Here is a 111921-nt window from a genome sequence, read left to right on the forward strand (position 1 = left end):
ACCATCCGCTCACTTTCCACAAGCGCCAAAAAGACCGGTTACGCAAAGCTCTCCGTAGGGAGAGGGCAGGGTGAGGGGTCGGCCGTTTGACGTTTCGGCTGTGACCTCACCGCGACCGCGCGACTAAGTATGCGCGCAACTGGTCCAGGGGCCTACACCTCACCCCTACCCCTCTCACCGAACTCGGGCCTGCCCGAGTTCGGCATTCAAAGTGTCGAAGTCGGGTAGACCCGACTTCGATGCAGGAGAGGGGATCCCGCGCCCCTCAATACAGCGTCGCCTTCACCCGCTCCGGCAGCGCCTTGTCATAGGCTTCGCCGTCGAAGGTCTCGACCGTGTCGTTCTTCTCAGTGATCGCCCGCAGGATCTGTCCGGCGCTCGGCAGGCTGCGCTTGTCGACCTGTGCTGCCGGGTTCCAGAGGTCGGCGCGGACCACTGCGCGCGAGCACTGGAAGTAGACGCTCTCCACGGCGACCACGATCACGCAGGCCGGCAGCTTGCCGGCCATCGCGAAGCTCGCGCAGAGCTCGGGATCGGTCGAAAGCGTCGCCGTGCCGTTCACGCGCAGCGTTTCGCCGTAACCGGGGATCAAAAAGAGCATTCCGATTCGATTGTCGAACAGGATATTCCTCAACGAATCCAGACGGTTATTGCCTCTTCTGTCCGGAATCAGGAGCGTTTTCGCGTCCCGGAGTCGCACGAAGCCCGGCATATCCCCACGCGGTGAGCAATCCAGACCGTCAGGACCATTGGTCGCGAGCACGAAAAATGGCGAGGCGGCGATCAGCGCACCGTAATTCGCATCGACGCGATCGATCTCCTTGGCGACCGAGGCCGGGGCGATGGGGTTGGGATAAAGTGCCGCAAGGTCATCGGGGCAGGTGAGGATGTGGTCGGTCATGCCAATCTCCATGGTTGCAATAGTCTAGACTATTGCAGATGGGCCGTCACCCCGGCTTTACGTCGGCCGGAGCCATGCCGCCTCAGGACAAGGCCCGTGCGATCGCCTGGGCCAGGCCGGCCGGATTCTCCCAGGCCATCGAATGCCCGGCCGCCGGTATGATGGCGACGTTGACGTCGAGCCGCGGAAGATCCTCCGCATCGCTGCTTGGAAGAGTAGCCTCTCCGAACAGGACGCAGCGCGGCTGCGGCAGATCTGCGAGCACCTCACGCCAGCTCGGGGTGCTGCCGGCGACCAATGCGCAGGCCCCGCGATGCGCCGCGTAGGGAGCACTGATGGCGAGCGACGCGGCCCAGATATCGTTGCCTTCGGAGCGGCTGGCCTGGACAAGTTCGTCATGGCCGCGCTCGATATAGTCGCGCTCGGTCATGGCGGCGATACGCCGGCTGAAAAAGCCCCCGCCAGGCTCCAGATTGGGCTCGCCGAGGACGAGCCGCCTGAGGCGCCCACCCAGCATCCGTGCCGCCGTGATGGCCACTGCCCCGCCCATGCTGTGGCCGAACAGATCGAGCTCGGTCAGCCGCAGATGCTCGGTCAATGCCACGATGCTGCGGGCATGGTCCTCGATGGTGTAGCCGAACCCGGTCGGTCGATCGCTGAAGCCGGAGCCCAGAAGGTCGACCAGGAGCATGCGCCGCCCCCGCAAGGCGGCGTCCGCCGCGACGCTCGGATAGTCGCAGGAGGAGGCGCAGCCCAGCCCATGGATGAAGAGAAGCGCGGGGCCTTCGCCTGCGATGTCGTGATAGCGCAGCTCCGCATCGGCGATTGGAACGGTGAAAGACTTCATAAACGGACCCCCGGATGGCCGCGGGAGATTGCAGCGGCTCGCATCATGGATCTGTCAGCATTGCATCCGGCTCCAGAGCAATTTCCGATTCAGCTGGGTCGCTCAATTGCTCTAGCCCATTGTTTTAACGCGTATTCTTCACGCGAGCCGGTAGCTGCTTCGCTCGAAACCGCTTTCGCGTGCGGACAATAAAAAACGCCCCGCATCCTGCGATGCGGGGCGTCTCGTTTCACGTGAATCGCGCGCTGCTTACTCGGCGGCGCCGCGCTCGCGGCTCTTCTCGGCGTCGCGAGCGGCCTTGAGCTTCTCGGTCAGATCCTCGCCGGTCTCCTGGTCGACGACCTTCATCGAGAGGCGGATCTTGCCGCGCTCGTCCTGGCCGAGGAACTTGACCTTGACCTTGTCGCCTTCCTTGACGACGTCCGAGACCTTCTGGACGCGAGCCGCGGCCAGCTCCGAAATATGGACCAGGCCGTCCTTGGCGCCGAAGAAGTTCACGAAGGCGCCGAATTCCATGATCTTCACGACGGTGCCGTCATAGATCATGCCGACTTCGGCTTCGGAGACGATCGACTTGATCCACTTGATCGCGGCTTCGATCGACTTGCCGTCGGCCGAGGCGATCTTGATGGTGCCGTCGTCCTCGATGTTGACCTTCGCGCCGGTCTTCTCGACGATTTCGCGGATGACCTTGCCGCCGGAGCCGATGACTTCACGGATCTTGTCGACCGGGATCTTCATCGTCTCGATGCGCGGGGCATACTCGCCGAGCTGGCCGCGCGAGACCGAAAGCGCCTTGTTCATCTCGCCGAGGATGTGGTCGCGACCGCCCTTGGCCTGGTCGAGGGCGACCTTCATGATCTCCTCGGTGATGCCGGCGATCTTGATGTCCATCTGCAGCGAGGTAATGCCCTCGGCCGTACCGGCGACCTTGAAGTCCATGTCGCCGAGATGGTCCTCGTCACCCAGGATGTCGGAGAGCACCGCGAAGCGCTCGCCTTCCAGGATCAGGCCCATCGCGATGCCCGCAACCGGTGCCTTCAGCGGCACGCCGGCATCCATCAGGGCAAGCGAGGTGCCGCAGACGGTGGCCATCGAGGATGAGCCGTTAGACTCGGTGATCTCCGAGACGACGCGGATGGTGTAGGGGAACTCCGACTTCGCCGGCAGCATCGGGCGAATGGCGCGCCAGGCGAGCTTGCCATGGCCGATTTCGCGGCGGCCGGGCGAGCCCATGCGGCCAGCTTCACCAACCGAATAGGGAGGGAAGTTGTAGTGCAGCAGGAAGGTTTCCTTGTAGGTGCCTTCCAGCGAGTCGATGAACTGCTCGTCGTCGCCAGTGCCCAGCGTGGTCACGACCAGGGCCTGCGTCTCGCCGCGGGTGAACAGCGCCGAGCCGTGGGTGCGCGGCAGGATGCCGGCTTCCGCGACGATCTTGCGCACGGTCTTGAGATCGCGGCCGTCGATGCGAACGCCGTCGTCGAGGATGGTCCAGCGCACGACCTTGGCCTGGGCTTCCTTGAACTGGCCGCCGACCTGCTCCTTGGTGAAGGTGGTCTTGCCGTCCGGCGTCTCGGAGATCAGCGAGGCGACCTTGGCCTTGGCGGCGTCCAGCGCCTTGTAGCGCTCGGCCTTGGTCCTGATCTGGTAGGCGGCGCGGATATCCGCATCGACCAGCTTGAGAACCGCGTCGAGAACGACGGAGTTATCGGCCGGAACGTAATCGCGCGGCTCCTTGGCGGCCTTCTCGGCCAGGCGGATGATCGCGTCGATCACCGGCTGGAAGTGCTTGTGGCCGAACATCACGGCGCCGAGCATGATCTCCTCGGAGAGCTGCTTGGCCTCCGATTCAACCATCAGAACGGCGTCGGGCGTGCCGGCGACGACGAGGTCGAGCTGCGATTCCTTGATCTCGTCGACCAGCGGGTTGAGCTTGTAGGCGCCGTCGAAATAACCGACGCGGGCCGCGCCGACCGGGCCCGTGAAGGGCACGCCCGACAGCGTCAGAGCGGCGGAGGCGGCGACCATTGCGACGATGTCGGGGTCGTTTTCGAGGTCATGCTGCAGCACGGTGCAGACGACCTGCGTCTCGTTGCGGTAACCCTCGACGAAGAGCGGGCGGATCGGCCGGTCGATCAGGCGCGAGACCAGCGTCTCTTTTTCGGTGGGGCGGCCTTCGCGCTTGAAATAACCGCCGGGAATGCGGCCGGCGGCGAAGGTCTTTTCCTGGTAGTTCACGGTCAGCGGGAAGAAGTCGATCCCGGCCTTGGGCGACTTGGCGGAGACGACGGTGGCGAGCACGACGGTCTCGCCATAGGTCGCGAGCACGGCCGCATCGGCCTGGCGGGCGATCTTGCCGGTTTCGAGCACGAGCTTGCGCCCGCCCCAGATCAGTTCTTCGGTCTGTACATCGAACATGGATTTGTCTTTCGGATCGGATGCGACCCGGCCGGTGTCTCCGGCCCATGAGCAAGACGGCGGAAAGCTCGGGTTTTTGTGAAAATATGCGCCCGAGCGCTCGGCGATCCTGCCATGGACATCGAGGACGCCCGGCGGGTCATGCGGGAAGGCCGCCCCTTGCGGCCCCCGCGATGAAATCAGGACGCCGCCCCATTGCGGCAGATCCTGGAAAACCGCCCGGAGCGATGTCGCACCGGGCGTGAAGCAGTCAGCGCTCGATCAGCGGCGGATGCCGAGCTTCTCGATCAGGCTCTTATAGCGCGGCTCGCTCTTGCTCTTGAGATAGTCGAGCAGCGAACGGCGCTGCGAAACCATCTTGAGCAGGCCGCGACGCGAATGGTTGTCCTTGACATGCGACTTGAAGTGGCCGGTCAGGTTGTTGATGCGTTCCGTCAGGATCGCGACCTGGACTTCCGGCGAGCCGGTGTCGTTCGGCTTGGTGGCGTGTTCCTTCATGAGCGCAGTCTTGCGCTCGGCAGTGATCGACATCGTGAGATCCTCATATTGGGGTTGATCTGGCGGGCCAGGCCGGGATGTCGTCCAGCAAGGTCCGAAGCCCGCAATCGCTCTCATCGAGGAGAGGATGCGCAGCCGGCTTTCACGCCGGTTGGCTGGGCATATACACGAAACGGCGGGAAAGGCTAGCGCGACGCGGTTCCAGCCAAATCCGGCTCGGCACCGCGGTCATAGCGCCGCTGCGCCTCCTCGACCGTGCCGATATGGGTTTCCGCCCAGATCCTCAGGCTGTCGACGGTCACGGCCAGCGTCCGGCCAAGCTCGGTCAGCGAATATTCGACCGTGACCGGCACGGTCGGGAAGACCTCGCGGCGGATGAGGCCGTCGCGCTCGAGGCTCTTCAGCGTCTGCGACAGCATCTTCTGTGAGATCGCCTCGATACGCCGGCGCAGTTCGTTGAAGCGCAGCGTCTCATGTTCGAGCAGGATCAGGATCAGCACCGCCCATTTGTCGCCGATGCGGTCGAGCACCCGCCGCGTCGGGCATTGCGCGTCGAAGGGGTTGGGGCGCTGCAGCATGCGGGTTTCCTGAAGGTGACCATGTCTCGCGAAAGTGCCTTCTTTACGGAAGGAAATGGGCGAGCCATCTAGGTTCCATTGGAGTGGTAGTATCCATCAGATACTGGAAAAACAGGACCGTGTCATGACAATCGCACTCATCGGCGCCACCGGCTTCATCGGCTCGCGCATTCTGTCGGAGCTGGTCTCCCGCGGCCATAAGGTCACGGCCATTGTCCGCAATCCGGAGAAGGTTCCGGCGCTGGCGGGCGTTACCGCCGTGAAGGGCGATATCTTCGATAAGGACGGCCTCGCCAGGTTGCTTGCCGGCCATGAGGTGGTGATCAGCTCCGTCCACTATCTGGCGAGCGATGCGGACGCGCTGCTCGGGGCCGTGAAGCAGTCCGGCGTCAAGCGCTACCTCGTCGTCGGCGGCGCGGGCAGCCTTGAGGTCGCCCCTGGCGTGAAGCTGTTCGATACGCCCGATTTCCCGGCGATCTACCATGCCGAGGCCAAGAAGGGTGGCGCCTATCTCGAGATCCTGCGGCAGGAGACGGCGCTGGACTGGAGCTTCCTGTCGCCCTCGGCCGTGATCGCACCCGGTGAGCGAACCGGAAAGTTCCGTCTCGGTGGCGATCAGTTGCTGGTCGACGGCGGCGGCAACAGCGCGATCTCCGCCGAGGATTTCGCGGTGGCGCTGGTCGACGAGCTGGAGAAGCCGGCCCATAGCCGCGAGCGATTCACGGTCGGTTACTGAAAAATGTGCGGTTACTGAAAAAACGAGGGCCGGCGCCACCCCGCGCCGGCCCTTTTTCATGCGGCGCTGCGCGCGCCCGGCCTGATGAAGCGATGGTCGCCCAGCGTGAGAATGCCGCGGCGGGTCTCGCCGATCGCCGTGCGGCCGGTATCGCCCTCGAAATAGAGGCGCGACCCGTCGACTTCGTAGCGGCCGCGATAGATGTCGCGACCCGCATGGAGCGTCTTGCCATAGCGGCCGTTCGGCAGGAGCGAGAGCCGGGTCGCCCCGTCATCGGCGACCCAGACGCCCATCATGGCGCGCTCGGCGGCGTTGGGCTGCATCAGGGCTTCGAGGTCGATCTCAAGCGGGCGGGTTGCGTTGGCAGCGCGGATGGATCCGGTGAGCGCGCTGAACGCGGTGAGAACGCGGTTGAATTGCATGGCTTGCTCCTGTGTTTCGAGCGGCCACCTAATTGGGCCAGTGCGAGGAGATGAATGCCGCATGCGGGCTCGCGGGCGATAGACCGAAGCGCCGCAAGGATTGCCTGATCCTCCGTGAGTGCTGGCATAGGGTCGAAGGAACCGCCAATTCATTGTATGAAAATCCAGACGCTGGCGTCCGCCTGATAGGCGCCAGCCCTATGATGGAGCGGTTGGATGCGGCAGGCGGATGAACTGGCGGCGTTGCTCGGCCGCCTCGTGACCTTGGATGGCGTGCATCAGACAGCGATCCCGCGGCTTGCCCTGATCCGCTCCAGCCAGCCGACCGAGCCGATGCATGGGCTGCATCTGCCGGCGCTGTGCATCATCGTGCAGGGCCGCAAGCAGGTCATGCTGGGCGAGCAGATCTATCTCTACGATCGGACGCATTACCTCGTCGTCTCCGTCGATCTGCCCATCATCGGCCAGGTGGTGGAGGCCAGCACTGAGGAGCCCTATTTCTCTGTGCGGCTCGATCTCGATCCCGTCCAGCTCAGTGCGCTGATGCTCGAAAGCAAGCCCAACGCGACCAAGCCCGGCGAGGGTGGTCATACCGGCGCCGGCCCGGGCCTTGCCGTGAATCCGGCAGCGCCCGAACTGCTCGACGCCATGCTGCGGTTGGTCCGGCTGCTGGAGACGCCGCATGATATCGCGGTTCTCGCGCCGCTGGCCGAGCGCGAGATCCTCTACCGCCTGATGAATGGAGAACAGGCGGCCCGCCTGCGCCAGATCGCGACGGCGGAAAGCAAGTTGCAACAGGTGAACAGGGCCATAGGCTGGATCAGGCGCAACTACGACAAGACCTTCAGCATCGAGGCGCTGGCGTCCGAGGCGAGCATGAGTCCCTCGGCGCTGCATCAGCACTTCAAGGCGGTCACCGCGATGAGCCCGCTGCAATACCAGAAGCAATTGCGCCTGCAGGAGGCGCGACGGCTCATCCTGGGCGCGGCGCTGGATGCCGCCTCCGCCGGTTTCAGGGTCGGCTATGAAAGCCCGTCGCAGTTCAGCCGCGAATATCGCCGGCTCTTCGGCGCGCCGCCACTGCGGGACGTTGCAAGGCTGCGCGGCGCGTCAGCCTTGGAGATGGTTGGAGCCTGAGGCTGCGCTCAGGCCTTCCCCCGTCTCAGAACTCCTCCCAGCCGGCGTCATTGGCGCGGCCGTTGACGGCGCGCTTGGCCGGTGCGGAGGCCCGCGCCGGGGCAGGGGCGGATCTGGCTGGAGCTTCCGCCCTGGTCTGTCCGAAGGCAGCCTCGGCGAGCTTACGCAGGCGTGCGGGCTCCGAGCCATGCCCAGCCGGGGCTGCCCTGACTGGCGCCGGGGCGTAGCTGGCCGATGAGGCGGTCGCGCTTTCAGGGCCGGTCCTGAAGGCGGCGACGAGGTCGTTGAGCTGGACGATGCGGCCCGAGAGCGACCCGGCCGAGGCCGCGCTCTGTTCGGCGAGCGCCGCATTGGCCTGCGTCATCTCGTCGAGATGGGCGACAGCCTGGCTCATCTCGTCGATGCCGTTGGCCTGCTCGCCCGAGGCTGCCGAGATCTCGGCGATGGTGGCCGCGACCTTTTGCGAGGCGGCCAGGATCTGGGTCAGTGCGTCGCCGGCCTGGCGCACCAGCTTGACGCCCTCGCCGACCTCGCTGTTGGACGAGGAGATCAGGCCGGAGATGTCCTTGGCGGCAGCGCCCGAGCGCTGCGCCAGCGTGCGCACCTCGGAGGCGACCACGGCAAAGCCCTTGCCGGCATCGCCGGCACGTGCGGCTTCCACCGCCGCGTTCAGCGCCAGCAGATTGGTCTGGAAGGCGATGTCGTCGATCACCCGGATGATGTCGGAGATCTTCTGCGAGGCGCTCTCGATGCGCGCCATGGCGTCGACCGCCTGGCCAGCGATCACGCCGCCCGACTGGGCCGCCTGCATCGCGTCATTGGCGATGCCGGCTGCGTCCTTCGAGGCCTGGGCCGAGGCCTTGACCGAAGCTGCGAGCTCCTCGGTCGTGGCTGCGGTCTCCTCCAGCGACGAGGCCTGCTCTTCCGTGCGCTTCGACAGATCATCGGCGCCCATGGTGATCTCGCGGGCGGCCAGGCCGACATCCGCCGAGGTTACCTGGATCGTGCGCACCGTCGTGGACAGGCGGTCCACCGTCTCGTTGATCGCGCCCTTGAGCTCGGCGAACTTGCCGCGATAGGCGGTCTCGATCCGGGCGGTCAGGTCGCCGCCCGCAACCGCGTGCAAGGCGGCGGCGAACTCGCTCGTGGCGCTGTCGACCACCGCATTGATCTCGTTGATCCCGGCGACGAGCTTCTGCATCTGCTCGTCGGCCTGGTCGATCTGCAGCCGCGCCGAGAAATCACCCGACGCCGCAGCCGCGACCACATCGCCGACATCGGAGACCACAGCCTCCATCGACTGAGCCCGCGCCAGGCGAGTGGCCGAGGCTGTGCGCTCCGATTGCTCGAGCTCGCGCATCTTGACCAGATTCTCATGGAAGACCGACAAGGCGCTCGCCATCGCCCCGATCTCGTCCTTATGGCTGATCCGCGGCAAGGCGGTATCGAGATCGCCCTTCGCCAGCTGCGTCATCGCCGTCGTCATCTGCGCGAGCGGGGTGGTGACGCGCGAGCGCACCACGACATATCCGGCCATGGCGATCAGCAGGCTGACGAGCAGGATCGCGCCATATGTCAGGAGTTCGGAAAAGGCCTGATTCGCGGTTGCATTCGCTCCTGCGATGGCCCGATCCAGCGCCGTATTGGCGACGGCCGCGATGGTTTCGAGCGCGGGCACGATCTCGCCGCGCCACTGGTCGACTGACATGCTGGGCTTGCTGCCGGTGGTCGCCTGGGCGACGAGCTTCTCACGCATCTCCTTGACCGGGCCGGAGAAATAGGTGGCTTGGCCCGTGGCGATGGCGGCCTTGATCACCGGGTCGGTCTGGGCGGTGTCGGCCATGTCGCGCAAGGCCTGCCAGCTGGCCAGCGCGCTGGCGTCATTGCTGAACAGGATGCGCGTCTCCTTCGCGTCGAAGGGGCGCTGCTGCGCCGTGATCGTGCTGACCATGACGCCGGATGTGCCAGCATAGGTGCGCGTCGCCCAGGAGAGCGCGCGCGCGACCACGAGTTCGGTCAGGGCCGGATTGAGCGCGCGGATCTCGCTGTCGACGGCCAATGACGCCTTGTCGAGGCTGACCAGCAGCTTCTCGCCGACAACGAGGATGCGCTCGGGCATCTGCTTGTCGCGGCCCTCTACCGGCAATTTGAGGTCGCTTTCGACGCTCTCGCGCAGCTTGCGATTCTCGTCATAGATGGCGGCGAGGTCGCGCTGGAACGGGGCGAGAGCCGGGCGGTTCGAAGCGGTGAATATCGAATTCGCTTGTGCGATGGCGTCGTCGACTTGCTTGCGCCGCTGCAGATAGGTGGCGATCGAGGACTGGTTCTTGTCGCTCGGCAGGATGACGGCGCTCTGCATCGAGGCGCGCTCGAGACGGAAGGCGCCGAGCGCATCGAACAGGTTCCGGTTCAACCCCGCCAGCCCGACAACTTGCTGGGACACGCCGTAGCGCTTGTAGGTGGACCAGATTTCCTGGAGCGTCAGGCCGCCGGTCATCAGCGCCATCGCGCAGATCAGGCCGATCAGGATATGCCTGATCGACAGCTTCGAAGTCGACAAAGTCATGTGCGGCCCCCGCTCGCCCCGGCCGCGTGCTTTCTGGCGCACGGCAACTGGATCAAATTGCCGCAGAAGCCTTGAAATAGTGTTTACGCTTGATTTACCAACCTATGCGTGCAGTCGATTCCAAACGAATTCACAGGTTGAAGGCGCGGTGCGGCACAAGCTTGCCATTGTCGATCGAGCCGGTCGCGATCGCCGCCGACGCCACCCTATTTCGCGACGCCCTGCGTCATCCCGGCGATGAACTGGCGCGATAGCACGATGTAGACCAAGGTGATCGGCAGCGCCGCGATGGTGAGCCCGGCGAACAGCATGCCCCAATCGGTCGCGTACTCGCCGATGAATGCGGTCAGGCCCTGTGGCAGCGTCTTGCGCGCATCGCTCTGGATGAAGATCAGCGGGAAGAAGAAATCGTTCCAGACCGGCACGGCATTGTGGATGCCCGCGATCACCAGGGGCGGCTTGCACAAGGGCAGCATGATCGACCACATGATGCGCGGCTCGGAAGCGCCGTCGATGCGGGCGGCATCCTCGAGTTCGCCCGGTAATGTGCGCAGGAAGCCCGTCATGATGAAGACGGTCGAGGGCAGCCCCATCGCAACATAGATCAGGATCAGCGAGAGCCGCGAATCGATCAGCCCGAGCCCGTTCATCTGGACGAAGAGCGGGATGATCGCGAGCTTCAGCGGCAGCATCAGCCCGGCGAGGAAGACCAGGAAGATCGGCGTCGCCAGCGCAAACCGGTAGCGTGCGATCGCATAGGCCGCCATCGTTCCCAGCACCAGGATCAGCGCGACCGAGACGCCCGTGACCAGGATCGAATTGCCGAGATAGCGCAGGAAGTTGGCTTCCTCGACGATACGGACGAAATTGTCTGTATTGCTGAAATCAGGCGGCGCGAAGGGTCTGGCGAAGATCTCCGCCGTCGGCTTGAAGGCGGCGAACACCATGATCACGATCGGGTAGAGCATCAACGCCGAGTTCAGGATCAGCACGAGCTGGACCATGCCGGCGCTGGCAAGATCGGCGGGACGAGCGAGCCAGCGCGTCACAGTGCGATCTCGCGTCGGCGCAGACGGATGGTTGCCGCCGTCGCGACAGCCGCCATGAACAGGAAGAGCAGTGTCGCCAAGGCCGAACCATGACCGAAATCCTGAACGCTGGCGCTCTGGTTGCCGAAGGCGAGGCGGTAGAACACGAGGCCGAGCACATCGGTCGAACCGAAGGGCGAACCTTCGAGACCGGTCATCAGATAGGGCAGCTCGAACCAGTTGAAGGCGCCGATGAAGAGCAGGGTAAAAGTCACCGTCGCGCTCGGCGCCGCCAGCGGCCAGACGATGCGGCGCAGAACCTGGATCTGGCTCGCTCCATCGAGTTCCGCGCTTTCCAGCACTTCGCGCGGAATGCGCTGCATGCCGGCAAGGAAGACCAGCGTCGGGAAGCCGATCCAGTGCCAGGCATTGGCGAAGATCAGGGCGGCAAGCGCGGTGCGGCTATCGCCGAGCCAGGGCAGAGCGAGGTTGCCCAGCCCCGCTGCATTCAGCGCGCCGTTCACAGCGCCGAAATTCGGATGAAGCAGCAGCTTCCACAGGAAGGCGACGATCACGCTCGACAGGATGACCGGCAGGAAGACCGCGACCCGGTGAAAGCGAAAGCCGAAGGGTTCGCGGTACAAGAACCAGGCAAGCAGGAAGCCGCCGCCGTTCTGCACCACGAGCAGGGCCGCGAGCACGATCAGGTTGTGTCCGAAGGCGCGCATGATCGGCTGCGCGTAATGCGGCTTCGTGAACAGGTCGACGAAGTTTTCAAGCCCGACGAAGGCCTCGCGCGACAGGCCATGCCAGGAGAAGAAGGCATAAGAGAACGCTGACAGGATCGGATAGACCACGAACACCGCCATCACCGCCAAAGGCGGCGTGACGAGGAACGTCACCCAGACCCGGTGGCGGGTAGCCGAACCCACATCCGGCATGGCTCAGCTATTTCTTGAACGGCGCATAATAGGTCGCGATGCCCTTGGTGATCTCGGCACCGACTTCAGCGGGCGTCGTCTGCCCGGCGAGCATCTTCTGCACGCCTGCTTGCAGCAGCACCGAGCCGGAGGGCTCCTGGTAGCGGAAATGCACCAGCATGAGGTACGACATCGCGCTTTCGTTGAGCTTCATCACCTGCTGCACTGCCGGCGCCTCAGCTCTGACGCCTTTGATCGGCGAGACGTTCTGCAGAGTGCCGCTCAGCATCGTCCCGAACTCTGGCGTGCCGAGCCAACGCACCAGCTTCAGCGCCGCCTCCTTCTTCTCCGTCCTGGCGTTCACGGCATAACCGCCATCGTAGAAAACGGCGACGAGGGGCGGCTCGCCAGCCTTGGCGGGCGGGGACGCGAAGACGCCAAGCTTGAGGCGCGGATTCTGTTTTTGAAAGGCCGCGACCTCGAAGGAGCCGCCGGCAAACATCGCCGCGCTGCCGGCGGCGAAGAGCTGCTGCGACGAGGCGTGGTCGATGCCGGAGAAATTCGGCGCGAAATAGTCCTTGAGCTCGTTCAACTTGGTCAGCGCGCCGACGAAGCGCGGATCGGTGAAATCGGCCTTGCCCGAAAGCAGATCGGCCTCGAACCCCTTGCCGAGCAGGGACGAGAGCAGCGCCTGAACGATGGTCTCGTTCTGCCAGGCTGTGGCGGTGCCGTTGGCGAACGGCGTCACACCCTTGGCCTTGAGCGCCTTGCACAGGGCGACGAGTTCGTCCCAGCTTCCGGGCGGGGTGACCCCGTGTTTGGCGAAGAGTTCGGTGTTGTAGACCACCAGCATGGTCTGCGAGGCGAAGGGCAGCGCGTAGACCTTGCCGTCGGCGCGCAGGCTCTCGGCCGCAAGCGCCGAATCGGGGAAATTGGCGGTTTCGGGCGCGTTGGCCTTGTCGAGCGCCATGAGATAACCGGGCTTGGCGATGCTCTCGAGATTGCCATAGGCCCGCACCTGCATCACATCGGGCCCGCGTCCTCCCGCTAGCGCCGTCGACAGGATGGTCTGGTAGTTGGCGGGCTCGAAGCCCTCAAACCTGACCTTGATGCCGGGATTGGCCTTCTCAAACGCCTGGAAGAACATTTGATAGACCGCGCGATCCTCCTGACGCCAGGTCCAGAAGGTCAGCTCCGTCTGCGCGGAGGCGATGCCGGAGAGCCCGCCGACAAGTGCGACAGCGGCCGCGGCGACGATGCTGAGACGGCGAGTGATCGCGATCATCGTTTTCATCCCCTGACGTCGGGCCGCATCTGGTCGCGCAGCGCCGGCTCTATGGTCTCTAACAGGTCTGCCCGCTCCAATCTATTTTGGCCGCCGGGCCGATGCAATCGTGATTCAGGGCGGGGCGCAACAAGACCAGTTCGAGACCACGAACGCCGCCGGAAACGCAGCGCCGCCAGAAAGGGACCGGAAACTACAGGTTGAAGACGCGATGTGGCACCAGCTCGCCATTGTCGATCGAGCCGGTCGCGATCAGTACGCCGCCCGAGGTCGCGTAGACGGCCTGCGCTTCGACCGGTGCATCGCGCCCGCGCAGCAGCACGCTCTGGCCGCGCTTCAGGCGCAGCGCCGCATCGCGATGGACGACGATCTCAGGAATCAGTGACAGCGCGGTCTTCACCGGCAGGAGTGCGGCGGTCGCCGCCTCCGGGCTCTCGCGCAGGCTCTCGACGCTGGCAGCATCTGCGACGCTGAACGGGCCGACGCGGGTGCGGCGGAGATGGGCGACATGCCCCAGGCAGCCGAGCGCCAGGCCGAGATCGCGCGCGATCGCCCGCACATAGGTGCCCTTGCCGCATTCGGCCTCGAAGGTCGTCGTCTCGGCGCTGTGGCTGACGATGCGCAGCGCATCGATCTCGACGGGCCGCGCCTGCAGCGTCACCTCCTCGCCCTCCCGGGCGAGATCATAGGCGCGCTCGCCAGCGATCTTGATGGCGGAGTATTTCGGCGGCACCTGCTGGATCGTGCCGGTGAAGCGCGGCAGCAACGCGGTGATCGCGGCTTCCTCCGGACGGGTTTCCGAGGTGGCGATGACTTTGCCCTCGGTGTCGTCGGTATCGGTCTGAGTGCCCCAGGCGACGGTGAACTGATAGGCCTTCCGCCCGTCCATGACGAAGGGAACGGTCTTGGTCGCCTCGCCGAGTGCGATCGGCAGCAGGCCCGAGGCGAGTGGATCGAGCGTACCGGCATGGCCGGCCTTCTTGGCCGAGAAAGCGCGCTTCACCACGCTGACGGCATGGGTCGAGGTCATGCCGACGGGCTTGTCGAGCACGACCCAGCCATGCACGTCGCGCTTTTTCGGGCGCGGCGCAAAGCTGCGAGCTTCATCCTGTGCCGGCAGGGCGGCGTCTTCGGCAGTGGCGACCTCACTCATCGTCCTGCCCTCCCTCATCCTGGTTTGGGTTGTCTTGCTGGATCCGCAGCGGCTGCTTCAGAATGTCCCGGCGCACCTTGTCGGAATAAAGCAGCGCATCGACGCGCTCGGCCTCGGCGAAGCTCTGATCCTGCAGGAAGCGGACATCGGGCGCGTATTTCAGGTTCACGCGATGGGCGATCTCGCCGCGGATATAGCGCTTATGGTCGGTCAGCGCCTTCAGAACCGGCTTCACGTCGCCGCCGCCGAGCGGCATGATGAAGCAGGTCGCCAGCTTCAGATCGGATGAAAGGCGCACCTCGGGCACGGTGATGACGTGCTTGGCGAGGACATCGTCATGGATGTCGCCGCGCGCGAGCATCTCGGCGATGGCGTGGCGGATCAATTCGCCAATGCGCAACTGCCGCTGCGAGGGGCCGGAAGGTTTTGCTGGTCTTGCCATGGTTCTCGTTCTCCGGGATCGGACCGGATTAAACGCCATGGCCGGGTTTGACCCGGCCATCTCTTGAAGGATGAGGCGCTGGACGGCGCTCTTTTCGTCACGAGATGGTCGGGACAAGCCCGACCATGACGCGCTTCCCTGGGGAAGCGGCTGCCTTACAGCGTCCGCTTGATCTCTTCGACGCGATAGCACTCGATGACGTCGCCCGGGCGCATGTCCTGGTAGTTCTCGAAGGACATGCCGCATTCCTGGCCGGCGACCACTTCCTTGGCGTCGTCCTTGAAGCGCTTGAGCTGGGCGAGCTTGCCCTCGTGAACCACGACATTGTCGCGGATCAGGCGGACATTGGCGCCGCGCTCGATCGTGCCGTCGGTGACGCGGCAGCCGGCGATCTTGCCGACCTTCGAGACCGCGAAGATCTCGAGGATCTGGGCGTTGCCGAGCATGGTTTCGCGCAGGGTCGGAGCGAGCAGGCCCGACATCGCCGCCTTAACGTCATCCACGAGGTTGTAGATGATGTTGTAGTAGCGGATCTCGACGCCGGCACGTTCGGCCGCCTCGCGCGCTTCCTTATGGGCGCGCACGTTGAAGCCGATCACGGCCGCGCCCGAAGCCTGGGCCAGCGTGATGTCGGATTCGGTGATGCCGCCGACGCCCGACTGCAGCACGCGGGCGCGCACCTCGTCGTTGCCGACCTTCTCGAGCGTGCCAACGATGGCCTCGACCGAGCCCTGCACGTCACCCTTGACGACGAGCGGGAATTCCTTGCGGCCGGCGCCTTCCTTGAGGTCGCGCATCATGTCGGCGAGCGAACGGCCCGCCGCGGAGCCGCCGCCGCGCGCGGCGATGCGGTCGCGCTTCTGGCGCTCACGGTAATCGGTGATCTCGCGGGCGCGCGCCTCGGATTCGACCACCGCAACGCGGTCGCCGGCCTCAGGCGTGCCGTTGAAGCCGAGCACCTCGACGGGAAGCGAAGGGGGGGCTTCCTTGATATGAGCCCCGGTGTCGCCGATCAGGGCGCGCACGCGGCCCCATTCCGAACCCGCCACGACGATGTCGCCGGTGCGCAGCGTGCCGCGCTGGACAAGCACGGTCGCGACCGGGCCACGGCCGCGATCGAGCTTGGCCTCGATCACGGTACCTTCGGCCGGCCGGTCGGGATTGGCCTTCAGGTCGAGCAGTTCGGCCTGCAGCGCGATGGCTTCCAGCAGCTTGTCGAGGTTCTTGCCGGTCTTGGCCGAGACCTCGATCTCCAACGTCTCGCCGCCCAGTGTCTCGACCTGGATCTCGTATTGCAGCAGTTCCGAGCGGACCCGCTCGGGGCTGGCGTCGGCCTTGTCGATCTTGTTGATCGCCACGATCAGCGGCACACCGGCCGCCTTTGCGTGATTGATGGCCTCGACCGTCTGCGGCATGACGCCGTCATCGGCCGCGACCACGAGCACGACGACGTCGGTGACCTTGGCGCCGCGGGCGCGCATCGCCGTGAAGGCGGCGTGACCGGGCGTGTCGATGAAGGTGACCTGTGCGCCCGACGGCGTCTTCACCTGATAGGCGCCGATATGCTGGGTGATGCCGCCGGCCTCGCCGGTAACGACATGGGTCTGGCGGATCGCGTCGAGCAGCGAGGTCTTGCCGTGGTCGACATGGCCCATGATGGTGACGACGGCCGGACGCGGGAGAAGGGTGTCCTCCGGATCGGCTATGTCGAACAGGCCGCCTTCGACGTCGGAATCGGCGACGCGCTTGACCGTGTGACCCATTTCCTCGGCCACGAGCTGGGCCGTGTCGGCGTCGATCACATCGGTGATCTTATGCATCGCGCCCTGCTTCATCAGCAGGCGGATGACATCAACGCCGCGCTCGGTCATGCGGTTGGCGAGTTCCTGGATGGTGATCGTCTCGGGAACGATCACCTCGCGCATCACGCGCTCCTTGGCGACGTCCGAGGCGCGGTGCCCGGTCATGCGCTGGACGCGCCGGCGGAAGGCCGCGACCGAGCGCGTGCGCTCATCGTCGCCGCCGGTCGCGGTCGACAATGTCAGGCGGCCGCGCGGCTTCTCACCGACCTTGGGAGTTTTTGGCGCGGGCACGGGTGCGCCCCGCGGCGGACCGCCGGCAAAGCCGCCGGGACGACGGAACGCGGGACGCGCCTCGCTATCATCGGGACGGCTGCGCGGCGCTGCCGTGGAGGGAGCCTGGCGCGTGGGCCGGGTGATGGCTGGCTCGGCCGGTGCAGTCGTATCGACCGGGCGCGGCGGGCGTGGGGTGTCGAGGCGCGGCGGACGCGAATCCAGACGGGGCGGTCGGGCGCCGATATCGCGCATCGGCGTACGCGGGGCGAAATCGGGACGCGGACCGGAAGGGGCCGGACGGGGCGCCTGGGCGTAAGCAGGCGCCGGGGCTGCCGGCGCAGCCGCCGGGCTGTCGCCCTGCGGAGCGGGCGCGGCATCACGCGGCGGCTGGGGGGCTGCCGGACGCGGAGCCTGCTGCTCCTCGTTCATGCGCTGGCGTGCAGCGCTTTCGGCGCGGCGCTTGTGATCGTCTTCCTGGCGGCGACGCTCTTCTTCCTCGCGCTGGCGGGCGAGGGCGGCTTCGCGCTCCTGGCGTTCGCGTTCGATCACCGCGGCGCGCTGGCGCGCTTCATCCTCGGCGATGCGGCGGGCTTCCGCTTCACGGTCGCGCGAGTCGGAGAGTGCGCGCTGGCGGGCGTCCTTCTCGTCTTCCGAGAGCGTGCGCAGCAGCATGCTGCCGGCGGGCCGCGTGACGGGAGTAGGTGCCGGAGGAACCGGGCGCGGCGCAGCCTGCTGGACCTGAGGCTGAGGGGCGCGCGCGATCGGCGCCTCCTTGATCTCGGGGCCGCCTGCGCGTCGCTTGACCTCGACGACGACCTGCTTCGAGCGCCCATGCGAGAAGCTCTGCCGGACAGTGCTCTGTTCGACAGGACGCTTCAACGTCAGGGTCTTCGGGGGGCTGACCGTCAAGGTCTTATCGCCCGGGGTCTTGGTATCGCTCATTCCGCGTTCGGTCCTGCCGGTTCGGTCGTTTGTTCGTCTAAGGGGTCGGAGTGCGCCGGGTGGTCAGGCTCCGTCGCACCGACATCGTCCGTCCTGTAGCGGACGAGCCGACGCCAGCGGAAGAGGAAACCCTCGGCCGCCGGACCCGGAGCAAGCGCCGCATGTATCACATGTGCCCGCCCCAACGCCAATTCCAAATCCGTCGCCGCAAAAATTGCGACGACAGGTGTCTTTCGTACCTTCAGACCTGCGCCTTCACGGGCAATTTCGGCCCGCTTCAGGGCTTGTCCGATCTTGCGGCGGCCATCTTCGGCGCCGTCGCTGGCTTCGATCACCGCTGCGCAGCGACCAGATCCGATCACGGCCTCGACCTTGGCGAAGCCGCTCGAGACCAGTCCGGCCTTGTTGGCCATCGCCAGAGCCTGCAGCGCATCGCGTAGCATCAGGCTGTCGATCATCGCGACCAGATCGGCCGGCACGGTGATCTTTACCTTGAGCGATCGCTCGAAGGCCTTGCGCTTCACCGCCTCGGTGACGGTCTTGGCGCTCAGGCTCGTCCAGACGCCTCGCCCCGGCAGCTTGCGCCGGAGATCAGGCGTCAGGACTCCGTCGGGCCCGACCACGAAGCGGATCAGGTCGTCGGGCGATTTCACCGCCCGGCTCACGACGCAGCTGCGCTCCGGGCCGTCTTTCCGCGTCTCGCTCTTCGAGACAGCCCGTTGCATCTGCGCGATCCGGCTCAGGCCTCGGCCGATTCTTCGGCGGCGTCCGCCTCGGTCTCTTCGGCAGGGGCCTCGATCCAGCCGGCCTTGACGCGCGCGGCCATGATCATGGCCTCGGCATCCTGGCGGGACAGGTCATAGCCGTCGAGATAGCCGGCATGGCGGGTGGTTTCGCCATCCTTGCGCTCGGTCCAGCCGACCAGATCATCGGTGGCGCAGCCGGCGAGGTCCTCGACGTTCTTCACGTCGTTCTCGCCGAGTGCAACCATCATGGAGGTGGTGATGCCCTCGACCTCGCGCAAGTCGTCCTCGACGCCGAGCGCGCGGCGCTTCTCGTCGAACTCGGCTTCGATCGTGGCGAGATATTCCTGCGCGCGGGCCTGGATCTCGGCGGCGGTGTCCTCGTCGAAGCCTTCGATCGCGGCGAGCTCGGAGGGCTCGACATAGGCGACCTCCTCGACCGTGCGGAAGCCTTCCGAAGCCAGGAGCTGGCCGACCGTCTCGTCGACGTTCAGCGCGTTCATGAAGATCTCGGTGCGCTGCAGGAACTCCTTCTGGCGGCGCTCCGATTCCTCGGCCTCGGTCAGGATGTCGATGTCCCAGCCGGTGAGCTGCGAGGCGAGGCGGACGTTCTGGCCGCGCCGGCCGATGGCGAGCGAGAGCTGCTCGTCGGGCACCACGACCTCGATCTTGTCGGCCTCCTCGTCGAGCACGACCTTGGCGACTTCCGCCGGCTGCAGGGCGTTGACGACGAAGGTCGCGATATCGGGCGACCACGGGATGATGTCGATCTTCTCGCCCTGGAGCTCGCCGACGACGGCCTGGACGCGCGAGCCGCGCATGCCGACGCAGGCACCGACCGGGTCGATCGAGGAATCGCGGCTGATAACGGCGATCTTGGCGCGGGAACCGGGGTCGCGAGCGACGGCCTTCACCTCGACGATGCCGTCATAGATCTCCGGCACTTCCTGGCCGAAGAGCTTGGCCATGAACTGCGGATGGGTGCGCGACAGGAAGATCTGCGGGCCGCGCGGCTCGCGGCGCACGTCGTAGACATAGGCGCGGGCACGGTCGCCGACCTTGAAGGTCTCGCGCGGGATCATCTCGTCGCGGCGGATGATCGCCTCGCCGCGGCCGAGATCGACGAAGACATTGCCGTATTCGACGCGCTTGACCGCGCCGTTGACGATCTCGCCGATGCGATCCTTGTATTCGTCGTACTGACGATCGCGCTCGGCCTCGCGCACCTTCTGCACGATGACCTGCTTGGCCGACTGCGCGGCGATGCGGCCGAAATCGAAGGGCGGCAGCGGATCGGCGATGACGTCGCCGACCTGGGCCGCCGGATTATGGCGCTTGGCCTCGTCGACGGTGATTTCGGTCGCGCCGTTCTCGACGAGGTCGACGACCTGGAGATGGCGGGCGAGGCGCAGCTCGCCGGTCTTGGTGTTGATCTCGGCATGAACGTCTGTCTCGGCGCCGTAGCGCGAGCGCGCCGCCTTGGCGATCGCATCCTGCATCGCATCGACGACGATCTGCCGGTCGATCGATTTCTCGCGGGCGACCGCGTCGGCGATCTGCAGCAGTTCGAGCCTGTTGGCGCTGACGACCATGGCGCTCACTCCTCTTCCGTTGTGTCCTGCGGAGCCTGTCCGGGCTTCTTGCCCGGGCGCGGACCCAGCGATTTTCCCATGCCCTTCTTCGGGCTGGCGATTTCTTCGGCCGGCGGCATCTCGGGCGGCAGGCCCGATTTGCCGCGGCGCAGCGATTCCGTCACGAGCGCGTCGGTCAGCACGAGGCGGGCCTCGGCGATCAGCGACATCGGAATGGCGACGTCGCGCTCCTCTTCCGATTTCGCATCGTCGCGAGCGAGCAGGGCATTGCCGCCGGCCACGCCACGCAAGATGCCGCGAAAGCGCTTGCGGCCGGCGACGACAGCTTCGGTATCGATCTTGGCGAGATGCCCGGCCCAGCGCTCGAAATCGCTCGCCCGCACCAGCGGCCTGTCGATTCCCGGTGAAGACACCTCGAGATGATAAGCGACCTGGACAGGATCATCGACGTCGAGCGCCGGCGAGACGGCCTGGCTGACGGCCTCGCAGCCTTCGACATTCATGGTGCCGTCGGGCCGCTCGGCCATGATCTGGACCGTGCAGCCGTTCTGGCCGGTGACGCGCACGCGCACCAGCCTGTAGCCGAGATCGACGATCGCCGGCTCGACAATGGCCGCCACGCGCGCCGCCACGCCGCTTTCGACGACGAGGCGTGCCTCCTGCTCGGTGCTTGCTGTGGTCTCGTTCATACCTTGGCCGCCTGCATGGAGCTGAATGTCATTCGGCTCCAAACCAACTCACTGGACCATGACATCGCCCGAAAACCGGTTTCCGCTCTATCGCTGACGCGGGTCTTCGGTGCGGCATCATGCTCTGGCCCCGGCAGGGCTTCGGCCAATAAAAAAGAGCGGGCCGGCAGGCCCGCTCTTGATCATCGGCTGATACCGAAACCAGAGCTGTTAGACGCTATTTAGTCCGGCTCGCCAATGCATGCAAGGTCTGGATCGATTGCGGGTCGGGATCGGTCGATCCAGGAAGCCGCGCTTTCTCCGTTCGCGCTAACCGGCTGGTCATTCTTCTCCCCGATAGTGCGGCCGCAGACGTTGCGTGAGGATGCTGCATGAGTTCGGTGAGTGCGCTGTTGCGCGATCTTGAAGCGACGATGACGCGTGGGTCGAATGACGACCGCACTCAGATTCTGGCCCGCCTGACCGACCTCTTCCTCAGCACCGCCGCTGGTATGGAGGAGGACCAGGTCAGCATTTTCGACGTGGTGATCGGCCGGCTTTCGCGCGCCATCGAGGTCCGGGCCCGTATCGAATTGTCGGAGCGGCTCGCTCCCATTCCCAATGCGCCGAGCGGCGTCGTGCGCCAGCTCGCGCTCGACGACATCGCCGTCGCCAGGCCGGTGCTGATCGCCTCCAAGCGTCTCACCGACCAGGATCTGGTCGCGGTCTCGGCCGCCAAGGGCCGTGATCACATGCTCGCCATCACCGAGCGGCCCGATCTCGGCGAGCCGGTCACGGATTTCCTGATTCTGCGCGGTGGTCGCGTCGTCACTCATGCGGTGGCGGCGAACCAGACCGCGCGCTTCTCACGCCATGGCATGGGCGTGCTGGTGATGCGGGCCGTCCAGGACGATGCGCTCCAGGCGACTTTGGGCTCGCGCAGCGACATTCCGGCCGAATTGCTCGATCAGCTCCTGGTCGCCGCCAAGAATTCGGCGCGGCGTCGCCTCACGGCGACGCTGGAGCCCGCGCTTGCCGGAGCGGTCGACATGGCCGTCGAGCGCGGCGCCCAGGCGATCGTCGCCGAAGCGCAGACGCATGACGGCTACGCCAAGATCAACGCGGCGCTGATCGAGATCAACCGGCTCCACGAAGCCGGTCAGCTCGACGAGGCCAAGCTGGTCGAGTTCGCGGCTGCGGGCGCCCTGGAGCATGCGATGTGCGCCGTTGCGGCGCTGGCGCAGCTTGGCCTGCCGGCGACCGAGCAGATCATCCTGGGTACGGACCGTGACGCCGTGCTCCTGGTCGGCCGGGCTCTCGGCTGGTCCTGGGAGACCACGCGCGCGCTGATCGGCCTGCGCAAGGATCTCGGCAAATCGGAGGTCGCGATCGAGCGCGCCCGTCAGAGCTTCCGCACCTTGAACACGACGACCGCCCAGCGCGTGCTCGGCTTCCTCAGGATGCGCGACGCACAGCCGTGAGGTAGCTCGGCACGCGGCCTGCCGCGACGGCCTTCGCCTCGTAGCGCGTGCGGATCCAGCCGGGATAAGGCTTGCGCCAATCATCGGCGCGCTCATCCGTCCAGTCGAAATCGGGCGAGCGGGCGAGCCGCGCCAGCGTCCAGCCGACATAATCGTCGATGTCGCTGGCGAAGCGGAAGCGCCCGCCCGAGCGCAGACAGCGGGCGAACAGGCCAAGCGTGCGTTCGGAGACGAAACGCCGCTTGCGCTGGCGCCGCTTCGGCCAGGGATCGGGATAGAGCAGGTCGATCGCGTCGAGCGCGCCTTCCGGCAGGCGCGGCAGCATCAGTGCAGCGTCGCCGTCCCAGAGCCGGATATTGGTCAGCCCTTCCCGCTCGATGACGGCGAGGAACTTCGCCATCCCGTTGATGAAGGGCTCGACGCCGATGAAGCCGATCTGCGGGCTCTCGCGCATCCGCGACAGCAGATGCTCGCCGCCGCCGAAGCCGATCTCGAGCCGAACCGCCGTCACGGGCTGCGGAAACAACGCCGCCAGATCGGTGATCTCGCCGTCGGGCAGGCGCAGGCGCGGCAATACGCCCTCGATCATCGCATTCTGGCCTTCGCGCAGGGCCTTGCCTTTGCGACGGCCGAAGAAGGCGCGGTCAGGATCGTAGTCGTCGGTCATGGTCATGTCTTTGAATGAGAAACGATTCCACGGAAACGCGCGGTCATCCCGGACAAGCCGCGTAGCGGCGCCGATCCGGGATCCGTGCCGGAACCTTGCTTGTTGAGGCTCAGGCATGGATCCCGGGTCTTCGCTTCGCTACGCCCGGGATGACGGCGGGTGCGGGATGTCCTGTAGCAAAAGCAAAAGGCCGGGGCGATCCGCCCCGGCCTTGTCGATTCACCCGATAAGCGCTGCTCAGGCGACGGCCTTCTTCAGCGCATCGACCAGATCGGTCTTCTCCCAGGAGAAGCTGCCGTCGCGGCCGGCCTTGCGGCCGAAATGGCCGTAAGCCGCGGATTTGGCATAGATCGGCTTGTTCAGGGCGAGATGCGTGCGGATGCCGCGCGGGGTCAGGTCCATGACCTGGCCCAGAACAGCCTCCAGCTTCGCCTCGTCGACCTTGCCGGTGCCGTGCAGGTCGACATAGATCGAGAGCGGCTTGGCGACGCCGATGGCGTAGGAAAGCTGGATCGTGCAGCGGTCGGCGAGCTTGGCGGCGACGACGTTCTTGGCCAGATAGCGCGCGGCATAGGCCGCCGAACGGTCGACCTTGGTCGGGTCCTTGCCCGAGAAAGCGCCGCCGCCATGGGGGGCGGCTCCGCCATAGGTGTCGACGATGATCTTTCGGCCGGTCAGGCCGGCGTCGCCGTCAGGGCCGCCGATGACGAACTTGCCGGTCGGGTTGACGTGCCAGACGGTCTCCTTGGTGATCCAGCCTTCCGGCAGCGTCTCGCGGATATAGGGCTCGACGATCTTGCGGACGTCGGCCGAGGTCAGGCTCTCGTCGATATGCTGGGTCGAGAGCACGATCTGGGTGACGCCGACCGGCTTGCCGTTCTCGTACTTGACCGTGACCTGGCTCTTGGCGTCGGGACCGAGCTTGGCGGCGGAGCCTTCCTTGGCGTGACGGGCCTTGGCCAGCACTTCGAGGATCTTGTGAGCGTAGTAGATCGGCGCCGGCATCAGCTCGGGCGTCTCGCGGCAGGCATAGCCGAACATGATGCCCTGGTCGCCCGCGCCCTCATCCTTGTTGCCGCTGGCATCGACGCCCTGGGCGATGTCGGCCGACTGGGCGTGCAGCAGCACGTCGATCTTGCACTTCTTCCAGTGGAAGCCGTCCTGCTCGTAGCCGATCGCCTTGATCGCCTTGCGCGCGGCCGACTTGACCTTGCTCTTCATCGCCTTCTCGTCGAGCGAGGTGCGGACCTCGCCGGCGATGACGACGCGGTTGGTGGTCGCCAGAGTCTCGCAGGCGACGCGCACCTGGGCCGGGTCCATGCCGGCTTTCGCCGCTTCCTTGAAGAACAGGTCGACGACCTCGTCGGAAATCCGGTCGCAGATCTTGTCGGGATGGCCTTCACCGACGGATTCGCTGGTGAACAGGTAATTCTGGCGTGACACGGTCAGATAACCCTTCGGATGGGGTTGGCGAGTGACCGGCGTGACGACACGATCGGCCGACGAAAACGGGCACCCTCTTTGCAGCGGGCGCGTTCGCCGTCAAGCCGGAAATCCGTTTTTCGGGAGCCTTGTTCGTCAAGACGAACAAAAAAGAGCTAGATCACGCGATTCCGCTGTCTTCTTCCGCCAGCGCCTCGACGAGATCGACGATGCGCCGTCGCACCCGCCCGCTCTTGATGCGTACGAAGGCCTTGGTCAGCTGCACGCCTTCGCTGGTCGCCATGAAGTCGGAGACATAGGCCGTCGAGGCGGCATCGGAGAAGCCACCCGCCGGCATGTCGCCCGTCGGGGCTCCGTCGAAGAAGAAGGAGACCGGCACATCGAGCATCTTGGCGATCTGCTGCAAGCGGCTGGCGCTGATGCGGTTCGAGCCTTTTTCGTATTTCTGGACCTGCTGGAAGGTCAGTCCGAGACCCTCGCCGAGCCTCTCCTGGCTGACTCCAGCGAGCATTCGGCGCATCCGGACACGGCTTCCGACATGGCGGTCGATCGGGTTGGGCACTTTTTTGATCATGGATCGACCACCCTCGGGTCAGTTTTCTTGGAAATCTATCATCCGGCAGGCATGAATTTATTTTAGCAATTTATATGCTTCCAGCGGGAACAGCCATCCCTTTCGCAGGAAAAAAGTTCCAGATGGGATGATCAGCCCGGTCGAACCCGCGCAAGCAGCAAGAACAGCGCAATCAGCCCCACTAAAGCGGCATCTCCGAATTGCGCATAGAGCGTAACGGGAGCCGCTTGCGGCAAGTTTGCATCGAGAACACCCTGTGTGCCTAGGGGCAGGCTGGCCGTGATGCGGCCATAACCATCGATCACCGCCGAGATTCCGGTATTGGCGACGCGGACCAGCGGCAGTCCTTCCTCGATGGCGCGCATCCTCGCCTGGGCCAGGTGCTGGTAAGGCCCGCTGGTCTGGCCGAACCAGCCGTCATTGGTCAGGTTGAGCATCAGGCCGGGGCGCGGGCCCTGCTGCGGCATGACCTCACCGGGGAAGATCGCCTCGTAGCAGAGCAGCGGCGCGACTGCGGGCAGGCCGCGGATCGAGAGCGGGATGTGCCGCGTGCCTGCCGCGAAGCCGCCGGGAATCGAGACGAATTCCGACAGCCCGACACTGCGGATCAAGCGTTCCAGGACCGGCGGCAGATACTCGCCGAAGGGCACGAGATGGACCTTGTCGTAGCTGGAAACGATCACGCCTTCGTCGTTCACGACCTGCACCGAATTGAAGATTGGCGGCCGGCTTTCGCCGGGCAGCGCCTCGCCCGCCCGCGCCGCGCCGGTGATCAGCGTCGTGTTCGGCGGCAAGGCTGCGGCGATGCGCTGGAGCGCCTGGGGCGAGCGGCCGAGCAGGAAGGGAAAGGCCGATTCCGGCCAGATCAGATGCGTGACGTCCTGCACGCCGAGCGTCGAGGGGCTTGTCGCCCGGTCGCTGAGCGCGAGATATTCATTCAGAATCGCCTCACCGTTGCGGGCATTGAACTTGGCATCCTGCGCCAGGTTCGGTTGCATCAACCGCAGTTTCACGCCGGCAACCTCGGGCGCCGCCGCGTCCGGGATGCGCCAGGCGCCGAAGCCGATGAGAGTGGCGAGCGTCAAGACGGCGAGGATCGGCGCGCGCCAGCGCCTCGCGCCAGCCTCGGCCGTGCCGAGCGTCGCAGGCGCCGCGCCGATCGCGACCGCCAGCAGCGTCAATCCATAGAGCCCGCCGAGCGCGGCGAATTGCGCGATGAAGCCCTGGCCGGCCAGCATCATGCCATAGACGTTCCAGGGAAAGCCGGTCAGCACATGGCCGCGCAGCCATTCGCTGACGGTCAGCGCCACGGCGAGCATGAGGATGCGTCCTGCCCCGGCCGGCCAGAGCAGCCGGGCGCTGCCGAAGGCCAGAGCCGGGAACAGGGCGAGAAAGGCCGGCAGGGCGACGACGCCGAGCGGCATCGCCCAGGCGAATTTGTCGGCCTCCACCAGGAAGGCCGCGCCCAGCCACCAGAGGCCGGCGAGGAAAAAGCCGAAGCCCCACCACCAGCCCGCCGCGAAGGCCGCCCGGAAGCGGCTCGACGCCGTGGCGCCGACGGCCCCGTCGATCAGCCAGACGGCGACGGTCATGGGCACGACGATCAGCGGCCAGAGATCGAGCGGGGGCAGGGCGAGTGCTCCGCTGGCGCCCGTAGCGAGCGCGATCAGGCGCTTGCGCCATCCCCAGGAGAGGATGATCCCGTCGGCCAGCGCGGAGAGCCGCATCAGCCGGCTTCCGCCTGCGGCGCAGCATCAGGCGCCGCCGTGCTGCGCCGGAGAATGCTGAGCCGCTTGATCCGGCGCGGATCGGCCTCGATGATCTCGAAGGACAGGCCTTCCGGCCCCTCGATCGTCTCGCCTTGGGCGGGTACGCGGCCGGCCAGCGTCACGATCAGCCCGCCCAGCGTGTCGATCTCCTCGGCAACTTCCGTATCCGAGAGATCGATGCCGGTCGCCTCCTTGAGCTCGTTCAGCGTCGCGCGCGCATCGGCGGTGAAGCGGTCCTCGCCCGTGGCGGCGATCGCGGGAGCCTCGTCGAGATCGTGCTCGTCCTCGATGTCGCCGACGACGATCTCGACGAGATCCTCCATCGAGACCAGCCCGTCCGTGCCGCCATACTCGTCGATCACGAGCGCGATATGCGTCCGTGTCGCCTGCATCTTTACGAGCAGGTCCACCGCCGGCATCGAGGGCGGGACATAGAGCACCGGGCGCAGGATCTTCGCGCTCGCCAGCGTGGTCGAGAGGTCGACCGCGGCGAGATTGTGCAGCGCCGGCTCCGACAGGCCAGGGCTCGGCTCGGCCTTGCCCTGTTCGGCGATGAATTCCAGGAAGTCGCGGATATGGACCATGCCGCGTGGGTCGTCGAGCGAATCATCGAAGACCGGCAGGCGCGAATGGCCCGCGGTCCGAAACAGCGCCAGCAATTCGTCCAGCGTCGCATCGGCGGGGACGGCGATGATGTCGGCGCGCGGCACCATCACGTCGCCGACGCGGCGTTCGCGCAGGCTGAGCACATTGGAGAGCATCACGCGCTCTTGCGCGCTCAGATCGGCCGACTGGCCGCTGTCGCGGTCCTGCGCCAGCGCTTCGGTGATGTCCTCGCGGATCGTCGCGCCGCTGCGCATGCCGAGCCGCTCGAGGAACTGGCCAAGCCAATGGGAGAGGCCACGACCGGTGGCGTCTGTCTGGGTAGATCGACTGTCGTCGCTCATGATGCTGTGGAGAGAACCAGGGTTGGGGCAAGCGGCTCGGAGTCCGCATAAGGGTCGGCGATGCCGAGCCGGGCGAGCGCTGCGATCTCGAGCGCCTCCATCCGTTCGGCCTGCGCTGTTGTTTCGTGATCCTCGCCGAGCAGGTGCAGCAGGCCGTGTATCACAAGATGGCTGACATGGTCGCCGAAATCCTTGCCCTCCTCCTGCGCCTCGCGGGCAATCGTCTCATAGGCCAGGACGATGTCGCCGAGAACCGGGCTGCTGGCGATCCGCTCAAGCGGCGCGGCCGGAAATGAGAGAACATTGGTCGGCTTGTCGAAGCCGCGCCAGTCGCGGTTGACCACGCGGATGCGCTTGTCATCGGTCATCAGCAGGCTGAGCTCGGCGCCTTCGAGCGGCGTGACAGGCGCAACGGCGAGCGCGGCCTGCGTCGCATCCGCCACGCGCTGGCGCAGATCGGCAAGCTCGCGCCAGCGTTTCGCCTGGATCCTCAGCGCCAGGGTCAACTCCAGCGCGGGCCTGTCGGCATGCGGCGCCGAGCGCCGCATGCGAGGTCGGTCGTTCATCGCGGCCGCTCCCGCGACAAGGTGCGCTTCAGGCCCTCGGTATCGTCTTCGATAGGGGGCTGGGGCTCGAGTGCGCGCAGCCGCTCCTCGCGTTCCTCGCGCTCGCGCCGGGCCGCGCCCTCATAGGCCATGACGATGCGGCGCACGAGATCGTGACGGACGACGTCGCCCTCCTCGAACTTGGCATAGCCGACGCCCTCGACGCCTGAGAGCAGCTTGACGGCTTCGATCAGGCCCGAGCGCTGGCCTGGCGGCAGGTCGATCTGCGTCGGGTCGCCGGTGATGATCATGCGCGAGCCCTCGCCGAGGCGGGTCAGGAACATCTTCATCTGGACGGAGGTCGCGTTCTGGGCCTCGTCGAGCAGCACGACGGCGTTGGTCAACGTGCGGCCGCGCATGAAGGCGAGCGGCGCGATCTCGATCATGCCGGTCTGCAGGGCGCGCTCGACATGGCGGGCCTCCATGAAGTCGTTCAGCGCGTCGTAGATCGGCCGCAGGTAAGGGTCGACCTTCTCGCGCATGTCGCCGGGCAGAAAGCCGAGCCGCTCGCCGGCCTCGACGGCCGGGCGCGACAGCACCATGCGCTCGACCACGCCCTGCTCGATCAGCGAGACGGCATGGCCGACGGCGAGCCAGGTCTTGCCGGTGCCGGCCGGGCCTTCGGCAAGCACGAGTTCATGGCGCTTGAGCTGGCGCAGATAGGCGTCCTGCGCCGCGTTGCGGGCGCGCACCGGTCCGCGCTTGCGCGTCACGATCGCGTCAAAAGAGGCCTTGCCGGCGTCGGCGGCCGGGAAGAAGGAGCGCTGCACATTGCTCTCCTCGATCGCGCCATCGACCTCGCCGAGGGTGACGGAAGCGCCGGCCTTGGCCCGCGTATAAAGCGTCTTCAGCACGCGCCCGGCCTGTTCGGCGGTCTCGCGCGGACCCCTGATGGTAATGTGGTTGCCATTGGGGCTGATCACGACGCCGAGACGCCGCTCCAGATGCGCGAGATTCTGGTCGTAATCGCCGAAGACAAGGCTCGCCAGCCGGTTGTCGTCGAAGGAGAGCAGGACCTCGGTGGCGGGCAATCCGTCGCGCGTCAGGGTCTCGACGCGTGCCGGCGTCGTCTCACGCCGTGGGCCTCGTTCCGGTCTCGGGGTCACCTGGTCAGCCTGTGCCAATAGCGTCGTCTCCCTGGCGGATGGGCCGGCCGGACAGGAGCGTGAGGCCGGGTCGTCTTGCAATGAGCCGTCTTGCAACGCGTCGTCCTGCAACATAACCGAACGCAACAATCTCAGTCTGATGACAGGCGCTGCCCTGCCTCAAGAAAATCGGGTCGGACCGGGTCGCGTTCAAGCCGCCAGCCCCTTTCTCGGAACCTCGTCCGGCCCGGCCTTGCGGCCAAACAGCGAGTTGGACCCCGCCCGCTCGATCACCACCTGGACCCGGTCGCCGATCTGATTCGACTCAGTCTCGATCTGCACAGCCTGAAGGTAGGGGGTTTTTCCCGCAAGCTGTCCGGGATGGCGACCCACACGTTCCAGCAGCACCTCGACGGTGCGGCCCACCATGGCGTGGTTGAAGGCCTGGCGGTGGTGCTCGATGCGCTCCTGCAGGCGCTGCAGGCGCTCGCTCATCACCGCGGGCGCGACCTGCTCGCCGAGATCGGCGGCGGGCGTGCCGGGGCGCGGCGAATATTTGAAGGAATAGCTCGAGGCGAAGCCGATCTCGTCGACCAGGCGCAGCGTATCCTCGAAATCGCTGTCGCTCTCGCCGGGAAAGCCGACGATGAAGTCCGAGGATAGGGCGATGTCGGGTCGCGCCGCCCGGATGCGCTCGATCAGGCGGCGGTACTCGTCGGCGGTATGCTTGCGGTTCATCGCCGCCAGAATCCGGTCCGAGCCCGCCTGCACCGGCAAATGCAGGAAGGGCATCAGTTGCGGCAGGTCGCGATGGGCGGCGATCAGATCGTCGGCCATGTCGCGCGGATGGCTCGTGGTGTAGCGGATGCGGCTGATGCCGGGCACCTCGGCGACGCGTTGCATCAAGCGCGCCAGGCCCCAGACGGCGCCGCCAGGACCTTCGCCATGACCCGGGCCTTCGCCGTGATAGGCGTTGACGTTCTGGCCGATCAGCGTGACGTCCTGCACGCCCGAGGCCGCCAATCGCTCGATCTCGGTCATGATCTGCGCGACAGGCCGCGAGAATTCCGCGCCGCGCGTATAGGGCACGACGCAGAAGGCGCAGAACTTGTCGCAGCCTTCCTGCACGGTGACGAAGGCCGAGATACCGCGCTGGCGGATCGCCTTGGGCGTGGGCGGCGGCAAATGCCCGAACTTGTCGTCGATCGGCAGGTCGGTATCGACGGTACGCCGGCTCGTGGCTTCCGCCAGCAGGGCCGGCAGGCGGTGATAGGCCTGCGGGCCGACGACGAGATCGACGGCCGGCTGCCGGCGCTGGATCTCCGCGCCTTCCGCCTGGGCGACGCAGCCGGCCACGACGATCTTCGTGTGCTGTCCGTTGGCCTTCTGCGCGACCTTCAGATCGCGCAGCTTGCCGAGCTCGGTATAGACCTTCTGCACGGCGCGGTCGCGGATATGGCAGGTGTTGAGCAGGATCAGGTCCGCGCCTTCGGGCGTCGCGGTCTCCTCATAGCCTTGTTCGCTCAGGATATCGGCCATGCGCTGCCCGTCATAGACGTTCATCTGGCAGCCGAAGGACTTGATGTGGACTTTCTTCATCGTGGCGGGTCGGGTCTCCAAACCGTCTCCTTACTCCTGATTGCGTCGCGAGGAAATGACCATGCTCCGCGAGGCGCTGATCGGCAAAGCAACAACCGAGCCAGATGGCGCGTCGCCAGCGCCGGTCAGGCGCCCTGCCGCCCGGTGACGGCGTCCCGCCGCGCCTGGCGGATCGCGGCCTCGGCCAGGCGCGTCGCCTCCTTGCGCGAGGTCCTGGCGCCCATCGCGATCGGCGCGCCCCAGACCAGTTCGACATCGATCGTACCCGCATCGAGCACGGCCTTGAGATGCGGCGCCAAGTCCTCGTCGCCATACCAGGCGAGCGCGGTGCGCTCGGCCCGGCCGCCGGCCAGGCCGTGGAAGCCGGTATAGGTGATCGTCAGCGGATAGACCGGGATGTCGCGGCCCTCGCTTTTGCCGAGCGCCTCATGCGCGGCGCCCAGCAGGGAGGAGCGCAAGGGCAGGATGCGCGTGCCGTCGCCGGTCGTCCCTTCCGCGAAGAGCACGATCGATTCGCCGGCCGCGAGCCGCGCGCCCATTTCCGCCGCCACATCGGCGGTGGCGCCGCGGCGCATCCGGTCGATGAAGACGGTGCGCTGCAGCTTTGCCAGGAAGCCGATCACCGGCCAGCCCGCGACCTCGCTCTTGGCCACGAAGGATAAGGGCCGCAAAGCCCCGATCACCGCGATGTCGAGCCAGGAGACATGGCTGGCGACGATCAGCCCCGCCGCCCCGGGCGGTGGCGGTGTGCCCCTGACGCGGCGATGCACGCCGAGGCAGCGGCAGGTGAGGCGATGGAACAGGCGCGGAATCGTGGCGCCATGGCGGGGCCCGAGCCGCATCGCGACGAGCTGCGCCGGCAGGAGCAGGAGCGCGCATACGGCCAGAGCGGCGAGCCTCAGGGTCGCGCCGGGGCGAAGTCCGTTCATGCGCCGGCGGTCCCGGTCATGCGAGATCGAGCCGCATCGTCACCGCGCCGGTGCGGCTGCCGTCGCTCTTGGCGTAGTAGTTCTTGCGCCGGCCGACCTCGCGAAAGCCGAAATGGCGGTAGAGCTGTTCGGCCGGCAAATTGCCGTCCTCGACCTCCAGATAGACATGCTGGACGCCGCTGGCGGCGAGCTGGCCGAGATGGGCGTGGAGCAGCGCCCGCCCGAGCCCGTCGCGGCGATGGGCGCGACCCACCACGATGCTGAGGATTTCGGCCTCGTCGGCCGCCTTGCGCGAGATCACGAAGCCGGCCGGGTGGGGACCGTTCCCCGCGAAGACGCCTTCGGAGATGATAGCGGGATCGGCGAGCAGCGCGGCGCATTCGCCGGGTTCCCAGCCGCGCGCGAAGCCGCCCTGGTGGTGCAGCGCCGCGACATGGCGCGCATGGCGCACGTCGAGCCGGCCGGTCCGGGCCGGGGCTGATTCGGGGTGGAGCAATCTGCGCAGCCAGTCCATGGCGCTTGATGGCACAGACTGAACCGCTGGCAAGTGCTGATTCAGCGCCGCGGCAGCCGGGCGCGATCCTGCGGCGTCGTTTCAGGCGCCTTGAGGTAGAGCGGGCGCGGCGGTGCATCCTGCGGATCGGCGATCAGTCCGAGCCGGGCGACCCAGGTCACGTCGGGCGCCCTGCTCTCGTCGAGCACCAGGGCATCGAGCCCGATCGCCCAGGCCTCGTTGGCGACCGCCATCGCGGCCGAGCCGACCAGGCTGACGGGCCCCGCCCCGATGGCGCGGGCGGCGTCACGATGGTTGACCTGACGCAGCGAGACCAATGGCTTGCCTTGCGAACTCAGCGCCTGGAACCAGACCTGGCCGTGCTTGGCGTCGAGCGCGGCCGCGATCACCCGCCCGGATTCGCGTCCGATCAAGGGGGCCGCGGTGGCGGCCAGCGTGGTGACGCCAATCGCCGGGATGCCGGCAGCGAGCGCGATGGCGCGGGCCGCGCTGATGCCGACACGCAGGCCGGTATAGCTGCCTGGACCGACGGTGACGGCGACGCGGTCGAGCGAAGCGAAGCCGCCCTCGACCGCCTTCATGACGCGCTCGACCAGCGGCATCAGCGCCTCGGCATGGCCGCGCTCCATCGCGATTTGCTCGATCGCCAGCGGCTCAGCCTGGCCGGCTTCCAGCACGCAGGCGGAACAGGCGCCGAGCGCGGTGTCGATCGCGAGGATGCGCATCGGTGTCTTTTGCCGTTTCTAGCTTCAAAAATCGAGAAACCGCGCCGTCATCCCGGACAAGAGTCCCCGGGATGACGGCGCGAGTTGTTGTGCCGAAAGTGCAAGAGCAACGTAATTCCGTTCAGACCGCCTCGACCTCGCGCACATCCGGCAGGAAGTGGCGCAGCAGGTTCTGGATGCCGTGCTTGAGCGTCGCGGTCGAGGAGGGGCAGCCCGAGCAGGAGCCCTTCATGGCGAGATAGACCGTGCCGTCCTTGAAACCACGGAAGGTGATGTCGCCGCCATCGCCGGCCACTGCCGGGCGGATCCGGGTCTCGAGCAGATCCTTGATCGTCTCGACCGTCTTGGCGTCCTCGGGTGCGAAGAACTCGCCCTCTTCGATCACATCCGCTTCCGAGCCGTTCGCGAGCACCGGCGCGCCCGACATGAAATGCTCCATGATCGCGCCTAGGATGGCGGGCTTGAGATGGGGCCATTCGCCGTCGGATTTGGTCACGGTGATGAAATCGGAGCCGAGGAAGACGCCGGAGACGCCGTTCACGCCGAACAGGCGCTGGGCCAACGGTGAGCGCTCGGCTTGCTCGGAATCACGCAATTCGAGCGTTCCGTCCGGCATCACGGTGCGGCCGGGCAGAAATTTCAGCGTGGCGGGATTGGGTGTTGCTTCGGTCTGGATGAACATGGCTAACCTCCGGCGCCGGCGGGTCAAGGCCGCCGTTCCTGCTCCCGATATAGGCCCGGCGTTGGAATCATTCCAGCAGGAAGCGCGCGCTTCGTCACGCCAGCGCGTCGATCTCCTCGTCCTCCAGATGCCCGGGCACGATCGCGACGGGGATCGGGAAGGTCGCGGCCGATTTGCCGGCGAGCGCACTGACGAGCGGCCCCGGCCCGTCGCGCCCGGCGCTGGCCGCGAGCACGAGCAGCGAGATATCCTCATCGGCCTCGATCAGCTTGACCAGCTCGTCGGCCTTCACGCCGGTGCGTACGACCTTTTCGGGCTCGAGCCCGGCGAGCGTCCGCACGGCGTTCGCCGCCGCGTCGATCAGCGCCTCGGCCTGCGCCTCGGCTTCGGCCTGCATCACCTCGCCGACGCCGAGCCAGGTCTCGTGCTCGGGCGGCGTGACCACGCCGAGCAGCACGATCGAGGCGCCGACGCGGGCGCAACGCCGCGCCGCGAAGCGCACCGCCTTGGCGCATTCCGCGCTGTCGTCGACCACCGCGAGAAATTTCGGGCGATGGCCCGCTTCATAGGACCGTCGTCGCTTGACCATTGGGATGACCTGTCGCCGCTTCGAGAATTGGGCGCCTCGGATCGTTTCGAGGCGTGTGACCGGCTCTCACTCAAAACAGAGGCGGACGATTCACGGTTCGGGATGTGTCGTCCCGAACCGATCGCGCGCCAGGAGCCGGCATGGTGAACCGCGCCGCAGCGTCAGCGCAAGCCCGCCGAGGTTGCAGCGGAAAACTCAGCGCCGCACGAAGCCGACTATGTCCTTGACGTCGGCCAGGATTGGCGCGGCGATGGCTTGCGCGCGCTCCGCCCCATTGCCGAGAATCGCGTCGATATGAGCGGGCTCGGCGAGCAGGCGGCGCATTTCGCCGGCGATGGGCGCGAGCTTGGCGACGGCGAGATCGACCAGCGCCGCCTTGAAGCCGGAGAACTGCCCGCCGCCGAACTGGCTCAGCACCTGCGCCTTGGCGACGCCTTCCAGCCCGGCATAGATGCCGACGAGGTTCTCGGCCTCGGGTCGGCCTTCCAGCCCCTTTTCCTCGGAAGGCAGCGCCTCCGCATCGGTCTTGGCCTTGCGCACCTTCTGGGCGATGGTCTCGGCATCGTCGGTCAGGTTGATCCGCGAATAATCGGACGGATCGGATTTCGACATCTTCTTCGTGCCGTCGCGCAGGCTCATGACGCGCGGCGCCGGGCCCTGCGTCATCGGTTCGGGCAGCGGGAAGAAGCCGAGATCGCCGGTGCCGAGATTCCGCTCCGCGATCTCAGCCGCAAAGTCGTTGTTGAACTTCTGGGCGATGTCGCGCGTCAGCTCAAGATGCTGCTTCTGATCCTCGCCGACGGGCACATGCGTGGCCTTGTAGAGCAGGATGTCGGCCGCCATCAGGCTCGGATAGGCGTAAAGGCCGAGCGAGGCGTTCTCGCGATCCTTGCCGGCCTTCTCCTTGAACTGGGTCATGCGGTTCATCCAGCCCAGCCGCGCGACGCAATTGCAGATCCAGGCCAGCTCGGCATGGCCGGAGACCTGGCTCTGGTTGAAGATGATGCTTTTCTTGGTGTCGATGCCGGCCGCGACATAGGCGGCCGTGACCTCGCGGATCGCCCGCTTCAGGTCGGCGGGGTCCTGCCACATGGTGATCGCGTGCATGTCGACGACGCAATAGATGCATTCATGCGTCTGCTGCATCGCGACCCAGTTGGTCAGCGCGCCCAGATAATTGCCGAGATGCAGCGTCGAAGTCGGCTGCATGCCTGAGAAGACGCGCTGGTGAAAGGTCGCCATCGGGCGCTCCGTGATCACGAACGAGGAAAAGGAGGGGGGCTTCTGGCTCAAGCCCGCCGCTTGCGCAAGTAGCGCGGCAGGGGGAACGCACCAAAGGCGCCCAGCAGCCAGCCGGCAGCGCCATAGGAAAAGGCTCCCCCAGTGCACAGAGCCGCCAGCCCCGCGACCCGCCAGAGTGTCGATTGCGTCGGCGCCAGCCTGGCGGCAAGCAGGGATGAAAGAACCAAAAGAACGCCCAGCATGATGGCGCTGGCCGCAAGGCTGGCGAGGATAGGGCGCAGATTAGCAACGCTGGGGCGCCAGATTCCGTCACGCAGCAGTGCAATGCCAAGCAGCACCGCCTGCGCCAGGAAGGCCAGGCTCGCCGCGCAGGCCGCCATCTGGGCCGCGTTGCCGTCTCCGGCCAACGCATAGCCGGCAAGCGCCGCGACGAGGACAGCAAGACACCCCGTCAGCAAGGGCAGGCGTGGTGTCTGACGGGCGAAATAGACCTGTCCGAAGACTTTCGCGATGACGGCGAAGGGCAGGCCGAGCGCAAAGCCTGCGAGCGCGGCGGCGGTGCGGGCGCGATCCTCCGCGCCGAAGCGGCCATGCTCGAACAGCACGGAGACGATCGGCTCCGCCAGCACGAAAAGGGCGAGCGCCGCCGGCAGCGCCAGCGCCAGGCCGAGCGCCAGCGCCTGTCCAAGCCGGGTGTCCGGCCCGCTCGCCTGCGCCGAATCGGCCATTTCGGACAAGACGACCGTGCCCATCGCCACCCCGACGAAGCCGAGCGGCAGCTGGAAGACGCGGTCGGCATAATACAGCGCGGCGACCGAGCCTGGCTCGGCGGAGGCGATTTGCGTCGCCACCAGCAGCACGAGCTGCGCGGTCGAGGCCGCCAGCAAGGTCGCGCCGCCGGTCCGGACCAGCCGTGCCATCTCCGGCGACCAGCGCAGGCTCGGGCGCACAAGACCGGTCTTGCGCAGAGCGAACAGGATCAGGCCGAGATGGGCGAGCCCGGTCAGGCTGACCAGGATGGCTTGCGACTGCGCCGCAAGCTCGGCCTCCAGGCCGCGCGCCAGCGAGACCATGAGGAAGCCGACCAGAAGCGCGTTCATCAGTGCCGGCGCGAGCGCGGCCAGCGTGAAGCGCTTCTCCGCATTGAGTACTGCCGCCAGCATGGCGGCCAGCGTCGTCAGCAGCAGGAAGGGCAGCATCAGCCTCGTGTAATGCGCGGCGAGCGCGAGCGTCTGCGGCTCCTCCGCGAAGCCGCCGGCCAAGCCCAGCACGACCCAGGGTGCGAAAATCTCTCCGAGCACGACCAGGCTAAGCAGCAGCAAGCCGAGATGTCCGGTCGCCTCAGCGGTGAACCGCCTGGCCGCCTGCTCTCCGCGCCCCGCCTTGATGGCGAGATAGAGCGGCACGAAGGGCGCGTTCAACCCGCCTTCGCCGAGCACGCGCCGCACCAGATTGGGCAGGCGCAGCGCGGCGAGAAAGGCGTCGGCCACCGGGCCTGCGCCCAGTAACCTTGCGATCAGCACATCGCGGGCGAAGCCGAGCAGGCGCGACAGGATCGTCGCCGCGCCGACGACAGCCGAATCCCGAGCGAGGCGGGAGGGCGCTTGGTTACCGTCGAAGGAGGGTTCCGATACCATCTCGCCTGTCGAAGCTCGGTTCGCGCCGGCTTGCTCCCCGGCAGCGCCGCTTCTCATGACACGTTGTCATCTGGAAATGGAGAGCGGCCTTTCGCGTCCTGCTCCGCCGCCGGACCGTTGCGGCCCGGCGCTGCGTCGCCTGTCAACTCAGCGGCGGAAAGCCGCACCAGAACATCGCGCCTTTTGCCGTATCGACGCTCCGCTTGCCGGCGAAGGTCAGCTTCCCGTCGGTTCCGATCGTAAAGGCGGTCAGCGTCGCGGCGGTGGTCGAGATGTCGTTGCCGGACGCGACGTCCATCGGCGCGACGCTGGCGGCGACGAGCGTCTTGCCGGTCGAATCGATCGTGAAGGTGCGCACGTGATAGCTTTGCGTGTCGAGCGCTTGGATGAGTTTCGGCTCGCCGCTCTTCTGATCGATGGCGAAGACGGCGATGCTGTTCTCGCCGCCGACAAAGACCTTCTTGCCGTTCAGATCCGTCTTTCCGTCGGCACGGTTCGACAGGTAGAGGAAGCGGCCGTCGCGTGAGACGTGGATCGCGCCGGCGGCCTGGCCTGGCCGGACCTTGCCTGGCTCGGCGAGCGTCGTCTTGACGAAAGCCGGTACGGTGGAAAGCCGATCACCGGCGCCGATGACGAAGGTCTGGAGCTGGTTTTCCCGCTCCATCGCGACATAGACCCAGGGCTTGCTCGGATGGAAGTCGACATGGCGCGGGCCGAAGCCATAGCCGTCGCCGGGCGCCACCGACTGTTTGTCGGCGAGCCGGCCCTTGTCGAAGGAAAAGAGTTTCAGCGCGCCGGGATCCTCCGGCTTGCCGCCGGCAGCGTCATTGCCGCGGGTGACGAGCAAGGCGGCGCGATTCGAGGGCAACATGCGTAGCTGATGCGCATAGATGCCGGTATCGAGCTTGCCGTCCTGCTTGACCGCGTCGCCGACGGTGCCGTCCGCGCTGATGGGGTGGACGGTGAGGTTCGACGGGCCGTTATAGGCGACGAGCAGGAAGCCGCCGGTGTGGTCGACCGAAATATTGATCGGTCGCGAGCCCAGCAGCTTGGGTTGGCCGATCATCGTCAGCTTGCCGCTGCCGGGCGCGATGGCAAAGGCGGTAACGTGATGGAGGTCGTCCGTGGTCGAGGTGAAGCGGTTGCTCGACGCCACATAGGCGATCGGCTTCCTTGGGTGCTGCCAGACATATTGGATCGCGGCTGGGACGCTGACCGTGCTGCCCTCGACCGGCGCGATCGTCGCGCCGCCGACCGTGTATTGCGTCAGCTCCGGCCCCACTGCGACGTAGAGCATCGTGTTGCCACCCGTTTGCGCAAAAGCCCCGCCGCCGAAGGCGGTTGCCGCCAGGCTGGCCGTTGCCAACATATTGAAATGCCTGCGTGTCGTCTTCATCCCGGTCCCCCCTTTTCGTTCGCCTCTATCCGAGGCTGAACACGCTGTTTTCGTTCGCGCGGCCCGAGAACAGGCGGCACGACATCCCAGCTATTTGTTGACGTGGTCATGGCTTCATTGGCCAAGCCGCGCGAGGCGACAATATCAAACAGTTTCAGATTTGAAATCTGAAATTTCAACTCATTTGGGCGCATCCAAGGGCGGCGGCCATCCATCACGGCACCTGCGGGTGGGCTCAACTGCACACCCGCACAGCGACGGCGAGATTGGCGCCTGATTGATCGTCAGTTCGTGCCCGAGGGTCTCGATCGCTCCATGCGCCGCAGCGCGGCTCGGTGAGCGGCTCAGAGAATGAACCGGCTCAGATCGGCGTTCTTCGCGAGATCGCCGATGCGCGCCTCGACATAAGCTCCATCGATCGTGATCGTGTCGCCGGAGCGGTCAGGCGCGGTGAAGGAAATCTCGTCCAGAATACGCTCGATCACGGTCTGCAGGCGCCGCGCGCCGATGTTCTCGACCGTCGAATTCACATCCACCGCGATGCGCGCGATTGCGTCGATCGCGTCCGGCGTGAACGTCACGGTGACCTCCTCGGTCGCCATCAGCGCGACCGTCTGCTTGATCAGGCTCGCTTCCGTCTCGGTCAGGATGCGCTTGAAATCCTCGACATCGAGCGGCTGCAATTCGACGCGGATCGGCAGGCGGCCCTGCAGTTCCGGCAAGAGGTCCGAGGGCCGCGAGACGTGGAAGGCGCCCGACGCGATGAACAGGATATGGTCGCTCTTCACCGCGCCATGCTTGGTCGCGACCGTCGTGCCCTCGATCAGCGGCAAGAGATCGCGCTGCACGCCCTCGCGCGAGACATCGGCCCCGCCCTTGCCTTCGCGGGCGCAGATCTTGTCGATCTCGTCGAGGAAGACGATGCCGTTGTTCTCGACCTCGCGGATCGCGGCCTGCACGATCGCCTCCTGGTCGATCAGCTTGTCGCTCTCCTCGGTCAGGAGTGGGCCATAGGCGTCCTTGACCAGCACGCGCCTCGGCTTGCCCTTCTGGCCGAAGGCCTTTCCGAACATGTCGCTGAGATTGATCGCGCCGATCGAGGCACCCGGCATGCCGGGCAGCTCGAACATCGGCGCGGCGGAGCCGCCGCCCGAGGCGATCTCGACCTCGATCTCCTTCTCGTCGAGCTCATTGGCGCGCAGCTTGCGGCGGAAGCTGTCGCGTGTGGCGGGGCTCGCGGTCGAGCCGACCAGCGCATCGAGCACGCGCTCCTCGGCGGCGATATGGGCTTTGGCCTGCACGTCCTTGCGCCGGCTCTCGCGCACCAGCCCGATCGCGACCTCGACGAGATCGCGCACGATCGATTCGACATCGCGGCCGACATAGCCGACCTCGGTGAACTTGGTCGCCTCGACCTTGAGGAAGGGCGCGCCGGCAAGCTTGGCGAGGCGGCGCGCGATCTCGGTCTTGCCGCAGCCGGTCGGTCCGATCATCAGGATGTTCTTAGGCGAAACCTCCTCGCGCAGCGGCCCTTCGAGCTGCTGCCGGCGCCAGCGATTGCGCAATGCGATGGCGACAGCGCGCTTGGCGTCATTCTGGCCGACGATGAAACGGTCGAGTTCGGAGACGATCTCGCGGGGAGAGAAGGAGGTCATGTCAGGGTTGTATCCTGCTGAAACTGCATGATGAGCACGCCATCCGTGCGACCTTCGAGATGCGGCACGGGGCGGAAACCGGCTTTGGCGTAGGACGCGACGGCGCGGGTATTGGCCGGGTCAGGGTCGATGATGATGGTGCGATGGCCTTCCGCCTGCAACATCGCGACGAAACAGCGGATCGCGCTGGAGCCGATGCCCTGCGACAGGCGCGCGCCGTCTGCCAGGGAGAGATCGACGCCGACCGCATCGGACGGCAGCTCCATCAGCCATGGGTGATCGGCGGCCCAGGCCGGAGTCTGGTGCGGGCCCACCTCCCAGACCTGGATATAGCCGGCAGCCGTACCGGCGACATGGAAAATGAAGGGGCGGCAGGTCGTGTCGCGGCCTTCGATCATGTCGCGGATATAGCCCAGTTCGATCTCAGGCTCGCCCCACCACTCGCGCCAATGCGGGCGCGTCAGCCAATCGGCAAGCATCGGCAGGTCGGCGAGCTTTACCGGCCTGAACACGATCTCGTCCGGAGCGGGCCCCCTCACGCCGAGCGCTACCATCGTCTGTTGCCTGGCAGGGACGCCATTCCAAATTCGGCGTCACCCGCTCCGTACCGAAGCCGTAAATCCGTCAGCTCCCGAAAGAACGCCGCGTTCACGCCGCCTCCAGCGTCTCGATGACGAGCGAGTGGTTGGTGTAGACGCAGATGTCGCCGGCGATCTTCATCGCCTTGCGCACGATCGCTTCGGGATCCGGTTCGATATCGATCAGCGCGCGCGCGGCCGAGAGCGCGTAATTGCCGCCCGAGCCGATCGCCATCACCGAGCCATGTTCGCTCGCTTCCGGCTCCAGCACGTCGCCGGTACCCGAGATCAGGAGCGAGACCTCCTTGTCGGCGACGAGCAGCATCGCCTCCAGCCGGCGCAGATAGCGGTCGGTTCGCCAGTCCTTGGCAAGCTCGACGCAGGCGCGCAGCAATTGGGTCGGGTATTGCTCGAGCTTTGTCTCCAATCGCTCGAACAGCGTGAAGGCATCGGCCGTGGCGCCCGCGAAGCCCGCGATCACTGCGCCCTTGGCGAGGCGGCGCACTTTTTTCGCATTGCCCTTCATGATGGTCTGGCCGAGCGAGACCTGGCCGTCGCCGCCGATCACGACCTTGCCGCCCTTGCGGACCATCAGGATGGTGGTGGCGTGCATCACGGGGGCGTTGCTAGCGTCTGACATTGCGATTCGGTCTCGGCCTCAGGACAAGCGGAAGCCGCCAACATGTTCAGGCTGGAGCCCGGTATCAAGGGCAAGCTAGCGAAACGCTGGACCGGCTGCGACCAGATGAGCCTCTCCCGTCATGGTCGGGCTTGTCCCGACCATCCACGTCGTCCCTTGTCGAGGCTGGTGTTCAAGACGTGGATGCTCGCCACAAGGGCGAGCATGACGGCTGGTGCTCCGATCACGATGGCCTTCGCCGTGCCTGCCTGCTAAAGCGGGCGAAATTCCGCAAACAACAGAGGCCGGCATGCGTTCTGGCGAAGTGAAGCGCCGCACCAATGAGACCGACATCGCGGTCAAGCTCGTGCTCGACGGCACCGGCAAGGCTGAGATTGCGACCGGCGTCGGCTTCTTCGACCATATGCTCGACCTGTTCGCCCGCCATTCGCTGATCGACACCACGGTCACGGTCAAGGGCGACACCCATATCGACGACCACCATTCGGTCGAGGATGCCGGCATCGCGCTGGGCGAGGCGCTTCGCCAAGCGCTCGGCGACAAGAAGGGCATTCGCCGCTATGCCGACGTGCATCTGCCGATGGATGAGACGCTGACCCGCGTCGCGGTCGATGTCTCCGGCCGGCCCTTCCTCGTCTTCCGCACGCAGTTCAAGGCGGAGAAGATCGGCAGCTTCGACACCGAATTGGTGCGCGAGTTCTTCCAGGCTTTCGCGATGAATGCCGGCATCACGCTGCATGTCGAGACGCTTTATGGCGACAACGCCCATCATATCGCCGAGAGCTGCTTCAAGGGTCTGGCGCGCGCCTTGCGGCAGGCGCTCGAGGTCGATCCGCGCGAGGGCGGCCGCGTGCCCTCGACCAAGGGCGCTCTCTGAGGAGACGACGATGGCGTTCTATACCGTGATGATCCCGCCGCCCGGCTCCGGCGGTCCGCGCGAGGAAATCGAGCAGGCGCGCCTGCTGCCGGAGACCTTTACCTGGTCAGCCTTTGTGCTGAGCGGGTTCTGGCTGCTGATCAACCGGCTCTGGCTGGCGACTGCTATTTTAGCGCTTATCTGGGGCGGGCTGTTCTATGTGCAGAGCCGCTTCGGCCTCAGCAGCGGCGCCTTGATCCTTGCGCATTGGGCGCTGGCGCTGTTCCTCGGCTTCGAGGGCCAGAACCTGATCGCCCGCAAGCTCGCGCGCCGGGGCTGGCGGCTGGCCGATGTCGTCGAGGCGCGGGGACTGCCCGAGGCCGAGCGGCGCTATTTCGAGCGTGCCTTGGCCGGCGAGGTCGCGCCGCCGCGCGCGGCCCCTGTTGCACCCGCACGCCAGCAGCCTGCAGCCTCGCTGCCGATCATCGGCCTGTTCCCGGAGGCGCGGGGCCGATGAGCCAGCTCGTCACCATCATCGACTACGGCTCGGGCAATCTGCACTCGGCCGCCAAGGCTTTCGAGCGCGCGGCGACCGAGTCCGGGCTCAATGCGACCATCCGCGTCACCAGCGACACCGCCGAGGTGCGGCGGGCCGATCGCATCGTGCTGCCTGGTGTCGGCGCCTTCGCCGATTGCCGGCGCGGGCTCGATGCTGTGCCGGGCATGGTTGAGACCCTCGAGGAGGTCGTCCGGCGGAAGCAGCGGCCTTTCCTGGGCATCTGCGTCGGTATGCAGCTTCTGGCCTCGCGCGGGCTCGAATACACGGTGACGCAGGGCCTTGGCTGGATTCCGGGCGATGTCGCGCTGATCGTGCCCGACGATGACAGCCTCAAGATCCCGCATATGGGCTGGAACACCCTGCACAAGCAGGACGAGCATGCGCTGCTCGACGGCATCGAGACCGGGCCGGAAGGACTGCATGCCTATTTCGTGCACTCCTATGCGCTGACGCCCGAGCGGCCGCAGGATGTGCTGGCGCTGACCGAGCATGGCGGCCCCGTCACCGCGATGGTGGCGCGCGGAAACGTTGCCGGCACGCAGTTCCATCCCGAAAAGAGCCAGAAGCTCGGCTTGAAGCTGATCGCCAATTTCCTCAGGTGGACGCCGTGATTCTCTTTCCCGCCATCGATCTCAAGGATGGCCAGTGCGTCCGCCTCAAACAGGGCGACATGGGCCAGGCCACCGTCTTCAATGACGATCCGGCGGCTCAAGCAGCCGCCTTCCAGGCCCAGGGCTTCCACTGGCTGCATGTCGTGGATCTCGACGGCGCCTTCGCCGGCAAGCCGATGAATGCGGCCGCTGTCGAGGCGATCCTCGCCCGCGTCGCCTTCCCGGTGCAGCTCGGCGGCGGCATCCGCGACATGGCGACTGTCGAGGGCTGGCTGAAGAAGGGTGTGCGCCGCGTCATCATCGGCACGGCCGCGGTGCGCGATCCCGGCTTCGTCAAGGAAGCGGCAAAGGCCTTTCCCGGCCAGGTCGCGGTCGGCATCGATGCGCGCGACGGCTATGTCGCGGTCGAGGGCTGGGCCGAGACCTCGGCGCTGGCGGCAGATGATCTCGGCCGCCGCTTCGAGGATGCCGGCGTCGCGGCGATCGTCTACACCGACATCGCCCGCGACGGCATGCTCCAGGGCATCAATTGGGACGGCACCATCGCGCTGGCGAAGGCCTTGACGATCCCGGTCATCGCCTCGGGCGGGCTTGCCTCCATGGCCGATATCGAGCGGCTCTGTGCGCCCGATGCGGCCATCCTGGAGGGCGCGATCACGGGCCGGGCGCTCTATGACGGGCGGATCGACCCGGCTGCGGCGCTGGCGCGGGTGGCGAAGGCCGCAAGCGTGTCGGCGGCCTGAGCCGCCGACTGCCGCCGGTTTGATCCCTCACTTCACGAACTGGTTGTAGATCCCGGCGAATTCGCCGGTCGCCTTGGCCAGATGCAGCCATTGGTCGACGAAGGCCTTGAAGGTCGCGTCGCCGCGCGGAAGCATGTAGCCCATCTCGCCATATTGCAGCGGCTCGTCGGGATTGACGGCGCACAAGCCCGGCTTTGCCTTCTCCTGGACCTTGGTCTCGATCGATTCCGAGATCATCAGATCGGCCCGGCCGGCCAGGATTTCGTCGAAGATGGTGACGTTGTCGGGATAGACGCGGATATCGGCCTTCTTGAAGTTCGCCCGCACGAAACGCTCATTGGTGCCGCCGGGATTGACCACGACGCGGGTCTCCGGCTTGTCGATGTCGGCGATTGTCTGGAACTTCGCCTTGTCGGCGCAGCGCACGATCGGCGCCTTGCCGTTGACGATATAAGGCGCGGAGAAGAAGACCTTCTTCTGTCGGTCGAGTGTCACCGAAATGCCGCCCATGGCGACGTCGCATTTCCCCGACCCCATATCGGTCAGGAGATCGGACCATTTCGTCTGGACGAACTTGGCCTCGACGCCGAGCGCCTTGGCGAGCGATTTCGCCAGCTCGATGTCGATGCCCTCATAGCTGCCGTCCTTGGCCAGGGTGAACGGCTTGTAGTCGCCCGTCGTGCAGACCTGCAGCGCGCCGCGGCTCTGGATGGCGTCGAGCTGGGTCGTCGGCGCCTGGGCAAGCGCGGCTGCACTGAGGCCAAGCCCGACGGCGAGGCCAAGCCCGACAGTGAGGCCCTTGAATGTCGTGGTCATCGTCATGGAAATCCCTCTGTTCTTGCTTATGGCGCGCAGGAGAGCAGGGAACGCGCCGCCGATCAATCCGGACCCCTGCGGGCTTGTGTTTGCGTGCCGGGCGGCCGCGGCGCTATATGCGCTCGATTATCCGATCTCGCCTTGACCTGGCAGCACTGATGACCCTGAAAACCCGCATCATCCCCTGCCTCGACGTCAAGGACGGCCGCGTCGTCAAGGGCGTGAAGTTTCTCGATCTCGTCGACGCCGGCGATCCGGTCGAAGCCGCCAAGGCCTATGACGCGGCGGGTGCCGACGAGCTCTGCTTTCTCGACATCACGGCCAGCCATGAGGATCGCGGCATCCTGTTCGATGTGGTTACCCGCACCGCCGAGGCCTGCTTCATGCCGCTGACGGTGGGTGGTGGCGTGCGCAAGGTCGAGGATATCCGGGCGCTGCTGCTGGCAGGGGCCGACAAGGTCTCGATCAACACGGCGGCCGTGACCAATCGCTCCTTCGTCAAGGAGGCGGCGGAAAAGTTCGGCGGCCAATGCGTCGTCGTCGCCATCGACGCCAAGCAGGTTTCGCCCGGCCGCTGGGAGATCTTCACCCATGGCGGGCGCAACGCCACGGGGCTCGAGGCCGTCGCCTTCGCCCGCGAGGTCGTCTCGCTCGGCGCCGGCGAACTGCTCGTCACCTCGATGGACCGCGACGGCACCAAATCGGGCTATGATCTCGGCCTGACCGAGCGCATCGCCGATGCCGTCTCGGTTCCCGTGATCGCCTCGGGCGGCGTCGGCGATCTCGACGATCTCGTGGCAGGCGTGCGTGATGGCCATGCCAGCGCGGTGCTCGCGGCCTCGATCTTCCATTTCGGCACCTACACGATCCAGCAGGCCAAGGACCACATGGCGGCGGCGGGTCTGGCGATGCGGCTGGATTGAGCTGATGAGCGCTTTCACCCTCGCGGACCTAGAACGCATCATCGCCGAGCGGGCGAAAGCCTCGCCCGAGGAATCCTGGACGGCGAAACTCATCGCCGCCGGTCCCGAGCGCGCTGCAAAAAAGCTTGGAGAGGAGGCGGTGGAGGCCGTCATCGCCGCCGTGAAGGGCGATCGCGACGAGCTGATCGCCGAAAGCGCCGATCTGCTCTATCATCTGTTAGTCGTGCTTTTGTCGCGCGATGTTGCATTGCGGGACGTGTTGAGCCAGCTTGAGGCTCGCACGGTGCGCTCCGGTCTGGCGGAGAAGGCCGCGCGGTCCCGTTGAGAAGCCGAGGCTAGTCCTGCGTTGAACCTCGAAGCCTGGAATGCGGGTCGCCTCATGGACCAGCGTCTGATCCCCGCCCCGGCCGATCCCGAGCTGGGCTCGCCCTATCGCAGCTTCACGCGCGATGAATGGGCGCATTTGCGCGCCGACACGCCGCTGACGCTGTCGGTTGACGACCTGACCAAGCTGCAATCGATCAACGACCCGATCTCGCTGGACGAGATCGTGGCGATCTATCTGCCGCTGTCGCGCCTGCTCTCGCTTTATGTCGCGGCCACGCAAGGCCTGTTCAAGGCGACGCAGCGCTTCCTGATGGCCGAGGCCGAGGTCAAGGTTCCCTATATCATCGGCGTCGCCGGCTCGGTCGCCGTCGGCAAGTCGACCACGGCGCGCGTCTTGAAGGCGCTGCTCTCGCGCTGGCCCAACACGCCCAAGGTCGAGCTCGTCACCACTGACGGCTTCCTTTTGCCCAATGCCGAATTGGAGCGGCGCGGCCTGATGCAGCGCAAGGGTTTTCCCGAAAGCTATGACGGCTCGGCGATCCTGCGCTTCCTCTCCGACGTCAAGGCCGGCAAGCCCTCGGTCTCCGCCCCGGTCTATTCGCACCTGGTCTATGACGTGATGCCGGGCGAGGAGGTCACGGTCGAGCGGCCCGACATCCTGATCCTGGAAGGCCTGAACGTCCTGCAGCCGAGCCGCATGCCCAAGGACGGCAAAGTCATCCCCTTCGTCTCGGATTATTTCGACTTCTCGGTCTATCTCGACGCCGACGAGAACGATCTGCATCGCTGGTACGTCAACCGCTTCATGACCTTGCGCCAGACCGCCTTCCGCGATCCGCGCTCCTTCTTCCGCAAATATGCCGAGATCGACGAGGACGAGGCGCTTTCGATCGCGGAGAGGCTCTGGAGCGGCATCAACCTGCCGAATCTGCAGGAGAACATCCTGCCGACCCGCCAGCGCGCCAGCCTGATCCTGACCAAGGGCGCGAGCCACCGCATCCAGCAAGTGGCGCTGCGGCGGTTGTAGCGCTGGCGCGAAACCGCCATGACGACCTATGTCGCCCTTCTGCATTCGATCGTGCTCGGCCCCGGCAAGCGGCTGGTGATGGCGGATCTGAAGGCTATGGTGGCGGCGCTCGGCTTTGGCGATGCGCGCAGCTGGGTCGCCACCGGCAATCTGATCTTCGAGGGCGACGAAGCGCCCCTCCCAGCGATCGAGAGCCGATTGGAAGCGGCTTTCCGCACGCGTTTCGGCAAGCATGTCGATATCATCCTGCGCACCGCGCAGGCCTGGCGGCGGCTTGCCGCCCAAAATCCCTTCCCGGAAGGGAACAGCGCCGATATCGGCATCCGCGTCATGCGAAGCCCGCTCGGCCCGGACGCCTTGTCCATGCTCGGCAGGATCGCCACGCCCGGTATTGGGCTCGCCCTCGCGGACGGCGATTTATGGATCGATTTCGGCGGCAACCCGAGCGAGACCAAGCTGCTCTCGCATCTGACGACCAAAAAACTCGGCATTGGCACGCTGCGCAACGCCAACACCGTCAATGCGCTCGCCAGGATGCTGGGCTGATGCCCTGGCCGGCTAGAGGGTTTTCGAGCGAAGCGGATGCCGGTTCGCGTGAAGAAAACGCGTTCAAACAAGGGGCTAGAGCAATTGAACGATCCAATCGGATCGGAAATTGCTCTCGTTCGGCGCGATAGGAACCTTTGGCGGTGCTGGAGCAGCTCGATCTTTCCGCTCTCGGTCTGATGGCGGGCGCGGCTTTCGTCGCCGCGACGCTGCTGCCGGCGCAGTCGGAGATTGTCTTCGTCGGGCTGCTGGCGGCGAAAACCGTCGATCCGGTGGCTCTGTTCCTGGTCGCGAGTCTCGCCAACACCGCAGGCTCGGCCGTCAACTGGTGGCTCGGCCGCTTGATCGCCGATGGCGGCGTCGAGCGCCTGCCGGCAAGGCTTCGGCCCGACCCGGACAAATTCGCCAAAGCGCAGCGCGGGTTCGCGCGCTTCGGCTGGCCGTCCCTGCTCTTTGCCTGGCTGCCTGTCCTGGGTGATCCGCTGACATTCGTGGCTGGCACGCTGAACTATCCGCTCGGGCGTTTCATCGGGCTCGTGCTCCTCGGCAAGGCTGCGCGCTATGGCGCGCTCTGGGCCGGCTGGACGACGCTGGCCTGAGGATTTGTCTTGGAAAACGGGATCGATTCCAGGAGTTCAGAGCATTGCTCTTGCGAAAAAACCGATGCCCATTTTTTCACATCCTGCTCTAGCGTTTGCGAAAGCCTCCGGCTCGGGCTACCAGCAAGCGCCCTTTTTCAGGAGACAAGAGCATGAGCATTCAGCGCATCGGCGTCGGCCCCCGCATGTCGAAGGCCGTCGTCCACGGCGACACCGTCTATCTCGCCGGCCAGGTTGCCGACAAGGCGGCCGGCAAGAGCGTCGCCGAACAGACCTCCGAGATCCTCGGTATCATCGATTCGCTGCTGGCCGAGGCCGGGACCGACAAGACGAAGCTGCTGATGGTCAACATCTGGCTCGCCGACATGGCGACCTTCGCCGAGATGAACGGCGTCTGGGACAAGTGGATCGTTGCGGGCGCGACACCGGGCCGCGCCACGGTCGAGGCCAAGCTCGCCGCGCCGCAGTTCACGGTCGAGATCGCGGTCATCGCGGCAAAGTAAGGCGCTAGCGCCAAGTCGGGACGGGAGGCAGCCATCAGTCAGTCCGAGGAGCTCGCGCCGCTCCTGGCGCGCGTCGCCGGGCGCCATGGCCTGCCCATGGTGGTGCTGCCGGCCATGGTCGCCGATTGGCTGCGTCGTCCCGGCTCTGCGCCTCCCGGGGAGGCGCTGCTGGAGCGCAGGGCGGTGGATTTCCTCGCTCTGGCCGACCGGCTTGGCGCGCCGCTCGGCGACGAGGAAACCCGTCGCCTGCGCAGCGAGGCGGCGTCTGCGCTCGCAGACGGACGCTTCGCCGAGGCAGACAAGGCGCTTGCCCAAGCTGAACTCCATTCGATCGGAGGCGCGAGCGATCTCTCGACGTTGCCGGTCGAGCAGCGTCTCCGGATCGGCGAGAATCGCGCCGACCGGGCGGGAATCAGCTTCCTGCGAACGACGCCGGAGGCTTATCGCGAAGCCGCTGACCGCTATGGCGAGGCCTCCGCCCTGATCGGCCTCGCCGATATCGACCGCAGCCGCGCTGTCGCGCTCGCCCAGGCGAAGACGCTGGCGCGGCTCAGCGAGGATTTCGGTGGGCGCGACGGCTATGACGCCGCCGTGACCGCGCTGCACCGTTTGCTCGAAGGGCTCGACAGCCTGGAGGACACGGTTGCTTTCGCCGGCGCTCAGGACGCGCTGGCCGCCACGCTTGAAGCGCTCGCCGAGATTGCCGGCATGGAAGATCTCCGCGTCGAGGCGCTCGCGCGCTGCCGGGCGGGGGTGGAGCACCTCCATCGCGACGTAGCGCCGCTCCTCTGGCACGCGCTGACGGTCCGCTTCGGGCGGCTCGCCGTCACGCTCGGTGAAGCGCGCGAGGACGATGCGCTGCTGGAGGAGGCGGTCACGGCGCTCGCCACGGTCCTCGCCGTCTGGGATCGCAATCGCGACGAGACGCGCTGGCTTGAGGCCGAGCATATGATTTCGCGCGCCCGCGCCGCGCTTGGCGGGCGCCGCAACGATCTCGCTCTGCTCGAGCGCGCCTTCAACGGTTTCAACCGGGTCGCCAAGGCGGTTGATCGCGCCCGGGAGCCCTTGCGCTGGGCCGAACTGCAGGACCAGATGGGCGGCGTGCTTGTCGCCATGGGCGAGCGCTATCGCGAGCCGGTCGTATTCGAGGAGGCGATCGCGGTCTTCGCCGCAGCTCTTGAGGAGCGTCGGCGCGAGAGCGTGCCGCTGCTCTGGGCGACGAGCTCAGCCAATCAGGCGCTGCCGATGATGCGGCTCGCGGAGCGGCGCAAGGACCCGGCTCTCGCCAGGCAGGCATTGACGCAGATTGCTGTTGCCATCGAGGCCATGCGCTCGGCCGGCTTTGCCGCCAATGCCAAGCATCTCGAGGCGCGCCTGATCAAGGCCGGCGCGCTGGTCGAGGCGCTGCACAAGGTTTAGATCAGGCTGCTTTTCGCCAATCGGCCAGCCGCTCCAGCGCGGCGTCCAGGGTCGAATCATGCTTGGCGAAGCAGAACCGCACCACGGTCTTGACCGCTCCTTCCGCATAGAAGGCGCTGACCGGAATCGCCGCGACACCGTTTTCCATGACCAGGCGCTGGCAGAAGGCGACATCGTCGCTCTCCCCCAGCGCGCCGATGTCGACATTCAGGAAATAGGTACCGACGCTGGGCAGGACGTTGAAGCCCAGCCCCGTCAGGCCGGCGGCGAAACGGTCGCGCGAGCGCTGGAAATCGGCGCGCATGCCTTCGAAATAGGAATCATCCTTGCCGAGTCCGTAGGCGACGGCGGCCTGCAGGTTCGGCGGCGTGGTGAAGGTGATGTATTGATGCGCCTTGGCGAGCACCCGCATCAGGTTCGGCGCCGCCATCACCATCCCGACCTTCCAGCCGGTCAGCGAGAAGATCTTGCCGGCCGAGGAGATCTTCACCGTGCGCTCGCGCATGCCCGGCCGCGACAGCATCGGCTTGTGCCTGTGGCCGTCGAAGACGACATGCTCCCAGACCTCGTCGCAGATCGCGACTGCATCGAAGCGGACGCAGAAAGCGGCGAGCAGATCGAGATCGGCCTCGCTGAAGATCGTCGCGGTCGGGTTCAGCGGGTTGTTGAACAGCACGACGCGGGTCTTCGGCGAGAACGCCCTGGCGAGCGCCTCCTCGCTCAGCCCGAAGGCCGGCGGCGTCAGCGTCACGAATTTCGGAATGCCGCCGGCGCGGCGCACCAGCGGCACATAGGCGTCGTACATCGGCTCGAACAGCACGACTTCGTCGCCCGGTGTGATCAGGGCCATCAGCGCGCCGGCGATCGCCTCGGTCGCGCCCGAGGTCACCATCACCTCGGCGTCGGGGTCGAGATCGAGCCCCTGCCAGCGCTTGAAATGGGTTGCGACGGATTGGCGCAGCTCGGGCAGGCCCATCATCGGCGGATACTGGTTCCAGCCATTGATGACGGCGTCGGCCGCCTTGCGCCGGACGTCCTCCGGGCCGGGATCATCGGGAAAGCCCTGGCCGAGATTGACGGCGCCGGTCTCGCGCGCGAGCCGCGACATCACCTCGAAAACGCTGGTCTGCAGGGCGGAGAAGATCGGGTTCATCGTCATCGGGCCGGCTCAAGCGAAGCTGTTCTGGGCGAAAGCAGGCAGGGCCTCTACCATGCCGTGGACCGCAGCGCATCCCGGATGGTCGATCGAGTGCGCGTCGGAATTGGCCTGGCGGAATATGGAATGATGAATGTTGACATTCGTCAGCGCTCAATGCTTATCTGTCCAGGCCGGTTCACGACGGGCGCCCGCGGCGGCTTCGCCCCTTTGACGTTGCGGTATATTGGCGTGAACCGGTGACCCTCCCTTTCGCGTCGCATCTTTAGAGACCGCTCCGGACACAGCCCGAGCTCTCGGCGACGATGCGGGCATGGTGCCGAAAACCGGCTCCCCCTTTGCGCGGGCATGCTCTAATCACAGCGCATGAGCTTGGCGCGCACCCCCGCAATCATGATTCTGGGCACCGGCTCCAATGTCGGGAAATCCCTGATCGTCGCGGGGCTTTGCCGCCTCTTCACCGATCGCGGGCTGAAGGTCGCGCCATTCAAGCCGCAGAACATGTCCAACAATGCGGCGGCGACGCCGGGCGGCGAGATCGGCCGCGCCCAGGCCTTGCAGGCCCGCGCTGCCCGCATCGCGCCCCATGTCGACATGAATCCGGTGCTGCTCAAGCCCGAAAGCGAGACCGGCAGTCAGATCGTGCTGCAGGGGCGCGTCGCCGGCCATCTGGCGTCCGGCGACTACGCCAGGCGCGGCGACTTCCTGCCTCAGGTGCTGGAGAGCTTCGAGCGATTATGCGCCAGGGCTGACCTGGTCATTGTCGAAGGCGCGGGCTCGCCGGCCGAGACCAATCTGCGTGCGCGCGACATTGCCAATCTCGGCTTCGCCCGCGCTGCCAAGGTGCCTGCGATCCTGATCGGCGACATTGATCGCGGCGGCGTCATCGCCAGCCTCATCGGCACGCATGCGGTGCTGGAGGAGGCCGACCGCGCCATGATCGAGGCCTTCGCCATCAACCGCTTCCGTGGCGACGCCAGCTTGTTTCGCGCCGGCGTCGAGACGATCCGGGCCGCGACCGGCTGGCCCTGCCTGGGCGTCGTGCCCTGGTTCGCGGACGCCGCGAGGCTGCCGGCGGAGGACGGGCTCGACCTGCGCTCGGGCGCGCGCAAGCCCGGCGCCGGCCTGAAGATCGCGGTTCCGGTGATGCCGGGCATCGCCAATTTCGACGATCTCGATCCGTTGAAATCCGAGCCCGGCGTCGATCTCGCTTTGGTCCGGCGCGGCGAGGCACTGCCCGGCGATGCCGATCTTGTCATCCTGCCCGGCTCCAAGACGACGCTGCGCGATCTCGCCGTCCTGCGCAGCGAGGGCTGGGATATCGACATCCTGGCGCATCGGCGGCGCGGCGGGCATGTGCTGGGCCTGTGCGGCGGCTATCAGATGCTGGGCCGTGTCGTGCGCGATCCGCTGGGCCTGGAAGGGCCGGCCGGCGAGGCTGCGGGCCTGGGCCTGCTCGATGTCGAAACGGTGCTCGATCGCGACAAGACCGTGCGCGAGGTCGACATCCTCCATGCGGCGAGCGGGGCCATCGGCCGCGCCTATGAGATCCATCTCGGCAGCACGCAGGGTGCCGACGCCGCAAGGGCGCCGTTTCGTGTCGGTTCCCGCATTGAGGGTGCAGCGAGCCCTGATGGCCGCGTCGTCGGCACCTATCTGCATGGCGTCTTCTCGGCCGATCCGGTCCGCACGGCCTGGCTTGCGGCGATCGGCGGGGTTGCCTCCGAATTCTTCTACGAGGCCGATGTCGAGGCCACGCTCGACCGGCTGGCGGCCCATCTCGCCGCCCATCTCGATGTCGAGGCGCTTTTGGCGCTGGCGCGGCAGAGGCCCGGACTCGCCTGAGCCGGGTGCAATCGCCCGCTGTCCGGCGTGGGCGCGATCGGCAGCAAGAATGTGCAATCGGCACCATGTCAAAATCGGCTAAAGTCTTTGTCTGTCATGAGGTTGACGAATGATGAAATTCGTCATACCAACAAATTCCGAAGACTGCCTGCCAATCAGCACATCGGACAACCGCGTTGAGCCATCCTGAACGCGATACGAGGCAAACCATCGTCGACACGGCCGAGCGCTTCTTTCGCGACATCGGCTATCAGAAGACGACGGTCGCCGACATCGCCAAATCGCTGCGCATGAGCCCGGCCAACGTCTATCGCTTTTTCGATTCGAAAAAGTCGATCAACGAGGCGGTGCTGGCTCGCTACAAGGGCGAGCATGAGGCGGCGCTGGCTGAGATCGCCGCCCAGGACCGGCCGGTGACTGAGCGCCTGCGCGACATGCTGCAGACCTCGTACCGCATCAACCAGGCCCGTTACGCCGACCAGCAGCGCATGCATGAGATGGTCTGCGCGGCGATGGAGGAGAGCTGGGACGCGATTCTGGGTCATATCGCCCGGTTCGACGCCTTGATGTGCAAGGTCGTCGCGGAGGGCGTGGCGAGCGGAGCGTTCCGGAAGGTCGATCCCGGTGAGGCCACACGCTGCATCCGCACGGCGATGATCCGCTTCCATCACCCGCTGCTGATGTCGCAATGCTCGCGCATGCCGGGGCCCAGCATCGACGAGATGATCGACTTCATCATGGCCGCGCTGGAGCCGCCGGTCGGCGCCGCTTGAGCTGCTCCGGCCTTCGCTTGCGTTGACAAGCCCTCCGGGGAGCGGGATACCCCGCCTGCCATGGCCTCTTTCTCCAAACAGAATCTCAAGAAGCTCGCCGTCATCGTCCATGATCTCGTGGTCACGGCGTTGGCGCTCTGGCTCGTCTTCGTCATCCGTTTCGAGAACTGGCAGCTCGCCGAGCATCTCAGGCTCCTGCCGCGCGGCCTGCCTTTCTTCGTCGCCTATGCCGGGCTGGTCTACTGGTTCTTCTCGCTCTACCGCTCGAAATGGCGCTTCGCCTCGCTGCCGGACCTGTCGAACATCGTCAAGGCGGTCTCGATCCTGAGCCTGACCCTGCTCGTGGTCGACTATGTCCTGGTCGCGCCCAACCTCTATGGCACGTTCTTCTTCGGCAAGATCACGATCGCGCTCTACTGGCTGGTGCAGAACGCGCTGCTCGGCGGCCCCAGGCTCGCCTATCGCTATTTCAAATACTCCCGCTCCAAGCAGCTGGCGCAGCGTGGCCAGGCCCTGCCGGCGCTGCTGCTCGGGCGCGGCGTCGAGGTCGAGATGGTGATCCGCGCCATGGAGGCCGGCACCATGCGCAATCTGCGGCCGGCCGGCATCCTGTCGCCGCGTGGGGATGATCTCGGCCAGTCGATCCGCGGCGTTCCGGTGCTGGGCCTGCTGGCGGAGATCGAGGCGGTGGCGCTGGACGCCGCCGAGCGCGGCGAGCCCTTCCGCCGCATCGTGGCAACCGCGAGCGCGCTGGTTCCCGAAGCCGAGCCCGACAAATGGCTGGCGCGCACGCGCAAGCTCGCTTTGCCGATTTCGCGCGTCGACAGCCTGGGCGAGGGCATGCGCGACACCGAGCTCGCGCCGCTCGAGATCGAGGATCTGCTGGTTCGCCCCACGGTCACGATCGATCGCGAGCGGCTGGGCTCCTTCCTGAAGGGCAAGCGCGTGCTGGTCACCGGCGGCGGCGGCTCGATCGGTTCCGAGATCTGCCTGCGTTGCGCCGCCTTCGGCGCCGCCGAACTGCTGATCGTCGAGAGCTCGGAGCCGGCGCTCTTCCAGATCACCGAGGAGCTCATCGCCCAGGGCCACCAGACCGTGGTCAACGGCGCGCTGGCCGATGTCCGCGACCGCGCCCGCATCACGCCGCTCTTCACCGCCTTCGCGCCCGACATCGTCATCCACGCGGCGGCGCTGAAGCATGTGCCCTATCTGGAAGCCGATTGGACGGAAGGCATCAAGACCAACATCTTCGGCTCGGTGAATGTGACGGACGCTGCCATCGCGGCCGGCGCCAAGATCTTCGTGCTGATCTCGACCGACAAGGCGATCGAGCCCGTCTCGATGCTGGGCGCGACCAAGCGTTTCGCCGAGATGTATGTCCAGTCGCGCGATGCCGAGTTCGTTGCGGCTGCCGCCGGCATGCGGCTGGTCGCCGTGCGCTTCGGCAATGTGCTGGGCTCGGTCGGTTCGGTCGTGCCGAAATTCAAGGCGCAGATCGAGCGCGGCGGGCCGGTGACGGTGACCGATCCGGAGATGATCCGCTATTTCATGACGATCCGCGAGGCCTGCGATCTCGTCCTGACCGCTGCCTCGCATGCGCGCGGCGACGAGCCCGAGGCCGAGCGCGCCGCCGTCTACATCCTCAAGATGGGCCAGCCCGTCAAAATCATGGACCTGGCCGAGCGCATGATCCGGCTGGCCGGCTATGAGCCCGGCATCGATATCGAGATCGCGGTCACCGGCGTCAGGCCGGGCGAGCGCCTCAACGAGATCCTGTTCGCACGCGACGAGCCCAAGGCCGAGACCGGGCTCGACGGCGTCATGGCGGCCAAGCCGATCTTCGCCGGGCGCTCGCGCATGCAGGGCTGGCTGGCGCGGCTCGAGGCCGGCATCAAGAATGACGAGCGTGCCGCCGCCGAGGCCATCCTCGACGAGGCGATTCCCGACTTCAGGCTGCGGGCGAAGCCGCAAGCCGGGCCAGAGCTGCCGGTGTCGCGACCCGTGGCCGCCAACCGGCCCTGAGCAGAGCGTCCGGCGCGGCGACGAGTCCGCCGCTCAGCTTGATGAAGGCGTCCTGCCTGCCGGCAAGACGGGCGGCAAGGCCGAGCCATCGTGCGGGCACGCCAATCAGTCCGGGTTTGCGCCCCAGGCCCGCCCGCATCGCCGTGATGATCTCCGCGACGCTGATCGGTTCGGGATCCGAGACGATATAGCTCCTGCGGGACGGGCAGGCCGGCGTCAGTGCGAACAGGATCGCTTCAGCCAGATTCTCCACCGCCAGCAGCGAGCGCGGCGCGTTGAGCCCGCCGAGCGGCAGGGGCAAGGGCAGGCGTGCGAGCCTGAGCAGCGCCGCCATATTGGCCTTCACGCCCGGCCCGTAGATCAGAACCGGGCGCAGGCTCACCCAATCGAGATCGAGCGCGGCCAGCCCCTGCTCGGCGGCGAGCTTGGAGCGGCCATAGGCGTCATCGGGTGCCGGGCTGTCGTCGTCGCGCAGGGCTGCGCCGTCGAAAGCCCCGCTCAGCGCCTTGATCGAGGAGAGATAGACCAGGCGCGCGATGCCGGCTCGGCGGGCGGCTTCAGCGAGGTCCAGCGTCGCCTGCGTGTTGATCCGCCGGTAGAGCGCCTCATCGAGGCCGGGGCCGGCATGGGCGAGCCCGGCCATGTGCACGACATGGTCGACGCCGTCCAGCGCGGCGCGCCAGTCGATGGGCGCGCTCATGTCGCCGGTTGCGACGGTCTCGATGCCGGGCGAGGCCGTGGTGGCTCGGCGCTGCGTCAGCCGCAGGCGATAGCCCGCATCGCGCAGCGCCGTGACGACATGTGGCCCGACGAAGCCGCTCGCGCCGGTCAGGAGGATGCGCGGCTCAGCCATGGGCGGCCTTCGGGCGCGAAAAGCTGCGCAGCAGAGCCGCGGTCAGCAGCAGCGCCACCACAAGGCAGGCGAGTTGCCCCCAGAGACCGGGGATACGCAGGCTGAGCGCAGCCAATGCGATCAGGATCAGGTTCAGGATGGCGATGCGTGTGACGATGCCGAGCACGCTGAAGCCGTTTGTGGTCGCCTGCTGGTAGAGATGCGAGCGATGCGCCTCCCAGATCTTTTCGCCACGCGCCAATCGGCGCAGCAGCGTCAGGGTGGCGTCGCAGAGATGGTAGAGCGGCAGGATCAGCGCCGCTGCGAAAGCGCCGGTTGCGGCAAGCCTGTAGAGCAGATAGGCCGTGAGCAGGCCGATCGGCAGCGAGCCGACATCGCCGAGGAAGAGCCGGGCGCGGGGCTTGTTGAAGGGCGCGAAGCCGATCAGCCCGCCGCAGAGCGCCGCCGCAAGCCAGCCGCTGCCGAGATCGAGCGCGCCCATGTGTCCGGCCAGCGCCAAGGCGCCGGTCAGGGGTACGATGCCGGCGATGGTGATCCAGTCGATCCCGTCCATGAAGTTGACGAGATTGACGAACCAGATGCCGGCCAGCAGCGCCAGGGCTCGCTCCAGCACAAGCGGCATGAGACCGGGAAACAGCCGCAGGCCCGGCGCGGCATAGACAATGACGAGCCCGACGCAGGCTGCTTGCAGCACGAGCCGCAGGCTCGCCGGCAACGGCCGGATGTCGTCCCAGGCGCCGACGATGGCGAGCAGGATCGCAGCAGTGCCGACCAGCAGGAGATCGTTTTGCGCCACGGCGGGGAGTGGGCCGAGCAGAAGTTTGAGCCCGAGCGCCAGGAAAGCCCCGGCCAGGACCGCGATCCCGCCGCCCTGCGGTGTCGGGATGCTGTGGCTGGAGCGTGCATTGGGACGCGCCAGCGCATAGCGCTTGAGCAGCGGCCGCAAGGCGACGCAAAGCACGGCCGACATGGCGGCCGCGGCGATCAGGATCAGGAGGGGGGCGAGAAAGCTGTCCAAGGCGGCGGCACCATAAGCAAGTCGAGGCAAATGCCTAGAGGGTGATGATCTCGCTTGGAACCACCACCCGTCATTCCGGACAAGCCGCGTTAGCGGCGCTGATCCGGAATCCGTCGTAGAGTGCATCGCCTTCCGATGGATTCCGGGTCTCGGCGGAGTTCATCCTTGGGCCGATCGAAGATCGGACCCGGGGGCTGCGCCCGGAATGACGGCGCATTTCCGGCGTTTGTCGCGCGACCGTGGCTGAAAGAAAATTCGACTTGCCGTGTCGGGCACAAACAGGGAACATATGGTCATGTCCCTGACCGACGCCCGCCTGAACCCGCCACCGACGCGGCCCGACATCACTCGCGCCGTCTGCCGTGGCGCGGGCCGGCACCTGCGCGAGCGTGGCTACGCCATCGTCAAGGAGATGACCTTCGCCAATGGCCGGCGCGGCGACATCGTCGCGCTCTCGCCTTCCGGTGAATTGCTGGTGGTCGAGGTCAAATCAGGGATCGAGGATTACCGCGTCGACGGAAAATGGCCGGATTATCGCGACTATTGCGACGGCTTCCTCTTCGCGGTCGCGCCGGAATTCCCGCGTGAGATCCTGCCTGAGGATGTCGGGCTGATCGTTGCCGACGCCTATGGCGGCGAGATGCTGCGCGGCGCGCCCCGCCACCCGCTCAGCGGCTCCAGGCGCAAGGCGCTGACCATCGCCTTCGCCAGGCTCGCGGCCGGACGATTGGCGCTGCTGGAGGACCCGGGGCTTTAGGCAGGGCTCGGTTCGACGGTTTGTGCCACGCGGGATGGACGGTTGGCTTCGGCGGCCCCCGGCGGCGCCGTCAGGTCCACCCTCTTGACCAGGAAGTCGATGAAGGCGCGCACGCGGGCCGGCAAGCGGCCGCCATGGCCGACATAGACCGCGTTGATCTCCTCGACATCGCCGGGATTGAAATCCTCCAGCACCGGCACGAGGCGGCCGGCCGCGATGTCGTGGCCGATATGGAAGAGCGAGAGCCGCGCCAGCCCCTGCCCGCTCAGAGCGAGCTGCCGCGCGCTTTCGCCGTCGCCGACCGTGACGCGGCCATGGGCTGGGACGGTAAGGCGCTTGCCGTCGAGACGGAACGGCCATTCGTCGCAATGGCGAGCGAAATTGAAGGTGATCAGGTCGTGCCGCGCGAGATCGGCGACGCTCCGGGGCGCCGGGTGGCTGGCCAGATAATCGGGCGAAGCGACGATCGCCATCGCGGCTGCGCCGAGCTTGCGCGCCACGAGCTGCGAAGGGCGCATCGGCCCGACCCGGATCGCGACATCGGCGCGCTCGTCCATCAGGTCGATGACCTGGTCGGTGATGGTGATGTCGAGCTGCACGCCGGGATGGGCGGCCATGAAGCGCGGCGCGAGCGGCAGCAGGTAATGCCGGCCGAAGGGCACGTTCGAATTCACCCGCAATCGCCCGCGCGGAATCTGGCAGGCGGCGACCGAGCGCTCGGCCTCGTCGAGATCGGCCAGCACGCGCAATGCCCCGGCATGAAAGGTCGCGCCCTCCTCGGTGAGCTGGAGCTTGCGGGTCGAGCGGATGATCAGGCGCACGCCGAGCCGCGCCTCGAGCCGCGCCATCAGCTTGCTCACCGCCGAGGGCGTCATCCGCAGGGAGCGCGCCGCCGGCGAGAAGCCGCCGAGCTCAACGACCCGCGCGAACACCTCCATCTCACCGGAGCGGTTGATGTCCGGTCGCGGCATGATGACTTCACCTCACAAATCAATGTCCTGGCGGCAATCTAATTCATAGGCGTGCAACCTGCCATATCCCGGCTCATCTCCATTCCCGGGAAAGCCGTCATGCCCGTCGCACTCTATGCTCTCACCGTTGGCGCCTTCGGTATCGGCGTCACCGAATTCGTCATCATGGGCCTGCTTCTGCAGGTCTCGGGGGATCTCGGCATTTCGATCCCGACCGCCGGCCTGCTGATGACCGGCTATGCGCTCGGCGTCTTCGTCGGCGCGCCGATCCTGACGATTGCGACCCGTGGCCTGCCACGCAAGACGACCCTGCTCGTCCTGATGGCGATCTTCACCCTCGGCAATCTGGCTTGTGCGCTCAGCCCTAGCTTTGGCTGGCTGATGGCCGCGCGCATCGTCACGGCGCTGGCGCATGGCACCTTCTTCGGCGTCGGCTCGGTCGTCGCGACCGGGCTTGTCGCGCCGGAGCGCAAGGCCTCGGCCATTGCCGTGATGTTCACCGGCCTGACGCTGGCGACCTTGCTCGGCGTGCCCTTCGGCTCCTGGCTCGGCCTGGCCTATGGCTGGCGCGCGACCTTCTGGGCGGTGACCGCGATCGGCATCCTGGCTTTCGTCATCTTGGCGCTGTTCGTGCCCAAGGCTCGCGAGACCGCGCCGCTTGCGCCACTCTCGGAGGAGTTTGCGGTGCTGGCCCGGCCGCAGGTCCAGCTCGGGCTGCTGATCACCGTGCTCGGCTTCGGCGGCGTCTTTGCGGTCTTCACCTATATCCAGCCGCTGCTGGTCGAACTCGCGGGCTTTAGCCAGGAGGCGGTCTCGCCGATCCTGCTGGTCTTCGGGGCCGGCCTCGTCGTTGGCAATCTGCTCGGCGGCCGCTGGGCCGATCGCAGCCTCCAGCCGGCCCTGATCGGCACGCTGCTGTTGCTGACGCTGGTGATGGTCGCAGCCGGCTTCGCCTTCCACAGCAAGATCGGCGCTGTCGTCGCGGCCTTTGCGCTGGGAGTTGCCGCCTTCGCCACGGTCGCGCCGCTGCAGATGCGGGTGCTGCAGCAGGCCGGCGGCGCGGGCCAGGGGCTGGCGTCGAGCCTCAATATCGCCGCCTTTAACCTCGGCAATGCCTTTGGCGCCTGGCTCGGCGGCTTCGTCATCAGCCATGGCCCGGGGCTGCCCGGCATCGCGCCGATTGCCGCCCTGGTGCCGCTGGCAGCGCTCGGCCTCGCCGCCTGGAGCCTCGCCATCGAGCGCCGCAGCGCTCGCGTCGCGACAGTTTGAACGGCCACACCACGTCGCCTGACAGGAGAAACCTCATGGATTATCGGCAGCTCGGCGCATCCGGCTTGAAAGTCCCCGCCCTCAGCTTCGGCTGCGGCACCTTTGGCGGCGAGGGGCCGCTCTTCAGCGCCTGGGGCGACACCGACGTCGCGCAGGCCAGGCGCCTCGTCGACATCTGCCTGGAGGCGGGCGTCACGCTCTTCGACACGGCCGATGTCTATTCCAGCGGCGCCTCGGAGACGATCCTGGGCGAGGCGCTGGAGGGCCGGCGTAATCAGGCGCTGATCTCGACCAAGCTCGGCCTGCCCACGGGCGACGGTCCCTTGCAGGCCGGCACCTCGCGCCTGCGCCTGATCGCGGGCGTCGAGGCGGCGCTGAAGCGCCTGCGCACCGACCATATCGACCTGCTGCAGCTCCATGCTTTCGATGCCGCCACACCGGTCGAGGAGGTCTTGAGCGCGCTCGACGCGCTCATGCGGGCCGGTAAGCTGCTCTATGTCGGCGCCTCCAACTTCTCCGGCTGGCAATTGATGAAGTCGCTCGCCGCCGCCGACCGCCATGGCTGGCCGCGCTATGTCGCCCATCAGGTCTACTACTCGCTGGTCGGGCGTGACTATGAATGGGAACTGATGCCGCTCGGGCTCGATCAGAAGGTCGGCGCGATGGTCTGGAGTCCGCTCGGTTGGGGCCGCCTGACCGGCAAGCTCCGCCGTGGCCAGCCGCTTCCCGCCGGCAGCCGCCTGCACGAAAGCGCCGATTTCGGCCCGCCTGTCGACGATGAGCGGCTCTACGCCATCGTCGATGTGCTGGATGCGCTCGCCCGGGAAACCGGCAAGACCGTGCCGCAGATCGCGCTGAACTGGCTGCTGCGCCGCCCGAGCGTTTCCAGCGTCATCATCGGTGCGCGCAACGAGGAGCAGCTTCGCCAGAATCTCGGCGCTGTCGGCTGGAATCTGACGCGCGAGCAGGTCGCGCGGCTCGATGCAGCGAGCGCGGTGACGCCGGCCTACCCGCATTATCCTTATTGGCGCGAAGGCGGATTCAAGCAGATCAACCCGCCGCCGGTGTGAGAGGTTGGGAACCACCCCGCCATTCCGGGCTCGATCCTTCGGATCGCCTCGGAATGACGGGAGAGAGTGGCTCAGATACCTATCGCGGCGCGCGCTTCGCCAGGATGCGCTGCAAGGTGCGCCGGTGCATGCCGAGACGGCGCGCCGTCTCCGAGACATTGCGGCTGCATAATTCATAGACGCGCTGAATATGCTCCCAACGCACCCGGTCGGCCGACATCGGGTTTTCCGGCGGCATCGGGCGGGCATTGCGCGAGGCGGCCAAGGCCGAATGGATCTCGTCGGCGTCGGCGGGCTTGGCGAGGAAGTCGAAGGCGCCGAGCTTCACGGCGCTGACGGCGGTCGCGATATTGCCGTAGCCGGTCAGCACGATGCCGCGCGCGTCGGGCCTGCGTTCCTTCAACCGCGCGATCACGTCGAGTCCGTTGCCGTCGGCGAGGCGCAGATCGATCACCGCGAAGGCCGGGGCGGCTTCTTCGACGGCGGCAAGCCCGGCCGAGACGCTTTCAGCGGTCCGCACCAGATAGCCGCGTCCCTCCATGGCGCGCGCCAGCCGGGTCAGGAATGGCTTGTCGTCGTCGACCAGCAGCAGGGACATATCCGCCACGGTTTCGGTCGAGGCGGCTTCGCTCAGCACATCTTGCATCGGAACTCTCCTTCCGCCGGGCCTGTCCCAACGGAATAGTAGCGCGGTTGCCGCCGCTGCGCATCCGGCAGGAAGCGGGTCAGCCAGCCCTATGTAGGGCCGAAGCCTCCGGGTTTGTAGCCCCTTGCGGACGCAGGCCGGCCTCGAACACGGCTCTGGGCCAGCTGATCCTGATCGAGGCGCCGCTTGCGGGCGCGGGCAGGTTCGAGAACTCGATGGCCGCCCCGCCGCGCTCGAGCAGTGTCTTGGCGATGAAGAGGCCCAGGCCCAGCCCGCCGCCGGCGCGGTTCTCGCCCGCCCCATGGGTGAGGTAAGGCTCGCCTGCGCGCATCAGCACGTCCGCTGGAAAGCCCGGCCCGTCATCGGCGATGACCAGCGTGACCAGGTTGTCGTCCCAGCGCGCCGTGATGGTCACGGCCGCCTGGGCGAAATCGACCGCATTGTCGACGATATTGCCGAGGCCATAGATCATGCCGGGGTTGCGGCGGCAGACGGGTTCGGGCTTCTCGCCCTGCATCGCGATCTCGAAGGGCATGCCGAAGGGGCGTTGCGGCCCGGCCGCTTCCTCGATGAGCAGGCGAAGCGACAGCTCGTCCAAGGGGCTGCCATCGTCGTCCTGCAGCGAGGTGAGCTTGCCGAGGATGCCGCGGCAGCGCTCGACCTGCTCGCGCAGCAGCGCGATGTCCTCGGCCATTTCGCCTTCCGCCGGCGCCAGGCGCGAGAGCTCGCGCGCCACCAGCGCGATCGTGGCGAGCGGCGTGCCGAGTTCATGGGCGGCGGCGGCGGCCAGCCCATCGAGCTGCGAGAGATGCTGCTCGCGCGCCAGCACGAGCTCGGTGGCGGTGAGCGCGTCGGAGAGGTCGCGCGCCTCCTTGGCGACCCGCCAGGCATAGATGCCGGTAAACCCCAGGCCCAGCACGAGCGCGATCCAGTTTCCGGCCTGGTAATAGGGTGGCAGCATCGGGCGGCCCTCGCCGGCCCAGGGCAGCGGCAGATGCGCGAAGCTGAGCCCTGTCGCCAGCGCCACGCCGAGCATGCCGAGCAGCAAGGTGCGCTGTGGCGGCAGCGCCGTCGCCGAGATCATCACCGGCGCAAGGAACAGGATCGAGAAGGGGTTCTGCAGCCCGCCGGTGAGGTAGAGCAGCGCGGCGAGCTGGATGATGTCGAAGGCGAGCAACGCGGTCGCAGCGCCCGCCGTCAGGCGGTGGCTCAGCGGAAAGCGGATGCGCAACGCGATATTGAGCCAGGCCGAGACGGCAATGACGGCGAAACACCAGCCGAAGGGCAAGACGAAGCCGAGCCCGAAATGTACGCCCGCCACGGCCAGGCTTTGGCCTGAGATCGCGAGCCAGCGCAGCCGGACCAGCGTGTCCAAGCGCAAATGCCGGCTCGACCGGGCGAGCGCCGACTCCAGGAAATCGGGGGGCGTCACGGCTTTGTTCCGGACGCGGGCCAGTGCGGCATCGTCAGCAATATCCTGTGGCAGATCGGCATCGCAGCGAAATCTTAGTCTTTAGCCGGGTTGTATGAGAACAAATACCACCTACGGTGCGTTCCCTGTTGCGGCGCATCATGAATCGTCGCCGCGACCGAAAGACCGATTTCGCATGTACGGGGCCGCCATGTCGTTTGCCTACCATGCCTTCGAAGCCGTGCACATGATGGTGAGCCCCGCGCGCGGGCTCTCCGACGCGATGCAGCTCGCTTTCAAGAACCCAGCCAATCCGCTGAGCTACACGCCGTTTGGGCGCACCATCGCCGCTTCCTGCGAATTGTTCGAGCGCAGCACGCGCCGCTATGGCAAGCCGGCCTTTGGCCTGGCCGAAACCACGATCAACGGCGTCAAGGTCGCGGTCGAGGAGCGCATCGTCTGGGACAAGCCGTTCTGCAAGCTGATTCATTTCGATCGCAAGATCGAAGGCCGCCGCAAGCCGCAGCCCAAGGTGCTGCTGGTCGCGCCGATGTCGGGCCATTACGCCACGCTGCTGCGCGGCACGGTCGAGGCCTTCCTGCCCGGCCATGAGGTCTACATCACCGATTGGGTCGACGCTCGCCATGTGCCGCTCTCGGCCGGGCGCTTCGATCTCGACGATTATATCGACTACGTCATCGCCATGCTGCAGATGCTCGGCTCCGACACGCATGTCATGGCCGTCTGCCAGCCTTCCGTGCCGGTGCTCGCCGCGATCGCCCGCATGGAAGCGGAGAACGACCCTTGCGCCCCGCGTTCGATGACGCTGATGGGCGGGCCGATCGACACGCGCCGCTCGCCGACCGAGGTCAACAAGCTCGCGATGGATCGCGGCATCGACTGGTTCCGCAACAACTGCATCACCACCGTACCCTTTCCGAACCAGGGTTTCTTCCGCGCCGTCTATCCCGGCTTCCTGCAGCTCTCCGGCTTCATGGCGATGAATCTCGATCGGCACGTCACTGCCCATTACGACATGTTCAAGCATCTGATTCGGGGCGACGGCGATTCCGCCGAGAAGCATCGCGATTTCTACGATGAGTACATGGCGGTGATGGACCTGACCGCCGAGTTCTATCTCCAGACCGTCGAGACCGTCTTCGTCGAGCATGCCTTGCCCAGGGGCACGATGATGCATCGCGACAAGCCGGTCGATCTCAAGGCCATCCGCCGCGTCGCGCTGATGACGGTCGAGGGTGAGAATGACGACATCTCCGGCGTCGGCCAGACCCAGGCCGCTCATGATCTCTGCGCCAATATCCCGGCCGACAAGCGCGTGCATTATCTCCAGAAGGGCGTTGGCCATTACGGCGTCTTCAACGGCTCGCGCTTCCGCTCCGAGATCGCCCCGCGCATCTCGGATTTCATGGTCAGCCTCGACATGGATGCGGCCAAGATTCGGCGCGATGCAAGCGCGGTCGAGGCCCGCAAGGCGCTGAAGATCGCGAGCTGACCTTTTCGGAAACGGTCTCTCAGGCCACCTGAATGTCGGTCTGGGAGAAATCACTGCCCTTGAACAGCAAGGGGACGCGATAGGCTTGGGCGCAGGCATAGGACATGCAGTCGGCGAGATTGAGCTGGGCCGGATGGCCGCGGCCTTTGCCAAACGCCGCGAAGGCGGCCACAGCCTTTTTGGCGATGCTGCCATTGATCGGGACGATTGAAATTCGGGCCTCCTCCAAAACCTGCTGGATGCGGATCTCCGCCTCGCTCGGATCGACTTTGAGCAAGCTCGACAGCCGCATGGCCGCTTCAAGAATGACAAGCCCCGAGGTGTAGCGATGGGGCGCGGCCGAGAGCTTTAGGGCGAAGCCATCCGCCTCCGGCTCGTCGGCCAGGATCGCGACGAGGACCGACGTATCGACGAACATCAATGGCCCCACATCGCGTCAATTTCGTCCTTCGTCATGGCGCGGCCGCCTGGCTCGCCCTTGGCTGCGAGTTCGGCCGCGATCCGTTTCAGCCGAGCGGCCAGCGATTCTTTCTCGGTCTCGCGGCGCAATTCTCCCTCGAGCGCTTGAATCACGGCCTCGGTCATCGTTACTTTGCGCTTGCGAGCGAGCTGCTGGGCGAGCTCGCGAGCGCGATCGTCGCGGATTTGCAGGGTCATGCGGGTGTTTTCCGAAACCTGTATGGACATACATATCAATACGCCATGTCGCTGTCATCAATACAAATGGGGCTGGGCGCATGTCGCGACGTCTGTAGCGTCCGCTTCGCGCCGCACTGGCGAGGAGCCGAAAGCCCTCCATCTCTCACCAAAAGCCGGGCGGCGTGACCGTGTTCCCCGACCGTTCGCCCTTAGAGTTCTTTAGCCTCTTCCGCAAAGCTTGCGAATCCGGCACCATTCCACGCGATGCGGCTCTCCCTGTTCAAGCGGCAACCCGATCCCGACAAGATCGAGGTTCCCCATGCCGGCACGATCTATCCGGTCGTGGTCAAGCGGCGGGCGAGCGCGCGCCGCATGACTTTGCGCGTCTCGCAGGCGACAGGCGAGATCACGCTGACCTTGCCCGAACGCGCCGATTTCGCGACGGGGCGGCTTTTCGCCGAGAAGCATGGCGGCTGGATCGCGGCGCGTCTCGCCAAGCGGCCTCTATCGGTTCCGTTCGAGCCCGGCCAGAGCGTCCCCTATCGCGGCGTGCCGCACCGCATCGTGCATTGGTCGAAGGTGCGCGGCGTCACCCATGCGACGACCGACAAGGACGGCACGGCGATCATCGCGGTGGCTGGGGAGGCGGTGCATGTGCCCCGCCGCGTCAAGGATTTCCTGCGTCGCGCCGCGCTCGATGATCTCGAGCGCGCCGTCAGGACGCACACGGCCACGCTCGGCATTCCGGCGCGCAAGATCACCATCCGCGACACCACCAGCCGCTGGGGCTCGTGCTCGTCCAAGGGCCATCTGAACTTCTCCTGGCGCCTGATTCTGGCGCCGCCGCTGGTGCTCGACTATCTCGCCGCCCATGAGGTCGCCCATCTCAAGGAGATGAACCATTCGCACCGCTTCTGGGCCCTGACCCACAAGCTCTGCCCGCGCACGGAAGAGGCGGAAGTCTGGCTCAAGCGCCATGGCGCGGGGCTGCACGGCTTCGGCTGAAACTCGACAGCACAATGCTCCCGGCCAAGAGCCGGATGATTTCAGCTGGGATCACTTGGCGATCCCAGCTGAAATCTGAATCCGTCTCTCATCAAAGAGTTAGAGCAGGATGCGAAAAACCGGTTCCCAGTTTTTCGCATCCTGCTCTAGATAGCGGGCTCAGCCAGCCCAAGGGTCGCGACCTCCATGAAACTCCGTCCCGATACGCTGGCGATGACCGCCGTCCTCGCCATGCTGACGGCGCTTGGGCCGCTCTCGACCGATTTCTACCTGCCCTCGCTGCCCGAGATCGTGCGGGTGATGGAAACCGATGTCGCAGGCGCGCAGGCGACCTTGTCTTCCTTCCTCTTCGGCTATGCCGGTGGTCAGATCATCTGGGGTCCGCTCTCCGACCGGCTCGGCCGCAAGCCCATCCTGCTTGCGGGGCTGGCCCTCTTCCTGCTCGCGACGCTCGCCTGTGCGCTCGCGCCTTCGATCGGGGCGCTGACCGCGGCGCGCGCCGTCCAGGCCTTCGGCGCTTCCGGCCCGATCGTGCTCGGCCGCGCCATGGTGCGCGATCTTTATGAGGGGCCGCGCGCCGGCCGCGAAATGGCGCGCATGGGCATGATCATGGGGCTGGTGCCGGCGGTCGCGCCGGTCCTGGGCGGCGTCTTGCAGGACGCCTTCGGCTGGCGCTCGACCTTCGTCGCCTCGCTGGTCTTCGCGCTTGGCCTCGCCGCGACGATCATCCTCGTCATGCCCGAGACGCTGAAGGCGCGCACGCCCGGCGCACTCTCCATCCCCGCGATCTTCCGCGGCTTCGGCGTGCTGCTGCAGAACCGCGCCTTTCGCGTCTATGTCGGCTTGACCGCGCTGGCCTATGCCGGGCTCTTCGCCTTCATTTCGGGCTCGTCCTTCGTGCTGATCGGCGTCTACGGCCTGTCGCCGGTGCAGTACGGCTTGTCCTTCGGCTTCGGCGTCCTCGGCTTCATCGGCGGCACCATCCTCGCCCAGCGCCTTGTCGGCTCGCGCGGGCTGGACGGTGTCATCGCGATCGGCGTGGCCTGTCTCGCCGGCGGTGGCGTGGCGATGCTGATTTGTGTCGCGGCCGGCATCGGCGGGCCGTTCGGCGTGGTTGTGCCGATGGCGCTCTATGCCTGCGGCGTCGGGCTGACCATGCCGCAATCGCAAGCCTCGGCGATGATGCCGTTTCCCGACAGGGCGGGCGCGGCCTCGTCCTTCAACGGGCTCTGCCAGATGCTGCTTTCGGCTTGCGTCGGGCTTCTCGTCGGCCATGCTCTGCAAGGCACGGCGCTGCCGCTGCCGCTGGTGATGTCGGCGCTCGGCGTGGCCGCGCTGGTGCTGTTCAAGGCGAGCACGGCGATCCGCGCCAGCAAGGCCTGAGGGGCCACCGCTGTCGCTCGGACCCATGCCGTCATTCCGGGCGCTGCGCAGCAGCGAGCCTGGAACCCATAACCCCAGGTTCAGCAAGACAAGGCGCGGCGACAGAAGCGCCTTAACCTTTTGACATCAGCGGTTATGGGTTCCGGGCTCAGGCCTGCGGCCTGCCCCGGAATGACGGGGAGGTTCCCGCGAATAACCGAGCCCGTCTCAGCCGCCGAACAGCTTCTGCAGCAGGTTCTTCTCCTGCTGTGGCGGCGGCACCCAGCTGCGTTCGCTGTCGGCCGTCTGCGTATTGGCCGGAGGCCTCGCGGCCGCGACCGGCGCGCCATTGTCGAAGATCGATTTCGGCCCGCTGCGCCAGAGCCCGCCCGGCAGCGGCGCAGGCTGCATGCCGGTATGGGCGGTCTTCATGTACTTCCCCCAGATCTCGGCCGGCAGCCCGCCGCCGGCGACCCGCTTCATCTGGCTGTTGTCGTCATTTCCGAGCCAGACGGCGGTGACGAGGCGGGCGGTGAAGCCGACAAACCAGGCATCGCGGAAATCCTGCGTCGTGCCCGACTTGCCGCCGACCTCCCAGCCGGGAATGTTGGCCTTGGTGCCGCTGCCGCTGATCATGACCTCATGGAACATGGTGTTCATCATCGAGAGCGTCTGCGGCTGCACCACGGCGCCGAAACCTGAGCCCTTGCGGGCATAGATCACCTTGCCGGAGGCCGATTTCACTTCGCGGATGACATAGGGCAGCACCGACTGCCCGCCATTGGCGAAGGTGGCATAGGCCGTGGTCAACTCCACCGGCGTGACCTCGGAGGTGCCCAGCGCCAGCGAAAAATTGGCCTGCAGGCTGGACGAGATGCCGAGGCGCTGCGCCGTGCGGACGACCTCCTTCGGCGTCACCTCCTGGATGAGCCGGGCGGCGATGGTGTTGAGCGAATGGGCGAAGGCGGTCTGCAGCGTCACCGGGCCGCGATAGCTCCGGGAATAGTTCTCCGGCTCCCAGCCCTTGATCGAGACCGGCGAATCGTCGCGGATCGTGTCCGGCGTCAGGCCTTGCTCCAGCGCGGTCAGATAGACGAAGGGCTTGAAGGACGAGCCCGGCTGACGCTTGGCGGCGGTGGCGCGGTTGAACTGGCTCTTGGTGTAGTCGCGCCCGCCGATCAAGGCGCGCAGCGCGCCGTCCGGAGCCATCGAGACGACCGCGCCCTGGCTGACGTTGAGCTTGCCGCCTTGGGCCGCCAGCGCCTCGACCAGCGTCGTCTCGGCCGAGGCCTGCAACTTCGTGTCGATCGTCGTCAGCACGGTGACATCGCCCTCGACTGCACCGATGAAGTCGTCGAGCACGTCCATGACATAGTCGGCGGCATAATTGACCGAGCCCGCGCCGCTGCGCTCGGCGGCTTCGGCCGGGGCGACCAGCGCCGTCTTGGCCGCGGCCTGCGAGATCAGGCCCTGATCGGCCATCGCCGCGATCACGAGCTGCGCCCGCTTCTCGGCGGCGTCCGGGTTGCGGTTGGGCGCGAGCCGCGAGGGCGCCTGCACGAGGCCAGCCAGCATCGCGGCCTCCGCGATCGTCACCGAGCGCGCCGATTTGTTGAAATAGCGCTGCGCCGCGGCCTCGACGCCATAGGCGCCCGAACCGAAATAGACGCGGTTCAGGTAGAGTTCGAGAATCTGGTTCTTGGAGTAGGTCCGCTCCAGCCACAGCGCCAGGATCGCCTCCTGGATCTTGCGCGCGGCGGTGCGTTCCTGGGTCAGGAACAGGTTCTTGGCGAGCTGCTGCGTCAGCGTCGAACCACCCTGCACGCCGCCGCTGCGGCGCAGATTGTTGACCACGGCGCGCGCCAGGCCGATGGGATCGATGCCGAAATGCTCGTAGAAGCGCCGGTCCTCGATCGCCACGAAGGCCTTGGGCAGATAGGGCGGCACCTCGCCGATGGTGATGGTGCGCCCGCCGGTCTCGCCGCGATTGGCGAGCAAGGTGCCGTCGGCCGCGAGGATCGCGATATTGGGCGGTCGCTTCGGCACGGTGAGCTGGTTGATCGGCGGCAATTGCGCGGCGTGATAGGCGATCAGCCCGCCCAGCCCGATGGCGCACCAGAGGCCGAGCACCATGGTCCAGTAGAACAGGCCGCCGAGCAGCGAGCGGCCTTTGCGCTTGCGCCGCCGGCCGCCACCGCCATTGCCGCCACCGCTGCGCTTGTCGCGTCGCGGGGCTTCGCGCCGCTCGTCATAACGGGCGGGCGCGCGGTTGCCGCGCCCAGGGCGATCGTCGTCGGACAGACGCATGTCGAAATCGTCGCGGCTTTCGTCGCGCCCGCGTTCGAATGACGGCTCGCGCCGTTCGCCCCGTCTCGCCTTGTCGTTCATTCCGCCCCGTTCAAGCCTGCCGGCACATTCTCAAAAAGGTAAAGCTGCCCTCGCGTCAAACAGGAGTGAAACATGGCGCTTTTAAGGGGTGGTTAAGCCTGGGGCAGACCGGGATGCGTCGCAGCGTCACGTGAACGTGAAGATGTTGCAATCATGCAAGCCTGTATCGCCGCGCGGAGAATATTGCGCCGCCTGCGACAATCTGCCTATCAAGCGCAAAATAAGCCTTCGGGTGGTGATGCCTCGATCGATTCTCCGCGGATCGACGAAGATTCAATGTCGAAATCGCAAGCTGTACAGAAAGAGAGATACATGCAGGCCCTCAACTCCCTCCAGCGCTACTCCCCCCAGATGCTCGGATTGCTGCGCATCGTCACGGCGCTGATCTTCATTGCCCATGGCACGCAGAAGCTGATCGGCTTCCCCGTGGCGCCGGCCAGCGGCCTTCCGGCCGCCTTCACGCTGTTCTGGTTCGGCGCGATCCTCGAGACGTTTGGCGGCCTGCTGCTGTTGGTCGGCTTCCTGACCCGCCCCGTCGCCTTCATCCTCGCGGGCGAGATGGCCTATGCCTACTGGATGTTCCACGCGCCCCGGAGCCTCTACCCGATCATGAACGGCGGCGACGCCGCGATCCTCTACTGCTTCATCTTCCTCTATCTCTTCGTCGCCGGCGCCGGCGCCTGGAGCGTCGATAACCGCAGCAAGGCCTGAGCTGGGCCGCAATCGGTCCCAACGATAAAAAAAGCCCGCCTTCCCCTGGGGAAGGCGGGCTTTTCGTTGCCTGGAAGTGAAATCAGACGGAGCCGGCGATCCAGCGCGACAGGTCGCTCTTGGGGGCGGCGCCGACCTTCTGCGAGGCCAGCTTGCCGTCCTTGAACAGCATCAGAGTCGGAATCGAACGGATGCCGAACTGGGCGGGGATCGCCTGGTTCTCATCGACGTTCATCTTCACGATCTTGACCTTGCCGTTCATCTCGCCGGCGATTTCCTCGAGCGCCGGGCCGATCATGCGGCAGGGACCGCACCATTCCGCCCAGAAATCCACCACGACCGGCTCGGAGGACTTCAGGACATCGGCCTCGAAGCTCGCATCGGTCACTTTGGTCGTCGCCATGGCTTGGTCGCCTTTCACAATCTGTTTGGCAGCAGCGCTGCATTCGCCGTGAAGCTATGAATGCGCAAGGCCCGGGTCAAGGCGCGGTCGCAGGCCCTTGAAGCAAGGCTAACCTGCCATTTTCGCCGGATCTGCCATTCTCGCCAGGACGGTATCGAGATCATGCGCGTCCGGTTCGAGCGTCGTCAGCGTCGCGGTGTAGATCGCCAGCGCCCGTACGCGGCGCCCGGGATAGATCGCCCCGACAAGCGCGCGATAGACAGCAAGCTGCGCCAGCGTCGTGGGTGGGATCGCGGCCGCATTCGCGGGAGGCCGCGCCGTGGTCTTGAAATCGGCGATCAGGACTTCATCCTGCGTCACGGCGAGCCGGTCTATCTGGCCCGACACCGCCCGCCGGGAACCATCCGCCAGCGCGATCGCGCCGGTGACCGGCACCTCGGCGAGCGAGCCTTCAGCGAACAGCGCGGCCAGCGCCGGTTCGCGCAGCAAGGCCAGCGCCGCCGTGACGATCCGCGCGCGCCGCTCAGTCGGCAAGCCGCCGCCGCGCGTCGCCGCCAGCGCCTGCGCGGCCGCCTCGCGCCGTGCGGCTTCGACCTCGGGCAATATCTGCAGCAGCAGATGCGCCAACCGGCCGGCGCTCGCGGCCTGGGCAAGGAAGGGGCCGTCGCCTGGTCGTTCGGCGCCGTCGGCGGCAGAGAGCGCGCTCGACGGCTTCAAGGGCGGTGCGGGCTCGTGCTCGCTCGGCGCGGGGCGGCCGAACCAGGCGGGGATCTCGATCGCGCCAGGCGCGTCCGGCGCCTTGGCGGGCTCGGCAGCGCGCGGAGCGGAAACGCGGAAGCGCTGCACCAGGCCCTGGCCATCGGGCGCGGCTATGTCCTGCAGGCCCTGTTCGGAGGCGGCGAGGCCAGCTGCGACCATCGCATACCAGCTGCCCTCGGGAGCTTCGCCCTTGGGTTGAGCTCCACAGACGATCAGGCGGTCCTCCGCCCGCGTCAGCGCGACATAAAGCAGGCGGTGATGCTCCTCGACCATCTGCTGCACGACCAGCGCCTTGGCGGCCCGCGTCGCCTCCGCATCCTCCGCGCCGGCCGGCGGCCAGAGCGGTACAGGCAGGCCGCGTGGCGGGTCGACGGCGAGGATCTTGGGCAAACGCTTGGCGCCGGGTTCGGGCGCGAGATCGGCCAGGATGACGATCTTCGCCTCCAGCCCCTTGGCGCCGTGCACGGTCATGACGCGGACCTCGCCGGCGCTGGCGGAGAGGTCGCGCTTCACATCCGCCGCCGTGCCGGAAATATGCTGCAGGAAACCGGCGAGCGAAGGACCATGGCGGCGCTCATGGTCGAGCGCCGCATTGAGGAAGGCGTCGAGCGCGTCGCCGGCCTCGGCGCCCAGATGCGCCAAAGCGAGATTGCGCCCGCCGCCGGGGCCGAGCAGCCCGGCGAAGAAGCGGAACGGCCCGGAACGCCCGGCCTCTTCCGCCAGGGCGGCCAGCTTGTGCTCGACCGCCGCATAGCGCGGCTCGTTCGCGCCGGCCTCTCGCAGCGCCTCGCGCAGCGAACCGGTACGCTCGGGCGCCATGCGCAGCAGATCGTCGTCGTCGAGTCCGATCAACGGCGTCTTCAATGCGGTCGCGAGCGTGAGGTCGTCATCAGGCAGCAGCAGCGTCCGCCCGAGCACGATCAGATCCTCGACCGCCGGGTGGTCGGCGAGCGTCAGACGGTCGCGGCCGGTGACGGGCACGCCTTCGTCCTTCAGCGCCTTGACGATCGTCTCGAACAGCGCCCCGCGCTGGCGCAGCAGGATCATCACGTCGCCGGGCGCGAAGGGGTGGCCGAGATCGTCCTGTCCGGCCCGGCTCCAGCGGCCGAGCACGCCGGCGATGCGGGAGGCCAGCTTGACGATGCCGCTGCGCCGCTCGGCCGCGTCGACCGGGGTCGTCCAGGCATCGGGCGGCTCGCCCTGGTCATTGGCGCAGAGCGGCCAGAGATCGACGCAGCCGGGGTCGTTGCGGCGCACCGTGTCATGCGTCTCGGGTCGCATAGCGCCGTCGAAGACCAGGCCGCGCGCATGGTCGGGCGCGGCGAAGACCGCATCGACGGCCTGCATGATGTCGCTGGTCGAACGGAAGGAGGTGTTGAGGCTGACCGGCTCGAAACGCTGCCCGGCTTCCGCGATGCGTCGGCCGAGCCGCTGGCGCTCGTCGCCAAAAGCCTTCGGCATCGCGCCCTGGAAGCCGTAGATCGACTGCTTCTCGTCGCCGACGACGAAGACGGTGCGTGGCTTGAGCGCGTCCTCGCCTGCGCCGAGGCCGGTGCTGAACTCCTCGGCAAGCTTGCCCAGGATCGCCCATTGCGCCTCGCTGGTGTCCTGCGCTTCGTCGAGCAGGATGTGGTCGATGCCGGCGTCGAGCTTGTAGAGCACCCAGGTCGCCTCGACGCGGGAGAGCAGCGAGCGTGTCTTGGCGATCAGGTCGTCATAATCGAGCAGTGAACGCTCGCTCTTCAGGCGCTGATAGGAGGCGAGCATCCGCGTCACCAGCAGCGCCAAGGCATGGCTGCGGTCGCGAATGGCGATGGCGTTGAGCTGGTCGCTCGCTGCGAGCACGCCGGCTGCGAGGCTTTCCAGCACCGAGAGCAGATCCGGCTCGAATTCGGATTTGCCCTTGCCGCGGATATTGGCGTTGATGCCGCCGGCCTCGGTGATGAAGCCGCGCCGGCAAAGGGCAACCGGGTCGCTGTCGCCTTGTCCGGCGAGCAGCGTGCGCAGATTCGCGGCGAAAAGCTGCCGCGTCGCGCTGCCTGCTTCGAGACCGGCGATCAGGCGCGGCAGCCCGCCCATCCCGGCGAGCGTCCGGCGGAAGGAGGCCTGCACCTCCTCGGCGGTCAGGTCGGGCGCGATGCGCAGGAAGGCCGCCATGCCGTTGCGCATCTGGCCGGCGTCTCGTGCCCGCCCTTGCGCATCGCTGAACAAGGCGCGCTGGCGCAGCGCCTCCTGCATCATCGCATCGAATGTGTCCTGCGCCGCCTGCCGGGCGAGCAGGTCGAGCGCCTTGGCTTCCGCGCCCTCCGGATCGGCTGCGACCAGCGCCAGCAAGGCGCGGCGCGCATCGCGCAGCATCTCGGCCTGGGCCAGATCATCCGCGACCTCGAAGCGCGGCGGCACATTCGCCTCGAAAGGGGCCGATTGCAGCACCCGCGTGCAGAAGGCGTGGATGGTCTCGATCTTCAGGCCGCCCGGCGTCTCCAGCGCCTGCGCGAAGAGCCGCCGCGCCGTCGCGCGCTGGCCGGAGGAGGAGGCTTTTCCGGTCAGCGCCGTGAGCAGCTCGGTCAGGCCGTCGTCGGGCATGGTCGCCCATTCCGAGAGCGCCTTGAAGATGCGGTTCGCCATATTGGCGGCCGCCGCCTTGGTATAGGTGATGCAGAGCATGCGGCCGGGCTCGACACCGTCGAGCAGCAATCGCAGCACGCGGTTGACCAGCACATAGGTCTTGCCCGAGCCGGCATTGGCCGAGACCCAGGCGCTGAGGCGCGGGTTGGCGGCGAGCGCCTGCCTTTGCTGCGTCAGCGGCGGAATCTGGGGTGCCGACCTCATGCCTCGCCCCCCTCATCCTCGCCGGCGGCGGCCGACCATTCCTTGACGCGGGCGAGCTGGTCATAGGGGCTGGCATATTTGATGTAGTCGGGCGCGCGCCGCGAGACGAAGGCTTCGCGCCCGCTGCGGAGCGCGTCGAGATGCTGCAGCAGGCGCTCCAGATGGCGCGCGGCGACATCGGCCAAAGGCTCGCCGTCGAAATCGAGCGGCTTGTCCTTGGCCCAGGCCTTCGGATCATGATGCAGCTTGAGATAGAGCACCGCCTCGACCGGCGTCGGACCGATCAGGTCGCGGAAGCCGGCGCGGGCTGCGAGCTCCGCTTCCAGCGTCAATTGCGGCGCGAAACCCTTCTCGACCTGCGCCTTGCTCGGCGGCGCGCCGGTCTTGAAGTCGATGATCCTGAGCTTCGGCTCATGCGTCACCTCGATGCGATCGGCCCGGCCGCTCAATCGCAGTTCGGCGCCGTCAGCGAGCGTGAAGGCGAAGCCCGTGCCGCGTTCGACGGCGACGCGCGCCAATGTCCCGCGCCGCCTCCCCTCCCAGGCGATGAAATGGTCCGCCGTGAGCAGGAAGCGCGGCCACCAGAAGGCGCGTACCTCCGGGGTATCAGTGAAATCCTCGAACAGCCGGTCTGCGATGGCGATCAGGCGGCCGAGCGCATCGGCCGGCAATTGCTCGGGATAGGTCTGCGCGAAGGTCGCCACGATGTCGTGCAGCAGGCTGCCGCGATCAGCGGCTGTGGGATCCTCGATCAAGGGGTCGAGCGCGTCGAGCTTCAGGATCTTGCGGGCATGGATCTGATAGGGGTCGCGATAGAGCGTCTCGACATCGGTGACGCTGAGCGAGAGCGGCTGGAGATGCCGCGCCGGCCTCGGCGCGGGCCGTCCCGTCGGCCGCACCGGCGCGGGTGCGCTGAGCTGGTCGGCGAGAGCGATCAATCGGTCACCGGCCGCGCTCGCCTGGCTCCAGAGCGTTGGTGGCGTCACCGCTTTCAGCCGCAGCCAGAAACGTGAGGCGATGGTCTCGGATTCACCGGCCTTGCGCGCCCGCGTCAGCGTCACCTGCCTTGCCATCAGCGCCTGCAAGAAGTCATGCGCGGTCTGGCCGATCCTCCGCTCTGGCTGCGACAGCTTGAGCTCGGTCCGCATTGGCCGGTTGATGAAGGAATCCGTCTTCGTCTCCGGCGGCCAGACCAGCTCGTTCAGCCCGCCAAGTACGATATGGTCGGCTTCGAGCAGGCGGGCTTCGAGCAGACCCCAGATCTTGACGCGCGGATGGCCGCCGCCTGACCGCCTGACCACGCGCTCCGCCAGCAGCCCGTCGAGGATCGCGATGAAGTCCTGTGCCCGCCCGCCTGCGGGCATGTCGGCTTCCGCACCGGTGAGATCGTCGAAGAGCCCGGCCAGCGCCTCGCCGTCGGCGCCCGTGAAGGCGAGCGTGTGTCCGTCCGGGCCGCAGGCAAATGCCTCGATCGCGGATTTCGCCGCGGCGGCCGTGGCGGCAAGCGAGGCGTCCGGTGCCTGCAAGGTGTCGGTCAGCGGGCCGAGTGCTGCACAGAGCGTATCGAGAAGCTGAGCGGCAGCGGCCTGATCCTCGGGCTTGAGCCGTCGGCGCGGGCCCGGCGCGTGCGATTCCAGCTTGAGCTCCGCCAGGCCGGCCAGGGCGACGCGTAGACCGTCCAGCCCCTTGGCCACCGAGACGCCGCGCCAACTGCCGATCTCCAGCGTAGCCGCCCCACGCGCGACGGCCTCGGGCGTCAGCCCCAACCGGCAGAGCGGATGCGCCAGCAGGGCGACCAGGCTCGCCGGGCTCGCCTGCGTCAAAGCGGCTTCCAGGATCAATCGCAGCAGCGCGCCGGCCGGCCAGCGCGCCAACGGCAGGCCGGCGGAATCGTCGATCTCGATGCCCCAGCGCCGCAGCTCGACGCCGACACGCTCGGCCAGCCCGCGATCGGGCGTGATCAAAGCCGCTTGCCGACCCGGCTCCTCGAGCGTCTCGCGCAGGGCGATTGCGACAGCCAGCGCCTCCTCGCGCTCGGCCGAGGCCTCGACGATGCGCAGATCGCGAAAACCGGCTTGCGAGCTCGCAACGCTGATGCGATCTCCCAGATCGGCCCAGGCCTCGGTCACCGAGGCTGGTAGCAGGGCCTCGCGCAGCAGGATCTCCCGGCTCGCGCGGCAGGCGTCGGGCTCTGCCAATGAGCGGACATCGGCGCGAGTGGCTTCGAGAATCTGCATGAGATGATGCAGCGCCGCCTGCGGATGCGATGGTGCAGGCTCGGTCTCGATCGCGCTCCAGGCTCTTTCCGGCAAGGCGAGATCGAGGCCCGGCAGCACGACCGCTCCGTTCGGCAGGCGCGCGATGGCCGCGAGCAGCCGCGCTGTCGCCGGGATCGTGCCGGTCGAGCCTGCGGCGATGATCGGCCCCGTCGCGCCGCCTGCGAGCAATCGCTCCCGCTCGGCCGCGAGCATGGCGTTGCGGAAGGCGGCCGGGTCGCAGGCGTCGCGCTCGGCCAGTATCGCCGGCCAGGCCTCGCCCAGGATCGCCAGGAAGCTGGCGTTGAGCTGCCAGATCTTGTCGAAGCGCGTCGCATCCAGCGTCCGCAGCCGCTCGACCGGGACGCCCTCTGTCTGCAATTGGTCGAGCAGCGCGGCGAGGTCGCCGGCAAGCCCGTAAGCCTCGGCGAGCGTGGCGGGGACGAGCGAGGGCTCGGCCGGATCGAGCTTGAGATGGCTGCGATTGGCTGATTTGCCCCAGGCGTCGACCAGCCGCGTCAAGAGCATGCGCCTGACCAGCGGGTCGATCGGCGCGACGCGCTCATCCGTCCAGGCGCCGGCGCCGATCAGGGCGGTCTCGGCCTCGTCGACATCGCCGAGCGGCACGATCCGCGGCAGCAGCAGCGGCTGGCCGCCGAGCTTGTCCGAAAGACTGGCGGCGAAGGCCCGCGCGGCCCGGCGCGTCGGCAAATAGAGCGTCGCGCGCGCCATCGCGGCGGGATCGTCGGGGTCGTGGATCCTGCCGAAGCGGCCATCCAGCATCGCCTGCGCCAGCACCTCCAGGAAGGGTGCGCCGGCGGGAATGCTGAAGAGGTTGAGTTCAGGCATCGAGCGCCTGCGCCGCCGCGAAGGCGGCTTCGGCGGGCGCGATTTCATGCGGCGCGCCGACATGCAGCCATTGCCCTTCGAGCATATGGCCGAAGAGTCGGCCCGCGGCGATGGCGCGGTCGAACAGCAGGTTGAGCGAGAACGGCCCGTCCGGGGTCCCGGCGAAGAACGGCGAGGTCAGCACGGCGACACCCGCAAAGATATAAGGGGCACTGGCGGCCTCGCCCCGCCGCGTCAACCGTCCCTCCTCGTCGCGGAAGAAATCACCCTTGCCGCCGGCCCCCACGCTGGTTTCGCGCCGGGCGAGGAGGAGCAGCATGTCCATGCGCTTCGGATCCCAGGCTTGTGCCATCGCCGCGAAGTTGGAGATGCCGGTCTCGCTCCAGAGCGAATCCGAATTGACGCTGAAGAACGGCCCGTTGCCGAGCAGCGGCAGCGCCTTCCTGGTGCCGCCTCCCGTCTCCAGCAGCGCGGCCCGCTCATCGGAGATCACGATCCGGGGGCTCGTCCTGCCCGCGACATGCGTCTCGATCTGCCCGGCGAGATGGTGGACATTGACCACCACCTCCTCGACGCCGGCCTCGGCCAGCCGATCGAGCGCATGATCGAGCATCGCCTTGCCGCCGATCCTGATCAGCGGCTTGGGCAGCGTATCGGTGATCGGCCGCATACGCTGGCCCAGCCCGGCTGCCAGAACCATGGCCCGGCGGATTGGTGGCGATGCGGCTTGCGTCACGCGAATCTCCTGAGCGGGGCGAATCTGCGCGATCCATAGCGCGTCATGGCTGGGCTTGTCCCGACCATGACGACGCAAGCCGAATTCAGTTCGCCGCAAACAGCTTCGGCAGATGCGCCTGATACCAGCCCTTGAGCTCTTCGAGCGCGGGATGCTCGAGATTGCGGCGCAGATAGGCTTCGATGCGCGGGAGGTGCTCGAGATAGGCGGGCTTGCCGTCGCGCCGGTCGAGCCGGGCGAAGATGCCGGCGATCTTGGTGTTGCGTTGCGCGCCGAGGATCGCATAGGCGCGGGCGAAGCCGGCGAGGTCGAAAGCGGGATCGTCGCCGCGCCGCGCCGCGCCATAGGCCGCGAGCAGTCTGAGTTCCAGGGCGGCTGGCACGTCGACGCGCGCATCCTGGCCCAATGAGACGAGGTCATAGGCTGGGTGGCCGAGCACCGCGTCCTGGAAATCGATCAATCCGAGCTGGGCAAGCCCCTGGCGCTTCGGCAGCCAGATCAGGTTGGGCGAATGGAAATCCCGCAAGGTCCAGGTCGAGGGCGCTTCCAGGATCTCGTCGAAGAGCCGGCCCCAGATTCGCCCGAACTCGGCCTGGGTCACCGCCGGCAGCGTCACGCCGGCGATATGGGGCGCATACCATTCCAGGATCAGCTCGGTCTCGATCGCCAGCGCGCCGCGGTCATAATCGGGCACGATATGGTCGCGGCCCTCAGTGACGGGCAGGATCGTCGGCAAGGTATGGCGGTGCAAATCGGCGAGCAGGCGGGCCGCGGCCTCGTAGCGCTCCGGGATCGGGCCATCCGCGTCGAGCACGCCCTCCTCGCCGAGATCCTCGATCAGCAGCAGTCCGGTCGAGAGATCCTGGGCCAGGATTTCCGGCGCGGAATAGCCCAGCGAATGCAGGCCGCGGTCCATCGCCACGAAGGCGTCGATGGTCTCGGCCAGATGCGCGATGGCGCTGTAGGCCTTGCCTTGCCGGATGGCAGGTCCGTCCGGACGCGGCGGCGAGATCATCAGGATCGCGCTTTCGCCATTGCTGCGCATCAAGCGCTCATAGGCGCGGCTGGAGGCATCGCCCTGCATGAAGTCACGTTGCGCGTCGCCCCAGCCGGCATCGTCGAGCATATGCCGCGTGGCGATCGCGATGCTCAGCCGCTGCCGCCAGAGCACGCCGCCGGCAAGCGTCGCGATGCGGCCCGTCTCGGGGTTTCCCGGATCGACGTCGAGCACGATGTCGAGCCGGCGTCCGGCGGGCAGCCGCGTTCCGGCGCGGTCGGGCCACTCGACCAGGGTGACGATGCGCTCGAGATCCTCGATCAGCCCGATATCGTCGAGCTCGTCGGATGAACGGACGCGGTAGAGATCGGCATGGAGCACGGTGCCGCGCGGCGTGTCGTAGCTCTGCACCAGGGTGAAGGTCGGGCTCGGCGCTTCCAGCGCCGGATCGCCGGCGAGTTCGCGCAGGATCGCCCGCGCCAATGCCGATTTCCCGGCGCCGAGATGGCCCGATAGCGCGACGATGTCGCCCGGCTTCAGGATGGCGGCGAGGTCGGCCGCCAGCCGCGCGGTTGCCGCCTCATCGACCAGCAGGAGCCGATGCGCGCCGCCTTTCGCCAACTCGTCGCTCATTCCGCCGCATCCGAAAGCGGCACGCCCTCGGACGGGAACACGGCGGTCACCCGCGTGCCGCGCCCCGGCGCCGAATCGAGCTCGACGCGCCCGCCATGCAGTTCGACGATCGAGCGCACGATCGAGAGGCCCAGGCCGACGCCGCGATGGTTGGAGCCGAGCGAATGGCTCTCGAAGCGGTCGAACACCTTCTCCTTCACCTCGGCGGGGATGCCGCGGCCCTGATCGCTGACGGTGATGCGGACATGGCCGCCGCTGCGCTCTGCGCCGACCGTAATGGTCTGGCCCGGCGAGGAGAAGCCGATCGCATTCGAGATCAGGTTGAACAGCACCTGGCGCAGCCGCTTGCCGTCGGCGCGCAACGGCCCTGTGTGCGGAGCGATCTCGACCTGCAGCTTCATCTTGCTGTCGGTCAATCGGTCGTGCAGCCCTGCCGCCGCCTCGGCGATGGTCTCGGCGACGTCGACCTCGTTCAGCTCCAGCGTCAGCGCGCCGTTGTCGATCGTGGCGAGATCCAGAATGTCGTTGATGATCGCAAGCAGCGCGCCCGAGGAGCGCACGATATGGGAGGTGTAGTCGCGCTGCTTCTCGTTCAGCGCGCCGATCGCCTCCGTTCCCAGCAACTGTGCGAAGCCGATGATGTTGGTCAATGGCGAGCGCAGCTCATAGGAGACGTGGTGAACGAAGTCCTCGCGCAGGCGAGAAACCTTCTCCAGCGCTTCGTTCTTCTCGGTCAGGGCGCGTTCGACGTTCACGCTCGCGGTCACGTCGGCAAACGAGATCAGGGTCGCGCCGTCCGGCAGCGGCGCCGCGGCGCAGTCGAGCACCGAGCCGTCGCGCCGTTCCATCCGGCAGCCATAATCCTCGCGCGCGTCGCGCACGCCGGTGATGACGCTGTGCAGCTCGCTCCAGACCTCGTCCTGCGGAAAGAGCGGCCGGCACAGCCTGACGATCTCGTCGATATGGGGTGCGGCGCCGGCAATGTCGGGCTGAATCCGCCAGGCCTGGGCGAAGGCTGGGTTGGAGAGCTTGAGCCGCCCGTCCGAGCCGAACACGGCGACGCCCTCGCGCAGCGAATCCAGCGTCTCGCGCTGGGTGCGGGAAAGCGCGTTGAAGCGCGATTCCAGCGTGAAGCGCTCGGTCACGTCGTCGAGCAGATAGGTCACGCCGCCTTGCGGATTGGGGCTGGCGACGACATGGATCGTGCGCCCGTCGGGCAGATACCACCAATCCTCGATGGCGCGTGTCGCGGTATAGGCGGCCTGCACGCTGGCTTTCCAGCTGCGGTAGTCGCCGAGTTCAGGCAGGCGGCGCTCGGCCCGGAGCCGGTCGAGGATCTCGCTGTCGCTGGGCTGGCCGTCGAGGAAGCCGGCATCGAGTGACCAGAGCGTGTCGAAACCGGAGTTGCGGTAGACCAGGTGCTGCGTGGCGTCGAACACCGCGACCGCCGTCTTCAAACGGTCCAGCGTGCGCACATGGGCGTCCATCTGGCGCTGCAGATCGGTCCGCACGGCCTCCAATTCACTCATATCGGTCGCGATGCCGGCAAAGCCCACAGGCGTCGGCAGTTCGAGGATGTCGAGCGTCCGGCGTTGCCCGGCGACGACGGCCGGCGCCCGCACCGAGAAGACGCGCCCCTCGCGCCTTGCCTTGGCCGCGGCTTCGCGCTCGCCCCGGTCGAGCAGCTCGAGGCCGCTCTTGGTCGCCTCCAGGCCGTCAGTGGCCTCCACGGCGCGCGCATAGGCGGCGTTGCACCAGGTCAGGCGTCCGTCCGTTGTGCGCGTCCAGGCCGGCTGCTGCAGGCCCGCCAGCAAGGCGATCAGGGCGGAATGATCGGAAGAGAGGCGCTCCAGATCGCCGCGCAAGGTCATGACCTGCGCACGTTCGCCGGTGACCTCGCGGAAGCGGATCACCGCGCGCCCAGCGACGGGACGGCCCTCGACATCGATATAGGGGCCGGTCTTGGCGCGCAGCGTGAAGCCGAAGGCCTCGCCGCGCTCTTTCAGCGCATCCGTGGCGAGCTCCAGTTTCTTGGCTTCGACCGGGGGGGCCCAGGCGCCATAGGCGAGCGCCAGTGTCGCGCCCGGCGCGCCGAGGAAGCCGCTGTCGCCTTCGAAGATCGGCTGGGCGTCGCGCCCGCTCCAGCTGACCACGACCTGCGGGTCGGCGGCGAGCAAGGCGGCAAGGCGGTCCTGATGGCCACGCGCGGCTTCGAGCTCGCCCGCCATCTCGGTTTCACGGCGGTGCCAGCGTGCCCGTTCGCGCACATAGATCAGCGAGGTCGTCGCGGCGAAAACGGTGAGGCCGATGAGCAGGAGCGACAGGCTTCCCGTGCTCAGCGTCTCCGTGCGCAGCGGGGTAAGCCAGTCGGCCTGGGCGAATGTCGCGGTCGGTGCCTGCGCGACAGCGAGGCCGGGAAGAACCGCGTGGCTGCGCCAACCGCCGCCGCTTCGTTTCTGTCGCCTCGACCGTCTCATCCTGCGTCCGTTATCGTTGAAGGCGGCGGGTAGCCTGCCTGGCCACCCAAGCACGCTTCAGAATCGGGCTTGAGGCCGGTCGCTACGCCGTCCTCCTGGACCCGACGCAACGCCTGCCACCACGCCAACCACATCAGAGCGTCGATCCGGCCCACGCAAAGGGCGAGCCCGAATCAGCCCCACTCTAATCGTCCGTAGACTCCGGCAGGAAGTGCTTAATGGATGGTAAATCGGGCGAATTTCGAAATCGCGCCACAGATCTCCAACAATCGTCAATCAGTAGACGATAGATCGCATCGAGTTACTATTAGTAGTAGTTTTGGTGAAGCGCGCGCCTCTTCCAAAAAAGAAAAAGGCCCGGCGATTGTGCCGGGCCTGATCCGATTTTGCCGATACCGACTGTCAGTAGCGGTAGAGTTCCGGCTTGAACGGGCCCGTCGGCGCCAGGCCGAGATACTTGGCCTGGGCGTCATTGAGCACGGTGAGCTTGGCTCCGACCTTGGCCAGATGCAGCGCCGCGACCTTCTCGTCGAGATGCTTGGGCAGGGTGTAGACCTTGTTCTCGTATTTGGCGTGGTGGTTCCAGAGCTCGACCTGGGCCAGCGTCTGGTTCGAGAACGAGCAGGACATCACGAAGGAGGGGTGCCCGGTCGCGTTGCCGAGGTTCACCAGGCGGCCTTCCGAGAGCAGGATGATGCGCTTGCCGTCGGGGAACTCGACCTCGTCGACCTGCGGCTTGACGTTGTCCCATTTGAAGTTCTTCAGGCCGGCGACCTGAATCTCCGAGTCGAAATGGCCGATATTGCAGACGATGGCGCGGTGCTTCATCGCGCGCATGTGGTCGACGGTGATCACGTCGAGATTGCCGGTGGCGGTCACGAAGATGTCGGCGCGCGGAGCGGCCTCTTCCATGGTGACGACCTCATAGCCCTCCATCGCCGCCTGCAGCGCGCAGATCGGGTCGATTTCGGTGACGAGCACGCGGCAGCCGGCCTGGCGCAGCGAGGCGGACGAGCCCTTGCCGACGTCGCCATAGCCGCAGACGACCGCGACCTTGCCCGACATCATCACGTCGGTGCCGCGGCGGATGGCGTCGACCAGCGACTCGCGGCAGCCATAGAGATTGTCGAACTTCGACTTGGTGACGGAGTCGTTGACGTTGATCGCCGGGAACGGCATGCGGCCGGCCTTGGCCAGCTCGTAGAGGCGGTGCACGCCGGTGGTGGTCTCTTCCGAGACGCCCTTGATCGCGGCGCGCGTCTTGGTGAACCAGCCGGGATTGGCCTTGAGCTCGCGCTTGATCAGCTTGAAGAAGATGGTCTCTTCCTCATTGCCCGGCTTGTCCAGGAACTCGGCCTTGCCGGCTTCGGCCTCGGCGCCGAGGATGATCAGCATGGTCAGGTCGCCGCCATCGTCCAGGATCATGTTGGGCGTGCCGCCGTCGCCCCAGGTCGCGGTCTTGAGGACGTATTCCCAATACTCTTCCAGCGTCTCGCCCTTGATGGCGAAGACGGGGGTGCCGGTCGCGGCAATCGCGGCGGCGGCATGGTCCTGGGTCGAGAAGATGTTGCAGGACGACCAGCGCACATCGGCGCCGAGTTCCTTCAGGGTCTCGATCAGCACGGCGGTCTGGATGGTCATGTGCAGGCAGCCGGCGATGCGCGCGCCCTTGAGCGGGTTCTTGCCCTTGTGCTCGGCGCGGATCGCCATCAGGCCCGGCATCTCGTCCTGGGCCATGTTGATTTCCTTGCGGCCGTATTCCGCGAGGCTGATGTCCTTGACGATGTAATCGGTCTTCGACACGGGGCTGCTCCACTGCTGGTTCTGGAATGACGGGCGGGTCTTTAGCAGCGTGGGCGGCAGAGCGCAATCAAAGATATAAAGATGTCTTTATGTCCTTGATCCGTTCGAGGGCGAGAGTCGGCAGCGCAAGGTCGATCCTGTTGGCCGGCGCTTTGCCGGGCCAGAGCATTTTCGAGCGAAGTGGACACCGGTTCGCGCAAAGAAAATGCGATATAACAAGGAGCTAGAGCGTTTCAGCGATTCGGAAGAAACGCGGAAACGCTCTAGGAGGAGACAGCAGATTTTGCGCGCCGCTTGCGACGCCACTTCGGAGACAGGCCTTGTCCATCGACGCCGCAGCCTTTCAGCCCTGCCCCTTGCTCGACGCCGCCGTCATCGCCCGCGAGGCCTTCACCGTCTCGATCCTTGATGCCCTGCGCGCCCGGAGCTTGGACGGGCCGGGCGTGACCCGAACCTCCTACATGGCGGGCGAACAGGCAGCCCATGATCTGATCGCCGATCTGGCGCGCGGGCTGGGCCTAGCGATCTCGGTCGATGCGGCGGGCAATCTGTCGGCGCGCTTCGCCGGCAGGCATCCGGAGCGTCCGGCCTGGATCACCGGTTCGCATCTGGACTCGGTGCGCCAGGGCGGCAATTTCGACGGAGCGGCCGGGGTCATCGCCGGATTGGTCGCGATCGCGGCGATGATCGACGCCAGGCTCCAACCGGATTGCGACATCGTTCTGATGGCGTTCAGGGCGGAGGAGAGCAGCGCCTGGTTCGTCGGGCGCCATGGCGGCCATTTCGGCAGCCGCGCCGCGCTTGGCCTGCTCTGGGAGGGCGAACTCGACAGCGCGACCCATGTCACAACCGGCCGTTCGCTGCGCACGATGATCAACGAGGCCGGTTTCGATGCGGCCCGCATCCAGGCCGGACCACCGATCCTGAACCCGACCGATATCGCGGGCTATATCGAACTGCATATCGAGCAGGGGCCGATTCTGGAGAACCGCGCGCTTCCCGTCGGCATCGTCACCGGCATCCGCGGCGCCTATCGCGCCCGCACGGCCAGGGCGCTCGGTGCCTACTCGCATTCCGGGGCGGTTCCGCATGAGTACCGCCAGGACGCCGTCTTCGCGACGGCCGATCTGGTGATGGCGCTGGACGGCGAATGGAGCCGCCGCCGCGCGGCGGGGGAGGATCTCGTGGTCACGGTCGGGAAATTCTCGACCGAGGCGGAATTGCACTCGATCACCAAGGTGCCCGGCCAGGTCGATTTCGCTATCGACATCCGCAGCCAGGACGTGGCGGTGCTCGATGGCATGGAAGCTTTTCTGCGCGCGAGCGCCCGTGACATCGCGGCCCGGCGCGGCGTCTCCTTCGGGCTCGACCCGTTCGACCGGTCGACGCCCGCCTTGATGGATGCCGGGCTGGTCGCGGCGCTTCAGGCCAGCGCGAGCGGATTGTCGATCCCGTTCCTGACGATGGCGAGCGGCGGCGGGCATGACGCCCAGGATTTCGCCGATGCCGGCATTCCCGCCGCGATGCTCTTCGTGCGCAACGACAAGGGCAGCCACAATCCGGCCGAGGCCATGGCGATCGCCGATTTCATGCAGGCGACGCGCGTGCTGGCGAATGTCCTGTGCGCGATGACGATGCCTGGATCGGCCCAGGCATGCCCGCTCGGTTGATGGCGAGCTACTCGCCCTCGCCGAACTTGTCGGCCACCAGCGCTTCCAGCGCCTTCAGCGCCTGTTCCGCCTCGCGCCCCTTCGCCACCACGGTGATGGTCGAGCCGATGCCGGCTCCCAGCGTCAGGATGCCCATGATCGAGGTCGCACCGACCGTCTCGCCGCAGCGGGTCACGGTGATGTCGGCGTCGAAATTCGAGGCGCATTGCACGAATTTCGCCGTGGCGCGGGCGTGCAGCCCCTTCTTGTTGACGATCGGCAATTCGCAATAGAGCGCGCCGGCCGGGATCACGGGCTCGGGGCAGTCGCAATCCTCGTCGTCTTGCCGCTCGTCCACCTGGCTGCTCGTCTTCATCTGGTCAGCGCCTATTTGCCGGCCAGAACGCGGCTGGCGACGGTGATGTATTTCCGTCCGGCATCCTGCGCGCTGGTCACGGCCTCGTCGAGGCTCTTTTCCTCGCGCACGCTGGCGAGCTTGATCAGCATCGGCAGGTTGACGCCGGCGACGACGTCGATGCGGCCGGGCTCCATCACCGAGATGGCGAGATTCGAGGGCGTGCCGCCGAACATGTCGGTCAGCACGATGACGCCCCGGCCGGTTTCGACCTCCTCGACGGCTGCGATGATATCGCGGCGTCGACCCTCCATGTCGTCATCGGGGGCGATGGCGATGGTGGCGAGGTTTTTCTGGGGGCCGACGACGTGTTCGAGCGCGGCGCGGAATTCCGTCGCCAAATGCCCATGCGTCACGAGGACGAGTCCGATCATTCACTATGGCGCCTGGAGAGCGCGCGTGGCGCCCGGACAAGGTCGCGGTTTATGCGGCAGGTGCGAGATATGCGCAAGCCGGCGCGCTTAAAACTTGTCGAAATCCCGACTTAAGGCTGATCCAGAAACAGTTTTAAGGCTGCCAGGACCAGCCTTTCATCGCCGGAACGGCCCGCCAGCCTGAGGCGCGGCAGGTCGATGCCCGCCAAACGGTCGATCAGATCTTCCGGTTCAGGCATCCGCGCCGGTTCCTCCGCGAGCAGATCGACGATCAGCCGGACCTGGACCGCCGGCAGATGGGGCTCTGGCGTCAGGCCGAGCCCGCGCCGCTCGACGAGCCCTTCCAGCGGCGCGACCGGGCGGGCGAGCAGGCGGCCGGCATGGCCGGCGATCTCGGTGCGATCATCGGCCACCAGCCTGGCGAAGGACCCTGCTTGCGTGGCAGTCGCAATCAGCGCCAGCGCCAGCGTCGATTTGCCAGAACCGGACGGGCCGCGGATGAGAATGCCGGCCTCGCCGATCGCGATGGTGCTGGCATGGATGCGGCTGGCAGGGCTGCCGCTGGATTGCTCGCTCGTCACACTCATCTGCTTCAGGCCGCCAGCGGCACGGCCGGCAGCCGGACGATGAAGCGGGCGCCGATGCGCGGCTGCTCGCCGTCGCCATCAGCCGGGCCGAGGCGGTTCTCGGCCCGGATCGAGCCGCGATGAGCCTCGACGATCTGGCGCGAGATCGAAAGGCCCAGGCCGGAGTTCTGGCCGAAACCCTCATTGGGCCGGTCGGTGTAGAAGCGCTCGAAGACGCGTTCCAGCGCATGTGGCTCGATGCCTGGGCCGTCATCCTCGACGGTGATCAGCACGTCGGCCCCTTCGCGCGACAGCGTGACGCGCACCGGCTTGTCGGCCGGCGAGAAGGAGCGGGCATTGTCGATCAGGTTGACCAGAACCTGGCCCAGCCGTGAATCATGGCCCATCACCAGGAAGCCGTCGCGCCCGCCCGGCCGCTGGCCGCGCCGCTCGGTCTTGAGCTCGATGCCGGCGCGCGCCTCATGGCGGGTCTCGTTCTGCACCGAGACGACCGCATCGAGGACCTGCCCGATATCGACCGGGGCGGCGTCGTTGCGGGCGAGTTCGGCGTCGAGCCGCGAGGCGTCGGAAATATCCGAGATCAGGCGGTCGAGCCGGCGCACATCATGCTGGATCACCGCGAGCAGCCGGCCGCGCGACTCGTTGGATTTGGCGCGCGGCAGCGTCTCGACGGCGCTGCGCAGCGAGGTCAGCGGATTCTTCAGCTCATGAGCGACATCGGCGGCAAAACTCTCGATCGCCTCGATCCGGCTGTAGAGCGCCTTGGTCATCTCCCGCAGCGACCCCGAGAGATGGCCGATCTCGTCATGCCGGCCGGCGAAATCGGGAATCTGCTCGCGCGATTTGACGCCCTTGCGCACGCGCTGCGCCGCCTCGGCGAGCTTGCGGATCGGCTCCGCGATGGTGCCGGCGAGCAGCACCGAGAGCACGATCATCACGCCGGCGGCCACCGTGAAGACCTGGAGGATCGCGTAGCGCTCGGAGGCGATGATGGCGTCGATGTCGCCGCCCTGCGTCGAGAGCAGCAGCACGCCCTTCAGCGCACGGAAGCGCTGTACCGGCACGGCGACGGAGACGATGGTCTGCCCGCGCGTGTTGACGCGCACGACGCTGGCCGGGGTGCCGTTCAGCGCGCGCGCCACCTCGGGATAGGACTTGCCGTTGGCGTTCTCGAAATCGTCATAGGTGGGAACGTCGGCCCGGCCGAGCCGGTTGCGCAGCATGTTCCAGGTGCGCTCGAGCAAGGGTGTCTCGTCGGGCTCGCCGACGCGCGGCAGATCGAGCCGGAGCACGTCGCCGCGCGAATAGAGATTGCGCGAATCCAGCGTCAGCAGCCCGTCCTTGTCGTAGACCCGCGCCCGCGTCTTGGTCGGTGTCACCAGCCGGCGCAGCAGCGGCGCGACCTTTTCGGGGTTGATCGAGAAATCGAGCGGGTCCTCCGGGATGCCGGCGCTCTCGCCCGCCTGCAACTGGAGCAGCTTGTCGGGGTCGATGGTGATGGTGTCGGTCTCGACCGTCGCCGAGGCCGAGATCGCACCGGCGATGATCTCGCCTTGCGTCAGCAGGCTCTGCACCCGCGATTCGATCAGCCCCTCGCGGAACTGGTTGAGATAGAGGAAGCCGAGCAGCAGCGCGACGAGCCCTGCCAGGTTGAGGACGACGATACGCCGCGTCAGGCTGGAGGCGGCGCGGGAGGAGATGGCGCGCAGGCTGCGCCGGCCGAACACGGCCAGACGCTTGCGCAGCATGGGCGCGAAGCGCTGCGTGCGGATTACAATCCTGCGTTCGTCATCGACCGTCGCCATAGGCCTCAAGCGCCCTGTATTTTCCTGAGCAGCCTACAGTCCATAACAGCCTCTAGTCCAAGGCCACCATCTTCGGGAGCGTTTCGGGGGAATCGCGCCGCGAGGAACGGTTCAGTATGCGCTGCCGCTGCGAAGTGGCGCATCGGTCGAGACGCCGCTTCGCGGTTCTCCGGGATGAGGGCTGAAAACCGCGTCCCCCGATGCTCAGCTTTCCTTGAATCGATAACCGACGCCGTACAAGGTCTCGATCATGTCGAAATCGACATCGACCTGATTGAACTTCTTGCGCAGGCGCTTGATGTGGCTGTCGATGGTGCGGTCGTCGACATAGACCTCGTCGTCATAGGCTGCGTCCATCAGCGCGTTGCGGCTCTTCACCACGCCCGGGCGCTGCGCCAGCGATTGCAGGATCAGGAACTCGGTCACGGTCAGCGTCACCGGCTCGTTCTTCCAGGTGCAGGTGTGGCGCTCCGGGTCCATGCGCAGCAGGCCGCGCTCCAGCGCCTTGGCGTCCTCCGGGCGGGCCGGGGCGCCGACATCCTTGGCGCCGGCGCGGCGCAGGATCGCCTTGACGCGCTCGACCAGGAGCCGCTGCGAGAAGGGTTTGCGGATGAAGTCGTCCGCGCCCATCTTCAGCCCGAAGAGCTCGTCGATCTCCTCGTCCTTCGAGGTCAGGAAGATCACCGGCAGGTCGGATTTCTGGCGCAACCGGCGCAGCAGCTCCATCCCGTCCATGCGCGGCATCTTGATGTCGAAGATCGCCAGGTCCGGTGGGTTCTGCTTCAGCCCATCGAGCGCCGAGGCGCCGTCGGTATAGGTCATGATCCGGTAGCCCTCGGCTTCGAGCGCGATGGACACCGAAGTCAGGATGTTGCGGTCGTCATCGACCAGCGCAATTGTTGGCATAAGTTTTACGTCTCTTGGCCGCGTTGCAATAAATGGGTCCACTCTCGCGAGAGAGCGGCCAAACCGTGGCTGCAATCTAGCGATGGCGTGACAGTTCCGCTACCGTCATCAGAATAAGGCGGGAAAGGCGAAGAGGTTCCGTGGTGCAAGACCCCGTCAGGCTGGATCAAGACCCCGTCAGGCGGAATGAAAACCCCGTCAGGTCGGATCAAGACCCGGTCAGGTCGAATAACGAGCCGGTCAAACCGAGCGAGAACCCTGCCCGAACGACCAATCCAATCAGGCCGACCGATGAGACGGCGCGTGGATTGGCACGAAATCTCTTGCGTAGCGCGCGCTTCGGCTCACTCGCGACCTTGGGTCAGGACGGCCACCCTGCCGCGACATTGACGAGCCTTGCCACCGACAGCGACGGCACGCCATTGATCCTGGTCTCGGCGCTCTCAGCCCATACCGGCAACCTGATCGCCGATCCGCGCGCCTCGCTCCTGATCGCGCCGGGCGGCAAGGGCGATCCGCTGGCCCATGCCCGCATCACGCTCAAGCTCAGGGCGCGGCGCATCGCGCGGGAGACGGAGGAGGGCCTGCGCATCCGCCGCCGCTTCCTGGCGCGCCAGCCCAAGGCCGCACTTTATGCCGATTTCGGCGATTTCTCGTTCTTTGCGCTCGGTATCGAGGCTGCGAGCCTGAATGGCGGCTTCGGCAAGGCCTATGAATTGGGGCCGGCGGATATCCTGAGCGAATCGACCCGGGCGCAGGCCCTGGCCGAGATCGAGGAGGGCGCGGTCGCGCATATGAATGCCGACCATGCCGAGGCGCTCAAGCTCTATGCGCGGGTGCTGCTCGGAGCGCGCGACGGGGCTTGGCGGGCGACCGGGCTCGATCCGGACGGGCTCGATCTCGCGCTCGGCGATGCCGTGCTGCGGCTCGGATTTCCCGCTTCCGTGGATGGTCCGGCGAGCTTGCGGACGATGTTGGCGGAGCTTGCTGCAAAGGCTCGTTCCGAGACCTGAACGGGGTTTACCATTTCGGGTCATTTTAAACGTTTTAAAGGATTTTCTTCGGTTGAGGGCCTTTTCGACGGGTTGAGCCGGCGTCATCATGGGCCTAAAGAGCCTGCCACTAAAATTTTAAAGCCTGCCTCGTCTGCGCAACTGCGCGACGATCTCTGAATCGCGTATCTTTAAAACAGCGCTTTTGCCTTGAATGGCATGCCTCGGGAGTATCCAGTGGAAACCATTGGTCAGTTCAACGCAGCTCACGGCGCCGAGATATTCGGCTTCCGCAAGCTGAAATCCCTGTCCTGGAACCTGCAGGCGCCGCAGCTCTACGAGCAGGCCCTGAAACGCGGCGAAGCCGGGCTGGCCGCAGGTGGCGCGCTCTGCGCCGACACCGGCACGCATACCGGGCGCTCGCCCAAGGACAAGTTCGTCGTGCGCGACGCCACGACCGAAGGCACGGTCTGGTGGGAGAACAACGGCGCGATGTCGCCGGAGCATTTCGAGGCGCTGCTGGCCGATTTCCTCAAGCATGCCGAGGGCAAGGAGCTCTTCGCGCAGGATCTCTATGGCGGCGCCGACCCGGTGCACCGCGTCAAGGCGCGCGTCTTCACCGAATTCGCCTGGCATTCGCTGTTCATCCGCAACCTCTTGATCCGCCCCGAGCTCGAGGAGCTCGCCGGCTACGTGCCGGAGCTGACCATCGTCGATCTGCCGAGCTTCAAGGCCGATCCCAAGCGCCATGGTTGCCGCAGCGAGACCGTGATCGCGATCGATTTCACCCGCAAGATCGTGCTGATCGGCGGCTCGGCCTATGCCGGCGAGATGAAGAAGTCGGTCTTCACCTATCTGAACTACACGCTGCCGGCCAAGGGCGTCGTGCCGATGCATTGCTCGGCCAATGTCGGCTCCAAGGACGATTCGGCGATCTTCTTCGGCCTGTCCGGCACCGGCAAGACCACGCTTTCGGCCGATCCCGACCGCACGCTGATCGGCGATGACGAGCATGGCTGGTCGAAGAACGGCATCTTCAATTTCGAGGGCGGCTGCTACGCCAAGACGATCAAGCTCTCGGCCGAGGCCGAGCCGCAGATCTTCGCCGCGTCCCAGCGTTTCGGCACGGTGCTGGAAAATGTCGTGCTCGACCCCTTCACCCGCGTCGTCGATTTCGACGATCAGAGCAAGACCGAGAACACCCGCTCGGCCTATCCGCTCGACTTCATCCCCAACGCCTCACGCACCGGCCGCGCCGGCGTGCCGAAGAACATCGTTATGCTGACGGCGGACGCCTTCGGCGTGATGCCGCCGATCGCCAAGCTGACGCCGGCGGAGGCGATGTACCACTTCCTCTCCGGCTACACCGCCAAGGTCGCCGGCACCGAGCGCGGCCTCACCGGCGTCGAGCCGGAATTCTCGACCTGCTTCGGCTCGCCCTTCCTGCCGCGCCACCCCTCGGAATACGCCAATCTGCTGCGTGATTTCATTGCCAAGCACCATGTCGATTGCTGGCTGGTCAACACCGGCTGGACCGGCGGTAAATACGGCGTCGGCCGGCGCATGCCGATCCGCGTCACCCGCCGCCTGCTGACCTCGGCGCTGGACGGCTCGCTCAACCGCGCCGATTTCCGCCGCGACCCCTATTTCGGCTTCGCGGTGCCGACCTCGGTGCCCGGCGTCGAGCCGCACATCCTCTATCCGGTCAAGACCTGGCAGGATAAGGCCGAATTCGCCGAGACGGCCAAGCGGCTGGTCGGGATGTTCCGCGAGAACTTCAAGCGCTTCGAGGGCCATGTCGACGATGCGGTCAAGGCCGCGGCGCCGGTGAATTCCTTGGCGGCGTGAGCGCCTCCGGCTTCATCTGTGATATGGGAAGGCGGCGATGAGCCGCCTTCTTCTTGTCACTGCCCAACTCCTGACCACACTGATCGTCCTCAGTGCGACGGCATGGGGCTCGGGCCTCCTGCTGTTTCGCCTGAGCGGTACGCTCGCGACGCTGGCCGCCATCGGCTTCGGCCTTGCCGGTCTTGCTGGTGCGATCGGGATCTGGACCGGCGCGGCGCGCCTGACCCTCTCCTTCGCGGTGCTGTTCCTCGGCCTGCTCGGCTGGTGGAACGGCTTGGCGCCGTCGCACGACCGGGACTGGATTCCCGAACTCGCCAAGCTGCCGCAGATCACGCGCGAGGGTGAGACGATCACCGTCGGCAACCTGCGCGATTTCCGCTGGCGCACGGAAGCCGATTACGACCAGCGCTGGGAGACGCGCAGCTACGATCTCACCAGGATCGAGGGCGCGGACCTGTTCCTGTCCTATTGGTCGGGCGAGGCGATCGCCCATCTCCTGGTCAGCTTCACCTTCAAGGATTCGGTGCCGCTGACCTTCTCGATCGAGGTCAGGCGCGAGAAGGGCGAGGAGTGGTCCTCGCTCGCCGGCTTCTTCCGCACCTATGAGATGGCCTATGTCGCCGCCGATGAGCGCGACATCGTCGGCCTGCGCAGCCATGCCCGCAAGGAGGATGTCCGCCTGTTCCGGCTGGCCGCCACGCCGAGCCAGGCTCGCGACGTGCTCCTGGCCTATGTCGCCGACGTCAACCGGCTGGCTTCGAGTCCGCGCTGGTACAATACGCTGACCACGAACTGCACGACGGTGGTCTACCATCTCGTCGGCTCTGTCGCGCCGGGCTGGACTTTTTCGCTGCCGCTCGATCCCCGCGTGCTGCTCTCGGGTTATCTGCCGGGTTATCTGCAGCGCATCGGCGCGGTCAGGACCGACATTCCGCTCGACGAACTGGTTCGGCAGGGGCGGATCAGCGAGCGGGCGCGGACCCTGTCGCTCGACGATCCGGAGTTTTCGAAAAAGATCCGCGAAGGCGTGCCGGCCGGGCGGCCATAGGCCTGGAGCATTTTCGAGCGAAGTGGACACCGGTTCGCGTGAAGAAAATGCGATAAACAAAGAGATAGAGTATTTCCGCGCTTCGGAGAAACGCGGAAATACTCGAGAGGCGCGCCGTCATGCTCGGGTGTGACCCGAGCATCTCTTGCCGGAGTTTCCCACGGTTTGCGCGGAGTTTGCCCTTGGGACGATCGGAGATCGGACCCGAGGGCTGCGCCTGAGAACGACGGAAAGAGGTCTCACCTGTTCTGGAAGTCGGGCTTCCGCTTCTCGATGAAGGCCGCCATGCCCTCCTTCTGGTCCTGCGTCGCGAAGAGCGAGGAGAACACCCGGCGCTCGAAGCGCAGGCCTTCGCTCAGCGTGGCCTCGAAGGCGCGGTTGACGGCCTCCTTCGCCATCACCACCGAAGGAAGCGACTTGGCAGCGATACTGTCGGCCGCCTTCATCGTCTCGGCCATGAGATCGGCCAACGGCACGATGCGGGCGACGAGGCCGGCGCGCTCGGCCTCGTTCACGTCCATCATCCGCCCGGTCAGGATGAGATCCATGGCTTTCGACTTGCCGATCGCCCTGGTCAGGCGCTGCGTGCCGCCGGCTCCGGGAATGACCCCGAGATTGATCTCGGGCTGGCCGAATTTGGCGTTGTCGGCGGCGATGATGAAGTCGCACATCATGGCGAGCTCGCAGCCACCGCCGAGCGCAAAGCCCGCAACCGCCGCGATGATCGGCTTGTGGCGCTGGCCGATGCGGTCCCAATCCGCGAATTTGTCGTCGAGATAGGTCCCGGGGAAGGTCCGGCCCTGCATCTCCTTGATGTCGGCGCCGGCGGCAAAGGCCTTCTCCGAGCCGGTCAAGACGATGCAGCCGATATTGCCGTCCTTCTCGAAGCCGTCGATGGCCGCGTTGACCTCATCGATAAGCTGGCCGTTCAGCGCGTTCAGCGCCTGCGGCCGGTTCAGCGTGACGACGCCGACCTTGCCCTTCACCTCGACGAGAATGGTCTCATAAGCCATGGCGGCCTCCCGGATGCTTCGTTGGGCCACGTTTAGCGGGCGGGAGGAGCGCGGTCCATGCGAGGGAGCGCACGCCGAGATGGGCGCTCCCGTGACCAGGCCTTGCCGTCGCGGGCCCGATCACCTTCACTCGTTCCATCTTGCACTTGTCCCGTCTTGCAGGAGGAGGGCGCCCCATGACCGAGCCCGTTACCGGCCGCTGCTTCTGCGGCTCCATACGCTTCCGCTTCAATCAGCCGCCGGTGGCCAAGCGAGCCTGCTGGTGCCGCGACTGCCAGTATCTCTCGGCCGGCAACGCCTCGATCAACCTGATCTTCCCGCTCGCGAGCCGCGAACTGGAGGGCGAGGTCCGCGACTATGTCAGCCTCTCCGACGGCGGCAACACGATGCGCCGCAGCTTCTGCCCGCATTGCGGCACGCCATTGTTCAGCGCCTCGTCATCGCGACCGGAGATGGTCGTGGTGCGCGCCGGTGCGCTCGACGACCGCGAGCTCGGCAAGCCAGAGGGTTTCATCTGGACCGCGTCTGCACCGTCCTGGGGCCTGACCGACACCGATGTGCCGTCCTGTCCGAACCAGCCGCCTCCGGTTGCCGCCCGCTGATCAGCGCGGTGGCTGGCAGCTTTCGCAATAGAAGGTCGAGCGGCCCGACTGCACCAGCCGCCTGACCATGGAACCGCAACCCGGCGTCACGCAGACCTCGCCCTCGCGGTCATAGACCCGAAACCGATGCTGGAAATAGCCGAGCGAGCCATCGGCATGGGCGAAGTCGCGCAAAGTCGAGCCGCCGGAGATGATCGCCTCTTCCAGCACCTCGCGGATGATCTGGGCCAGCGCATGCGCCACCGGGCGCGGACGGCCCGTTGCGGTCGCGATCGAACCGGCCTCGGCTTCGGGGTGGAGCCCGGCACGGAACAGCGCCTCGCAGACATAGATGTTGCCCAGCCCCGCGACGAGGCGCTGGTCGAGCAGGGCCGCCTTCAGCGGCGCGAATTTCCCCGCGAAAAGCTTCGCCAGCGTCTCGCCGGAGAGTTCGTTCCCCAGCGGCTCGATGCCCATGCCGGCGAAATGTCTGGAGGCGGCGAGATCGGCGCGCGGCACGAGATCCATGAAGCCGAAGCGGCGGACATCATTATAGGTGACACGCGCGCCGGAGCCGAGATGGAAGACGACATGGTCGTGCTGCAGGTGCCGGCCGATCTCGTTGTAATAGGCGCCGGGCTCGGTCGGCGGCGTGCCAGGCGCCTCCACCACGAAGCGCCCGCTCATGCCCAGATGCATGATCAGCGCCTGGCCGTCATCGAGATCGACGATCAGATATTTGGCGCGCCGCGACAGGGCCTCGACCTTGCGGCCGGTCAGGCGTGCGACGAAGCGATCGGGCAGGGGGAAACGCAGATCGGGCCGGTTCTGCTCGACGCGCGCGAAAACCTGCCCCAGCATGGCGGGCTCCAGCCCACGACGAACGGTTTCGACCTCGGGAAGTTCGGGCATTCCAGTCCACTCTCAAGCCTGCGTCGAGACGGGCCGCGACAAGCCCCGCTCGTTTCGCTATTCATCGCCTCACCAGAACACAAGAGCAGCCCGCGCCGTGACAGCAGCCTCCGACACCACTCATTTCGGCTTTGAGACCGTGCCGCTCGTCGAGAAGCAGGCCAAGGTCGACGACGTCTTCCACAAGGTCGCCAGCCGCTACGATCTGATGAACGATCTGATGTCGGCGGGCCTGCACCGGCTCTGGAAGGATGCGCTGATCACGACGCTGAAGCCAGCGAAGGACCGGCCTTTCCACCATCTCGACGTGGCCGGCGGCACCGGCGACGTCGCCTTCCAGGTGCTCGCGGCCGGCGGGCCGCAGACCGATGTCACCGTGCTCGACATCAATGCTGAGATGCTGAGCGTTGGCCGCGACCGGGCGCAGAAGCGTTTTCCCGATGACGATCGCATCCGCTTCGTCCAGGGCAATGCCGAGGCGCTCGGCCTGCCCGACAACCATTTCGACGCCTATACGATCGCCTTCGGCATCCGGAACGTGCCGCGCATCGACAAGGCGCTGTCCGAGGCTTTTCGCGTGCTCAAGCGCGGCGGGCGGTTCCTCTGCCTCGAATTCAGCCATGTCGACGTGCCGCTGCTCGACAAGGTCTACGAGGCCTATTCCTTCAATGTCATCCCGCCGATGGGGCGGATGGTGACGGGCGAGGCCGAGCCCTACCAGTATCTCGTCGAATCGATCCGCAAATTCCCCAAACCCCAGGCCTTCGCCGGCATGATCGAGGATGCCGGCTTCCGGCGGGCGAAGTTCACGCCGATGACCGGCGGGGTCGTGGCGCTGCATTCCGGCTGGAAGCTGTGAGGATGCAGCTCCCGTCATGGTCGGCCTTGTGCCGGCCATCCACGTCTTGCGACGCGGATTCTTGCGACGCGGCTGAAGGGAAGACGTGGGTGCTCGGGACAAGCCCGAGCCCGACGTCGAGGTTCGCGCGCGCATGATCACCGCCATCGCCCATCTCGCCCGTTCCGCGCGGGTCGGCTTCGTGCTGGCCCGCGAAGGCGCGCTGGCCCTCGTCGATCCCTCGGTCCTGCCGCCTTTGGCGCGCGCGGCGATCCGGCTCGGGCGCTTGATCGAACGCAAGGGCGCCGGCTCCTCGGCGACGCGGCTCGCAGCGGCGCTGACGCGGCTTGGACCGTCCTATGTCAAATTTGGCCAGTTCCTGGCGACACGGCCCGATGTCGTCGGCATGAAGATCGCCGAGGATCTCTCGGCCCTGCAGGATCGGATGGCCCCGTTCCCGATGGAACAGGCGCGCGCCGCGATCGAGGCCGCCCATGGCCAGCCGGTCGAGGCGATCTTCGCCGAATTCGGGCCGCCCGTCGCCGCCGCCTCGATCGCGCAGGTGCATCGCGCCCGGCTGAAGGATGGCTCGGAGGTCGCGGTCAAGGTGCTGCGGCCCGGCATCCGCGACCGTTTCCACCGCGACCTCGCCGCGATGCGCTTCGGCGCGGAGATGGCCGAACGCCGCTCCGCCGAGGCGCGCCGCCTGCGCATGTCGGGCGTGGTCGAGACGTTGGCGCGCTCGGTGACGATGGAGATGGATCTCAGGCTGGAGGCCGCCGCCCTCTCCGAATTTGCCGAGAACACCAAGGACGATGCCGATTTCCGCGTGCCGACGCCGGATTGGCAGCTCACCGCGCGCGAAATGCTGGTCGATGAATGGATCGACGGCATCCGGCTCTCCGACATCGAAGGGTTGCGGGCCGCCGGACATGATCTCCAGGTGCTCAGCCGCACCGTCATCCAGTCCTTCCTGAAGCATGCGATCCGCGACGGCTTCTTCCATGCCGACATGCATCCGGGGAATCTGTTCGTCGACTCGGCAGGGCGGCTGGTCGCCGTGGATGGCGGCATCATGGGCCGGCTTGGACTGAAGGAACGGCGCTTCCTTGCCGAGATCCTGCTCGGCTTCATCACCCGCGACTATACCCGCGTGGCGGAAGTGCATTTCGAGGCCGGCTATGTGCCGGGCCACCACGCCGTCGCGGATTTCGCCCAGGCGATCCGTGCGGTCGGCGAGCCGATCCACGACAAGAGCGCCGACCAGATCTCGATGGCGAAGGTCCTGACCCTGCTCTTCGAGATCACCGGCCTGTTCGACATGGTGACGCGCACCGAACTCGTGATGCTGCAGAAGACCATGGTGGTGGTCGAAGGGGTGGCGCGCACGCTCGATCCGCATCTCGACATGTGGACGACGGCCGAGCCCGTGGTGCGCGACTGGATTACTCGCAATCTCGGGCCGCTGGGCAAGATCGAGGATGTCGGGCGCGGGGCGCGCTCGCTCGCCTTCAGCCTCGCCAGCCTGCCCGAGACGGTCGGCCGGGCCGAGCGCGTGCTCGGCCAGCTCGAAAACGCCTCGCGGCACGGCTTCACGCTGGATGAGCGCAGCATCGAGGCGATCGGCCGGGCCGAAGCCCAGCGCAACCGCTGGGGCAATTGGGCGCTCTGGTTGATCGCGGCCCTGATCGCCTATGCGGTGCTGGGGTAGGGCCTACCGCAGGCCCAGCCGTCGCCGTCATGCTCGGGCTTGTCCCGAGCGCCCACGACTTGTCTTCATCGAGCGTCTTGGCTTCATCGAGGTCACCAGACGTGGATGGCCGGCACAAGGCCGACCATGACGGAGAGGCGGAGCAGATCGCTTAGGCCGACACACAGGCCTGCGCCGGCTCGGCGCTGATCATCCAATGCGTGCCGAAACGATCCTGCAGCATGCCGAAGCGCGGCGCCCAGAAGGTCTCCTCCAGCGGCATCTTGATGCGCGCGCCCTCGGACAGCGCTGCGAAGATGCGCTCGGCTTCGGCGATCTCCTTGACGCTGACGCAAACCGAGACGCTCTGCATCGGTCCCTCGCTGCGATCAGGCGGAGCGTCTGACGCCATCAGCATCTGCCCGCCGTCGAGCTGGAGGCAGGCATGCATGATCTTGGGAACCCAGTCGGGGGCGACCTGGCCCTCGGCCGGCGTGCCTTTGTGGCTCATCATGGCGATGATCTTGCCACTGAGGATCTTTTCATAGGCGGTGAAGGCTTCCTCGCAATTGCCGGGGAAGAAGAGATAGGGGGCGATCTTCATGAGACCTGTCCTCGCATCGTGAGGGGATAAGGCCGGGCTCACCCGGTCCGGCGGTAATGGGCGGTCATGAACTCGGTCCAGCCGCCGTTTCCATCGGGCACGGACGAGGTCAGGATGCGGTGATCGGGGCTGACGATGGTCATGATGTCGCGATAGGCCGAGAGCGAGCCGTCACCGCTCATGCTGGGCCCCTCGCTGTCCAGCAACAGGGCCGTTCCGGTTTCGTCGAGGGCTCCGTCATAGAGCCATTGATGCGTCATCATCGAACCGATGAAGCTGCCGACGAAGCGGCCCTTGGCCGGGTCGAAGCCGAGCGTCATCAATGTCCTCCCGGTGCTGCCGTCGGGCATCTCGCCCTGGCCTTCGCCGAGCGTCCAGAGCCCGCCCAGCGATCGCACGCTTTCCTTGCCCTTGAACTTCTGGCGTGGCTGGTCGGGGCCCATGGAGCAATCCATTTCCGAGCTCCACTCGCCGACGAGCTCCGCGAGCCACTCATGCTCTTTCTGGGGTTCTGCTTTCATAGGGTGCCTCCTCTCCAGTTTTTTGGCTTGGGTTTTTGGCTTGGGTTTTCTCGATTTGCGGTCAGGCGGGGCGCTCGGCCTGCGCCTTGAGGCTGGCGAGGCCGGCCTCGAAATCGCCGCCGACCATCCGGTCCATGTTGAAGAAGACATGGATGATCTTGGCGAAGAACGGGGTCGGCCCCGTCATCGTCCAGGTCACATTCGTTGCAGGACCTTGCGGCTGCAGCGCGAATACGGCGGCGTTATGGGCCTCGAAGGGCTTGATGAAGTCGAGCTTGAGCCCGACCTTGCTCGACGGCTCGGCCGTGACGATTTCCATGCTGCCTTCGCCGACATTCTTGTCGCCGGCCCAGGCATAGATCGCCCCCTTGCCGGTCTCGGCCCCGCTGAAGCTGCGCTTCAGGTTGGGATCCTTCTTCTCCCAGGGCGACCAGGCGCCCCAGGCCCTGAAATCCGCGATCAGCGGGTAGATGCGCTCGGGCGGCGCATTGATGGCGATGGCGCGCTGGACCTGGAAGGTGTCGGGCTTCATCGCGGCGAGGATCAGCACCACGACGATGCCGGTGGCGAGGATCGCCAGCAGGCTGAGCAGAACGGTCTTGAGCATAGGTTTTCCTCGTTTGACGCCGCCACGCGGCTCCTGCGCTTTGCTTCAACGTGTTTTCTTCACGCGAGCCGATGCACGCTTCGTTCGAAACCGCGTTACGGTTGAACGTCCTTTGCCGGCGCTGCCTGTATCTCGCGCAGCACCTCTTCCAATCGTCCCAGGCTCTGGTCCCAAAAACGGCTGTAGTGTTCCAGCCATTCCGAAACCTCGCGCAACGGGCCGGGATCGAGCCGGCAGGGCCGCCATTGCGCTTCGCGGCCGCGTGTGATCAGCCCGACCCGTTCCAGTACCTTGAGATGCTTGGAGACGGCCGGCAGGCTCATCGCGAAGGGCTCGGCCAGCTCCGTCACCGAGGTCTCGCCCAGCGACAGCCGCGCCAGGATGGCGCGCCGCGTCGGGTCGGCAAGGGCGGACAGGGTGAGGCTGAGCGGGTCGCTCGACATTGAATTAAACCGATGAGTTAATTAACTTGATGGTTCAGTAATGCCGTGCTGCCTCGCTGTCAAGCGGGCAGCGCCAGATCCTGGCCGGCCTGCATTGGACACGCCCCTGTTGTCAGCAGGGCAGCGGCGCAGCTAGAAGCTCGATCGAACGAGAGGTACGTTCGCTCCATGACATTCGAGACCGCCGCCACGCCAGACGCCGCCGTCGACCGGCTGGAGCTGCTCTATGCGGACGCGAAGGCGGCGTTGCGCGGCGACCTGCAGCGTTTCTTCGATACGGGCGAGGCGCCGACGCCAGACGAGCGCGCGCGCTATCGCTACCCGCTGCTGCGCGTCACCTACGAGCCCTCGAAGCTGCCCGCCGCGACGCGGCGCGGTTTTGCCAAATTCGCAGCGCCCGGCATCTATTCGACCACGGTGACGCAGCCGGCCGAATTCCGCACCTATCTGCTCGACCAATTGCAGCCGCTCGTCGGGGAATATGGCGCGACGATCGAGACCGGCGTGAGCCATCAGGAGATCCCCTACCCCTATGCGCTCGAAGGCGGCGATGAGCTCGGGCGTGGCAAGGTCACCGCCGCCGAGCTCGCGCGGCATTTCCCGACGCCGCTGCTCTCGCTGGTCGGCGACGAGATCGCCGACGGCACCTTCGACATCGTCGAGGGCGAGCCGCGGCCGCTCTCGCTGTTCGATGCGGTGCGGGTCGACTACTCGCTGCGGCGGCTGGTGCACTACACCGGCACCGATTGGCGCGCCGTGCAGCCCTGGGTGCTGCTGACCAACTACCACCGCTATGTCGACCAGTTCGTGCGGCTGGCGCTGGCCGAGATCGAAGCCGGCACGGCCGAGACCCTGGTGACGCCGGGCGGTGTCCGGATCGAGCGCGACGGCATCGATGTTTCGGCGGCCGAGCGGGTGATGTCGGCGCCCTGGCATCGCTTCCAGATGCCGGCCTATCATTTGATCCGCAGCAAGGGCGACGGCGTGACGCTGGTCAATATCGGCGTCGGCCCCTCCAATGCCAAGAACATCACCGACCATCTCGCGGTGCTCAGGCCCAATTGCTGGCTGATGGTCGGCCATTGCGGCGGCCTGCGCCAGACGCAGATCATCGGCGACTATGTCCTGGCCCATGCCTATCTCAGGCAGGACGGCATCCTTGACGAGCTGGTGCCGCCCGACATCCCGATCCCGGCCCTGGCCGAAGTCCAGGTCGCCTTGCAGCAGGCGGCGGCCGAAGTCACGGGCGAGCGCGGCGACCGCTTGAAGAACCGCCTGCGCACCGGCACCGTCGTGACGCAGGACGACCGCAACTGGGAACTGCGTTGGACCAAGGAGCGCCGCCGCATCAACCTCTCTCGCGCCATCGCGGTCGACATGGAATCGGGCACGATCGCCGCGCAAGGCTACCGCCTGCGCGTGCCCTACGGCACCTTGCTCTGCGTCTCCGACAAGCCTCTGCATGGCGAGATCAAATTGCCCGGCGCGGCGAACGCCTTCTATGAGCGCGCCGTCGGCGAGCATCTCAAGATCGGGCTCGCGGCGCTGGAGAAGCTCAAGGAAGCGGGCTCGACCATCCACTCGCGCAAGCTCAGGAGCTTCGACGAGCCGCCGTTTCGGTGAGGGAGACCAGCCGTCGTTCTCGGGCGTAGCCCTGAGAACCTCTGGCAAGAGATGCTTGGGTCTGCGCCCGAGCATGACGCCAAGGCGCCCCGCCCCATGACAGCCCCGCCCACTGGATGCTAGGTGAAGGGCATCCCGGCTCAGGAACCTCCGCCCTTGTCCGCATCCCGCTCCGTTCTCCTGATCATCGGCGGCGGCATCGCCGCCTATAAATGCCTGGAGCTGATCCGGCGCTTGAAGGATCACGGCATCGCCTCGCGCTGCATCCTGACCAAGGCGGGTGAGGAGTTCGTCACGCCGCTCTCCGTCTCGTCGCTGGCCGGCGAGCGCTGCTTCAGCGATCTGTTCTCGCTGACCGACGAGGCCGATATCGGCCATATCGCGCTGTCGCGCTCGACCGACCTGATCGTCGTCGCGCCCGCGACCGCCGATCTCATCGCCAAGATGGCGACGGGGCTCGCCAATGACCTGGCCTCGACCGCGCTGCTCGCCACCGACAAGCGCATCCTGATCGCGCCCGCGATGAATCCCAGGATGTGGGAGCATCCGGCGACGCGGCGCAACATGGCGCAGCTCGAAAAGGATGGCGTGCTCGTCGTCGGGCCCAATTCCGGCGCCATGGCCGAGCGCGGCGAGAACGGGCCGGGCCGCATGGCCGAACCGCTCGAGATCCTGGCCGCGATCGAGCGCGCTTTGGGCGGCGACATGGCGGCACAACCGCGTGCGATCGGCTTCCTCGGGCGCACGCCGGGAGGCACGGCCATCGCGCAGAAGCCGCTCGCCGGGAAGCATGTGCTCGTCACCTCGGGCCCGACGCATGAGCCGATCGACCCGGTGCGCTACATCGCCAACCGCTCTTCGGGCAAGCAGGGTCACGCGATCGCGGCCGCGGCCGCGGCCGCTGGCGCCAGCGTGACGCTGATTTCCGGCCCCGTCGGCCTGCCCGACCCCGACGGCGTCACTACGATCCATGTCGAATCCGCCCGCGAGATGCTGGCGGCGACGGAGGCGGCGCTACCCGCCGACATCGCGGTCTTCGCGGCAGCCGTCGCCGATTGGCGCGTCGCGGACGCAGCGCCGGAGAAGATGAAGAAGGGCACCAGTGGGACGCCGGCCCTGGCGCTGGTCGAGAACCCCGACATCCTGGCGACCGTCGCTCACCGCAAGACCGGCCGGCCGGCGCTCGTCGTCGGCTTCGCGGCGGAGACCGAAAACGTCATCGACTATGCCCGCGCCAAGCTCGCCAAGAAGGGCTGCGACCTGATCGTCGCCAATGATGTCGGCGGCACCGGCGTGATGGGCGGCGATTCCAACACCGTCCATCTCGTCACCCGCGACGGCGTCGAGACCTGGCCGACCCTCGCGAAGGAGGAGGTCGCGAGCCGCCTGATCGCGCATCTCGCCGGGCTGACGGGCATCTCGAAGGCGGGAGCCTAGGCATGGTCACGATCCCCGTACGCCGCGTCGGGCATGGCGCCGAGCTGCCGTTGCCAGTCTATGAAAGCGCGGGCGCCGCCGGGCTCGATCTGCGCGCTGCACTGGAAGAGGGGGGCATGCTCGTCATGGCTCCCGGCGAGCGCATCGCGGTTCCCACCGGCCTTGCCCTGCAATTGCCGGCCGGCTTCGAGGCGCAGGTGCGGCCGCGCTCGGGCTTAGCCTTCCGGAACGGCATCACGGTGCTGAATTCGCCGGGCACGGTCGACAGCGATTTTCGCGGTGAGGTCACGGCCATCCTGATCAATCTGGGCCAGGAGCCTTTCACGATCCGTCGTGGCGACCGCATCGCGCAATTGGTGATCGCGCCGGTCACGCAGGCCCAACTCGTCGAGACGACGGTTCTGGACGAAACCGCGCGCGGCGGCGGCGGCTTCGGCTCGACCGGCGTCTCGGACACGCCCAAATCGGACACCGGCAAGGGAGCTGTCGCGTGAACCTGCTCTCGCGCCGCAGCCTGCTCGCCATCGCGGCGGTCGTCGATATCGCCTTGCATGCGCGGCCCTCGCCGGTCGCGGCCAAAATGCTGGCGGCGCGGCATGATCTGCCGCCGCGCCATCTCGAGACGCTGCTGCAGGCGCTGGTCCGGGTCGGCATCCTGAAGGGCGTGCGCGGCCCGCGCGGCGGCTATGAGCTGGCGCGCGAGCGCCGTCGGATCACGGCCGGCGAGATCGCACGCGCGGCGATGCAGGAGGCTGGCGAGGACGGACTCGGGCCCTTGCCGCAATCGCGCCTGATCGACCTCGTGGTCGGCCCGCAGGTGGAACGAGCCTCGCAGGCCTTTCTCTCGACACTGGATGGAGTCACTGTCGAGGAGCTGTGCCAGCAGGCGGAGCGAGAAGCTGCCTTTGACGGGGCCAGCGCGACCACTGATTTCACAATCTGAATTTGTATATATTGTCTATCATCGACATGGACTGTGAATTGAATTAGCGTCGCCATCAATCACGATCATTCCCAGGAGGATCCCATGACCGAGGCAGTGCGCACGCTCCACCCCGCTCCGAGCAAGGCTCCAGGCCGCGGCCGGGTCTATGAGTCGATCACCGACACCATCGGCGACACCCCCTTGGTCAAGCTCAACCGCTTGCCGGCCGAGCGCGGCGTCAAGGCGACGATCCTGGCCAAGCTCGAATTCTTCAACCCGATCTCCAGCGTCAAGGACCGCATCGGCGTCAACATGGTCGATGCGCTGGAAGCCTCCGGTGCGTTGAAGCCGGGCGGCACGCTGATCGAGCCGACCTCGGGCAATACCGGCATCGCGCTCGCCTTTGTCGCCGCCGCGCGCGGCTATCGCCTGATCCTGGTGATGCCGGAGACGATGTCGCTGGAGCGCCGCAAGATGCTGGCGCTGCTCGGCGCCGAGCTCGTGCTGACGCCCGGCCCCGGTGGCATGCGCGGCGCTGTCGCCCGGGCCGAGGAGCTCAAGGCGGAAATTCCGGGCTCGATCATCCCGCAGCAATTCGAGAACCCGCATAATCCGGAAATCCATCGCAAGACGACCGCCGAGGAGATCTGGAACGACACTGACGGCAAGGTCGACATCTTCATCTCCGGCGTCGGCACGGGCGGCACCATCACCGGCGTCGGCCAGGTGCTCAAGGCGCGCAAACCCGGCGTGAAGATCATCGCGGTCGAGCCCGAGGATTCGCCGGTGCTGTCGGGCGGCGCGCCCGGCCCGCACAAGATCCAGGGCATCGGCGCCGGCTTCGTGCCGGGCATCCTTGACCGCTCGGTGATCGACGAGGTCGTCACCGTCGGCAATCAGACCTCCTTCGAGACGGCGCGCGCGCTTGCCAAGAGCGAGGGCATTCCCGCCGGCATCTCGTCGGGGGCAGCGGTGGCTGCGGCGCTCGAAGTCGGTGCGCGGCCGGAGAACGCCGGCAAGACCATCGTCGTGATCATCCCGTCCTTCGCCGAGCGTTATATTTCGAGCGCCTTGTTCGAGGGCCTGTGACGCCGGCCTCGATTCAGATCGTCCGCGTCGGCGCTGCGCTGCCGGACGGTTTCGAGGCCTTGCGGCAAGAGGCGGCCGGGGAGGATTACGCCTTCCTCGACCGGCTGACCGATGAGATTGCGCGCGGCGACTATGCCGGCGATGGCGACCTGCCTGTGCTCTTCGCAGCCTTTGCGGAGGGTGAATTGGCGGGGCTGGGCGGCCTCACGCCCGACCCTTACGATCCGGAACCGGATCTCGCCCGGCTGCGCCATGTCTATGTGCGGCCCGCTTGGCGCCGCCATGGCGTCGGGCGCGCCATCGCCGCGGCCCTGATCCAGCAGGGTTTTGCCGTGGCGGCGCGACTCTCCCTGCGCGCGGCCGACGACCGCGCCGCGGCCTTCTGGGATGCGGAAGGTTTCCGGCGCGATCTCAGCGGCGCAACGCGCACACATCTGCTGGAGCGTTAGAGCATTTTCGAGCGAAGTGGACCCCGGTTCGCGTGAAGAAAATGCGGTAAAACAAGGAGGTAGAGTATTTCCGCGATTCAGAGAAACGCGGAAATACTCTAGAGCCCGCCCAGCCTGTTAGCGGCGCAGCACGAGCCTGTTGCCCCAGGGATCGGCGATCGAGGGTCCCTTGGCATCCTCGCTGCCGCCGGCAGCCAGGATGTGCTGGCGCATCGCCTCGAAATCCCCGGCCTCGCGAGCCACCAATTCGAAGAAACCGAGCCCCGCTTCGCCCTCGCCGCGTGCGCCGGCGCCACGGCTGTTCCAGATGTTGCCGGCGATATGGTGGTGATAACCGCCGCTGGAGAGGAAGCTCGCGCCGGGATAGCGCACCATCAGCTCGAAGCCGAGCTTGCCGGCGTAGAAGGCCTCGGCCTCAGCCGTATCGCCGACGCGCAGATGGATATGGCCCATGCGCGTGCCGCTGGGCATGCCGGCATAGGGGCCAGCCTGGGCCTCGTTCAGCAGCGCCTGCAGATCGAGCCGCTCGGTCGCCATCTTGATCGCACCGTCGCGGCGCGGCCAGTCGGCGCGCGGGCGGTCGCGGTAGATCTCGATGCCGTTGCCCTCGGGATCCGACAGATAGAGCGCCTCGCTGACGAGATGGTCGGAGGCGCCTTCGAGCTTGATGCCCGCATTGGCGGCATGGCCCACCCAATCGGCCAGAGCGCCGCGCGAGGGCAGCAGGATGGCGAGGTGGAACAGCCCTGCCGGCGAGGTCGGGCGCGCCGCCCCTTCCTCCAGCCGCACCAGAACCTCGCCGTCGACGCCGAGCGTGGCGAGGCCGGGCTCCTGATGGATCAAGGCGAGGCCGATCGCGTCGCGGTAGAACGCCGTCAGCTTCGCCAGGTCGTGAACATGCAGCGCCACCGCGCCGATATGGAAGGGCGCATCCAGCGCTTCGAGCCGGACGGGCGAGGGGAATCTGGAATCCTGGACCGCGAGCATGGCAGCCTCCGAAAATGAGCCGGCCTTTACTGGCCGCGTGACCCGGAAGATGGCGATCTTCGCCCGCCTTGTCGCCCCTGGCGGTGGCAAGCTCATGATTGCAGCCGCGCAATCGCGGCAGGGTTCAGGACATAGGGCTCAGGGCTTGGTCGGGTCGCGCCGGTCGATCGCGAAATGCTGGAACCACGGCGCTTCCACCCCGCCGATCAGCGAGGCGAGCAGGCGCGAGGCGACGAAGCTGAAGGTGATGCCGTTGCCACCATAGCCATAGGCGGCGAGCATGCGCGCCTGCCCGGGCACCCGCCCGATCAAGGGCAACCCGTCCGAAGTCTGCCCGAAGGCGCCTGACCAGGCATGGCCAAGCGTCGCTTCGGCCTGCGGCAGGAGAGCCTTGAGCTTGCCGAGCAAGGCTTTCGTCTTCTGTGGCCCCAGCCGCTCGCGCAGCTCGGGATCCTCGGTCTTCTCATCCTCGCCGCCGAGCACGATGCGACCATCGGTCGTCGTGCGGCAGTAGATATAGTCCTGCGAAGCCTCCCAGATGAGCGCTGGGCCGGGCCAGAGCGCCGCCGGTGGCTGCGGCAGGGTTGCGATCGCCCAACTCGAGGCGGTTCGGTGCAGGTCGCTCGTCACGCAAGCGGGCATCACATAGCCCGTCGCGAGCACGACATGGCCGGCCTCAATGGTCCGGCCGCCAGCGAGCGTGACCGCGGCCGCTTGCGAGCTGCTCTCGAAGGCAACCGCCTCGTCCCGGATCAGGCGCGCGCCGCGCCCAGTGGCTCGCGCCAGCAAGGCGTGGCACAGGCTGAGCGGATCGGCCTCGGCGGAGCCCGGCGAGACGAGCGCGGCCGCCCGGTCGAAGCCGAAGGCGCCGAGCAGCGTCGCGTGGTCGAGCAGAGCGCCGGGAAGCCCGGCCCGCTCGCGCAGGATATGCTCGTCCCGAAGCTCGCGGGGGCCGACTTCGCCCGCCGCGAGATAGACCGTATCGCGTGGGATGAAGGCCGAGCCGAGTTCCAGCCGCGCGACCAATTCGCCCAGGCCGATAACGGCGCGGAAGCTGCGGCGATAGACATCGGCGGCGCGGTCGAAGCCGTAAAGCTCCGCCAGCCGGCGCAGCGGCAGGTCGATCTCCCATTGCAGCATGGCGGTGCTGGCAGCCGTGCTGCCGAAACCCTCCCGCTCGCGGTCGATCACGACGACCCTGTGGCCGAAGGCGGTGAGATGCTCCGCCACCATCGCGCCGGTAATGCCGCCGCCGACGATCGCGACATCGCACTGGATATCGGCCTCCAGCTCTTCGCTGGCTGGACGCGCCGGGCCGGCGAGCCATGGGCCGCGACCGCTGCGCAGATCGTCCTGGCGGGTGGTGTCGGGATCGAGCATCCGCCTCAATCCGCCGTCGGTTCGCCGACCGAATCGGCCATGGTCGCGCCGCGCTGGCCCAGCGGCTTTGGGTTGCCCATGGTGGTGTCGTGGGCGGTCTGGTGTTCGAGCTCGGCGTTGAACTCGGCCCCGGCGAGCACGATCACCGCCGAGAGCCAGAGCCAGGTCATGAACACCACGACCGTCGCAAGCGACCCATAGGTCGCAGTGTAGTTGCCGAGCGTTCCGACATACCAGGAAAAGGCCCAGGACGCTGCGGCCCAGAGCAAGGCCGCGCCGACCGCACCGGGCATCACCCAGGCGAAGCGCGCCGCGCGCCGGCTCGGGCCGATCCAGTAGAGACAGGCGATGGAGAGCATCGCGACGATGAGGAAGAACGGCCAGCGCACCAGGCGCAACAGCCGTTCCAGCTCATAGGCGAAGGGGAACAGCGCGGTCACGACAGGCACGGAGGCGATGACGATCAGCGCCGCCGCCAGCAGCACCACGCCGCTGATCGTCGTCATCAGCGACAGGGCGTTGAGTTTGAGGAAGCTGCGCTTCTCGCGCTCGCGATAGATGATGTTGAGGGCATCGAAAATCGCCTTCACGGCGGCGTTCGCGCTCCAGAAGGCGACGAGGACGCTGATCAGGACGGTGAACGACAGGGCCGAGGCGCTCTGCCCGGCAAGCCGCATGGCCTGCTCATGGATCAGGTCGCGGGCGGCCTGGGGGAAGACGACGGTGAGGCCGTCGAGCTGCTCGGCGATGGTCGAGGGATCGGTGAAGGAGCGGTAGATCGTCACCAGCAGCGAGAGCGCCGGCACCAGCGACAGCAAGGTGTAGAAGGCGACCGCTCCGGCCAGCGAGGCCAGGCGGTTGTCGGCGACATTGCTGAAAAAGCGCAGCAGCACGTCCTTCCAGCCGAGCCAGGTCATCTCCAGCGGCGAGGAGGCTGTGCGCCCGCGCGCGGCCTCCCGCGAGGCGCGTGCGAAGCGCCGCGACGCTGCGCCATAGGCATAGCCCAGAGCCACGGCCGCGCTGGCCAATCCGGCAATGCGTTTCAGGAAGGCCATCGGCTGATCGTCTCCACCGCCATGACGACAGCATAGCTGCAACAACGCAGCGCAACGCTTGTTCCGTATCAGCGCCGATGCGGCGGCTTAGGTGATTGTTAACCTTAACGCTTTCTTCTGTTCAAGGACCGGCGCGCGTGACGAACGCGCGGAAAGGCTCGGATGCTCCGGAAGGGCCGCACTGCAAGGTGCGGCGCCAGAGCCCTGAGTCCCAGATGTCGTTTGAGAGTTGAGATCGTGATGAGAACGCCGCTGAAATCCGCGCTGGCCGCCCTACTGATCCTGACCGGCGGCGCCGCCATGGCTGCCGACCTGTCCTCGGGCAAGCAATTGCCGCCCGCGCCGGCTTTGCC

Annotated in this window: 105 protein-coding genes (1 of these 105 only partly in view); 38 read left to right on the plus strand and 67 right to left on the minus strand. The window is 66.7% G+C overall.

Features of this window, described 5'->3' with window-relative positions; all coding sequences use genetic code 11:
- Positions 1 to 265: 265 nt before the first annotated feature.
- The 5 genes from J2Y55_RS16365 to J2Y55_RS16385 form a co-directional block, all read right to left on the minus strand.
- Positions 266 to 901 (minus strand): pyridoxamine 5'-phosphate oxidase family protein, encoded by a 636-nt coding sequence (locus J2Y55_RS16365; RefSeq protein ID WP_310155350.1) that lies wholly within the window; start codon positions 899 to 901, stop codon positions 266 to 268.
- A gap of 82 nt (positions 902 to 983) precedes the next feature.
- Positions 984 to 1748, minus strand: a complete 765-nt coding sequence (locus J2Y55_RS16370) for an alpha/beta fold hydrolase (protein ID WP_310155351.1) — start codon at positions 1746 to 1748, stop codon at positions 984 to 986.
- Between the two features lie 249 nt (positions 1749 to 1997).
- Entirely contained in the window at positions 1998 to 4166 is a 2169-nt protein-coding gene (gene pnp / locus J2Y55_RS16375; protein WP_092178472.1) for a polyribonucleotide nucleotidyltransferase, read from the minus strand.
- 261 nt (positions 4167 to 4427) lie between these two features.
- On the minus strand, positions 4428 to 4697 hold the full coding sequence (rpsO, locus tag J2Y55_RS16380) for a 30S ribosomal protein S15 (protein ID WP_069689097.1): 270 nt from the start codon (positions 4695 to 4697) through the stop codon (positions 4428 to 4430).
- A gap of 152 nt (positions 4698 to 4849) precedes the next feature.
- A complete protein-coding gene (locus J2Y55_RS16385) occupies positions 4850 to 5242 on the minus strand; it encodes a winged helix-turn-helix transcriptional regulator (protein ID WP_404978945.1) in 393 nt (130 codons plus the stop codon).
- 124 nt (positions 5243 to 5366) lie between these two features.
- On the opposite strand from J2Y55_RS16385, the gene J2Y55_RS16390 reads away from it, so the two are divergent.
- Positions 5367 to 5978, plus strand: coding sequence for an NAD(P)-dependent oxidoreductase (locus J2Y55_RS16390; protein ID WP_310155361.1), 612 nt, complete (start codon positions 5367 to 5369; stop codon positions 5976 to 5978).
- A 56-nt stretch (positions 5979 to 6034) separates the two neighbouring features.
- On the opposite strand, the gene J2Y55_RS16395 is transcribed toward J2Y55_RS16390, so the two are convergent.
- Complete coding sequence (locus J2Y55_RS16395; protein ID WP_310155363.1) at positions 6035 to 6400, minus strand: Atu4866 domain-containing protein; 366 nt, start codon at positions 6398 to 6400, stop codon at positions 6035 to 6037.
- Positions 6401 to 6616: 216 nt separating this feature from the next.
- On the opposite strand from J2Y55_RS16395, the gene J2Y55_RS16400 reads away from it, so the two are divergent.
- Positions 6617 to 7537: an AraC family transcriptional regulator gene (locus J2Y55_RS16400; RefSeq protein ID WP_310155366.1), complete on the plus strand. Its 921-nt coding sequence runs from the start codon at positions 6617 to 6619 to the stop codon at positions 7535 to 7537.
- Positions 7538 to 7562: 25 nt separating this feature from the next.
- On the opposite strand, the gene J2Y55_RS16405 is transcribed toward J2Y55_RS16400, so the two are convergent.
- The 10 genes from J2Y55_RS16405 to rimP form a co-directional block, all read right to left on the minus strand.
- Positions 7563 to 10103 carry a methyl-accepting chemotaxis protein gene (locus tag J2Y55_RS16405; RefSeq protein ID WP_310155369.1) on the minus strand — a complete coding sequence of 847 codons (2541 nt, stop codon included), beginning with the start codon at positions 10101 to 10103 and terminating at the stop codon, positions 7563 to 7565.
- A gap of 206 nt (positions 10104 to 10309) precedes the next feature.
- Complete coding sequence (locus J2Y55_RS16410; RefSeq protein ID WP_310155372.1) at positions 10310 to 11152, minus strand: carbohydrate ABC transporter permease; 843 nt, start codon at positions 11150 to 11152, stop codon at positions 10310 to 10312.
- Entirely contained in the window at positions 11149 to 12072 is a 924-nt protein-coding gene (locus tag J2Y55_RS16415) for a carbohydrate ABC transporter permease (RefSeq protein WP_310155374.1), read from the minus strand. The genes J2Y55_RS16410 and J2Y55_RS16415 overlap by 4 nt, the downstream gene beginning before the upstream one ends.
- Positions 12073 to 12079: 7 nt before the next feature.
- Positions 12080 to 13336, minus strand: coding sequence for an extracellular solute-binding protein (locus J2Y55_RS16420; RefSeq protein WP_310155377.1), 1257 nt, complete (start codon positions 13334 to 13336; stop codon positions 12080 to 12082).
- Between the two features lie 193 nt (positions 13337 to 13529).
- The gene (gene truB, locus J2Y55_RS16425) at positions 13530 to 14489 is read right to left on the minus strand and encodes a tRNA pseudouridine(55) synthase TruB (RefSeq protein ID WP_310155380.1); all 960 of its coding nucleotides are present in this window, start codon (positions 14487 to 14489) and stop codon (positions 13530 to 13532) included.
- Positions 14482 to 14931 carry a 30S ribosome-binding factor RbfA gene (gene rbfA, locus J2Y55_RS16430; RefSeq protein WP_310155382.1) on the minus strand — a complete coding sequence of 150 codons (450 nt, stop codon included), beginning with the start codon at positions 14929 to 14931 and terminating at the stop codon, positions 14482 to 14484. Before rbfA ends, truB begins: the two co-directional genes overlap by 8 nt.
- A 155-nt stretch (positions 14932 to 15086) precedes the next feature.
- The gene (gene infB / locus J2Y55_RS16435; protein ID WP_310155385.1) at positions 15087 to 17948 is read right to left on the minus strand and encodes a translation initiation factor IF-2; all 2862 of its coding nucleotides are present in this window, start codon (positions 17946 to 17948) and stop codon (positions 15087 to 15089) included.
- Entirely contained in the window at positions 17945 to 18673 is a 729-nt protein-coding gene (locus J2Y55_RS16440) for an RNA-binding protein (RefSeq protein WP_310155388.1), read from the minus strand. The genes infB and J2Y55_RS16440 overlap by 4 nt, the downstream gene beginning before the upstream one ends.
- A 14-nt stretch (positions 18674 to 18687) precedes the next feature.
- Entirely contained in the window at positions 18688 to 20283 is a 1596-nt protein-coding gene (nusA, locus tag J2Y55_RS16445) for a transcription termination factor NusA (protein ID WP_310155391.1), read from the minus strand.
- A gap of 5 nt (positions 20284 to 20288) precedes the next feature.
- Positions 20289 to 20972, minus strand: coding sequence for a ribosome maturation factor RimP (gene rimP, locus J2Y55_RS16450; RefSeq protein WP_310155394.1), 684 nt, complete (start codon positions 20970 to 20972; stop codon positions 20289 to 20291).
- A 371-nt stretch (positions 20973 to 21343) separates the two neighbouring features.
- Here rimP and J2Y55_RS16455 point away from each other — a divergent pair, with 371 nt between their 5' ends.
- Positions 21344 to 22432, plus strand: a complete 1089-nt coding sequence (locus tag J2Y55_RS16455; protein WP_310155397.1) for a DUF2336 domain-containing protein — start codon at positions 21344 to 21346, stop codon at positions 22430 to 22432.
- On the opposite strand, the gene trmB is transcribed toward J2Y55_RS16455, so the two are convergent.
- The 20 genes from trmB to hslV form a co-directional block, all read right to left on the minus strand.
- Complete coding sequence (gene trmB / locus J2Y55_RS16460; RefSeq protein ID WP_310155400.1) at positions 22407 to 23099, minus strand: tRNA (guanine(46)-N(7))-methyltransferase TrmB; 693 nt, start codon at positions 23097 to 23099, stop codon at positions 22407 to 22409. The genes J2Y55_RS16455 and trmB overlap by 26 nt on opposite strands.
- 237 nt (positions 23100 to 23336) lie before the next feature.
- Positions 23337 to 24542, minus strand: a complete 1206-nt coding sequence (gene metK / locus J2Y55_RS16465) for a methionine adenosyltransferase (protein WP_310155404.1) — start codon at positions 24540 to 24542, stop codon at positions 23337 to 23339.
- 160 nt (positions 24543 to 24702) lie between these two features.
- Positions 24703 to 25116, minus strand: a complete 414-nt coding sequence (locus J2Y55_RS16470; RefSeq protein WP_092172562.1) for a helix-turn-helix domain-containing protein — start codon at positions 25114 to 25116, stop codon at positions 24703 to 24705.
- Positions 25117 to 25247: 131 nt separating this feature from the next.
- A complete protein-coding gene (gene lnt / locus J2Y55_RS16475; RefSeq protein ID WP_310155410.1) occupies positions 25248 to 26843 on the minus strand; it encodes an apolipoprotein N-acyltransferase in 1596 nt (531 codons plus the stop codon).
- Positions 26843 to 27832 (minus strand): hemolysin family protein, encoded by a 990-nt coding sequence (locus tag J2Y55_RS16480; RefSeq protein ID WP_404978946.1) that lies wholly within the window; start codon positions 27830 to 27832, stop codon positions 26843 to 26845. Before J2Y55_RS16480 ends, lnt begins: the two co-directional genes overlap by 1 nt.
- On the minus strand, positions 27829 to 28398 hold the full coding sequence (ybeY, locus tag J2Y55_RS16485; protein WP_310155413.1) for an rRNA maturation RNase YbeY: 570 nt from the start codon (positions 28396 to 28398) through the stop codon (positions 27829 to 27831). The genes J2Y55_RS16480 and ybeY overlap by 4 nt, the downstream gene beginning before the upstream one ends.
- Positions 28395 to 29543 (minus strand): PhoH family protein, encoded by a 1149-nt coding sequence (locus tag J2Y55_RS16490; RefSeq protein WP_404978947.1) that lies wholly within the window; start codon positions 29541 to 29543, stop codon positions 28395 to 28397. The genes ybeY and J2Y55_RS16490 overlap by 4 nt, the downstream gene beginning before the upstream one ends.
- A 189-nt stretch (positions 29544 to 29732) precedes the next feature.
- On the minus strand, positions 29733 to 31121 hold the full coding sequence (gene miaB, locus J2Y55_RS16495) for a tRNA (N6-isopentenyl adenosine(37)-C2)-methylthiotransferase MiaB (RefSeq protein ID WP_310155416.1): 1389 nt from the start codon (positions 31119 to 31121) through the stop codon (positions 29733 to 29735).
- Positions 31122 to 31246: 125 nt separating this feature from the next.
- Positions 31247 to 32050, minus strand: coding sequence for a lysophospholipid acyltransferase family protein (locus J2Y55_RS16500; protein ID WP_310155418.1), 804 nt, complete (start codon positions 32048 to 32050; stop codon positions 31247 to 31249).
- Between the two features lie 16 nt (positions 32051 to 32066).
- Positions 32067 to 32564, minus strand: a complete 498-nt coding sequence (locus J2Y55_RS16505; protein WP_069689119.1) for a GNAT family N-acetyltransferase — start codon at positions 32562 to 32564, stop codon at positions 32067 to 32069.
- A gap of 41 nt (positions 32565 to 32605) precedes the next feature.
- On the minus strand, positions 32606 to 33289 hold the full coding sequence (gene tsaB / locus J2Y55_RS16510; RefSeq protein WP_310155424.1) for a tRNA (adenosine(37)-N6)-threonylcarbamoyltransferase complex dimerization subunit type 1 TsaB: 684 nt from the start codon (positions 33287 to 33289) through the stop codon (positions 32606 to 32608).
- A 121-nt stretch (positions 33290 to 33410) separates the two neighbouring features.
- Positions 33411 to 33971 carry a NifU family protein gene (locus J2Y55_RS16515; protein WP_069689120.1) on the minus strand — a complete coding sequence of 187 codons (561 nt, stop codon included), beginning with the start codon at positions 33969 to 33971 and terminating at the stop codon, positions 33411 to 33413.
- A 94-nt stretch (positions 33972 to 34065) separates the two neighbouring features.
- Positions 34066 to 34560 carry a universal stress protein gene (locus tag J2Y55_RS16520; RefSeq protein ID WP_092172589.1) on the minus strand — a complete coding sequence of 165 codons (495 nt, stop codon included), beginning with the start codon at positions 34558 to 34560 and terminating at the stop codon, positions 34066 to 34068.
- 195 nt (positions 34561 to 34755) lie between these two features.
- Positions 34756 to 35802: a tryptophan--tRNA ligase gene (gene trpS / locus J2Y55_RS16525; protein WP_310155430.1), complete on the minus strand. Its 1047-nt coding sequence runs from the start codon at positions 35800 to 35802 to the stop codon at positions 34756 to 34758.
- Between the two features lie 47 nt (positions 35803 to 35849).
- Complete coding sequence (murJ, locus tag J2Y55_RS16530; protein WP_310155433.1) at positions 35850 to 37439, minus strand: murein biosynthesis integral membrane protein MurJ; 1590 nt, start codon at positions 37437 to 37439, stop codon at positions 35850 to 35852.
- Between the two features lie 142 nt (positions 37440 to 37581).
- Positions 37582 to 38835, minus strand: coding sequence for a lactonase family protein (locus tag J2Y55_RS16535; protein ID WP_310155436.1), 1254 nt, complete (start codon positions 38833 to 38835; stop codon positions 37582 to 37584).
- Positions 38832 to 39050 carry a hypothetical protein gene (locus J2Y55_RS16540; RefSeq protein WP_310155440.1) on the minus strand — a complete coding sequence of 73 codons (219 nt, stop codon included), beginning with the start codon at positions 39048 to 39050 and terminating at the stop codon, positions 38832 to 38834. Before J2Y55_RS16540 ends, J2Y55_RS16535 begins: the two co-directional genes overlap by 4 nt.
- 129 nt (positions 39051 to 39179) lie before the next feature.
- Positions 39180 to 40490: an ATP-dependent protease ATPase subunit HslU gene (gene hslU / locus J2Y55_RS16545; protein ID WP_310155443.1), complete on the minus strand. Its 1311-nt coding sequence runs from the start codon at positions 40488 to 40490 to the stop codon at positions 39180 to 39182.
- The gene (locus tag J2Y55_RS16550; RefSeq protein WP_310155446.1) at positions 40487 to 41044 is read right to left on the minus strand and encodes a GNAT family N-acetyltransferase; all 558 of its coding nucleotides are present in this window, start codon (positions 41042 to 41044) and stop codon (positions 40487 to 40489) included. The genes hslU and J2Y55_RS16550 overlap by 4 nt, the downstream gene beginning before the upstream one ends.
- Before the next feature lie 94 nt (positions 41045 to 41138).
- Complete coding sequence (hslV, locus tag J2Y55_RS16555; RefSeq protein WP_310155449.1) at positions 41139 to 41708, minus strand: ATP-dependent protease subunit HslV; 570 nt, start codon at positions 41706 to 41708, stop codon at positions 41139 to 41141.
- 289 nt (positions 41709 to 41997) lie between these two features.
- Between hslV and hisB the strand changes: the two genes are divergently transcribed.
- The 4 genes from hisB to hisA are packed head-to-tail and all read left to right on the plus strand — an operon-like array spanning position 41998 to position 44477.
- Positions 41998 to 42585, plus strand: a complete 588-nt coding sequence (hisB, locus tag J2Y55_RS16560) for an imidazoleglycerol-phosphate dehydratase HisB (RefSeq protein ID WP_310155452.1) — start codon at positions 41998 to 42000, stop codon at positions 42583 to 42585.
- 10 nt (positions 42586 to 42595) lie between these two features.
- Entirely contained in the window at positions 42596 to 43081 is a 486-nt protein-coding gene (locus J2Y55_RS16565) for a DUF2628 domain-containing protein (RefSeq protein WP_310155455.1), read from the plus strand.
- On the plus strand, positions 43078 to 43734 hold the full coding sequence (gene hisH, locus J2Y55_RS16570) for an imidazole glycerol phosphate synthase subunit HisH (protein WP_310155457.1): 657 nt from the start codon (positions 43078 to 43080) through the stop codon (positions 43732 to 43734). The genes J2Y55_RS16565 and hisH overlap by 4 nt, the downstream gene beginning before the upstream one ends.
- On the plus strand, positions 43722 to 44477 hold the full coding sequence (hisA, locus tag J2Y55_RS16575) for a 1-(5-phosphoribosyl)-5-[(5-phosphoribosylamino)methylideneamino]imidazole-4-carboxamide isomerase (protein WP_310155460.1): 756 nt from the start codon (positions 43722 to 43724) through the stop codon (positions 44475 to 44477). The genes hisH and hisA overlap by 13 nt, the downstream gene beginning before the upstream one ends.
- A 27-nt stretch (positions 44478 to 44504) precedes the next feature.
- Here hisA and J2Y55_RS16580 read toward each other — a convergent pair whose 3' ends face one another.
- Complete coding sequence (locus J2Y55_RS16580) at positions 44505 to 45293, minus strand: transporter substrate-binding domain-containing protein (RefSeq protein WP_310155463.1); 789 nt, start codon at positions 45291 to 45293, stop codon at positions 44505 to 44507.
- Positions 45294 to 45451: 158 nt separating this feature from the next.
- Here J2Y55_RS16580 and hisF point away from each other — a divergent pair, with 158 nt between their 5' ends.
- The 7 genes from hisF (at position 45452) to J2Y55_RS16615 (ending at position 50637) form a co-directional block, all read left to right on the plus strand.
- On the plus strand, positions 45452 to 46216 hold the full coding sequence (gene hisF, locus J2Y55_RS16585) for an imidazole glycerol phosphate synthase subunit HisF (RefSeq protein WP_310155466.1): 765 nt from the start codon (positions 45452 to 45454) through the stop codon (positions 46214 to 46216).
- A gap of 4 nt (positions 46217 to 46220) precedes the next feature.
- Positions 46221 to 46541 carry a phosphoribosyl-ATP diphosphatase gene (locus J2Y55_RS16590; RefSeq protein ID WP_069689130.1) on the plus strand — a complete coding sequence of 107 codons (321 nt, stop codon included), beginning with the start codon at positions 46221 to 46223 and terminating at the stop codon, positions 46539 to 46541.
- A gap of 54 nt (positions 46542 to 46595) precedes the next feature.
- The gene (gene coaA, locus J2Y55_RS16595; RefSeq protein WP_310155470.1) at positions 46596 to 47570 is read left to right on the plus strand and encodes a type I pantothenate kinase; all 975 of its coding nucleotides are present in this window, start codon (positions 46596 to 46598) and stop codon (positions 47568 to 47570) included.
- A gap of 18 nt (positions 47571 to 47588) precedes the next feature.
- Positions 47589 to 48116, plus strand: a complete 528-nt coding sequence (locus tag J2Y55_RS16600; RefSeq protein WP_310155474.1) for a DUF1697 domain-containing protein — start codon at positions 47589 to 47591, stop codon at positions 48114 to 48116.
- A gap of 143 nt (positions 48117 to 48259) precedes the next feature.
- A complete protein-coding gene (locus J2Y55_RS16605; protein ID WP_310155477.1) occupies positions 48260 to 48715 on the plus strand; it encodes a YqaA family protein in 456 nt (151 codons plus the stop codon).
- 152 nt (positions 48716 to 48867) lie between these two features.
- Positions 48868 to 49218, plus strand: a complete 351-nt coding sequence (locus J2Y55_RS16610; protein ID WP_092172631.1) for a RidA family protein — start codon at positions 48868 to 48870, stop codon at positions 49216 to 49218.
- 96 nt (positions 49219 to 49314) lie between these two features.
- A complete protein-coding gene (locus tag J2Y55_RS16615; protein WP_310155483.1) occupies positions 49315 to 50637 on the plus strand; it encodes a hypothetical protein in 1323 nt (440 codons plus the stop codon).
- Between the two features lies 1 nt (position 50638).
- Here J2Y55_RS16615 and J2Y55_RS16620 read toward each other — a convergent pair whose 3' ends face one another.
- On the minus strand, positions 50639 to 51790 hold the full coding sequence (locus tag J2Y55_RS16620; protein WP_310156271.1) for an aminotransferase: 1152 nt from the start codon (positions 51788 to 51790) through the stop codon (positions 50639 to 50641).
- Positions 51791 to 52186: 396 nt separating this feature from the next.
- Here J2Y55_RS16620 and J2Y55_RS16625 point away from each other — a divergent pair, with 396 nt between their 5' ends.
- The 3 genes from J2Y55_RS16625 (at position 52187) to J2Y55_RS16635 (ending at position 56433) form a co-directional block, all read left to right on the plus strand.
- On the plus strand, positions 52187 to 53638 hold the full coding sequence (locus tag J2Y55_RS16625; protein WP_404978953.1) for a cobyric acid synthase: 1452 nt from the start codon (positions 52187 to 52189) through the stop codon (positions 53636 to 53638).
- A gap of 176 nt (positions 53639 to 53814) precedes the next feature.
- A complete protein-coding gene (locus tag J2Y55_RS16630) occupies positions 53815 to 54411 on the plus strand; it encodes a TetR/AcrR family transcriptional regulator (RefSeq protein WP_310155485.1) in 597 nt (198 codons plus the stop codon).
- Between the two features lie 60 nt (positions 54412 to 54471).
- Entirely contained in the window at positions 54472 to 56433 is a 1962-nt protein-coding gene (locus J2Y55_RS16635; RefSeq protein ID WP_310155489.1) for an SDR family NAD(P)-dependent oxidoreductase, read from the plus strand.
- Here J2Y55_RS16635 and J2Y55_RS16640 read toward each other — a convergent pair.
- Positions 56360 to 57286 carry an NAD-dependent epimerase/dehydratase family protein gene (locus J2Y55_RS16640; RefSeq protein WP_310155492.1) on the minus strand — a complete coding sequence of 309 codons (927 nt, stop codon included), beginning with the start codon at positions 57284 to 57286 and terminating at the stop codon, positions 56360 to 56362. The two genes, J2Y55_RS16635 and J2Y55_RS16640, sit on opposite strands and share 74 nt — an antisense overlap.
- Positions 57279 to 58304 (minus strand): MraY family glycosyltransferase, encoded by a 1026-nt coding sequence (locus J2Y55_RS16645; RefSeq protein WP_310155495.1) that lies wholly within the window; start codon positions 58302 to 58304, stop codon positions 57279 to 57281. Before J2Y55_RS16645 ends, J2Y55_RS16640 begins: the two co-directional genes overlap by 8 nt.
- Before the next feature lie 295 nt (positions 58305 to 58599).
- On the opposite strand from J2Y55_RS16645, the gene J2Y55_RS16650 reads away from it, so the two are divergent.
- Positions 58600 to 59061 (plus strand): MmcB family DNA repair protein, encoded by a 462-nt coding sequence (locus tag J2Y55_RS16650; protein WP_310155498.1) that lies wholly within the window; start codon positions 58600 to 58602, stop codon positions 59059 to 59061.
- Here J2Y55_RS16650 and J2Y55_RS16655 read toward each other — a convergent pair.
- Positions 59058 to 60032, minus strand: coding sequence for a LysR family transcriptional regulator (locus tag J2Y55_RS16655; RefSeq protein ID WP_310155501.1), 975 nt, complete (start codon positions 60030 to 60032; stop codon positions 59058 to 59060). The genes J2Y55_RS16650 and J2Y55_RS16655 overlap by 4 nt on opposite strands.
- A gap of 99 nt (positions 60033 to 60131) precedes the next feature.
- On the opposite strand from J2Y55_RS16655, the gene J2Y55_RS16660 reads away from it, so the two are divergent.
- Both J2Y55_RS16660 and J2Y55_RS16665 read left to right on the plus strand, forming a co-directional pair.
- Positions 60132 to 61301, plus strand: a complete 1170-nt coding sequence (locus J2Y55_RS16660; protein ID WP_310155504.1) for an MFS transporter — start codon at positions 60132 to 60134, stop codon at positions 61299 to 61301.
- Positions 61302 to 61336: 35 nt separating this feature from the next.
- Positions 61337 to 62371 carry an aldo/keto reductase gene (locus J2Y55_RS16665; RefSeq protein ID WP_310155507.1) on the plus strand — a complete coding sequence of 345 codons (1035 nt, stop codon included), beginning with the start codon at positions 61337 to 61339 and terminating at the stop codon, positions 62369 to 62371.
- Positions 62372 to 62450: 79 nt separating this feature from the next.
- Here J2Y55_RS16665 and J2Y55_RS16670 read toward each other — a convergent pair whose 3' ends face one another.
- Entirely contained in the window at positions 62451 to 63017 is a 567-nt protein-coding gene (locus tag J2Y55_RS16670) for an ActR/PrrA/RegA family redox response regulator transcription factor (protein WP_310155510.1), read from the minus strand.
- A gap of 79 nt (positions 63018 to 63096) precedes the next feature.
- Positions 63097 to 64449 carry an ActS/PrrB/RegB family redox-sensitive histidine kinase gene (locus tag J2Y55_RS16675; RefSeq protein WP_310155513.1) on the minus strand — a complete coding sequence of 451 codons (1353 nt, stop codon included), beginning with the start codon at positions 64447 to 64449 and terminating at the stop codon, positions 63097 to 63099.
- Between the two features lie 190 nt (positions 64450 to 64639).
- On the opposite strand from J2Y55_RS16675, the gene J2Y55_RS16680 reads away from it, so the two are divergent.
- A complete protein-coding gene (locus tag J2Y55_RS16680; RefSeq protein ID WP_310155517.1) occupies positions 64640 to 65941 on the plus strand; it encodes a polyhydroxyalkanoate depolymerase in 1302 nt (433 codons plus the stop codon).
- Positions 65942 to 65960: 19 nt separating this feature from the next.
- Here J2Y55_RS16680 and J2Y55_RS16685 read toward each other — a convergent pair whose 3' ends face one another.
- Entirely contained in the window at positions 65961 to 66359 is a 399-nt protein-coding gene (locus tag J2Y55_RS16685; protein ID WP_310155520.1) for a type II toxin-antitoxin system VapC family toxin, read from the minus strand.
- Entirely contained in the window at positions 66359 to 66628 is a 270-nt protein-coding gene (locus tag J2Y55_RS16690; protein WP_310155523.1) for a type II toxin-antitoxin system VapB family antitoxin, read from the minus strand. Before J2Y55_RS16690 ends, J2Y55_RS16685 begins: the two co-directional genes overlap by 1 nt.
- 216 nt (positions 66629 to 66844) lie before the next feature.
- Here J2Y55_RS16690 and J2Y55_RS16695 point away from each other — a divergent pair, with 216 nt between their 5' ends.
- Positions 66845 to 67585 (plus strand): M48 family metallopeptidase, encoded by a 741-nt coding sequence (locus J2Y55_RS16695; protein WP_310155526.1) that lies wholly within the window; start codon positions 66845 to 66847, stop codon positions 67583 to 67585.
- A gap of 186 nt (positions 67586 to 67771) precedes the next feature.
- Entirely contained in the window at positions 67772 to 68968 is a 1197-nt protein-coding gene (locus J2Y55_RS16700) for a multidrug effflux MFS transporter (RefSeq protein WP_310155530.1), read from the plus strand.
- A gap of 207 nt (positions 68969 to 69175) precedes the next feature.
- Here the strand turns inward: J2Y55_RS16700 and J2Y55_RS16705 are convergent, their stop codons facing one another.
- Positions 69176 to 71335 (minus strand): transglycosylase domain-containing protein, encoded by a 2160-nt coding sequence (locus J2Y55_RS16705; RefSeq protein WP_404978954.1) that lies wholly within the window; start codon positions 71333 to 71335, stop codon positions 69176 to 69178.
- Positions 71336 to 71647: 312 nt separating this feature from the next.
- Here J2Y55_RS16705 and J2Y55_RS16710 point away from each other — a divergent pair, with 312 nt between their 5' ends.
- Positions 71648 to 72046, plus strand: a complete 399-nt coding sequence (locus J2Y55_RS16710; protein WP_310155535.1) for a DoxX family protein — start codon at positions 71648 to 71650, stop codon at positions 72044 to 72046.
- Positions 72047 to 72128: 82 nt separating this feature from the next.
- Here J2Y55_RS16710 and trxA read toward each other — a convergent pair whose 3' ends face one another.
- The 7 genes from trxA to ahcY all read right to left on the minus strand — a co-directional run bounded on the left by trxA (position 72129) and on the right by ahcY (position 85790).
- Entirely contained in the window at positions 72129 to 72449 is a 321-nt protein-coding gene (gene trxA / locus J2Y55_RS16715; RefSeq protein ID WP_069689150.1) for a thioredoxin, read from the minus strand.
- 108 nt (positions 72450 to 72557) lie between these two features.
- Entirely contained in the window at positions 72558 to 76040 is a 3483-nt protein-coding gene (gene addA, locus J2Y55_RS16720) for a double-strand break repair helicase AddA (RefSeq protein WP_310155541.1), read from the minus strand.
- Positions 76037 to 79144, minus strand: a complete 3108-nt coding sequence (gene addB, locus J2Y55_RS16725; RefSeq protein WP_310155543.1) for a double-strand break repair protein AddB — start codon at positions 79142 to 79144, stop codon at positions 76037 to 76039. Before addB ends, addA begins: the two co-directional genes overlap by 4 nt.
- Complete coding sequence (locus tag J2Y55_RS16730) at positions 79137 to 79844, minus strand: nucleotidyltransferase family protein (RefSeq protein WP_310156277.1); 708 nt, start codon at positions 79842 to 79844, stop codon at positions 79137 to 79139. The genes addB and J2Y55_RS16730 overlap by 8 nt, the downstream gene beginning before the upstream one ends.
- A 121-nt stretch (positions 79845 to 79965) precedes the next feature.
- Positions 79966 to 81510 (minus strand): tRNA (adenosine(37)-N6)-threonylcarbamoyltransferase complex ATPase subunit type 1 TsaE, encoded by a 1545-nt coding sequence (tsaE, locus tag J2Y55_RS16735; RefSeq protein ID WP_310155549.1) that lies wholly within the window; start codon positions 81508 to 81510, stop codon positions 79966 to 79968.
- Positions 81507 to 83987: a sensor histidine kinase gene (locus J2Y55_RS16740; protein ID WP_310155552.1), complete on the minus strand. Its 2481-nt coding sequence runs from the start codon at positions 83985 to 83987 to the stop codon at positions 81507 to 81509. Before J2Y55_RS16740 ends, tsaE begins: the two co-directional genes overlap by 4 nt.
- Before the next feature lie 402 nt (positions 83988 to 84389).
- Positions 84390 to 85790 (minus strand): adenosylhomocysteinase, encoded by a 1401-nt coding sequence (ahcY, locus tag J2Y55_RS16745; RefSeq protein WP_310155555.1) that lies wholly within the window; start codon positions 85788 to 85790, stop codon positions 84390 to 84392.
- 320 nt (positions 85791 to 86110) lie between these two features.
- Between ahcY and J2Y55_RS16750 the strand changes: the two genes are divergently transcribed.
- Complete coding sequence (locus tag J2Y55_RS16750) at positions 86111 to 87460, plus strand: hydantoinase/carbamoylase family amidase (protein WP_310155557.1); 1350 nt, start codon at positions 86111 to 86113, stop codon at positions 87458 to 87460.
- A gap of 7 nt (positions 87461 to 87467) precedes the next feature.
- Here the strand turns inward: J2Y55_RS16750 and J2Y55_RS16755 are convergent, their stop codons facing one another.
- The 5 genes from J2Y55_RS16755 to J2Y55_RS16775 form a co-directional block, all read right to left on the minus strand.
- A complete protein-coding gene (locus J2Y55_RS16755; RefSeq protein ID WP_310155560.1) occupies positions 87468 to 87815 on the minus strand; it encodes an HPr family phosphocarrier protein in 348 nt (115 codons plus the stop codon).
- An 11-nt stretch (positions 87816 to 87826) separates the two neighbouring features.
- Positions 87827 to 88228 (minus strand): PTS sugar transporter subunit IIA, encoded by a 402-nt coding sequence (locus J2Y55_RS16760; RefSeq protein WP_069689157.1) that lies wholly within the window; start codon positions 88226 to 88228, stop codon positions 87827 to 87829.
- Positions 88229 to 88338: 110 nt separating this feature from the next.
- On the minus strand, positions 88339 to 88815 hold the full coding sequence (locus J2Y55_RS16765; RefSeq protein ID WP_310155566.1) for an HPr kinase/phosphorylase: 477 nt from the start codon (positions 88813 to 88815) through the stop codon (positions 88339 to 88341).
- Positions 88816 to 88820: 5 nt separating this feature from the next.
- Entirely contained in the window at positions 88821 to 90620 is a 1800-nt protein-coding gene (locus tag J2Y55_RS16770; protein WP_404978955.1) for a stimulus-sensing domain-containing protein, read from the minus strand.
- A gap of 204 nt (positions 90621 to 90824) precedes the next feature.
- Positions 90825 to 91526 carry a response regulator transcription factor gene (locus J2Y55_RS16775; RefSeq protein WP_069689160.1) on the minus strand — a complete coding sequence of 234 codons (702 nt, stop codon included), beginning with the start codon at positions 91524 to 91526 and terminating at the stop codon, positions 90825 to 90827.
- A 278-nt stretch (positions 91527 to 91804) separates the two neighbouring features.
- Between J2Y55_RS16775 and J2Y55_RS16780 the strand changes: the two genes are divergently transcribed.
- The 3 genes from J2Y55_RS16780 to J2Y55_RS16790 all read left to right on the plus strand — a co-directional run bounded on the left by J2Y55_RS16780 (position 91805) and on the right by J2Y55_RS16790 (position 95414).
- Positions 91805 to 92539: a HugZ family pyridoxamine 5'-phosphate oxidase gene (locus tag J2Y55_RS16780; protein ID WP_310156283.1), complete on the plus strand. Its 735-nt coding sequence runs from the start codon at positions 91805 to 91807 to the stop codon at positions 92537 to 92539.
- A gap of 198 nt (positions 92540 to 92737) precedes the next feature.
- The gene (locus J2Y55_RS16785; protein WP_404978956.1) at positions 92738 to 94366 is read left to right on the plus strand and encodes a phosphoenolpyruvate carboxykinase; all 1629 of its coding nucleotides are present in this window, start codon (positions 92738 to 92740) and stop codon (positions 94364 to 94366) included.
- A 37-nt stretch (positions 94367 to 94403) separates the two neighbouring features.
- Entirely contained in the window at positions 94404 to 95414 is a 1011-nt protein-coding gene (locus J2Y55_RS16790; RefSeq protein WP_310155574.1) for an Lnb N-terminal periplasmic domain-containing protein, read from the plus strand.
- Positions 95415 to 95653: 239 nt separating this feature from the next.
- Here the strand turns inward: J2Y55_RS16790 and J2Y55_RS16795 are convergent, their stop codons facing one another.
- Positions 95654 to 96427, minus strand: a complete 774-nt coding sequence (locus J2Y55_RS16795; protein WP_310155577.1) for an enoyl-CoA hydratase — start codon at positions 96425 to 96427, stop codon at positions 95654 to 95656.
- Positions 96428 to 96603: 176 nt separating this feature from the next.
- Here J2Y55_RS16795 and J2Y55_RS16800 point away from each other — a divergent pair, with 176 nt between their 5' ends.
- On the plus strand, positions 96604 to 97029 hold the full coding sequence (locus tag J2Y55_RS16800) for a GFA family protein (RefSeq protein ID WP_310155580.1): 426 nt from the start codon (positions 96604 to 96606) through the stop codon (positions 97027 to 97029).
- On the opposite strand, the gene mutM is transcribed toward J2Y55_RS16800, so the two are convergent.
- Positions 97030 to 97920 carry a bifunctional DNA-formamidopyrimidine glycosylase/DNA-(apurinic or apyrimidinic site) lyase gene (gene mutM, locus J2Y55_RS16805; RefSeq protein ID WP_310155583.1) on the minus strand — a complete coding sequence of 297 codons (891 nt, stop codon included), beginning with the start codon at positions 97918 to 97920 and terminating at the stop codon, positions 97030 to 97032.
- Between the two features lie 97 nt (positions 97921 to 98017).
- On the opposite strand from mutM, the gene ubiE reads away from it, so the two are divergent.
- Positions 98018 to 98779 (plus strand): bifunctional demethylmenaquinone methyltransferase/2-methoxy-6-polyprenyl-1,4-benzoquinol methylase UbiE, encoded by a 762-nt coding sequence (gene ubiE / locus J2Y55_RS16810; RefSeq protein WP_310155586.1) that lies wholly within the window; start codon positions 98018 to 98020, stop codon positions 98777 to 98779.
- A gap of 133 nt (positions 98780 to 98912) precedes the next feature.
- Positions 98913 to 100469, plus strand: a complete 1557-nt coding sequence (ubiB, locus tag J2Y55_RS16815) for a 2-polyprenylphenol 6-hydroxylase (protein ID WP_310156287.1) — start codon at positions 98913 to 98915, stop codon at positions 100467 to 100469.
- A 151-nt stretch (positions 100470 to 100620) separates the two neighbouring features.
- On the opposite strand, the gene J2Y55_RS16820 is transcribed toward ubiB, so the two are convergent.
- The 4 genes from J2Y55_RS16820 to J2Y55_RS16835 all read right to left on the minus strand — a co-directional run bounded on the left by J2Y55_RS16820 (position 100621) and on the right by J2Y55_RS16835 (position 102623).
- A complete protein-coding gene (locus J2Y55_RS16820) occupies positions 100621 to 101052 on the minus strand; it encodes a VOC family protein (protein ID WP_310155590.1) in 432 nt (143 codons plus the stop codon).
- A 38-nt stretch (positions 101053 to 101090) separates the two neighbouring features.
- Positions 101091 to 101573, minus strand: a complete 483-nt coding sequence (locus J2Y55_RS16825) for a DUF1579 domain-containing protein (RefSeq protein WP_310155594.1) — start codon at positions 101571 to 101573, stop codon at positions 101091 to 101093.
- 61 nt (positions 101574 to 101634) lie between these two features.
- Positions 101635 to 102180 carry an SRPBCC family protein gene (locus tag J2Y55_RS16830; RefSeq protein ID WP_310155597.1) on the minus strand — a complete coding sequence of 182 codons (546 nt, stop codon included), beginning with the start codon at positions 102178 to 102180 and terminating at the stop codon, positions 101635 to 101637.
- Positions 102181 to 102275: 95 nt separating this feature from the next.
- Positions 102276 to 102623, minus strand: coding sequence for an ArsR/SmtB family transcription factor (locus J2Y55_RS16835; protein ID WP_310155600.1), 348 nt, complete (start codon positions 102621 to 102623; stop codon positions 102276 to 102278).
- 168 nt (positions 102624 to 102791) lie between these two features.
- Between J2Y55_RS16835 and J2Y55_RS16840 the strand changes: the two genes are divergently transcribed.
- The 6 genes from J2Y55_RS16840 to J2Y55_RS16865 all read left to right on the plus strand — a co-directional run bounded on the left by J2Y55_RS16840 (position 102792) and on the right by J2Y55_RS16865 (position 108146).
- Positions 102792 to 104246: an AMP nucleosidase gene (locus J2Y55_RS16840; RefSeq protein ID WP_310155604.1), complete on the plus strand. Its 1455-nt coding sequence runs from the start codon at positions 102792 to 102794 to the stop codon at positions 104244 to 104246.
- 156 nt (positions 104247 to 104402) lie between these two features.
- Positions 104403 to 105683 (plus strand): phosphopantothenoylcysteine decarboxylase domain-containing protein, encoded by a 1281-nt coding sequence (locus J2Y55_RS16845; protein ID WP_310155607.1) that lies wholly within the window; start codon positions 104403 to 104405, stop codon positions 105681 to 105683.
- Positions 105684 to 105685: 2 nt separating this feature from the next.
- Entirely contained in the window at positions 105686 to 106177 is a 492-nt protein-coding gene (gene dut, locus J2Y55_RS16850; RefSeq protein WP_310155610.1) for a dUTP diphosphatase, read from the plus strand.
- Positions 106174 to 106626 carry an RrF2 family transcriptional regulator gene (locus J2Y55_RS16855; protein ID WP_310155613.1) on the plus strand — a complete coding sequence of 151 codons (453 nt, stop codon included), beginning with the start codon at positions 106174 to 106176 and terminating at the stop codon, positions 106624 to 106626. Before dut ends, J2Y55_RS16855 begins: the two co-directional genes overlap by 4 nt.
- Before the next feature lie 84 nt (positions 106627 to 106710).
- Positions 106711 to 107697: a cysteine synthase A gene (gene cysK / locus J2Y55_RS16860; RefSeq protein ID WP_310155616.1), complete on the plus strand. Its 987-nt coding sequence runs from the start codon at positions 106711 to 106713 to the stop codon at positions 107695 to 107697.
- Positions 107694 to 108146: a GNAT family N-acetyltransferase gene (locus J2Y55_RS16865; RefSeq protein ID WP_310155619.1), complete on the plus strand. Its 453-nt coding sequence runs from the start codon at positions 107694 to 107696 to the stop codon at positions 108144 to 108146. The genes cysK and J2Y55_RS16865 overlap by 4 nt, the downstream gene beginning before the upstream one ends.
- A gap of 117 nt (positions 108147 to 108263) precedes the next feature.
- Here J2Y55_RS16865 and J2Y55_RS16870 read toward each other — a convergent pair whose 3' ends face one another.
- The 3 genes from J2Y55_RS16870 to J2Y55_RS16880 form a co-directional block, all read right to left on the minus strand.
- The gene (locus J2Y55_RS16870; RefSeq protein ID WP_310155622.1) at positions 108264 to 109133 is read right to left on the minus strand and encodes a VOC family protein; all 870 of its coding nucleotides are present in this window, start codon (positions 109131 to 109133) and stop codon (positions 108264 to 108266) included.
- Between the two features lie 138 nt (positions 109134 to 109271).
- The gene (locus J2Y55_RS16875) at positions 109272 to 110513 is read right to left on the minus strand and encodes an NAD(P)/FAD-dependent oxidoreductase (RefSeq protein ID WP_310155625.1); all 1242 of its coding nucleotides are present in this window, start codon (positions 110511 to 110513) and stop codon (positions 109272 to 109274) included.
- A gap of 5 nt (positions 110514 to 110518) precedes the next feature.
- Positions 110519 to 111568, minus strand: coding sequence for a YihY/virulence factor BrkB family protein (locus tag J2Y55_RS16880; protein WP_310155629.1), 1050 nt, complete (start codon positions 111566 to 111568; stop codon positions 110519 to 110521).
- A gap of 240 nt (positions 111569 to 111808) precedes the next feature.
- Between J2Y55_RS16880 and J2Y55_RS16885 the strand changes: the two genes are divergently transcribed.
- A protein-coding gene (locus tag J2Y55_RS16885; protein WP_310155634.1) for an outer membrane protein crosses the window boundary here: on the plus strand, positions 111809 to 111921 show its 5' portion. It continues 583 nt past the right edge of the window; the window shows 113 of its 696 coding nt (coding positions 1-113); its start codon is at positions 111809 to 111811; its stop codon lies beyond the right edge, outside the window.

The sequence above is a fragment of the Allobosea sp. BE125 genome (assembly GCF_031456075.1).
Taxonomy (GTDB): domain Bacteria; phylum Pseudomonadota; class Alphaproteobacteria; order Rhizobiales; family Beijerinckiaceae; genus Allobosea.

What these genes read in the sequence shown, in the direction of transcription:
- J2Y55_RS16580 (WP_310155463.1), bottom strand. Translation starts at nt 45,293, where the DNA reads ATGACCACGACATTCAAGGGCCTCACTGTCGGGCTTGGCCTCGCCGTC.
- J2Y55_RS16770 (WP_404978955.1), bottom strand. Translation starts at nt 90,620, where the DNA reads ATGGCGACGGTCGATGACGAACGCAGGATTGTAATCCGCACGCAGCGC.
- J2Y55_RS16685 (WP_310155520.1), bottom strand. Translation starts at nt 66,359, where the DNA reads ATGTTCGTCGATACGTCGGTCCTCGTCGCGATCCTGGCCGACGAGCCG.
- truB (WP_310155380.1), bottom strand. Translation starts at nt 14,489, where the DNA reads ATGAGTGAGGTCGCCACTGCCGAAGACGCCGCCCTGCCGGCACAGGAT.
- J2Y55_RS16740 (WP_310155552.1), bottom strand. Translation starts at nt 83,987, where the DNA reads ATGAGACGGTCGAGGCGACAGAAACGAAGCGGCGGCGGTTGGCGCAGC.
- J2Y55_RS16635 (WP_310155489.1), top strand. Translation starts at nt 54,472, where the DNA reads ATGGCCTCTTTCTCCAAACAGAATCTCAAGAAGCTCGCCGTCATCGTC.
- trxA (WP_069689150.1), bottom strand. Translation starts at nt 72,449, where the DNA reads ATGGCGACGACCAAAGTGACCGATGCGAGCTTCGAGGCCGATGTCCTG.
- lnt (WP_310155410.1), bottom strand. Translation starts at nt 26,843, where the DNA reads ATGCGGCTCTCCGCGCTGGCCGACGGGATCATCCTCTCCTGGGGATGG.
- J2Y55_RS16395 (WP_310155363.1), bottom strand. Translation starts at nt 6,400, where the DNA reads ATGCAATTCAACCGCGTTCTCACCGCGTTCAGCGCGCTCACCGGATCC.
- J2Y55_RS16505 (WP_069689119.1), bottom strand. Translation starts at nt 32,564, where the DNA reads ATGGACTGGCTGCGCAGATTGCTCCACCCCGAATCAGCCCCGGCCCGG.
- J2Y55_RS16550 (WP_310155446.1), bottom strand. Translation starts at nt 41,044, where the DNA reads ATGGTAGCGCTCGGCGTGAGGGGGCCCGCTCCGGACGAGATCGTGTTC.
- J2Y55_RS16670 (WP_310155510.1), bottom strand. Translation starts at nt 63,017, where the DNA reads ATGCAAGATGTGCTGAGCGAAGCCGCCTCGACCGAAACCGTGGCGGAT.
- hisH (WP_310155457.1), top strand. Translation starts at nt 43,078, where the DNA reads ATGAGCCAGCTCGTCACCATCATCGACTACGGCTCGGGCAATCTGCAC.
- J2Y55_RS16655 (WP_310155501.1), bottom strand. Translation starts at nt 60,032, where the DNA reads ATGCCGCGACCGGACATCAACCGCTCCGGTGAGATGGAGGTGTTCGCG.
- tsaE (WP_310155549.1), bottom strand. Translation starts at nt 81,510, where the DNA reads ATGAGCGACGAGTTGGCGAAAGGCGGCGCGCATCGGCTCCTGCTGGTC.
- trmB (WP_310155400.1), bottom strand. Translation starts at nt 23,099, where the DNA reads ATGACCGACGACTACGATCCTGACCGCGCCTTCTTCGGCCGTCGCAAA.
- J2Y55_RS16820 (WP_310155590.1), bottom strand. Translation starts at nt 101,052, where the DNA reads ATGAAGATCGCCCCCTATCTCTTCTTCCCCGGCAATTGCGAGGAAGCC.
- J2Y55_RS16535 (WP_310155436.1), bottom strand. Translation starts at nt 38,835, where the DNA reads ATGAAGACGACACGCAGGCATTTCAATATGTTGGCAACGGCCAGCCTG.
- J2Y55_RS16620 (WP_310156271.1), bottom strand. Translation starts at nt 51,790, where the DNA reads ATGAACCCGATCTTCTCCGCCCTGCAGACCAGCGTTTTCGAGGTGATG.
- J2Y55_RS16665 (WP_310155507.1), top strand. Translation starts at nt 61,337, where the DNA reads ATGGATTATCGGCAGCTCGGCGCATCCGGCTTGAAAGTCCCCGCCCTC.
- J2Y55_RS16520 (WP_092172589.1), bottom strand. Translation starts at nt 34,560, where the DNA reads ATGGTCAAGCGACGACGGTCCTATGAAGCGGGCCATCGCCCGAAATTT.
- dut (WP_310155610.1), top strand. Translation starts at nt 105,686, where the DNA reads ATGGTCACGATCCCCGTACGCCGCGTCGGGCATGGCGCCGAGCTGCCG.
- J2Y55_RS16660 (WP_310155504.1), top strand. Translation starts at nt 60,132, where the DNA reads ATGCCCGTCGCACTCTATGCTCTCACCGTTGGCGCCTTCGGTATCGGC.
- cysK (WP_310155616.1), top strand. Translation starts at nt 106,711, where the DNA reads ATGACCGAGGCAGTGCGCACGCTCCACCCCGCTCCGAGCAAGGCTCCA.
- hisF (WP_310155466.1), top strand. Translation starts at nt 45,452, where the DNA reads ATGACCCTGAAAACCCGCATCATCCCCTGCCTCGACGTCAAGGACGGC.
- J2Y55_RS16690 (WP_310155523.1), bottom strand. Translation starts at nt 66,628, where the DNA reads ATGTCCATACAGGTTTCGGAAAACACCCGCATGACCCTGCAAATCCGC.
- mutM (WP_310155583.1), bottom strand. Translation starts at nt 97,920, where the DNA reads ATGCCCGAACTTCCCGAGGTCGAAACCGTTCGTCGTGGGCTGGAGCCC.
- trpS (WP_310155430.1), bottom strand. Translation starts at nt 35,802, where the DNA reads ATGGCGACCTTTCACCAGCGCGTCTTCTCAGGCATGCAGCCGACTTCG.
- J2Y55_RS16775 (WP_069689160.1), bottom strand. Translation starts at nt 91,526, where the DNA reads ATGCCAACAATTGCGCTGGTCGATGACGACCGCAACATCCTGACTTCG.
- J2Y55_RS16760 (WP_069689157.1), bottom strand. Translation starts at nt 88,228, where the DNA reads ATGATCGGACTCGTCCTCGTGACGCATGGGCATTTGGCGACGGAATTC.
- J2Y55_RS16590 (WP_069689130.1), top strand. Translation starts at nt 46,221, where the DNA reads ATGAGCGCTTTCACCCTCGCGGACCTAGAACGCATCATCGCCGAGCGG.
- J2Y55_RS16420 (WP_310155377.1), bottom strand. Translation starts at nt 13,336, where the DNA reads ATGATCGCGATCACTCGCCGTCTCAGCATCGTCGCCGCGGCCGCTGTC.
- J2Y55_RS16640 (WP_310155492.1), bottom strand. Translation starts at nt 57,286, where the DNA reads ATGGCTGAGCCGCGCATCCTCCTGACCGGCGCGAGCGGCTTCGTCGGG.
- addB (WP_310155543.1), bottom strand. Translation starts at nt 79,144, where the DNA reads ATGCCTGAACTCAACCTCTTCAGCATTCCCGCCGGCGCACCCTTCCTG.
- J2Y55_RS16565 (WP_310155455.1), top strand. Translation starts at nt 42,596, where the DNA reads ATGGCGTTCTATACCGTGATGATCCCGCCGCCCGGCTCCGGCGGTCCG.
- hslV (WP_310155449.1), bottom strand. Translation starts at nt 41,708, where the DNA reads ATGTCAGACGCTAGCAACGCCCCCGTGATGCACGCCACCACCATCCTG.
- tsaB (WP_310155424.1), bottom strand. Translation starts at nt 33,289, where the DNA reads ATGCGCATCCTCGCGATCGACACCGCGCTCGGCGCCTGTTCCGCCTGC.
- J2Y55_RS16650 (WP_310155498.1), top strand. Translation starts at nt 58,600, where the DNA reads ATGTCCCTGACCGACGCCCGCCTGAACCCGCCACCGACGCGGCCCGAC.
- J2Y55_RS16880 (WP_310155629.1), bottom strand. Translation starts at nt 111,568, where the DNA reads ATGGCCTTCCTGAAACGCATTGCCGGATTGGCCAGCGCGGCCGTGGCT.
- rpsO (WP_069689097.1), bottom strand. Translation starts at nt 4,697, where the DNA reads ATGTCGATCACTGCCGAGCGCAAGACTGCGCTCATGAAGGAACACGCC.
- J2Y55_RS16705 (WP_404978954.1), bottom strand. Translation starts at nt 71,335, where the DNA reads ATGAACGACAAGGCGAGACGGGGCGAACGGCGCGAGCCGTCATTCGAA.
- J2Y55_RS16455 (WP_310155397.1), top strand. Translation starts at nt 21,344, where the DNA reads ATGAGTTCGGTGAGTGCGCTGTTGCGCGATCTTGAAGCGACGATGACG.
- J2Y55_RS16825 (WP_310155594.1), bottom strand. Translation starts at nt 101,573, where the DNA reads ATGAAAGCAGAACCCCAGAAAGAGCATGAGTGGCTCGCGGAGCTCGTC.
- J2Y55_RS16500 (WP_310155418.1), bottom strand. Translation starts at nt 32,050, where the DNA reads ATGAACGGACTTCGCCCCGGCGCGACCCTGAGGCTCGCCGCTCTGGCC.
- J2Y55_RS16795 (WP_310155577.1), bottom strand. Translation starts at nt 96,427, where the DNA reads ATGGCTTATGAGACCATTCTCGTCGAGGTGAAGGGCAAGGTCGGCGTC.
- ybeY (WP_310155413.1), bottom strand. Translation starts at nt 28,398, where the DNA reads ATGAACGACCGACCTCGCATGCGGCGCTCGGCGCCGCATGCCGACAGG.
- miaB (WP_310155416.1), bottom strand. Translation starts at nt 31,121, where the DNA reads ATGAAGAAAGTCCACATCAAGTCCTTCGGCTGCCAGATGAACGTCTAT.
- J2Y55_RS16370 (WP_310155351.1), bottom strand. Translation starts at nt 1,748, where the DNA reads ATGAAGTCTTTCACCGTTCCAATCGCCGATGCGGAGCTGCGCTATCAC.
- J2Y55_RS16680 (WP_310155517.1), top strand. Translation starts at nt 64,640, where the DNA reads ATGTCGTTTGCCTACCATGCCTTCGAAGCCGTGCACATGATGGTGAGC.
- ubiB (WP_310156287.1), top strand. Translation starts at nt 98,913, where the DNA reads ATGATCACCGCCATCGCCCATCTCGCCCGTTCCGCGCGGGTCGGCTTC.
- J2Y55_RS16695 (WP_310155526.1), top strand. Translation starts at nt 66,845, where the DNA reads ATGCGGCTCTCCCTGTTCAAGCGGCAACCCGATCCCGACAAGATCGAG.
- J2Y55_RS16415 (WP_310155374.1), bottom strand. Translation starts at nt 12,072, where the DNA reads ATGCCGGATGTGGGTTCGGCTACCCGCCACCGGGTCTGGGTGACGTTC.
- J2Y55_RS16390 (WP_310155361.1), top strand. Translation starts at nt 5,367, where the DNA reads ATGACAATCGCACTCATCGGCGCCACCGGCTTCATCGGCTCGCGCATT.
- J2Y55_RS16515 (WP_069689120.1), bottom strand. Translation starts at nt 33,971, where the DNA reads ATGTTCATCCAGACCGAAGCAACACCCAATCCCGCCACGCTGAAATTT.
- J2Y55_RS16765 (WP_310155566.1), bottom strand. Translation starts at nt 88,815, where the DNA reads ATGAGTGTGACGAGCGAGCAATCCAGCGGCAGCCCTGCCAGCCGCATC.
- J2Y55_RS16480 (WP_404978946.1), bottom strand. Translation starts at nt 27,832, where the DNA reads ATGAGCGACGACAGTCGATCTACCCAGACAGACGCCACCGGTCGTGGC.
- J2Y55_RS16540 (WP_310155440.1), bottom strand. Translation starts at nt 39,050, where the DNA reads ATGGATGGCCGCCGCCCTTGGATGCGCCCAAATGAGTTGAAATTTCAG.
- murJ (WP_310155433.1), bottom strand. Translation starts at nt 37,439, where the DNA reads ATGGTATCGGAACCCTCCTTCGACGGTAACCAAGCGCCCTCCCGCCTC.
- J2Y55_RS16615 (WP_310155483.1), top strand. Translation starts at nt 49,315, where the DNA reads ATGGTGGTGCTGCCGGCCATGGTCGCCGATTGGCTGCGTCGTCCCGGC.
- J2Y55_RS16875 (WP_310155625.1), bottom strand. Translation starts at nt 110,513, where the DNA reads ATGCTCGATCCCGACACCACCCGCCAGGACGATCTGCGCAGCGGTCGC.
- J2Y55_RS16785 (WP_404978956.1), top strand. Translation starts at nt 92,738, where the DNA reads ATGCCTCGGGAGTATCCAGTGGAAACCATTGGTCAGTTCAACGCAGCT.
- J2Y55_RS16840 (WP_310155604.1), top strand. Translation starts at nt 102,792, where the DNA reads ATGACATTCGAGACCGCCGCCACGCCAGACGCCGCCGTCGACCGGCTG.
- J2Y55_RS16800 (WP_310155580.1), top strand. Translation starts at nt 96,604, where the DNA reads ATGACCGAGCCCGTTACCGGCCGCTGCTTCTGCGGCTCCATACGCTTC.
- J2Y55_RS16870 (WP_310155622.1), bottom strand. Translation starts at nt 109,133, where the DNA reads ATGCTCGCGGTCCAGGATTCCAGATTCCCCTCGCCCGTCCGGCTCGAA.
- J2Y55_RS16470 (WP_092172562.1), bottom strand. Translation starts at nt 25,116, where the DNA reads ATGATCAAAAAAGTGCCCAACCCGATCGACCGCCATGTCGGAAGCCGT.
- hslU (WP_310155443.1), bottom strand. Translation starts at nt 40,490, where the DNA reads ATGACCTCCTTCTCTCCCCGCGAGATCGTCTCCGAACTCGACCGTTTC.
- rimP (WP_310155394.1), bottom strand. Translation starts at nt 20,972, where the DNA reads ATGAACGAGACCACAGCAAGCACCGAGCAGGAGGCACGCCTCGTCGTC.
- J2Y55_RS16790 (WP_310155574.1), top strand. Translation starts at nt 94,404, where the DNA reads ATGAGCCGCCTTCTTCTTGTCACTGCCCAACTCCTGACCACACTGATC.
- J2Y55_RS16400 (WP_310155366.1), top strand. Translation starts at nt 6,617, where the DNA reads ATGCGGCAGGCGGATGAACTGGCGGCGTTGCTCGGCCGCCTCGTGACC.
- J2Y55_RS16755 (WP_310155560.1), bottom strand. Translation starts at nt 87,815, where the DNA reads ATGAAGACGAGCAGCCAGGTGGACGAGCGGCAAGACGACGAGGATTGC.
- hisB (WP_310155452.1), top strand. Translation starts at nt 41,998, where the DNA reads ATGCGTTCTGGCGAAGTGAAGCGCCGCACCAATGAGACCGACATCGCG.
- J2Y55_RS16385 (WP_404978945.1), bottom strand. Translation starts at nt 5,242, where the DNA reads ATGCTGCAGCGCCCCAACCCCTTCGACGCGCAATGCCCGACGCGGCGG.
- pnp (WP_092178472.1), bottom strand. Translation starts at nt 4,166, where the DNA reads ATGTTCGATGTACAGACCGAAGAACTGATCTGGGGCGGGCGCAAGCTC.
- rbfA (WP_310155382.1), bottom strand. Translation starts at nt 14,931, where the DNA reads ATGGCAAGACCAGCAAAACCTTCCGGCCCCTCGCAGCGGCAGTTGCGC.
- J2Y55_RS16830 (WP_310155597.1), bottom strand. Translation starts at nt 102,180, where the DNA reads ATGCTCAAGACCGTTCTGCTCAGCCTGCTGGCGATCCTCGCCACCGGC.
- J2Y55_RS16835 (WP_310155600.1), bottom strand. Translation starts at nt 102,623, where the DNA reads ATGTCGAGCGACCCGCTCAGCCTCACCCTGTCCGCCCTTGCCGACCCG.
- nusA (WP_310155391.1), bottom strand. Translation starts at nt 20,283, where the DNA reads ATGGTCGTCAGCGCCAACAGGCTCGAACTGCTGCAGATCGCCGACGCG.
- J2Y55_RS16600 (WP_310155474.1), top strand. Translation starts at nt 47,589, where the DNA reads ATGACGACCTATGTCGCCCTTCTGCATTCGATCGTGCTCGGCCCCGGC.
- J2Y55_RS16730 (WP_310156277.1), bottom strand. Translation starts at nt 79,844, where the DNA reads ATGGTTCTGGCAGCCGGGCTGGGCCAGCGTATGCGGCCGATCACCGAT.
- J2Y55_RS16700 (WP_310155530.1), top strand. Translation starts at nt 67,772, where the DNA reads ATGAAACTCCGTCCCGATACGCTGGCGATGACCGCCGTCCTCGCCATG.
- J2Y55_RS16625 (WP_404978953.1), top strand. Translation starts at nt 52,187, where the DNA reads ATGATTCTGGGCACCGGCTCCAATGTCGGGAAATCCCTGATCGTCGCG.
- infB (WP_310155385.1), bottom strand. Translation starts at nt 17,948, where the DNA reads ATGAGCGATACCAAGACCCCGGGCGATAAGACCTTGACGGTCAGCCCC.
- J2Y55_RS16710 (WP_310155535.1), top strand. Translation starts at nt 71,648, where the DNA reads ATGCAGGCCCTCAACTCCCTCCAGCGCTACTCCCCCCAGATGCTCGGA.
- coaA (WP_310155470.1), top strand. Translation starts at nt 46,596, where the DNA reads ATGGACCAGCGTCTGATCCCCGCCCCGGCCGATCCCGAGCTGGGCTCG.
- J2Y55_RS16405 (WP_310155369.1), bottom strand. Translation starts at nt 10,103, where the DNA reads ATGACTTTGTCGACTTCGAAGCTGTCGATCAGGCATATCCTGATCGGC.
- J2Y55_RS16610 (WP_092172631.1), top strand. Translation starts at nt 48,868, where the DNA reads ATGAGCATTCAGCGCATCGGCGTCGGCCCCCGCATGTCGAAGGCCGTC.
- addA (WP_310155541.1), bottom strand. Translation starts at nt 76,040, where the DNA reads ATGAGGTCGGCACCCCAGATTCCGCCGCTGACGCAGCAAAGGCAGGCG.
- J2Y55_RS16365 (WP_310155350.1), bottom strand. Translation starts at nt 901, where the DNA reads ATGACCGACCACATCCTCACCTGCCCCGATGACCTTGCGGCACTTTAT.
- J2Y55_RS16440 (WP_310155388.1), bottom strand. Translation starts at nt 18,673, where the DNA reads ATGCAACGGGCTGTCTCGAAGAGCGAGACGCGGAAAGACGGCCCGGAG.